Origin of the sequence: Antarcticibacterium flavum (genome assembly GCF_006159205.1) — a bacterium.
Lineage (GTDB): Bacteria > Bacteroidota > Bacteroidia > Flavobacteriales > Flavobacteriaceae > Gillisia > Gillisia flava.
Genome location: NZ_CP040812.1, coordinates 1672467 through 1787809, shown reverse-complemented (window position 1 = coordinate 1787809; position 115343 = coordinate 1672467). Strand labels below are relative to the sequence as shown.

The following is a 115343-nucleotide window of genomic DNA, read 5'->3' as shown; positions in this document are numbered from 1 at the left end:
GTCGTAACAAGGTAGCCGTACCGGAAGGTGCGGCTGGAACACCTCCTTTCTAGAGCATTGCTTATTAAAGAGCAATCGCAATTACCACTCAAGGTTCTCAAAAGGAACTCTTTGGTCTTAATTTAGCTGTCAATTTCGATATATTATATTATAAAAGATATGAGATATTAGATTTGAGATATGAGATGAGTGAGAGAATAAGTCTCACGTCTAAAATCTAAAGTCTAAGATCTAATATTAGATGTGAGATATCAGATATGAGATGTGAGATAAAGAGAGGGATGAAAAGAAATCTCAAGTCTCAGATCTAAAATCTAGTATCTATTTGCAGTCTCATAGCTCAGCTGGTTAGAGCGCTACACTGATAATGTAGAGGTCGGCAGTTCGAGTCTGCCTGAGACTACAGGCCCCCAACCCCCGAAGGGGGAGTAAAAAAAGGGGATTAAGTTCATTACAATTATTGAAAGGAAATTTTAGAAGTTGGGATACCTATCCTTTTTGGAATTTGGAATTTTGGTTTTTTTGGAATTTCAATTTAAAAAATGGGGGATTAGCTCAGCTGGCTAGAGCGCCTGCCTTGCACGCAGGAGGTCATCGGTTCGACTCCGATATTCTCCACTATTTTTAGTATTGAGTACTGAGAATTGAGTATTGAGATTTTTGTCTCACTACTCACTACTCACTACTAACTACTCACTACTAAGAGAAACGTTCATTGACATATTGGGAAATAAAGAATACGAGAAAAATCGAATTTGTAGAAATACAAGTAGATAGAATAATAGAATAAAAATCGTTTCTATAGACATGCTGCACGGCTGTTTATAGAGACAAGAGCATATTAGGTAAAAGCACATAAGCTAAATAAGGGCGTATGGGGAATGCCTAGGCTCTCAGAGGCGATGAAGGACGTGATAAGCTGCGAAAAGCTGCGGGGACTGGCACATACAGGTTGATCCGCAGATATCCGAATGGGGCAACCCACTATATTGAAGATATAGTATACCGTAAGGTAGGCGAACCCGGGGAACTGAAACATCTAAGTACCCGGAGGAGAAGAAAACAACAGTGATTGCGCAAGTAGTGGCGAGCGAACGCGCATTAGCCCAAACCAGCTAGTTTACGGATTAGTTGGGGTTGTAGGACCACGAGATTGGTTGTGTTATGAATTAGAACACTTTGGAAAGAGTGACCATAGAGGGTGATAGTCCCGTATAAGTAAAGATCATAAACCATAGTGGTATCCTGAGTAGTGCGGGGCACGTGAAACCCTGTATGAATTTGGCGGGACCATCCGCTAAGGCTAAATACTCCTGAGAGACCGATAGTGAACCAGTACCGTGAGGGAAAGGTGAAAAGAACCGTGAATAACGGAGTGAAATAGATCCTGAAACCATACGCTTACAAGCGGTCGGAGCCCTTAGGGGTGACGGCGTGCCTTTTGCATAATGAGCCTACGAGTTAACGTTGCCAGCAAGGTTAAGCATTTAAGATGTGGAGCCGTAGCGAAAGCGAGTCTTAATAGGGCGCTATAGTTGGTAGTGTTAGACGCGAAACCGTGTGATCTACCCTTGGGCAGGTTGAAGCTGTGGTAACACATAGTGGAGGACCGAACCCGTTGACGTTGAAAAGTCTTGGGATGACCTGAGGGTAGGGGTGAAAGGCCAATCAAACTCGGAAATAGCTCGTACTCCCCGAAATGCATTTAGGTGCAGCGATATATTAGTTTTATAGAGGTAGAGCTACTGATTGGATGCGGGGGCTTCACCGCCTACCAATTCCTGACAAACTCCGAATGCTATAAAATGATGTATATCAGTGAGGGCATGGGTGCTAAGGTCCATGTCCGAGAGGGAAAGAACCCAGACCATCAGCTAAGGTCCCCAAATGTATATTAAGTTGAAGAAACGCGGTTGAACTGCCCAGACAGCTAGGATGTTGGCTTGGAAGCAGCCATTCATTTAAAGAGTGCGTAACAGCTCACTAGTCGAGCGGTTCGGCATGGATAATAATCGGGCATAAATATACTACCGAAGCTATGGATTTCATATTTAGATATGGAGTGGTAGGGGAGCATTGTAATAGGGTTGAAGGTGAGCTGTAAGGCTTGCTGGACTAATTACAAAAGAAAATGTAGGCATAAGTAACGATAATGCGGGCGAGAAACCCGCACACCGAAAGACTAAGGTTTCCTCAGCTATGCTAATCAGCTGAGGGTTAGTCGGGACCTAAGGCGACCCCGAATGGGTTAGTCGATGGACAACAGATTAATATTTCTGTACCTGCCCCACGATAAAAGTGACGGAGGCGAAAAGTTAGTGCGCACTGACGGAATAGTGCGTTGAAGGGAGTGGTAACACCCCGATAGTACACAAAGGCTTCGGCTGGCGTGATAATCTAGCGAATCGACTTCCAAGAAAAGCGAGTGGTGGCAGCCCGTACCGCAAACCGACACAGGTAGTTGGGATGAGAATTCTAAGGTGCTCGAGAGATTCATGGCTAAGGAACTAGGCAAAATAGACCCGTAACTTCGGGAGAAGGGTCGCCCATCTTCGGATGGGCCGCAGTGAAGAGGTCCAGGCGACTGTTTATCAAAAACACAGGACTCTGCTAAATCGAAAGATGACGTATAGGGTCTGACACCTGCCCGGTGCTGGAAGGTTAAGAGGAGATGTTAGCTTTGGCGAAGCATTGAATTGAAGCCCCAGTAAACGGCGGCCGTAACTATAACGGTCCTAAGGTAGCGAAATTCCTTGTCGGGTAAGTTCCGACCTGCACGAATGGTGCAACGATCTGGACACTGTCTCAGCCATGAGCTCGGTGAAATTGTAGTATCGGTGAAGATGCCGATTACCCGCTGTGGGACGAAAAGACCCCGTGCACCTTTACTATAGCTTAGTATTGACTTTGGACAAGTGATGTGTAGGATAGGTGGGAGACTTTGAAGCTGCATCGCCAGGTGTGGTGGAGTCATTGTTGAAATACCACCCTTTACTTGTTTGAAGCCTAACCCCTGCAAATGGGGGACAATGCTTGGTGGGTAGTTTGACTGGGGTGGTCGCCTCCAAAAGAGTAACGGAGGCTTCTAAAGGTTCCCTCAGCACGCTTGGTAACCGTGCGTAGAGTGCAATGGCAAAAGGGAGCTTGACTGAGAGACATACAGGTCGATCAGGTACGAAAGTAGAGCATAGTGATCCGGTGGTTCCGCATGGAAGGGCCATCGCTCAAAGGATAAAAGGTACGCCGGGGATAACAGGCTGATCTCCCCCAAGAGCTCACATCGACGGGGGGGTTTGGCACCTCGATGTCGGCTCGTCACATCCTGGGGCTGGAGAAGGTCCCAAGGGTTGGGCTGTTCGCCCATTAAAGTGGCACGCGAGCTGGGTTCAGAACGTCGTGAGACAGTTCGGTCTCTATCTACAGTGGGCGTTAGAAATTTGAGTGGATCTGACTCTAGTACGAGAGGACCGAGTTGGACAAACCTCTGGTGCACCAGTTGTTCCGCCAGGAGCATTGCTGGGTAGCTACGTTTGGAAGGGATAAGCGCTGAAAGCATATAAGCGCGAAACCCACCACAAGATGAGATTTCTTTAAAGGATCGTGGAAGACTACCACGTTGATAGGCCATAGGTGTAAAGGCAGTAATGTCATAGCCGAGTGGTACTAATAATCCGTAAAGCTTAGTGCACCCGTCCTCCGGAGCCTTCGGGCGAAGGAGGACAGGATAACCTAGTACTCATTTTATTTTATTAAAATATCAATGATATCTTCTATTGTTTATTTCCTTATATGTTAACTTATTAGAAGTTAGTATTGAGAATTGAGTATTGAGTATTGAGATGTTGTCTCACTACTCACTACTAATATCTCACTACTACTTTAAGATTTAAGGTGGCTATAGCATCGGGGCTCACCTCTTCCCATTCCGAACAGAGAAGTTAAGCCCGTTAGCGCAGATGGTACTGCTGTATTGTGGGAGAGTATGTCGCCGCCTTGTTTTTGAAAAGCACTTATCGAAAGATAGGTGCTTTTTTTGTTTATAACATCAGCAAATGCTGACTTCAAAACCCTTCATCATACCGATAGAGGGTTTTTTTATGGAATAAAGTCAACGTGGGAGGGTGAAAGATGGTATAAGTACAGACATCGGGTATTGAGTACTCGTCACGGATTGCAAATCCGCGCCATTGGGTCCTTATGTATAATTCAGCTTGTAAGAATTAACCACAAGAGTGGCCACGGAGTTAATAAGAGGAGTTACACGGAGTAGAACTCTGTGATACTCCGTACCGTACTCCGTTTACTCCGTGGTTAAATAGTGCCCGGTTGGAGTCCTGTTCTCTACATCTACTCGCTCACTCGCGCGTGGGATCCTAACAGGATGACAAACTGGGAGGCTAAGGATAAAGAGGGGGTATAGAGGGAATAACGAAAATCCAGGCTCTAGATTCCAGATTCTTCTCTCTCTTCTCTCTTCTCTAGTTTCTTGTTTCTTCATTGCCCACCCTATGTCCCGTTAGGGACCTCATATGGGTAGAAAAAATAAACGAAATGATTTTATCGTGCCTTTGGGTACGACATATAAAATGCGAGACGTAGCTATATGCTGTACCTAAAGGCACAGGAATTAATTACCCCTTTTTTCTACCCATATATAGTCCCTACGGGACAAAAAAACCAGGGCTTGCCCTCGTCTCCTGATTCTCCACAACAGGCCACTCTTGTTCACTCACTCGGGAGTGGGATCCTTACAGGATGACAAACGCAGAGGGGGTTGATGGGATTGGTGAGACTGGAAAGCATAAGTCGTCGGGTGTGGAGTACTCGTCACGGATTGCAAATCCGCGCCATCGGGTAGTGGGGAGCACAGAGGTTTAGATTCCAGACTCTTTTTCTCTTCTCTCTTTTCTTGGTTCTTCATTGCCCACACTATGTCCCGTTAGGGACCTTATATGAGTAGAAATTTCAATCGCAAAGGTATTATCGTGCCGTTAGGTACGAAATATAAAATGCCAGACGTAGCTATATGCTGTACCTAAAGGCACAGGAATTAATGCCCCCTTTTTTTTACCCATATATAGTCCCTACGGGACAAAAAAACCAGGCTTTGCTCTTGTCTCCTGACTCTCTACAACAGGCCACTCTTGTTCGCTCACTCGGGAGTGGGATCCTTACAGGATGACAAACCGGGAAGGTAAGGAAAGCACGGGGTAGAGGGAATGAAGAAAGTCCAGACTCTATTCTCTTTTTCTTGTTTCTTGTTTCTTGACTCTTGTTTCCTAATAATCCAAATGGCCACTCTTGCCCACTCACTCGGTAGTGTGATCCTTACAGGATGACAAACGCAGGGGGGTGTATGGGATTGGTTAGGCTGGAAAGTACAAATCGTCGGGTGTTGAGTGTTCGTCACGGATTGCAAATCCGCGCCATCGGGTGAAAGCTGCAGGGGTGGTATCGTACTTTCTAAAACATTTATAATCCTGCTGTCTTGGTTTAACCACAGAGTGGCCACGGAGTTTAAAAAAGGAGTTTCACGAAGTTAATTGGGGAACTGGAAAGACATTAGGAAAGTAAAGAAGTCCTGGCTCTAGATTCCAGACTCTAGACTCTTTTTTCTCTTCTCTTGCCTCTTGTCCCCCGTTTCTCAAAAATGCTCACGCTGCAGGTAAATCCCCCGCACCCTTCGTTGGTAAGGAAGTTTTCCCCATTAGATATTCATCCACACTCCTGGCGGCTTCCCGACCTTCAGAAATAGCCCATACTATAAGGGATTGCCCACGGCGCATATCCCCTGCCGTGAAGATGTTAGGAACATTGGTTTGATAATTATGGTCTCCTTTTATATTGGTCCTGTTGTCCACCTCCAGTCCCAGCTTTTGACTCAGATTATTTTCTGGTCCGGTAAAACCAAGTGCCAGCAGGGCAAGGTCGCAGGGCCATTCTTTCCCGGTTCCTTCGATCTCCTTTAACTGTGGCCTGCCTTCCCCGGTTTTTACCCACTCGATCTCCACAGTTTTCAGGCCTTTTAATTTTCCTTCCCCGTCTATAACAAATTCCCTGGTGGAGATGCTCCAGTTTCGCTCCACACCCTCTTCATGGGAAGAAGTGGTTTTCAAAGTAAAGGGCCAGTACGGCCAGGGGCTGGCTTCTGTTCTGTTTTCTGAAGGCATGGGCATGATCTCAAAATTGGTGACAGACTTTGCTCCGTGACGGTTTGAAGTCCCAACACAATCTGAACCTGTGTCACCACCCCCTATTACTATCACATGCTTGCCTTTCGCGTGTAATTCCTCTGTTGGTTCTGCAATCCCGTCTACAACCTGATTGTTTCGTTTTAAAAAATCCATAGCCTGCACCACCCCTTCAGCATCGGCCCCTGGTATGGGAAGGGGCCTTTTCTGCGTTGCCCCGCCACAAAGAAGGATAGCGTCGAATTCCTTCAGCTTTTCAATGTTATAATTTACACCCACATTGGCGTTGGTTATAAACTCAATTCCTTCTTCTTCCAATACTGCAAGCCTGCGATCTATTACCCATTTTTCCAGCTTAAAGTCGGGAATTCCATAGCGTAATAATCCGCCTGGTTTGTGGTCTCTTTCAAGTACAGTGACATTGTGACCCGCCCGGTTAAGTTGCTGTGCTGCTGCGAGGCCGGCCGGACCGGAACCTACCACTGCAACTCTTTTCCCGGTGCGGATTTTTGGAGGGTTCGCGGTAATCCAGCCTTCCTTAAAGCCTCTTTCCGGAATATATTTCTCAATGAGTTCTATGGCAACAGGAGGTTTTATTATACCCAGGACACAGGCCGATTCACAGGGTGCGGGACAGAGCCTGCCCGTGAACTCAGGAAAATTATTAGTGGAGTGTAATATGTCCAAAGCTCTTTTCCAGTCATTCTTATAGACAGCATTATTAAAATCTGGAATTAAATTTCCAAGGGGGCAGCCGCTATGACAAAATGGTATTCCGCAATCCATACAGCGTGCTCCCTGCTCATTCATTTCCTCATTGCTCAATTCCTGTGTGAATTCTTTGTAATTCTGAACCCTTTCTGGAACAGCAACGGTATCTTCATCTCTTCTGTTATATTCTAAAAATCCTTTTAATTTACTCATCTCAGGCTGTTTTTAATTCTATTTCGGCGTTTCTCATTTTCTCATCCTCCAAAAGCTTTAGCGCCTTCTTATATTCCACGGGCATCACTTTAATAAAGTTTCCGGAGTTCACGTCCCAGTTACCAAGGATCTCTTTTGCCACATCGCTTTCTGTATAGCGGTGGTGATTTTCTATGAGGTCTTTTACCTCGGTTAGATCTTCTTCTGAAGGTTTTTCAAGACCTATCATTTCCATATTGAAATTATGGCTGTCGATCTTATTTTCGGGGTCATAGATATAGGCAATTCCTCCGCTCATTCCTGCAGCAAAATTTCTTCCTATACTGCCCAGGATCACGGCTACCCCACCGGTCATATATTCACAACCATGGTCTCCAATTCCTTCAATGACTGCTTTGGCTCCCGAATTCCTTACACAAAACCGTTCCCCGCCAATACCATTGATATAGGCTTCCCCATTTGTGGCGCCATAGAGTGCAACATTTCCTATAATGACATTTTCATTGGATTTAAATGTTGCTTTCGCTGGTTTCCTGACAGATAGGGTAGCCCCACTTAAACCTTTACCAAAGTAATCGTTGGTGTTTCCCTCTACATTAAGAGTGAGTCCTTTCGTGGAGAAAGCCCCGAAGCTTTGTCCTGCCGCTCCTGTGAAATTTAGGGTAAGTGTGTCTTTTGGCAGTCCCTTGGCACCATGTATCTTTGAGATCTCATTACTTATTATTGCGCCGGTAGTCCTGTTGATATTGGAAATGGGGTACTCCAAACTCATTTTCTCTTTCCTGTAAATGGCAGGATGCGCTTTTTTTAGGATCTTGAAATCAAGCACGTCCTCCAGCCTGTGATCCTGTTTGGTGGTATTGTATAGCGGCATATCTTGATCTATCTTAGGTTTATAAAGAATGCCACTAAGATCTACCCCATTAGCCTTGTAATGATCTATAGCCTTATTCATATCAAGTTTCTGGCTTTGTCCTACCATTTCATCAATGGTTTTAAACCCAAGATTGGCCATGATCTCTCTTAATTCCTGGGCAACGAAGTACATGTAATTGATCACATGCTCCGGTGTTCCCTTGAAATTCTTCCTTAGTTCCGGGTCCTGTGTTGCGATACCAACAGGACAGGTATTTAAATGGCAGGCCCGCATCATAATACAACCTGAAGCCACTAACGGGGCGGTCGAAAAACCAAATTCTTCCGCTCCCAGTAAACATGCGACGGCTACATCTCTTCCTGTCTTAAGCTGTCCATCACATTCAACTACGATCCTGCTTCTTAGATCATTCAGCAATAAAGTTTGTTGCACTTCAGCAATTCCTAATTCCCAGGGAAGCCCTGCGTGCCTAAGGGAAGTGAGGGGGGCAGCACCCGTGCCGCCATCAAAACCCGACACCAATACCACATCTGCCTTGGCCTTTGCAACGCCTGCTGCAATTGTGCCAACCCCAATTTTCGAAACAAGTTTTACATTTATACGTGCTTCCCTGTTGGCATTTTTAAGATCAAAAATTAACTGTGCAAGATCTTCTATAGAATAAATATCGTGATGCGGTGGCGGGGAGATCAATCCAACATAAGGTGTGGAGTTCCTGGTCTTGGCAATCTCCGGGTTTACTTTAGGTCCCGGTAAATGCCCTCCTTCTCCCGGTTTGGCTCCTTGTGCCATCTTAATCTGAATTTCCAGGGCATTGGTTAAGTAATCAATGGATACCCCAAACCTTCCTGAAGCAACCTGTTTAATGGCAGAATTTCTCCAATCGCCGTCTGGACTCATATGAAATCGTTTCTCGTCTTCACCACCTTCGCCCGAGTTGCTTTTTCCTTTGATCCTGTTCATAGCAATAGCGAGATTTTCGTGGGCCTCCCGGCTTATGGATCCAAAAGACATCGCTCCTGTTTTAAACCTTTTTACAATTTCTGTCCAGGGTTCCACCTCGTCGAGTGAAACAGGATCAAGGTCCTTAAATTTGAACATACCCCTCAAGGTCATCAGGTTTTTAGACTGCTCATTTATGAGGTTTGAATATTCCCTGTAGCTTTCAGGATTATTTTGCTTTACAGCCTGCTGAAGCTTTGCAACACTTGCAGGATTGAACATATGTCTTTCCCCATTCCTTCTCCAGCGATAGTCCCCGCCTAATTCCAGTCCGGCTGAAGTATTATCGGTAAAAGGGGCAAAGGCCCTTTTAACCCTTTGCTGGATCTCTCGCTCGATTTCGTACAGCCCGATCCCTTCAATACGGGTGGGGGTATTGGTGAAATATTTATTAACGAATTTCCTGTTCAAACCAAGGATCTCAAATATCTGGGCGCCACGGTAGGAATGTAAAGTGGAGATACCAATCTTATTCATGATCTTCACGATACCTTTTCCAATTGCAGTATTAAAATTTTGTATTGCCTCTTCAGGATCGTGAACTTCAATCTCTTTCTTATTTGCCAGGTCATAGATGATCTCGTTCACCATATATGGGTTAATTGCACTGGCGCCATATCCAAACAATAAAGCAAAATGATGTGCCTCCCGTGGTTCTGCCGACTCTATAACTATCCCAAAAGAAGATCTTCTTTTATGTTTTTTAACTGTATGATGTACATAAGAACACGCAAGGAGGGATGGTATAGGTGCGAGATCTGAATTTGCATTACGGTCTGAAAGGATGATAATATTACAGCCCTTGTCAACAGCCCTGTTAATCTCCAGGATAATTTTATCCAACCGTTCTTCCAGCCCGTTCATACCCTCATTAGCCTTATAGAGTATGGAGACAGAGGCTGCTTTAAATCCCGGCAGGTCAATATTTCGTATTTTGTCCAGGTCCTCATTGGAGATCACAGGATTTTGTATTCTTAGCTTTTTCACATGTTCTGGGATGATATCGAATAAGTTCTTATCCTCCCCAATAGAAAGGCTAATGTCTGTAACTATCTCCTCTCTTATTCCATCCAGGGGCGGATTCGTAACCTGGGCAAATAATTGTTTAAAGTAATTGAAAAGGAGTTGCGGCTTATCTGAAAGCACAGCCAGGGGAATATCAGATCCCATAGAGCCAATGGCTTCTTTTGAAAGCTGCGCCATGGGAGCAATAATCGTGTTAATGTCCTCCAGTGTATATCCAAATAATTTTTGACGGGTTTTAAAGTCTGTTTTTTCCACAGGACATGTATTTCCCGTATAGGAAACCTCTGCCAATGGGAGCAAATTTTCGTCCAGCCAGTTGCGGTAAGGCCGTTGAGATACTATGTTGCTTTTTACTTCTTCATCCTCAATGATCCTTCCTTCATTCATATCAACAAGGAACATCCTTCCCGGTTCCAGGCGCCCATGTCTTTCCACATTTTCGGGGGCTATTTCTATTACCCCTGTCTCTGAGGCCATTATGACATAGCCATCTTTTGTAAGGGTGTATCGCGAGGGACGCAGGCCATTCCTGTCCAGAAGGGCGCCAATATAATTTCCATCTGTGAAGGGGATGGATGCCGGCCCATCCCAGGGCTCCATTATACAGGAATTGTACTCGTAAAAAGCTTTTTTGGCTTCTGACATCATAGGGTTTTTCTCCCAGGCTTCAGGTACCATCATCATAATCGCTTCGGGCAGGGAACGGCCGGTATGTAATAAAAGCTCCAGGACAGTATCCATAGAAGCTGAATCTGATTTGCCTTCAGCAGTAATCGGGGTAATCTCATTGATGTGGTCTCCCAGTAAATTACTTACAAATAGCTCTTCCCGGGCTTTCATTCTGCTTAAGTTTCCCCTCAGGGTATTGATCTCCCCATTATGGCACATATAACGAAATGGTTGGGCAAGATCCCAGCTTGGGAAGGTGTTTGTTGAAAAACGCTGGTGCACCAAAGCCAGTTTCGTAACAAGATCGGGATCATTAAGATCCTTATAATAAATATTTATATCCTGTGGCATCAACAGGCCTTTGTAAATTATAGTGGTGGTGGAAAGACTTGAGACATAAAAGTAAGCAGCCTCTGAAAGGCCTGAGGCATCGATCTTATGCTCCGCTATCTTTCTGGCGGCAAAAAGCCGGGCATTAAATTCCCTATCATCCAGGTCTTTGCCTTTCCCAATAAAAACCTGTTGCACATATGGCTCTGTAGAAGCAGCGATACTGCCAAGGCAGGTGTCATCTACCGGAACTTCTCTCCAGCCAATTAAAGTGAGTCCCTGCCTTTTAATTTGATTTTCGAATAGTTCCTTTACAATTTGCCTTTGATTAATTGCTTTAGGCAGGAATACCATTCCAACGGCATATTCTCTTGCCGGGGGAAGGTCAAACGGGCATACTTTTGTAAAATAAGAATGAGGGATCTCTATGAGAATTCCTGCGCCATCGCCTGTTCTCCCATCTGCACTTACTGCACCTCTATGCTCCAGGCGCACCAATATGTCCAGGGCTTTATGTATAATGTCATTTGTTCGTTTTCCTTTTAAATTACAAATGAAGCCTGCTCCACAATTATCATGTTCAAATTCGGGATAATAGAGTCCCTGCTGCTTTGGTTTCATAAAAATATCATTTAATTATTTTCACAAAAATATGTGATTGAGTGAGTTTTATGAAGTAAAAGTTTAATAAAGATGATAAAAATGCAGCAATAATAATTAGAATTGATTTTTTTATTAAATTCAGAAATTGACCTGCTGCATTTTGTGAAATTCTAATTTAAAAGGTTGATTGAAGACTGCTAACTGAGATATTGAGTAAAAAAGTAAAATTTGTTATTTATTGGTTACACCCCCATATTTTGATGGGGGTGGTGAGGGTAATTCTTTAATTATTTTGGGTTTGGGTATAAAAAAACAGCCGGTAAGGCTGTTTTTTATTAAAGTTTAAGGGATGACCCTCTATTTTTGTAAAATGCTTCTGGATATCACTATTTTTTGAATTTCTGAAGTTCCTTCGTAAATCTGCGTGATCTTGGCATCTCTCATCAATCTTTCCACGTGATATTCTTTCACATATCCATTTCCTCCATGAACCTGCACAGCTTCCACGGTTACATCCATGGCAACCTGAGAGGCATATAATTTGGCCATGGCGCCAGAAAGATCGTAATTTTCAGCGTTATCCTTGTCCACCGCTGCTTTCATAACAAGCATCCTGGCTGCTTCAATTGAGGTGTGCATATCTGCCAGTTTAAATGCGATGGCCTGGTGGTTACAGATCTCTGTTCCAAAGGCTTTACGAACTTTAGAATACTCCAAAGCAAGTTCATAAGCGCCGGCAGCTATTCCCAATGCCTGCGCAGCAATACCTATTCTTCCTCCTGAAAGTGTTTTCATGGCAAATTTAAACCCGAAACCATCCTCGCCAATCCTGTTCTCTTTTGGAACCTTTACATCATTAAAATTAAGGGAGTGAGTATCACTTCCTCGAATGCCAAGTTTTTGTTCCTTTGGTCCAATTTCAAATCCTTCCCAGCCTTTTTCAACTATGAAGGCATTAATGCCTTTATGCTTCTTTTCCCTATCTGTTTGAGCTATCACCAGGTAATAGTCTGCAGTGTTTCCATTGGTGATCCAGTTTTTAGTTCCATTGAGAATGTAATGGTCACCCTTGTCTATTGCGGTGGTCTTTTGTGAGGTAGCATCACTTCCTGCTTCAGGTTCAGAAAGGCAAAATGCACCAAGTTTTTCCCCTGTTGTGAGCTTTGAAAGATATTTTTCTTTTTGCTGCTCATTGCCAAAGGTGTCAAGACCCCAGCATACAAGCGAATTGTTCACAGACATGACGACAGATGCTGATGCATCTATTTTAGAGATCTCTTCCATTGCCAGTACATAAGAAACGGTATCCATACCGCCGCCACCATACTCGGGAGAAGCCATCATTCCAAGAAAGCCAAGCTCTCCCATTTTTTTAACCTGCTCCTTTGGAAATTCCTGTTTGTCATCTCTTTCAATCACACCAGGAAGCAAATCATTTTTTGCAAAATCCCTGGCGGCATCACGAATCATTATATGCTCTTCTGTAAGTTTAAAATCCATTGGCTGTATATGTTATAAAATCAAAATTTTTCCTGTGCAAAGGTAGTTTTTTGGTGTCTATTATTCAATTAAGATTGGTTATTTTTACGAATATGAAAAAAAGTTATTATAAGGTGCTTGGAGTTATGTCTGGCACCTCGCTGGATGGAATCGACCTTGCTCTTATTCATTTGGACCACAGGAAGGGGTGGGGATTTCAAATTGAGGTGGCAGAGACTGTGGGATATTCAGAAAAAATGAAGGGTATGCTCGCAGCGGCAATAGATTTTGAGCCGGCAGATCTTCACGCGTTCAATATTGCCTATACAGAATATCTGGCAAAAATCATAGGCAACTTTATTTCTAAAAATAATATTACAAACCTGGATGCAATTTGCAGTCACGGCCATACTATAAAGCATGAGCCACAAAATGGATTTACACTGCAAATAGGTAATCTCGAAATGCTCTCTCAAATCCTTAAAAATACAGTTGTTTGTGATTATAGAGTACAGGACGTAGAATTGGGAGGGCAAGGGGCACCTCTGGTACCAGTTGGGGACCGGTTATTATTTCCAGGTTATAAATATTGTTTAAATCTTGGAGGCTTTGCGAATATCTCTACTGAAGGAGATGGAAGGAGAATAGCCTTTGATATTTGTGCTGTTAATACAGTACTTAATTATTATGCCCAAAAATTGGGTATGGAATACGACCGCGACGGGAATTTGGCAGCTACGGGTAAATTGAATGCAAGCCTGCTTCAGGAGCTGGATGCCCTGGAGTTCTATTCGAAATCAGCTCCCAAATCCCTTGGGATTGAATGGGTGAATTCGCACGTATTGCCAATCCTGCATAAATATGACGATGATATTCCAGGCATACTTAATACCTTCAGCAAGCATATAGCAAAACAAATTGCAAGTTGTCTGGATAATGATCCTGCTTCAGAAATGCTGGTTACCGGCGGGGGGTGTTTTAATTCTTACCTTATGAAATGTCTTGGAGAAGCTACAAAGGTGCAGGTAGTCATCCCTTCAGCAGAGATTATTAACTATAAAGAAGCTCTTATATTTGGCCTTTTAGGGGTGCTGCGGTTAAGGGAAGAGATCAATGTCCTTAGTAGTGTAACAGGTGCCTGTAGGGATCACTCTTCGGGGCGGGTTTTTGTGCCTTAAATATTCAAAATTTAACCAAGCTTGGTATAATTGTTTTTTATATTTGCGGGCAACCAAAATAAATGATCATTCATAGCTGCAAGCCTTTTGTTTGCGGCATATCACTAAAGACCTAAATTTAAAAGAATAATGAAGGAATTACTTAATTTGTATGAGAACAAGGCGCCAGAAATAGTATTTAACTGGAAAGATCCCGAGACCGATGCAGAGGGTTGGACGGTGATCAATTCTTTGAGAGGGGGAGCTGCCGGTGGTGGTACCAGGATGAGAAAAGGCCTTGATATGAATGAGGTACTTTCTTTAGCAAAAACAATGGAGGTGAAATTCACGGTCTCTGGCCCTGCAATTGGTGGTGCAAAATCTGGTATAAACTTTGACCCGGCAGATCCGCGTAAAAAAGGTGTTCTTGAAAGATGGTATAAAGCGGTTTCACCTCTACTAAAAAGCTATTATGGAACAGGGGGAGACCTTAATGTAGACGAGATCCATGAGGTGATCCCTATCACAGAGGATTGTGGGGTTTGGCATCCACAGGAGGGAGTTTTTAGCGGCCATTTTCACCCTACTGAAGCCGATAAAATCAACAGGATTGGACAGCTACGCCAGGGGGTTATTAAGGTTCTTGAAAACTCTACCTATTCCCCGGATGTTACAAGAAAATATACTGTGGCAGATATGATCACGGGATATGGGGTGGCAGAGGCTGTTAACCATTATTACGCGATCTATGGAGGTGATGTAAAAGGCAAGAAAGCCATTATCCAGGGCTTTGGAAACGTGGGTTCTGCCGCGGCCTTCTATTTGTCAAAAATGGGGGTTAAGATCATAGGGATCATTGATCGTGTGGGTGGTCTTATTAATGAAGATGGCTACAGTTTTGAAGAGATGCAGGAGCTTTTCCTAAATAAAGAAGGAAATACCTTAAAGCATCCACAGCTCATTCCTTTTGAAGAGATCAATGAGAAGATATGGGACCTGGAAGCCGAGATTTTTGCACCATGTGCAGCATCACGACTTGTGACGCAGGAACAAATCGAAAGATTGATGAAGGGCGGGCTGGAAGTTATAAGCTCTGGTGCAAATGTACCTTTTGCAGATAAGGAGATCTTCTTTGGGCCTATTATGGAATATACAGATGAGCGGGTGAGTGTGATACCAGATTTTATTGCGAACTGTGGAATGGCAAGGGTTTTTGCTTATTTTATGGAACGTCGTGTCCAAATGACAGATGAGGCTATCTTTAATGATACTTCCATAACAATACGAAGCGCAATTCAAAAAACATTTGATCACAACAGTTCCAAAAAGGACATAAGCAAGACTGCTTTTGAAATTGCATTAAAACAATTGGTATAATAAATTACCTTTACAATTAAAACCACAAACTCACGTTACATAACAAAACCTAAATTAATTTATGCTATACTTTTTTCAGCAAGATGACCTTGCCCAGGGAGCCCAAGAGGTGGAGCCGGTTGTAGAAGAGAAGACCCTCTCGTTATTTGATTTGATGTTAAGTGGTGGCCTGGGAGGCCAGATCATTATTGGTATATTGTTCATACTTCTTTTTGCGGCAGTATATATCTATTTTGAAAGGTTGTTTGCAATAAAAGCAGCAACAGAAGTAGATCAAAATTTCATGCTGCAAATAAAGGATAGCGTCCTCAATGGGAATATAGAATCGGCCAAGATTCGTTGTGCCCAAACCAATTCTCCCGTAGCCAGGCTTACTGAGAAAGGAATATCCAGGATAGGAAGTCCCCTGGAAGATATTAATACCGCTATTGAAAATGCCGGAAGGCTTGAAGTTTACAAGCTGGAGAAGAATGTAAGTATCCTGGCTACAATTGCTGGAGCTGCTCCAATGATTGGTTTCCTTGGAACTGTAATTGGTATGGTATTGGCATTCCATGAGCTGGCAACCAGTAGTGGGCAGGCAGAAATGGGATTACTTGCTGAAGGGATCTATACCGCGATGACCACCACAGTGGCAGGATTAATTGTGGGTATTATAGCATACATTGGCTATAACCACCTGGTGGTGAAGACAGATAAAGTGGTGCACCAAATGGAAGCTACAGCAGTAGATTTCTTAGACCTGTTAAACGAGCCTGCTTAATATGAACTTAAGAAGTAGAAATAAAATTAGTGCCGACTTTAGCATGAGTTCCATGACAGATATTGTATTCCTGTTATTGATCTTTTTCATGCTCACGTCGCCCGCGATTACTCCCGAGGCTTTGGACCTAATTTTACCAAAAGCAAAGGGAAAGACCACAACTGTTCAAAACATATCTGTAAGTATTACAAAGGATTTGCAGGTATATATAAATAATGAAAGGGTGAGCCAATCTGCCCTGGAAAGTACTTTAAAGGAAAGACTTGCAGGAGAAGATGATCCTACCATAATTTTAAGGGCTGAAGAAGGCGTGCCAATTGAAAGAGCCGTACAGGTAATGGATATTGCCAACAGGAACAGGTATAAGATCGTATTGGCTGTAAAGCCCGAATAATTGAAAACAATAAAGGAAGTGAGTTTTTTAAAAACCAAACACGAAAAGAAGTCTTTTACCATCACGGTAGTGCTACACGTGTTGCTTATTCTTTTATTGCTTTTTGTGGGGATGCAATATTTGGATCCACCACCAGAGAGAGGAATTGCTATAAACTTTGGAACATCAGATGTTGGTTCTGGCGATGTGCAACCTAATGAGCCGGTAAAAGCCGCGCCACAGCCTACTACCAGTCCCCAGGTTTCTCAACCTAAACCTGTTGTGGAGGAAGTGGTAACCCAGGAGACAGTAGATGCTCCTGTGGTCGAGAAGAAAGCAGAGAAAAAACCAGTGGTACAGGAGAAAGTGGCAGAACCAAAACCAGTTCCTCCTGCGCCAAAACCAGATCCAACTCCAGAGAAGTCTACTACAGATGCTTTAAGTAGTATTCTTAATGGGCCCCGCAGTGAAGGTACTGCAACAGGTGGTGAGGGAAATGATAATGTAGCCGGAGATAAGGGAAGCAGAGATGGGGATCCAAATGCCAGTGCTTACTATGGAAATGGCCTTGGCCTTGACGGTGATGGTAATTACAGGCTTGGTGGCAGGCGTGCATTAAATAAGGAAAAGTTCGTGCAGGATTGTAATGAATCTGGACTGGTAGTAGTACAAATAGAAGTGAATCAAAACGGACAGGTTACCAAGGCTACTCCGGGAGTAAAAGGCACAACCAACAGTTCTTCGTGCTTATTGGACCCTGCGAGGCGTGCTGCTCTCGCTACACGTTTCAACAGTGACGCAAATGCTCCTTCCAGGCAGGTAGGAACAATTATCTACAACTTCAAATTATCTGAATAAGTGCGGGATTACATTCAGACTGTTGAGTGGATGTTCCGCCAGTTGCCAATGTACCAGCGAATAGGAGCAGGTGCTTTCAAAAAGGACCTTACCAATACCCTGGAGCTTGCAACTCATCTAGGTGATCCCCACAAGAAATTCAAATCCATCCATGTAGCCGGTACCAATGGTAAAGGCTCCACAAGCCATATGATCGCCTCCATTCTACATGAGGCTGGTTTTAAGGTAGGACTTTATACCTCGCCGCATCTCAAAGATTTTAGAGAAAGGATCAAGATAAACGGCAGGGAGATACCTGAGGAAAACGTCATTGGTTTTATTGAAAAGAATCAAGGATTTTTAAGCTCTCATAAACTTTCATTTTTCGAGATGACCGTGGGAATGTCCTTTGATTATTTCGCCCGGGAGCAGGTCGATATTGCGGTTATAGAGGTAGGCCTGGGAGGAAGGCTGGATTCAACAAATATAATTACCCCAATACTTTCGGTGATTACTAATATTGGGCTGGATCACGTGGAAATGCTCGGGGGCACCCTTGCAGAAATTGCAGGAGAAAAAGCTGGAATCATTAAAGAAGGGATCCCGGTAGTGATAGGGGAGCGTAGTGAGGAAACCAGCCCGGTCTTTATTGCTACAGCTGCTCTTAATAATGCTGAGATCACTTTTGCTGAAGAGGAATTCATTGCAGATTATAACAGTGATTTAAAAGGAGATTACCAAAAAAAGAATATCCAGACTGTAATAACTGCCGTGAAGAAGCTGCAAAAGGACTGGAATATTTCAGAAGCTGACATTATAAATGGACTTCAAAAAGTAAAAGAAAATACCGGGCTTAGAGGCAGGTGGGATTTGATAGGGGAGCAGCCAAAGATAATTTGCGATACGGCCCATAATGCTGAAGGTTTACAATGGGTGATGAAACAGCTGCAGAAGGAGCAGTACGATCGTCTATTTATAGTACTTGGAGTCGTGAATGACAAGGACCTGGAAAAGATCCTTCCCCTGTTCCCAGTAGATGCTACTTATTTCTTTACCAGGCCAGATGTGCCACGTGGACTTGATGCTGAAATATTAAAGGAAAAAGCTACAAAGTTCTACCTGCGGGGGGAAGTAAGATCAACAGTCACAGAGGCTTTGAATGCAGCAAAGAATGAGGCAGGAAAAAGCGATCTAATTTACGTTGGAGGTAGTACTTTTACTGTGGCAGAAATAATTTAATTTTTTCTGAAAATATGTTTGCTGAAAAGAAAAAGTCCTCTATATTTGCATCCGCAATCAAGCGATAGCGGGCAATTAGCTCAGTTGGTTCAGAGCACCTCGTTTACACCGAGGGGGTCGGGGGTTCGAATCCCTCATTGCCCACCGCAGGCTTCCTGTATCCGGGAAGCCTTTTTTAATGAAAAATCCCTTTCTTTTTAAAGAAAAAAGGGCAATTAGCTCAGTTGGTTCAGAGCACCTCGTTTACACCGAGGGGGTCGGGGGTTCGAATCCCTCATTGCCCACGAAAGGCTTCCTAACAAAGGGAGCCTTTTTTTATACCTGAATTTTTTTATACGTGAATTTTTGGGTCGGGGATTCCCCGATGGCTCCTAAAATCCGCATCTCTCTTTAAAATTGATCTTTTTTATAGGTTCATAATAAAAATGTTTTCCATTATTTTGTTTCCGAGGAATTATCCAGGCACATTTTATTTTTTATTATTGAGATGTTTACTATTTGAGGTTTGAAAAGCTAATTTTTTTGAATTAAGACAATAATAGCTCATCCCTGGTGTAGGATTATTTTTGCAGATATTAGATTTCCTTTCTACTCTTTCTGTTGTTGTTACTATGTTTGATAATGGTTGTATGAATAAATCCTTAATTTGAGTTGGCGGCTTTGTTTGATCCATTTAGCAGGTAATATGATAAATCTGAAAATGAATTTTTTCATCCTATAAGTGGGTTTTAGATACCTGTTCGTTTTAGAAAAATGCTGGATTATCTTATTGTAGAGATTCCGGCATATTGCCGTAAAGTATAAGAAGACAAGATTTTTGTTCAAGGATGAGAAAGGCATATTGTTCCAACCAAAATCATTTTTAAGTATATCAAACTGGCGCTCCATATTTCCTCTTTGGTTGTAAAACGCTGCAACACCTTTGGTATCCAGATCAAAATCATTTGTTATTATGGCTCTATAATCATAAATATCTTGAGTAATCAAGTCTATCTGCCTATCTTTTTTTGGTTTTCTTTTTACAACGAGTCTATATGTTTGTGCCTTATTTGATGGGGACTGTCGTTTAAAGGGGGTTATCTCAATAGATCCTACTTCCATGGTCCCATCTTCACACTTCATTTCTTCCCACTGGCCAACTTGGGAAAAATATTTTTCAACATAGCTGTTCCTGCATCCTATGTAAAAATTATCAACCTTACTTTGTAAGAAGGAAATGACATCATATTGGTATGATGCCGCATCGGCTCTGAAATTATGGACTTTTTTGATCTTTTGGGAATCCAATAAATCAAATACTCTTTTAAGGGTGTCTAGCTGAAAAGATTTTGCATCCGAGTTTCCGTTCCGGTTTTCAATATATAGGATGTTCTCTTCATTTATGGTACATACTCCGGGCTGATATCCATAATTCCTTTTATACGTCATCTTACTATCTTCCTTTTCATTGAAAATAATCGTGTTGTCGTAATCAATAGTAAGCTTGTCAGACTTAAAAACTCCAAGCTTTTTAAGAATATCTATATTCAGACTTTCTAATTTTGAGTTTGTACAATATTGATGAGTTACAACACCTCGCTTGGTTTTACAAGATTGAGTTTGCTCGGAAAGTTGAGATAGTCTTCTTAAAACAGTGTCAGGACTTGCTAGTTTTACAAAAGGATTATTAGTGAAATGGGGTTTCAAATGTGCTTGTAAATCTTCGATATAATCTCCTCCACAGAGGTAGACTGTTTTCAAAGAATAGAAAATGTCTTTCCAGGAATATTTACTTTGATTGACCATTGGAGGAAGCCTGTCATTACAAATTTGATCGATGTTCATCTTGTTCAAATAGTCAAAAACAAAATTTGCTCCTCCGAAAGCGGAGATCGGATTGGATTTTATTATCTTCACGGCTGTAGTATTGTGCAACACTAATTTAAGTGAATATTACGTAGCTGCAAAGCCCCATTAAATAAGGTTTTGCAGCTTTTTTATTATAAGACTTACGGATTTTAGGGGCTATCGGGGCTCATTGCTCGCCTACAAAAAATTATTCGGATTTTAGCGGAATACGTCGACTGGTTACTTTAGTACCGCTGAAAAGAAAGCCGGTTCTGTGAGGTTGGAACGTGGGAGTAAGATAAATTTCCTGGTTTGATGAATCGCTGTAGGATGAGAATCCTTATAATTTGTAGTTTACAACTGCGGGGACTTATCATGTGGTGTCAATGAGGTAAAGTCATTATGGAAAATTATTTCCCATTTATGGCTGTTAGGCTTAACTATTGACGATAATTTTAATATCTTCGATCCTAAATAGGGTGATTAGCTCAGTTGGTTCAGAGCACTACCTCGACAAGGTAGGGGTCACTGGTTCGAACCCAGTATCACCCACTTTACAAAAGCTTCCTCTGTGGGAAGCTTTTTTCTCTTCTAATGGTTTGTAATAAGGGATTTTACCTGTTCTTTTTAGCGGACTTGCCTCTTTCTTCCTGAAATTATAATTTTCCAGCTCTTGCAATCTGATGGATATTCAGATAAGAAATAGTAAATCTAAATTGAATTTTTTCCGATTAGAATTTCAAAATTATTCTGAAACCTTTCTGTAAATTGGAGGAAAGCGAATCGACATCAATCCTAAGTTTTAGATCATTGTTGTCCGATTAATATAATGTGAATTTCTGTTTAGCCTTGCTTTAGATAGGCGAAGGTTCTATCAACCTTAACATGGGGGTGGTTTTATATCTAAAATAGTTTAGGAAAACACATACTTTTTAGCATTGGGTAAAGCGCTGTTCTATTGATGTAGATTTTAGTCCAGGTTCTATATTCTAGCAGCGGAAGCGGTCCAGACTCTTAAGCTGTAAAACAATAAATTTTGGATCTGGAAGATCCCCGGGATTCTTAAATTATCAGGTAGATGGTCAAAGGCCCTTTTTCCAGGAAACATCATTGAATGTTTAGGTTTTAGGTTCTGGCAATGGCAGGGACACTTTTAAAGCGGGAAAAATTGAAATAAGCCCTGGAATTCATGTGTCTTAAAACCAAATTAGAAGCCTATCAATTTTTAGGAAAATTTATAGTTAAATCATTCGTATTAGTTATTTCTTTCCTAAAGTATAGGCCATCAGCCTTCTGTGTCTTCCTCCATTGAAAAAGCTTCTATATATTTGGTTAAGCAAAATCAGAAAGGTTGTAAACTATCAATTTGATTTTGAATAAAGCTTCTAAAATTTCTTTGGGGTAATTTTGGAAATATATCAAATGGACGGTGGGGGCCGTCCATTTGTTTTTATATTCTCATTCATTTTCTACAGGACGTACGACAAGCTACCTGTTTTTTAAGATGCTTTCGACCCGCTCTAAAGCCATTCCTCTCGAGCCTTTAATTAAAATAAATGCACCCTCTGGAATGTTTTCTTCGAGAGCCCTTTTTAGCTCCTCAAAATTTCGAAATCTTCTTATTTTCTTTTCATCGGTATTGGTCTGAGAAAAATTCTCGCCGGTAAGCAGTATAGTGGAGAAATTTGACTTTTCAAGATAGTTCACAATCTCCTGGTGTTCCATTGCGGCGTCTTTCCCAAGTTCAAACATATCCCCAAGTATTACTACTTTATTCGGCGCTTTAGACCTGGAGAAGCTCTCCAAAGCAGCTTTCATACTTGTAGGATTTGCGTTATAGGCATCCATAAGGAGAGTGTTATCTCCTGCTTTTATTATTTGCGAGCGATTATTTTTAGGAGAATAATCCAGAATGGCTTTCCTGATATTTTCTTCAGGTATCTCAAAATATTTGCCAATACATATTGCGGCTGCAATATTTACTGCATTATAACTCCCTGTGAGGGAACTTTGATAATTCTCACCTTCACTTTTCACTGCGGCTGTTTCCCTGTGCATCTCATAGGATACTTTTACATTTGCAGCAGGATTTTCGCCAAATGAATAATTGGGGGAATAGTTAAGATGTTTCTTTTGAACCTTGTCATCGGCATTTAAAAACAGATGTTTTCCATGTGTCTTTATATGATCATATAATTCACTTTTAGCTGTGACCACCCCCTCCAGGCTTCCAAAACCTTCAAGGTGTGCCTTTCCAAAATTGGTGATGTAACCATAGTCTGGAAGCGCTATTTCACACAGTCTTTGGATCTCCCCATGATGATTTGCCCCCATTTCAATTATGCCAAATTCTGTGGTGGGCTTCAGGGAGAGTAATGTGAGGGGGACACCAATATGGTTATTTAAGTTTCCCGGGGTGGCTATGGTCTCGAATTTTTTTCTGAGGACGGCATAGATCAATTCCTTGCTCGTGGTTTTTCCATTGCTTCCAGTTATGGCCAGTAGGGGAAGCCCAAGGTTGGTTCTATGGTACGTAGCAAGGTCCTGTAGCGTTTGCAGCACATTTTTAACTATAACATAGCGGTCATCTTTTGCAAATTCCTCCTGATCTATGATGGCGTATGAGGCGCCTTTTTTTAGAGCCTGCCAGGCAAAGGTGTTACCGTTGAAATTATCCCCCTTAAGAGCAAAAAAGATCTGATTGGTACGTATGCTTCTGGTATCTGTAGCTATTCCTTCGCTTTCAAGAAAAAGCTGGTAGAGTTGGTCGATTTTCATGACCTAAAAATAGGAAAAAAAGAAACGGTTTAAAAAGTGGTTTCGCTTTTAAAAAAGGTTTTTTTGAACCTTTAATCGCTGAGGAAATCAGCTCACGAAAACTTTTTAAACCGTCTTTTTTTAAGCCTGAAATCTAATTTCTGGCCGATTTATTTTTGTCTTTGGATTTTGATCCTACCCTTGACATGGCGTTTCTAAATCCAATATAATCTGTGGCCATATCCTGTGGGAAATATCTTCTTTGTGCAGGGTCCAGCCAGTATGCCCTGTCTCTCCAGGAACCTCCTTTGTAAACCCTAACTTCATCACTTATTAAGGTAGTACGCTTTGCAGCATCGTAATTAGGCCTTACACCACCTGTAACAGTATCTTCAACCACCCCATATTGAGGAGAGTTGTACATCCTGCGGTTTGGACTGTCTACATCCTGAAACGGCTCGAAATAACGTGTTGAACTTTTGTCCCCATCTCTGAAATTACGGTTGTCACTGGAGTCAAAATTAGTTCTCATATAAGTGTCAGACTCAGTTATCGGGTCCTGTGCTATTTGTCCCGGTAATGCACGGGCAACGATCCTTCCGCTACTAAGAGTGTCGAATTGTATTTCATTAGGAGTTACTATTTTGACTGATCCGTCCTCGTTTATGGCATTCTTGGTATAGACGTTTCCGCGGAAATAATTAAAGTCATTGAATTCGTCATCAACTATAGGTCGGTAAACATCGGCAACCCATTCGGCCACATTCCCGGCCATATCATATAGACCGAAATCATTTGGTTCGTAGGATTTAACTTCAGCAGTAATATCTGCACCATCATCGCTCCAACCTGCGATCCCGCCGTAATCTCCTGCTCCCTGCTTAAAGTTGGCAAGCTGGTCTCCCATTCTTCGTGGATCCCCAGATCTCGTATACTGGCCATCCCACGGATATTTCTTTCTACCTCTATAAACGTTATAGCTTCTTATACTGGACATTCCCAGTGCTGCATATTCCCATTCGGCTTCTGTAGGTAGTCGATATTCAGGAGTTAGCACTCCGTCTTTACGCTGTACATAAATATTTCTTGCTTCCCCTCCATCTACGGGGGTGGTGCCGTAATTATCTGCTTTATTTCCACCACGAAGTAATTCTTCATTCCCGCCATAAGTTTGGCTTGGTGCATTTAGATAGGTGTCTGTATCAAAAGTTGTTTCAGCATCTACATTAAATCTTGCTCCCTGCTGTGTGATCCCTTCTTTCTCTAGAATTAGTTCGTTCACACGGTTGGTCCTCCATTTGCTGAATTCTACTGCCTGTATCCAGTTAACTCCAACTACAGGGTAATTGGCATATGCCGGGTGGCGCAGGTAGTTCATCACCATGGTTTCATTGAAACCAAGACGGTTTCTCCACACAAGGGTATCTGGTACTGCACCATTATATATATTACGGTAATTTTCTTCGCTGGGAGGGAAGACACTCTTTAACCAGTCCAGGTATTCCATGTACATAAGATTGGTAACCTCTGTCTCATCCATGTAAAAGGATTGCACGTGCTGCTGTGTAGGAGTATTGTTCCAGTCATGCATAACATCATCCTGAACACGACCCATAGTAAAAGTACCGCCTTCTATAAAAACAAGCCCTGGGGCGGTTTCCTGCTCCTTATAGTCGGTTTTGTACTGGAAGCCTCCATCCTTGGAATTTATATCCCAGCCGGTTGCCCGTGAGCTGTCCTTCTTGGAGTTACAGCTAAAAAGACTTACGCCAATGGCGATAGTGAAAAGTGTTTTAAAGGCTACATTAGTCCTCATATTCTTGTTCTCTTTATGTAGTAATTTAGGCCTTGCAATATAGTAATTAACGGCAAAAGTACAAGATTATTTCATATCATTCAAAAACCGCTAATTACCTAATATTCTTGATGCTGTATTAGGAGGATATATGTAAAGGTTATGGTTAAAATTCTATTTACTTAGTGCAGCTATTGTTTAAAATTATTATAATTTCTTCGCAGGCTGTTATAAATGCAATATTATTGTAATTCTTTAGTTATTAATTATTCAAGGAATTAGAAGTGGTTTTGAGCTATTCCCTGACAAAATTTGCAGCAGGCCCAACGCTTAAAAGAATAATATTATATTTGTTTAACACTAATTGATGTGATGAAAAAAATTACAATGCTGGTGCTGGGATTTGTCCTTTTGTCAAATAACAGCCTTTATTCACAAGAGGAGAGAGACAGGGTAATTACCACAGCTGTTCCATTTTTGATCATTGCAGCCGATGCCCGTGCAGCCGGAATGGGTGACCAGGGGATCGCAACTTCTGCCGATGCTTTCTCACAACAGTGGAACCCTGCAAAATATGCCTTTATCAACAGTCAGCAGGGAGTGGGCGTATCATATACCCCTTATTTAAGCAATATTGTAAATGATATTTTCCTTGGAAACCTCACATATTTTAATCGTCTTGATGAGCGAAGTGCTGTAGCGGCAAGTTTAAGGTATTTTAGCCTTGGTTCAATTGAGACCCAGGGAGGCTTTGAAGAAGAGCCATTGCTTTTAAGCCCAAATGAAATGACGCTGGACCTTTCGTATTCCTTGAGGTTGAGTGACAATTTTTCTATGGCAGTGGCGGGGCGATATTTACGGTCTGATTTAAAATTGGCTGTGAACAGTGAAGATGCAACTGCTGCCTCTACTTTTGGGGTTGATGTTGCTGCTTTCTACCAAAGCCAGTCTATAGTCTTTTCAAATTTTGACGGAAGATTTCGTGCAGGTGCGAATATTTCCAACATAGGACCTAAAATAAAATATGATGATGTGGGGCAGGAAAATTTTATTCCTACCAATTTAAAAACAGGAGCAGGCTTTGATTTTATTTTTGATGCAGACAACCGCCTGGGTACTTATGTAGAATTCAATAAACTGCTGGTTCCTACTCCAAGGGATTTTAACAATGATGGGGTGATAGATAGTGCAGATGAAGAGGTGTACAATAATATAGGAGCTATTGAAGGGATCTTTAAATCTTTTGGGGATGCTCCGGGAGGTTTTAGTGAAGAGTTAAGAGAGGTTACCTGGGCTCTTGGCGCAGAGTATGTGTTTAGGGAAGCGTTCTCCTTACGGACAGGATATTTTAACGAGAGTGATACTAAGGGTTCCAGGAAGTTCTTTGCTCTTGGGGCCGGATTTAAATATGCGCCGGTACTCATCGATATTTCCTATTTGTTTTCTACCTCCAGGGTGGTGAGCCCGTTGGAAGGCACTCTTCGATTTGGGCTTACTTTTAATTTTGGTGAGCAGTATGCAGATAATTGATCCTGCCAGTCAATATATTTTTATACAGGTTTCCTGTGAATTCGAACAGCTGCCTTGCGTTCTAAAGACAAATAAATGAAGTCATTGATAATCACATCCACCCTGGATGTTTATGAGAATTTTGATGAGCTGCCAAATGATGTGCAGCAATTAATGGAACGGGCATTCGAAGCCCGGGACCAGGCATATGCTCCCTATTCCAACTTTAAAGTAGGAGCAGCTATACTTCTTGATAACGAAGAGGTAGTCATTGGTAGCAACCAGGAAAATGCCTCTTATCCTTCGGGTCTCTGTGCAGAGCGTACAGCTATATTCTATGCCGGGGCCAAATATCCTGAGGCAAAAATTAGAAGAATGGCCCTTTCTGCCAGATCCCTAAATCATCGTACTGTCACTCCAATCCCGCCATGTGGTGCTTGCCGGCAATCTATTGCAGAGTATGAAGTGAAGCAGGAGCAGCCAATTGAGATCTTCTTTATGGGGGAAACAGGAAAAGTTGTGAGGTCTGGCTCCCTTAAAGAATTGTTGCCCTTGATCTTCGATAATAGCTACCTATAACGATTTCGTGTTTTTTTAGTATGAAAACTGTTTTCCATTCTTATTGAAAATAGTATTTTTGTTATCCGCCAGACAAACTCCACTGTTTGGCCTTAAATTAATTTGTAGATGAAGAAAATTACCAAAGCCACCTATTTGAAGTGGTACGAGGATATGCTATTCTGGCGTAAATTTGAGGATAAACTTGCTCAGGTTTACATTCAGCAAAAAGTTAGAGGGTTCCTGCACTTATATAATGGACAGGAAGCTATTTTGGCCGGTTCTTTACACGCGATGGATCTTACCAAGGATAAAATGATCACGGCCTACAGGAATCACGTACAGCCTATTGGTATGGGAGTAGATCCCAGAAAGGTGATGGCTGAACTTTATGGTAAGGGTACCGGTACTTCACAGGGTCTTGGTGGGTCTATGCACATCTTTTCCAAGGAACACCGTTTCTATGGTGGACACGGGATCGTGGGAGGGCAAATTCCTCTTGGGGCCGGGCTTGCATTTGCAGATAAATATTTTAAAAGAGATGCGGTAACCCTCACCTTTTTAGGAGATGGGGCTGCCAGGCAGGGGTCTCTTCACGAAACCCTGAATATGGCCGTTAAGTGGGACCTACCGGTGGTGTTTTGTGTTGAAAACAATGGGTACGCGATGGGAACATCTGTTGCCCGTACTTCAAAAAGTACCGAAATATGGAAACTTGGAAATGGTTATGAGATGCCTTGTGGGCCGGTAGATGCCATGAATCCTGTTAAGGTGGCAGAGGCTATGGATGAGGCTATCACCAGGGCCCGTAAAGGAGAGGGGCCTACTTTCCTGGAGCTTAAAACCTATAGATACCGTGGTCACTCAATGAGTGATGCGCAACAATACCGTACAAAAGAAGAAGTTGCAGAATACCAGAAGGTAGATCCAATCACACAGGTTCTTGAGGTGATCAAGGAGAAGAAATATGCGACAGAAAAGGAGATCAAGGAAATTGACAAGAGAGTAAAGAAACTTGTTAACGAATGCGAGAAGTTTGCTGAAGAATCTGATTATCCGGCCAAAAACGTAATGTACGACACTGTTTATGAACAGAAGGATTATCCCTTTTTATCACATAAAGTAGAATAATTATGGCAGAAGTAATCAAGATGCCGCGTTTGAGCGACACGATGGAAGAAGGTGTTGTTGCAAAATGGCTTAAAAGTGTAGGTGATAAAGTTGAAGAAGGCGATATTCTTGCTGAAATAGAGACCGATAAAGCTACTATGGAATTTGAATCCTTCTATGAAGGTACATTGCTTCATATAGGAATTGAAGAAGGAGAGACAGCGCCTGTAGATAATCTTCTGGCTATTATTGGTGAGGAAGGAGAGGATATTTCCGGTTTGATAAGTGGTGGAGGAGATTCTACTGCGAAAGAGGAAAAGAAGGATCCTTCTGAAAAATCTGATTCTTCTGAAAATGAAGAGGAGGAGACAGAAAGCAGTGATTCTTCTGATGAAACATCGGGTGAGATCCCCGAAGGAGTAGAGGTGATCAAAATGCCTCGTTTGAGTGATACCATGGAAGAAGGAACAGTTGCTTCCTGGCTCAAAAAAGAAGGTGATAAAGTTGAAGAAGGCGATATTCTTGCTGAAATAGAGACCGATAAGGCTACAATGGAATTCGAATCCTTTTATGAAGGAACCCTTCTAAAGATTGGAATACAGGAAGGTGAAACTGCCAAAGTAGACAGTCTTCTTGCTATCATTGGTCCTGAAGGAACAGATGTTTCAGGAATTGGAACTGGTGATGGTTCTAAAAAAGCTAAAGGCGGAGATTCCAAAAAAGAATCTAAAAAGGAAGAATCAAAAACTGCTACTGAAGATTCTTCTTCAGAAAAATCTGCGCAGGCATCAGATGGAACCCGCATCTTTGCGTCACCTCTTGCTAAGAGGATGGCAGAAGATAAAGGCATAGACCTCTCGCAGGTAAAGGGATCTGGAGAGAATGGAAGAATTGTAAAGAAGGATATCGAGTCTTATAAGCCTTCAGAAAAAGCAGCACCTGCAAAAGAAGAGACGGCAAGAGCTGAAGCTCCTAAAGAAGAAGCTGCAGCTGTAAAACCATACGTACCTGCAGGGGAGGAAAGTTTTGAAGAGATCAAGAACTCTCAAATGCGTAAAACTATTGCCAAGCGCCTTGGAGAATCTAAATTCACAGCTCCACATTACTATCTTACCATTGAGGTAAATATGGAGGTGGCAATGGCATCCAGGAAACAGATCAACGAGTTGCCAGATGTGAAAGTTTCTTTCAATGATATGGTGATCAAAGCGAGTGCAATGGCGCTTCGCAAGCATCCAAGGGTCAATTCCCAATGGACCGGGGATTCTACAAAAATTGCGAAGCATATCCATATGGGTGTGGCAGTAGCAGTAGATGAAGGGCTGGTAGTTCCGGTATTACGATATGCAGACCAGATGTCAATGACACAAATAGGAGCAAATGTAAAAGATCTTGCTGGTAAGGCGCGTAATAAGAAACTGCAGCCACAGGAGATGGAAGGAAGTACTTTTACAGTTTCCAATCTTGGTATGTTCGGGATCACAGAATTTACCAGTATTATCAATCAGCCAAACTCAGCTATCCTTTCTGTAGGAGCTATTGTTGAGAAGCCGGTTGTTAAGAATGGTCAAATTGTAGTAGGGAATACGATGAAAGTCACCCTGGCTTGCGACCATAGGACCGTAGACGGTGCTACCGGGGCAGCATTCCTGCAAACTTTAAAGAGTTACCTGGAAAACCCGGTGACAATGCTGGCATAAAATAATCTGGCATTTTGAATAAAAATCACTAAATCCCGCATTTATGCGGGATTTTCTTATCTTTAGCTATATGACAAATTTCTTTTCTAAAACATTCCTACTTCTGGCCTTAGCAGCTGTTTCGGCCTGTAATTTGAGCCAGAAATCGACTCAGGAAAAAAATAATACAAATACGGCCAGTCTTACTGCATCTTATGAGATCACCCCTTCCGCAGTGAAGGAGAAACTTGATTACCTGGCATCCAATGAACTGCAGGGACGTGCAACCGGTAGTGAAGGTATAGAGAAAGCAGCAGCTTACATCGAAGATAATTTTAAGAAATGGCGTGTAGAACCATATTTTGAAACCTACCGCGACTCTTTTGTGGTAAAGGAGTTAACAGGGTATAATATCGTAGGATATCTTGAAGGTGAAGATGAAGATTTAAAAAATGAATTTATTATCCTGGGAGCTCATTATGATCATATTGGTTATGGCAAAAAAGTGGACGGAGATTCTATAGCGAATGGGGCAAATGATAATGCCGCGGGTACGGTAGCTGTTATGGAGCTTGCCAAATATTTTGGAGAGACCAAAACCAACGGCAGGAGTATACTCTTTATCCTTTTTTCTGCGGAGGAAATGGGCCTTGTAGGAGCAAGGGAAATAGCCTCCAGGCTTAAGGAAGAGGAGCTTGATCTTTATGCAATGGTGAATTTTGAAATGATAGGGGTTCCAATGAAAGACAGGGATTACCTCGGTTATTTAACCGGTTTCGAGGACTCAAATATGGCTGAAAAGTTCAATGAATATTCAGGAGAAGAAGTCCTGGGTTTTTTGCCGGAAGCCAAGCAGTTTAATCTATTTCGACGCAGTGATAATTACCCTTTTTACGAAGAATTCAAGGTCCCTGCGCAAACTATAAGCACCTTTGACTTTACCAACTATGAGTTCTATCATCACGTAGGGGATGAGGCAGAAAAAATGGATGTAGATCATATGGCAAATCTTATTGAAGCTGTGATCCCGGGGATTACCAAAATGACTAATACTCCCACCAGGGAGATTAAAATGAATTAAACATGAAGCAGGTAGTAATTACAGGTACCAGCCGGGGCATTGGGCTGGAACTGGTGAAATTATTTTCTAAAAATGGACATGAGGTTCTTGCTTTATCCAGAATTGCAGAAGTAGTTGATGGGTTTAAACTACCGGGAGTAACATCCATTGGCTGTGATATCACAAATGAGGATGATCTTGCCCGTGTGAAGGAAAGATTATCGGAAAAAGGGAAGGTCGATATTCTTATTAATAATGCAGGTGCTATTATTAATAAGTCTTTTGCTGAAACAACAGTTGATGAGTTCAGAAATGTGTATGACACCAATGTTTTTGGAGTAGTGGGCTTGATACAGCTGTTACTGCCTTTAATGAATAAGGAGTCTCACGTGATAAATGTGAGCAGTATGGGAGGTGTGCAGGGGAGTATGAAATTTGCCGGGCTCGCCGCCTACAGTTCAAGCAAAGGAGCTCTTATTACTTTAACTGAACTGCTGGCTGAAGAATATAAAGAAACCGGCCCTTCGTTTAATGTACTGGCACTTGGTGCTGTTCAAACAGAAATGCTGGAAGAAGCCTTCCCGGGATATAAGGCACCCCTTTCTGCGCTCCAAATGGCTGAATATATCATGGATTTTAGCCTTACAGGTAATAAATATTATAATGGCAAGATCCTGCAGGTATCCAGCAGCACACCTTAGACCACAGTAAGGAATGAACAAGATCCTAGAAAAGTACCTTCCAAGCCATGCTGTCCCCTCTGTTTTTAGTTTAATAGAGGAAAACAGGATACATTTAAAGATCGTAAATGAAAGGGTTACAAGGCATGGAGATTATCGCCGGACCCAGGATGGGGGACATCAAATTACCGTTAATTCAAATCTAAATAAATACAGGTTTCTCATTACCACTATTCATGAAATTGCACACTTGGTAGCATTTGAAAGGTTTGGGTATAACATTAAACCACATGGGAGGGAATGGAAGTTCACATTTCAACAATTAATGCTGCCCTTTATTAGACCGGAGATCTTTCCCGTGCAATTATTACCTTTAATTGCAAAACATTTTAAAAATCCAAGGGCAAGCAGTGATACCGATGCGCATCTCTCTGTGGCCTTAAAAAAATTTGATCCCGAGAACGATAAAAATTATATTTTTGAGCTGCCTGCAGGTGGGTCTTTTAGAATTTATAATGGTAAAATCTTCAGGAAAGGTCCTAAAAGGAGAAAGTTATATGAGTGTATGGAGGTTTCCACAGGGAAGATATACCTTTTTCAGCCTAATGCCCAGGTGGAACTTCTAATGGGTTAAGAAATAGCACGATGAATAAACATAATCTAAATTATTTTGCGGTTATTATGGCAGGTGGGGTAGGTTCCAGGTTTTGGCCTGTAAGCAAAGCCAAATATCCCAAACAATTCCATGACATGATGGGGGTTGGTGAGACTCTTATCCAACTCACCTATAATCGAATTTCGACCATTGTACCACCTCAAAATATTCTTATCCTAACCAATGAGGCATATAAGGATCTTGTGAAGGAACAATTACCAAAGATCAAGGACGAACAAATTGTACTGGAGCCGGCTATGAGAAATACGGCACCCTGTATTCTTCTCGCGGCACTAAAAATAAAAAAACAGAATCCCGATGGCGTGATGCTGGTGGCGCCAAGTGATCATTGGATAAATGATAAGGAAGCTTTTGTGCAGGATATTCATACGGCTTTTGAAGAAGCGGCGAAAACGGATATTTTAATTACCCTGGGTATAAAACCAACCAATCCCAATACTGGTTTTGGTTATATAAAGTTTGATGAGGAGGATGAGAATTTTCACATTAAAAAGGTTTCCAGTTTTACCGAAAAACCTACCCTGCGGAATGCGAAAAAATACCTTGAGGAGGGGAATTACCTTTGGAATGCCGGTATTTTTATTTGGAAGGCTGCTGTCATAGCTGAAGCATTTTCAACCTACCGGGAAGAGATGTTTAAACTATTTGATAAGGGGAATGACACACTCAACTCTTCAAAGGAAGAAGCTTTTATAAAAGAGATTTATCCTGAAGCTCAAAACATCTCTATAGATTACGCTATACTGGAAAAATCAAATAAAGTATTCGTAATCCCGGCCGGCTTCGACTGGGATGATCTTGGGACATGGGGTGCTTTGTACAATCAATTGGGAAAGGACGAAGATAAAAATGTGGTAATCAATGCACACCTGCTGCCGAATGAATCTGGTAAGAATATTATCTATACCCACTCCCATAAAGTGGTGGTTCTGGATGGCCTGGAGGATTATATTATCGTAGACGATAAGGATGTGCTTTTAATTGTGCCGAGGGAAAAGGAGCAGGAAATAAAAGAAATAAGAATGAAGGTGCTTGAGAAGTACGGGAATAACCTGGAATAGGAATGGAGAATCAAGACAATATTGGGAGTAACCCTCCCCCACAAGAGAATGAATTGGAATTTGGCCGTGCCAAGGGAATATGGAATAGCATCAAGGTTTTTCTTTCAGAATTACTGGATATTCGTGGAGATACAGATAGGGAGACCACGGTTGAGTCTATAAAAAAGGATATTTCCTTTAAAGGGCACAACGCTTGGATCCTCGTATTCTCAATCTTTGTGGCCTCTATTGGCTTAAATGTAAGTAGTACGGCTGTTGTAATTGGAGCGATGTTAATTTCTCCCCTTATGGGACCCATTGTGGGCGTAGGCCTCTCTGTTGCTATCAATGATGTGGATACTTTGAAGAAAAGCTTTATTAACCTTGGCGTTATGGTGGGGTTAAGTGTGCTCACGGCTTTTATCTATTTCCTTGTATCTCCCGTGAAAGAAGAAACACCGGAGCTTATTGCAAGAACTTATCCCACCATTCTGGATGTGCTTATAGCAATTTTTGGTGGCCTGGCGCTTATTGTTGCCAAAACAAAAAGAGGAACTATTGCAAGTGTGATCTTTGGGGTGGCGATTGCTACAGCTCTTATGCCCCCACTTTGCACAGTAGGATATGGCCTGGCAATTGGGAATGGGGCATACGCACTTGGTGCACTTTATTTATTCTCCATAAATGCAGTTTTTATAGCCCTTTCTACTTTCGTTGTTTCAAAACTTCTTGGTTTTCCATTAGTGAAATATGCCAATAGCAAACGCAGGAAGCGTACTGCACAAATTGCTTCTACTATTGCAATTATTGTGATCATTCCCAGTGTGATCTTATTTGTAAATCTCTTGCGAAAACAGGTTTTTGAGACAAAGGCAGGAGAATTCCTTTCCCAAACGGTTCAATTTAGCGGTGCAGAAAAATTGAGATCCACTATAAACTATCAAAATCGGGAAATTGAAGTTTTTATGATAGGGGCTCAGGTCCCGCAGGCAACCATAGAAACCTGGAGAACCCAAATGGGAGATGTGGAGGCTTTAAAGGAGGCAAGGTTGGTAGTAAGGCAGGGAGAGCAGCAAACAGGTGATATTGCTGCTCTTTCGTCACAGGTGCGAAGTGGTATTCTTGAGGATCTTTATGTTCGTAACCAGGAGGTGATCGAAAATAAAGATGCCAGAATTGCCTTACTTGAAAATGAATTACTAAAGTATCAAAAAGGGGATTTTTCTTTTAGAGAACTTAGCCGGGAGATCAAAGCCAACTATGAGAATGTGGAGAATCTTAGTTATGCAAATATGATCACGACCAATTTTGACAGGATTGATACCATACCAACTTTCAATGTAACCTGGAAAAGGAACGTGCCATCAAGGGCAAGAACTGCAGATGCTGAACGTATGCAGAACTGGCTTAACATACGCTTAAAGCTTGATACCCTGGCGGTGAGATCTCAAAATTGATTACAGCCCTTGCCGCTGGGCGTCCCGTACTTTCTTAAAAAGATCTGATGAATAAACAAAATCTGTCACTGTTTTATCATCGGTCTTAAAAATTTGATCTTTGTCGCCTTTCCAGGCAAGTACGCCATCTTTTAGAAAAGCGATATTTTCTCCAATTTCCAGCAGGGAATTCATATCGTGAGTAATTACCACTGTAGTAATATTGTACTCTACGGTAAGCTCGTGAATGAGATTATCTATGATTGTAGCCGTATGAGGATCAAGTCCTGAATTGGGTTCATCGCAAAATAGATATTTTGGTTTGTTTACGATTGCCCGTGCAATGGCAACCCTTTTTTGCATTCCCCCACTTATCTCTGCGGGATATTTTTTGCCCGCATCTTCCAGGTTAACCCTTTCCAGTACTTCCTGGACCCGGTCCTGCAGATCTTTCTTTTTCTTTTTAGTGAACATTCTTAAAGGGAACATAACATTCTCTTCAACCGTCATAGAATCAAACAAAGCACCACCCTGAAAGAGCATTCCTATTTCTTTTCTTAACTCTCTTTTTTCCTCATCTGTAAACTCAGAAAATTTCTCGCCATCATATTCAATTGATCCTTTTTCCGGTTTAAAGATCCCCAGCATACATTTAAGCAGCACACTCTTTCCTGAACCCGATTGACCAATGACCAGGTTTGTCTTACCTGTTTCAAAAACAAAATCAATTCCTTTTAATACCTGTTGGTCCTCAAAGCCTTTATGTAAATTCTTGATCTCTATCATTAGCTTAAAAGTAATTGAGTCACTATGTAATTGGTAATGATTATTACTACGCTCGTCCACACGAAAGAGGTGGTACTGGCCTTACCTACTTCCAAAGAACCCCCGGTCATATAATACCCATGGAATGCCGGGATGGTAGCCAGGATTATAGCAAAAAGGAATGTTTTGAAAAAAGCATAGAATAACTGGTAGCCTACAAAATCCTCCTGAAGCCCCGTAATAAAAACGTCCGATCCCACGAAGCCGCCAAGTACGGCAGAGGCGTATGCACCGGCGATACCAAGGAACATGGAAATTGCGATCACAAAAGGATAGGTAAGCATTGCTATGATCTTTGGGAGTACGAGATAATTAAGAGAATTAATTCCCATTACCTCCAGGGCATCTATTTGCTCTGTCACCCTCATTGAGCCAATACTTGAAGTAATAAATGATCCTACTTTACCAGCCATAATGATAGAGATAAAAGTGGGAGAAAACTCAAGTATGATTGATTGTCTTGCTGCAAAAGCGATCAAAGACTTTGGGATAAGCGGGTTGTTTAAGTTAAGAGCCGTTTGGAGGGCGACCACACCTCCAATAAAGAAAGACAAGAAAGCAACAATGCCCAGGGATCCCAGGATAAGCTGGTCTATCTCCTTAAATATCAATTCCTTTAAAACAGATCGTTTGGTCATGCGGCCAAACACTCCCTGAAGCATAATAAAGTATTGTCCAATTGAATGCAGGTAACTCATTAAGGAATTTTTGTAAAGCTAAAATAGTAATTTTAAGTCGGAAAGTATTTAACTAAGAATTAATCTTTAAACCTGTGGATTTACTATTTTTGAAGCTTATGAAAGATATAATCAATATGAAAAATTTAATGCCGTTATTATTTATTTTCCTGTTTATTTTTCCTCTACAGGCACAAGATGATAACAACCTCATTTCCCATTCTCAAAAACCAAAATTGATTGTTGGAATAGTAGTAGACCAAATGCGTTACGATTATCTCACCAGGTTTTGGGATAAATATGAAGAGGGTGGATTTAAGCGCCTGGTAAGAAATGGTTTTAATTTTCGCAATGCCCATTTTAATTATATTCCAACTTATACAGGCCCTGGGCATGCTTCAGTCTATACCGGCACCGGTCCTCAAAATCACGGGATCATAGGGAATGACTGGTACAATAAGTTTGAGGAACGACAGGTATATTGTGCCGGTGATGATAATGCCTTACCCGTGGGGACTACTTCCAGCGCAGGGAAAATGTCCCCTCACCGCATGATGGTTACCACGGTGGCAGATGAAAACAGATTATTCACTCAAATGCGTGGCAAAACTATAGGGATTGCCTTGAAAGACAGAGGGGCAATTTTGCCGGCGGGACATACAGCAAATGCCGCCTACTGGTTTCACGGGAGTAACGAAGGAAAGTGGATCACCAGTGATTATTATATGCAAAAATTACCTCAATGGGTAACCTCCTTCAATAATTCGGGAAAGGTCAAATCCTATATGAAGACCTGGAATACTCTTAAGGATATAGATTCCTATACTGAAAGCGGACCAGATCAAACAACATTTGAAGGTGGCTACAGTGGCAGGTCTACTTTTCCTTATGACCTTAATGAACTTGCATCAAAGGAAAGACCTTATGAACTTCTTAAAGTTACCCCATATGGGAATTCTATAACTACAGATTTTGCGATTGCAGCTTTGGACGGCGAAGAACTTGGGCGGGATGAAGATACAGATTTTCTTACCTTAAGTTATTCCAGTACAGATTATGTTGGGCATAACTTTGGAGTAAATTCCAAGGAGGTGCAGGATACTTATTTAAGGCTTGACCAGGAACTGGGAAGACTCCTGAGGGCTCTAGATGAGAAAGTGGGTAAGGGGAATTATACCGTGTTCCTCACATCAGATCACGGCGGGGTTGATGTTCCTTCATACCTGAGTTCTGTAAAAATTCCAGCAGGCTATTTTGACCATACTATTTTTGAGGAAGAATTAAGATCTTTTGTAAGTGAGAACTTTGATGGTGCAGAGATCATTAAATATATTTATAATTATCAGGTGTTTTTTGATTATGAAGTTCTCAGGGAAAAGGGCCTTGCAGCAAATGAGGTAGAAGTTACTTTGGCTCATTACCTGCTACAATATCCACAAATCAATAATGTGTACACCAGGACACAGTTGCAAAGCGGTTCATTTACAACAGGCACTGCAGCACTTATTCAAAATGGTTATAACCAAAAGCGAAGTGGTGATGTTATTTTCGTGCTGAAACCTTCTGTAATAACTTATTCAAAGACGGGCTCAACACACGGTAGCGGATTTAGCTATGACACCCACGCACCTCTCATTTTCTTCGGCAACGGGATAAAACGGGGCAGCTCAAGCGCACGGGCTGAGATCATAGATATAGCTCCTACCATTTCAGCTTTATTAGGGATCTCTTTTCCTAATGGGAATACTGGGAGGCCATTAGTAGAAATACTTGACTAAAGAGGTTTAAAAGACCTTTTTAAGCATTTTTTTCCATCTTAAGTTCCGTATGAAGCGGCCTTCTTCTGAAGTAACCAGAAAGGGCTGCTTTTCTTTTTTAGCTTTAAAAAATCCTATTAGGTAATCTTGTAATAAAGCAGGCTTTCCCTTTTTCAGAGAAAGTTTAGTTGATGCTATGGCGGTAATCAAGAATCCATACCGAAGCCTGTAGAAAGCAGCTCCCTGTTTATATTTTGCAGCTTTATTGTAATTACCACCGGTCGCTTTGAGGTGTTTTACCAGAAGGTCCTCAATTGTTACAACCTTCCACCCGTGGAATTGGGCCAGTAACTCATCAACAGTGTCCCATCCCATAGCCGGTTTTAGTTTTCCTATATCCTGAAAACATTCTTTTCTATAAGCTTTTAAAGCTCCTCTTATGTGATCTTTCGAGGTTAGGTTTTCAAGTTTCCAGTTCCCGTTTTCTTCAACCGTGCAAAAGCCGCCGGCCATACCTACTGCGGGATCCTCTGAAAAATAGTGAGTGATTTTTTCAAGGTAATTTACCGGAAAAATAAGGTCGGCGTCAAACTTACAAATGATATCATAGTTCTCATCCAGGCTTTCCAATCCCTTACAAAAGGCATTCACAACTTTGCTGCCGGGAAGGTGTTCCCCTTTAGTAGTCGTGGAAAGTACTGTGATAAAATCATAATTTTCAGCATAGGAAGCTGCTGTTTCATGTGTCCCATCTGTAGACTGGTCATCAACTACAACGATCTTCGTAGGTAAAACGCTTTGGTTTATTAACGAATCAAGAGTCTGGCCAATGAAAGCTTCTTCATTATGTGCAGGAATGACTATGTAGATCCTCACAGGTGCTAAATTGTTTTAAGGCTAAAATACAATATTAAGCAGGTATACAGTAAAACAAGATTGGATATATGTAGTTGTTATTGTCTTTCAGCATATACTGCATAGTACCGGGGTGTAAATTTGCGCAGGAGGGGTCTTATTCCAATTTTGTTTACAGGATTTGTCCACTTTTCGGTGCTTTTAATTTTCCAGCCTGCTTTTTCCAGCAACCAGTCAAATTGCCAGTCTTCAAATTCGTGGAAATGCCTGTCCCGCATATCGGTATCGCTCCTGTATGCATCAGCAAACCACAATTTGAGAGGAACTGTGGCGACCAGTTTTTCGGCCTTCATCTCTCTCAAAATATTAAAAGGTGCTACGAGATGTTCGAAGATCTCGAAAGCCGTCACCACCTCCAGGCCCGGTTCCTGCACAGCTGTAGTGTCCAGGTCAAGGTCTTCACCCCGGGTATTGGTTACTGTGTATTGTTCCTTTTGCATGATGAGTGAAAATGGATTTTCTACCCCCAGGTCCAGGACAGTTGCCGGTGGTGGAACATGTTTTTTTAAGAAGTCTAAGGTCTGTTTATATCTTTTATTAGGAAAAGTGTGCTCGTACATTCTTAATATTGGTAAACCACGGCATTAATATTCATTCCCGCACCTACGCTGGCCAGGATTATAACATCACCTTTACTTAGCTTCTGGTCTTTTATTTCGCCTCTTCGCACAAGATCCAGAAGGGTGGGAACCGTGGCTACACTGCTGTTGCCTAGTTCCTGTATACTCATAGGCATTACATTTGGTGGTACCGGGCGTTTGTGTAATTTATAAAACCTCGCAACTATGGCGTCATCCATTTTTTCATTTGCCTGGTGGATAAAGATCTTTTTTACATCATCTATGGTCTTCCCGCTTTTTTCCAAACAGGTCTTCATAGCCGTTGGGACGTGGGTGAGGGCAAATTCATAGATCTTCCTGCCGTTCATTTTTATAAAACGGGTATCATCTTTTTCTTCCGCACGGTTGGATTTGCCAAAATAAATGTGGTGCGCCTCCTGATATGCAAATGTGGCCGACTGATGTGCTAAAATACCTCCATCACCTTCTGCTACCTCAAGGACTGTAGCCCCCGCACCATCTGAAAAGATCATTGAATCCCGGTCATATTTATCCACTACTCTCGAAAGGGCCTCAGCTCCAATTACGAGGCACTTTTTTGCCATTCCACAACGCATAAAAGCCTGGGCCTGTATAACTGCCTCTATCCATCCCGGGCAACCAAACAAAACATCATAACCAACACATGATGGGTTTTTTATCCGCAAATTATGTTTTACTCTGGTAGCGAGACTGGGCACTGCGTCACTTTGAACACTACCGTGTTTTACATCTCCATAATTATGGGCTACAATTATATAATCCAGCGTTTCAGGATCTATTCCTGCATCTTCTATGGCCTTTTGTGCTGCCACAGTTGCCATATCTGAGGTGGTAAGTTCTTCCTCCAGGTATCTTCGCTCCTCAATGCCGGTTATAGCTTTAAATTTTTCAATTGTTACCTCGTTAGCATGGGGGAAGCCGGAGCCATCAATATTTAAGAATTCGTGCTTCAAGAAATCTGAATTCTTCCTCTTCAAATTGGGGATGAAACTACCAACCCCTGTGATCATTATACTCATTGAAACGAAGTAATTTTGTGATTGTTTTAACTAAATTAATAAAATCCAGCTTAACCGGACCCGGTGAAATGGTTTTATTTCAGCAGATTGGGGATAAGATATAATTTTAATTAACCTGTTGAGAAATAAGAAAAAATTTGGTCTTAATTTGAATATATAATAAAAAAGGCGCAAAATAGTTTGCGCCTTTTTTAAATAGAATCTAGGCTTCCATGTATTCTTCAATGGGATCACAGGTACAAATTAAGTTCCTGTCTCCAAATGCGTCATCTACGCGTCTTACACTAGGCCAAAATTTATTATCGGCTATGTATTCTAGCGGGAATGCTGCCTGTTCTCTTGAGTAAGGGAAATCCCACTCATTTGCTGTAAGCATTGCCAATGTATGAGGTGCATTCTTGAGGATATTGTTTTCATCTTCCTGAGATGATTCATTGATCTCCTGGCGAATGGATATCAGGGCATCACAAAAACGGTCAAGTTCTGCTTTACTTTCGCTTTCTGTAGGTTCTATCATTATGGTTCCGGCAACGGGAAATGATACTGTAGGGGCATGGAAACCATAATCCATAAGTCGTTTGGCTATATCTACCACTTCAATCCCATTATTCTTAAATGGACGGCAATCAACTATCATTTCGTGTGCAGCCCTTCCCCTTTCACCTGAATATAAAGTTTGATAATGTTCCTTAAGCCTTGCTTTTATATAATTTGCATTAAGGATAGCATATTCTGTAGCCTTTTTAAGGCCATCGCTTCCCAGCATTGTTATATATCCATAAGAGATTAGGCATACAAGTGCCGAACCCCAGGGTGCCGAGGAAATAGCAGTAATTGCTTTTTCACCACCGGTCTCAATTACAGGATTCCCCGGGAGGAATGGTAATAATTGCTTCGCAACGCATATTGGTCCTACGCCAGGGCCTCCACCGCCGTGAGGTATAGCAAAGGTTTTGTGAAGGTTTAGGTGACAAACATCTGCACCAATTACACCCGGATTTGTCAATCCAACCTGGGCATTCATATTTGCGCCATCCATATAAACCTGCCCGCCGTTATCATGTATGATCTTTGTCACTTCTCTAATAGAAGATTCAAATACTCCGTGAGTTGAAGGATAAGTAACCATCAAAGCTGCAAGGTTATCCTTATGTTTTAACGCCTTCTCCCTAAGGTCCTCAACATCTATATTTCCTTCCTTTGTAGCCTTTGTTACCACCACTTTCATTCCTGCCATTACTGCAGAGGCCGGGTTTGTACCGTGGGCAGAGGATGGGATAAGACAAATATTCCTATGAGATTCACCCCTTGATTCGTGGTAAGCACGAATTACCATTAAGCCGGCATACTCTCCCTGTGCTCCAGAGTTTGGCTGCAGGGAAGTTCCTGCAAAGCCTGTGATCTCTGTCAACTGGTCTTCCAGTCTCTTTAACATTGTTTGGTAACCTTCTGCCTGGTCAATGGGTGCAAAAGGATGTATATTCCCCCATTGCGGGTTGCTCAAAGGCAACATTTCAGAAGCTGCATTAAGTTTCATAGTACAGGAACCAAGAGCTATCATTGAGTGGTTAAGAGAAAGATCTTTTCGCTCCAGTTTCTTGATATAACGCATCATATCGGTTTCAGAATGGTAGGAGTTAAAGACATCCTGGGTAAGGAATTCTTTCTTTCTTTCCACTTCCTCCTGTATGCTGGTGCCTTCTTTAAGCTTTTCAATATAACTAACATCCTTTCCGGCTGCTTCAGCAAAGACTGATATGATCCTGTTGAGGTCTTTTATATTTGTTGTTTCATTAAGGGCTATCACCACTGTTTCCTCATCTGGATAATAGAAATTGATCCTGTTCTTTTCAGCAACTGGCCTTACAGTTGCGGCGCTGGCTTTGATTTGAAGCGTATCGAAATATGTGGAGTTAAGTTGTTGGTAACCCAATTCCTTTAGTTTTGCCTCGAGTGTCACTGCAGAGGAGTGAACAGTATCTGCAATATATTTTAAGCCTTTTGGCCCGTGGTAAACGGCATACATTCCTGCCATTACTGCAAGTAATACCTGGGCAGTACAAATATTTGAAGTAGCCTTGTCTCTTTTGATATGTTGCTCCCTGGTTTGTAGTGCCATACGAAGGGCGCGATTTCCATTAAGGTCTTTGGTAACCCCAATGATCCTTCCCGGGATACTTCGTTTAAATTCTTCCCGAGTAGCAAAGTAAGCAGCGTGCGGCCCCCCGTATCCAAGCGGGATTCCAAAACGTTGGGTAGTGCCCACAACAACATCTGCTCCCAGTTCTCCTGGTGCCTGCAGCCTTACAAGACTCAAAATATCGGCTGCCACTACCACCCTTATCTGGGCATCTTTACAACCTGAAACAAATTTAGAGTAATCGTAAACTCTCCCGGATCTTCCCGGATATTGGATTATGGTACCAAAAAATTCTTCTGAAAAATCAAATTCTGAATGATCACCAATTACCAGTTCTATTCCCAGGGGTATTGCCCGAGTTTTTAATAAAGAAATTGTTTGTGGCAGTACTTCATCTGAAACGAAGAACTTCACAACTTCATTTTTCTTTTGATCCCTTTCCCTTACTGCAAAAAGCAGCGCCATGGCCTCTGCCGCGGCCGTAGATTCATCAAGAAGAGAAGCATTTGCAAGCTCCATTCCTGTAAGATCACTAACCATAGTTTGAAAATTTAGCAAAGCTTCCAGTCTTCCCTGGGCGATCTCTGCCTGGTAGGGGGTATAAGCAGTATACCAACCCGGATTTTCCAATATATTGCGCTGGATCACTGCAGGAAGTATAGCCTGGTGGTATCCAAGGCCTATATATGTTTTAAAAACCTTATTTTTGGCTGCAAGTTCTCCAATATGCTCTGCGTACTCATTTTCACTTAGTGCAGGAGGGAGGTTTAGCGGGGTTTTTAACTTGATATCGTCGGGAAGGGTTTCGTAAATTAACTGGTCTAGACTGGACACTCCAACAGTTGAAAGCATTTCTTGAAGTTCACTTTCATTGGGGCCTATATGTCTTAGGGCAAATGAATCTGTTCTCATTAAAATAAAGTTGTGTTTTGTCCTGCGAAATTACGTATTTTAAACGTAATTTTTTACAATTTAAGAACTTAGGGATGTTAAGATTTCGAGCCTTTTCAAGTACTTTCTATTTAGACCGGATTCCATTTTTATGAGCCTTTGGAAAAAGTCACTGGACTTTTATATAAACAGTAGTATTCATCTTTCTTTAGCCATTGTAGCATTGGCGGCAGTGACATGTTTAAATTTTAGAATTCCATTTGATCTACCCCTGCTTCTCTTTATTTTTTTTGCCTCGGTTACCGGTTATAACTTTATAAAATATGCGGGTATTGCCAGGCTGCATCACTTTAGCCTTGCCGGTGATATAAGAATGATACAGGTCTTTTCCCTTTTTATATTTGTTGGTTTGATCATTTCCGCATTTTTCCTACCGATTAATGTACTGATATTGGCGGCGGTCATGGGGTTATTTACATTGCTCTATGCCCTGCCTGTTTTTAATGAAAACAGGAATCTAAGGGCGCTGCCAGGTGTGAAAATCTATGTTATCGCCTTTGTAGTCTCCGGGGTGACTGTTTTAATGCCCCTCAATACTGAAATGGGAATTTTTCAATGGGATGTGCTAATTAGCTTTTTGCAGCGCTTTCTCATAGTGATCGCCCTTGTCCTGCCTTTTGAAATACGGGATCTCAAGTATGATATGGCGCAATTGGGGACAATCCCTCAAATCCTGGGGGTGCGGCGCACACGACAGGTGGGTTACCTCTTGATCCTATTATTTTTTATATTGGAATTTTTAAAGCAGTCAACAGATTTGGCCTCTGTTACAGCTTTATTTTTATTGACTATCTTAACGTTCTTCTCGCTAAAAAATGCTGTGATTCGCCAATCTAAATATTACGCCTCTTTTTGGGTAGAAGCTGTGCCTATTGGATGGTTTCTTAGCTTGTTTTTTGCTAAGATTCTTTTTTAGAGATCTCCTTTTCGATCTTTTCTTTCCAGGCTTTCTTTTCTTCCTCGGTACAGGTTTTAAGGTCGGCCTTCTTGATAAGAGAGGTGAGTTTGATATTATTGTTGGAGTATTTCTTGCACGGTTTGCAAATGATAAGATGCAGGTGGATCTTTAACTTCTCAAAGAAGGAAGCCTCTTCATATTGTACTTTGTCACAGCAATGTGCAGCTTCTGAACAATCTACAAATAACGATTTAAATATACTCATTTTTAAAACCAGTTTTTTTCTAAACATTCAGCAAGCGATACCCGTGCCCTGTGAATGATCACCCACAGGTTAGACGGAGTGATATTAAACTCATTACATATGGCTTCGGTATCAAAACCTTCAATCGTTTTCATTTTGAAGATCTTTGCCTGTTTTTCATTCAACGTATTCATACAATCCAGGATAGCAGTTCCAAGTTCCTCGTTTTCCATTATATCTTCAGCAGTCATATCAAACCTGTCTGGCGCCTGTTCTTCCAGCCAGTCTCCTTCATTGGATTCATCGCTGTAATTGATCCTTACTTCAGCTTTACCCTTATTGGAATTTATTCTTCTGTAATGATCTATGATCTTACGTTTCAAAATGGAAATTAACCAGGTACGTTCTGTCGCTTCTCCTTTAAAATTTTTCATAGATTTGAGCCCGGCAAGAAATGTCTCTGAGATGAGGTCATTTGCCAGTTCCCTGTCATTCACCCTTACAATAGTGTAATTGAACAGGTAATCTGAATATTTATCCACCCACTTGGTGGGGTCAATAAGGTTTGTTGCCATTTGTCTATGGAATATATCCAAAAATAAGAAAAGAAGGCACAAAATATCTTCTTTTATGCCTTCTTTTATAATAATGCACCGGCTTTTTAAAATTCAGGGGTTTCCTCTATCAATCCCGCTCTTCTTAACAGAGCATCGGGCTGGGGCTCTTTGCCTCTAAATTTTTTATAGAGTTCCATTGGATGCTCTGTCCCTCCACGGGAAAGGATATTGTCTTTAAATTTTTGAGCGACTTCCCGGCTAAAGATCCCTTCCTGTTTGAAATATTCGAAAGCATCTGCATCCAATACCTCTGCCCATTTATAGGAATAATATCCCGCAGAATATCCACCCTGGAAAATATGGGAGAAAGAAGTACTCATGCAATTCTCCTTTACATCGGGGAACAGCCTTGTTGGCTCAAAAGCCTCATCTTCGTGTGATTTTACATCTTTTATTTCTTCAGGATCAATCGCGTGCCAGCTCATATCCAGGAGTCCAAAACTAATTTGTCTCACGGTAGCCATACCTTCCTGGAAATTGGAGGCATCCTTTATTTTTTGAATAAGGTCCCCGGGAATTACGTCACCTGTTTCATAATGCTTGGCAAAAAGCTCCAGAGCCTCCTGCTCATAACACCAGTTCTCCAACACCTGACTTGGGAGTTCTACAAAATCCCAATATACACTGGTGCCGGAAAGTCCGGGGTAAGTAGTATTGGCCAGCATCCCATGCAGGGCGTGCCCAAATTCATGAAATAAGGTTGTCACTTCATTGAAGGTGAGAAGGGCCGGGGTATTCTTTGAAGGCTTGGTAAAGTTGCAAACAATCGAGATGTGGGGTCTTTCATTTTCCCCATTCCTAACCTGCTGTGGGCGGTAAACGGTCATCCAGGCACCATCCCGCTTCCCGGGTCGTGGATGGAAATCGGCATAGAATAATGCTATATCTCTGCCTTCACCGTTGGTAACCTTATAAGTGGTAACATCTGGGTGATAAACATCTATAGTATCTACCCTGGAAAATTCAAGATCATATAATTTTTTTGAAATTTTAAGAACCCCGTCTATAACCTGCTCCAGTGGAAAGTAAGGTTTTAGTTTTTCATCATCAAGATCAAAAAGTTTTTGCTTTAGTTTTTCAGCATAATAGGCAGCATCCCATTTTTCCAACTGATCAATCCCGTCCAGTTCCCGGGCAAATTCTTGCAATTCTTCAAATTCTTTCCTTGCAGCAGGTTTTGCCTTCTCCAGGAGATCGGCCAGAAAAGCCTCTACCTTCTCGGGACTCTCTGCCATACGTTCCTCCAGTACAAAGGCAGCGTGTGTGGAATAACCCAGCAGGTTAGCCCTTTTATGACGCAGGGAAGAAATCTTAAGAACATTTTCCCGGTTATCAAGCTCATCATTGTGAAATCCTTTTGAACCAAAAGCCAAGGCCATTTTTTTCCTTAGCTCCCGGTTTGCTGCATATTTCATAAATGGAAGATAACTTGGATATTCCATGGTGAAGATCCAGCCTTCTTTTTGTTTAAAAGAAGCAACTTCCCGTGCTTCATCGATAACTGCCTGTGGTAAACCTGTTAGGTCTTCGGTGGCTGTTATATGCAGCTCAAACCTATTAGTTTCAGCCAGGACATTTTCACCAAACTTTAAGCTTAAGGTAGATAACTGCTTGTCAATTTCCCTTAATTCCTGCTGTTTTTCCTGCGGAAGGTTGGCGCCGTTGCGGGCAAAGGATTTGTATTTCTTTTCCAGAAGGGTTTGTTGCTCCCGGGTAAGTTCCAGGTTGTTCCTGTTCTTAAAAACTCTTTTAACCCGAAGGAACAACTCCCTGTTGAGGATTACGTCGTTCCTGAATTCTGATAACACCGGGGAAATTTCCTGGGCTATTTTTTGAATTTCGTCATTCGTTTCGGCAGAGTTGAGGTTGAAAAAAATACTCGTTACCAAATCGAGTTGCCTTCCTGAAAAATCCAGGGCTACGATCGTATTCTCAAATGTGGGTTCCTCGTTGGAGTTGGCAATAGCCTCAATTTCAGCTTTTGCCAATTTTACAGACTCCAGTATGGCCGGCTTAAAATGTTCATTTTTGATTTTTGAGAAGGGGGCATATTTGAAATCTTGCAAAAGTGGATTCATAAATTTATTTTGAAAATTTTTAGATTTTGTAGGAAAAGGTGTGCAGTTAGACGTTTTTTACTTGACTTTGACCTTTATTTCCAATTTTTAATGTATATTTCGGCATTAATTATGATAACAAAAAGTTAACGATAAGTAGTTACTATTGGTTTAGATTAATATATTTAGAATGGTTAATAAATTATAATTCTGGCAAAAAGTACTACTCCCGGCCACGCTTGCGTGGCCTTTTTTTATTCTAAATTTAGGAATTCTCCAGACTTTTAGCTCCTTCTATCACTTTCATTTTAAGGCCTTCTTTATAGGCCAGGATCTTATCAAGCATACACTTATCTGTAGCCGCAATAATTTGAGCGGCGAGAATTCCTGCATTTTTGGCGCCATTTAAGGCAACTGTGGCAACAGGGACCCCACCCGGCATTTGGAGAATTGAAAGAACAGAATCCCAGCCATCTATTGAGTTGCTTGATTTAACAGGTACGCCAATCACCGGCAGGGGAGAAAGGGAGGCTACCATGCCCGGCAGGTGGGCTGCCCCGCCTGCTCCGGCAACTATGACATTTATGCCCCGGGTATGTGCATTTTTGCCAAATTCAAAAAGTTTTTCAGGGGTGCGGTGTGCAGAGACAATATCTACTTCAACTTCTATATCAAATCCTTTCAGGATATCAATGGCTTCCTGCATGACGGGAAGATCACTTGTGCTTCCCATGATTACTGCTACTTTACTCATTTTTTAATATTTTATACGTCCGCTTTATCCTTGATGCTGTTTATTCACTTATAACTTTTATACTTTCCTTTACCCTGCCTGCAATTTCCCTTGCTTTTGCCAGGTCCTCGTGGATAATAGTAACATGGCCCATTTTTCTGAATGGACGGGTTTCTTTTTTTCCATAAACATGCGGGGTCACTCCGGGCAATTTCATTATTTCTTCAATGTTCTTATAAGTAACGGGGCCTGTATGTCCTTCTTCACCGGCCAGGTTTACCATGATAGCTCCGGTTTTGCTTTTGGTCTCCCCAAGTGGCAAGTCCAGGATAGCACGTAAATGCTGTTCAAACTGGTTGGTATAACTTGCTTCAATGCTATAATGTCCGCTGTTGTGTGGACGGGGGGCAACTTCATTTATAAGGATCTCATCGTCCTTTGTTTGGAACATCTCGACTGCCAGCAGTCCTACATGTTCAAAGGCTTGTGAGACTTTTTCTGCTAATTTCCGGGCCTTGGCAGCAACTTCATCATCAATTCTGGCTGGACAAAGTACATATTCTACCTGGTTTGCTGTAGGATGGAATTCCATTTCAACTACCGGGTAGGATTTAACTTCACCTTTTGGAGACCTGGCAACGATAACCGCCAATTCATTTTTAAAAGGTACGAGGTTTTCTGCAATACATTTTCCCTCTGGTAATTCTTTTAATTGATCTTGGGATTTGAGAATACTTACCCCCCTGCCGTCATAGCCACCGGTTGCACTCTTCCAAACTATGGGTAAGCTTATATCACCCTTTTCAACAGCTGCTTCAAATTCTTTTTTTGTGGAAAATATTTTGAATGGCGAGGTTGGGATACCGTGATCTTCAAAAAATTGTTTTTGTACGGCTTTGTCCTGGATCTTTTCCAGGGTTTGGTAGGATGGATAAACTTTTTTTCCTTCTTTTTCAAGTTGCTTAAGGGCTTCCACGTTCACAGCTTCAATTTCAAAGGTAAGCAGGTCTACCTCCCTTCCCAAAGCCAATACAGTATTATAATCCATTAAATCTCCTTCGCGAAAGGTATTTGCTGCCAGTTTTGCAGGAGCTTGTGGGCTCGGATCCAGAACAACCGTGGAGATGTCAAATTTACGGGTTTCATAAAGTAACATTTTACCAAGCTGGCCTCCACCGAGAATGCCTAATTTAAAATTGGATGAAAAGTAATGAACCATACGAATATCGAGTTTCAGCAAAAATAATTTTTTAAGATGGATTGTCGAAGTATTCCTCTATAAATCGGTTAAATACTTACCTGCTTGAATTGTTTAGAATCCTTATCTTTGATCCTTTAAAATAATCTGCTTTGATCCAGTTACACGATTTAGAATTCGTCCCTTATATTTCAGAAGAAACCATAACTACAGCTATTGAGGAACTATCTGTACAAATAAACAGGGATTATGAGGAGAAAACACCAATTTTCCTGGGAATCCTAAACGGTGCATTTTTAGTTGCTTCAGAAATTATAAAAAGATTTCCGGGGGCTTGTGAGGTGAGTTTTGTGAAACTGGGTTCTTATGAAGGAACAACTACTACCGGAAAGGTGCAAACTTTGCTGGGCCTTACCCAGGAGCTGGAAGGCAGGGAAGTGATTGTAATAGAAGATATAATTGACACGGGGAACACACTTGTTGAGATCGACAGGATCCTAAGGGAAAAGAAAGTTTCCGGTTACAGGATCGCGACCCTTTTCTATAAGCCGGAAGCTTATAAAAAGGAACTGTCAATTGACTATATAGGAATAGAGATCCCGAATTATTTTATTGTTGGATATGGCCTGGACTATGATGGATTGGGCCGTAATCTTACCCAGGTATATAAACTTAAAAAATAAACCATGACAAATTTGGTGCTGTTTGGACCTCCGGGAGCCGGTAAGGGAACCCAGGCAAATGTTCTAAAGGATAAATATGACCTCGTTCATATCTCAACAGGAGATGTCTTTAGATACAATATTAAAAATGAAACAGATCTTGGTATGAATGCCAAGTCATATATGGATAAGGGACAACTGGTCCCGGATGAGGTAACCATTAATATGCTGGAGGCAGAAGTGGACAAAAATCCAAATGCCAAAGGTTTTATTTTCGATGGTTTCCCCAGGACAGAAGCCCAGGCAGATGCTCTAGCTATCCTGCTGGAAAAGAAAGGGACAGAAGTTTCTGCTATGATAGCATTGGAGGTCGAGGACAGAATTTTGATAGACAGATTGCTGGAAAGGGGTAAAACATCTGGCAGGACAGATGATGCAGATGAAGCTATAATAAGCAACAGGATCAAAGTATACTATGAGGAAACAGCGATCCTTAAGGAATATTACCTGAAAAAAAATAAATATTTTGGAGTTGACGGGGTAGGATCTATTGAGGAGATCACCGCAAGAATAAGTGCTGTAATTGACTCTTTACAGCAATAAAAAGAGGTGTCTCTAAATAGGTGAAGCCTTAAAAAAAGAAAGATGACTGAAGGGAATTTTGTTGATTACGTAAAAATACATGTAGCTTCCGGTAAAGGGGGACAGGGATCTGCTCACCTTAGACGTGAAAAATATGTGGCCAAAGGTGGCCCAGATGGTGGAGATGGAGGCCGTGGAGGTCATGTAGTATTAAAGGGGAATAAAAATCTTTGGACCCTGTTTCATCTTAAATTCAAACGCCACATAAGGGCTGAACATGGGTCAAGTGGTGGAAAACAGACCAGCACGGGGGCAGATGGGCAAGACCAGTATATTGAAGTTCCGCTGGGCACTGTGTTAAGAGATACCGAAACCCAGGAAATACTGCATGAAATAACAGAAGACGGGCAGGAGATCATCGTGGCCGAAGGTGGTAAAGGTGGTCTTGGTAACAGCCATTTCAAATCCTCAAAAAACCAAACCCCGCGATATGCCCAACCCGGGCTGGAAGGGGAGGAGAAGGATATTACACTGGAGCTTAAGATCCTTGCCGATGTTGGCCTCGTAGGCTTTCCAAATGCCGGTAAATCTACCTTACTTTCTGTTATTACGGCAGCAAAACCCAAGATAGCCGATTACGAATTTACCACCCTTAAACCCAACCTGGGTATTGTGGAGTACAGGGATTACCAAACCTTTGTTGTGGCAGATATCCCCGGTATTATTGAAGGTGCGGCAGAGGGAAAAGGTATTGGACATAGATTTCTAAGGCATATTGAGCGGAATTCTACATTACTATTCCTTATCCCTGCAGACGCCAGGGATATTGTTAAGCAGTACGAAATACTCCTTGATGAGCTGCGACGTTATAATCCTGAAATGCTGGATAAAGACCGATTGATCGCTATCTCGAAGAGTGATATGCTTGATGAGGAACTCAAGGCTGAGTTGAAAGCAGAGCTCGATGGTAATTTAAATGCTCCTTATCTATTTATATCGGCCGTGGCACAGCAGGGCCTGGTTGAGTTAAAGGATAAACTATGGGAAATGCTAAATAAACAGGCTGTTTAATTCTTGTTAATCAGCTATTTCGGGGTTTGATTTTTATGTAACTTTAAAATAAAAATCACCTTATGAGGCTCTTTAAATATATTTTTTTACTGGCAATCTTCACTTCATGTAGTTCTCCCCGGGCAGTATATGATTATGATGAAAAAAGGGAATTCTCCGGTATAACAACCTACCAGATTTATCCAGACCTTGTAACAGGCTTAAACCAGCTGGATGATAAGCGCATTATAAATATTCTTAATGAAAAGCTGGCCGGGAAAGGTTTTACAACTGCTGAAAATCCGCAGATCTATGTAAACTTTTATTCTACTGAATATGAATCCGAGAGCCGAAGCAGTGTTGGGGTTGGAGTAGGAGGTACCGGCCGTAATATGGGCATAGGTGTCTCCGGCGGAATTCCTCTTGGTGGCCCCGATACTTTTTTACAACTTACCATTGATTTCATCGATGTGCAGGAGGATGCACTTATATGGCAGGCAGTAGTAGATTACAAATTTGATCGTGATGCCTCACCTGAAAAGCGCGAAAGACAACTTAGGACCATGATCGACAAAGCCCTGGCCGGATACCCTCCTAAGAAATGATGTTGGTTTTATAACCTGGGTTGAAATAGTTGGATGAGGTTAAGAGATGTGCTTGTTATGGGATGACATAGCCTCCCGAACATTGAATTTTTCAGACCATTCCTATCTTTTAAAATAAATTGCCAGTACTTCTACGATTTTCGATTTTAATTTACAGTTAATAATTCCTAACACTTGAAATAGGCACCTGGTTTAGGCTGGCAAAAAATAACCTAATTACATTTCAAATCTACAGCTAATCTCAAGGCGAGTTGAAATTGCAACTCTTAGTAAAACAGGTCTAACTTCATAGACCTTGTATGTTCTAATAAGGACATTAATATATTGCTCCCCATTCTTTTACAGGTTTTCTTTTTTTATTAGAAGGGATGGGTTATGTTCAAATGATTTTAAACTATAAGCCTAAAGCTGTCTTTGATTTCAGATGAATGAAAGTTCAAACTTCTTATAAATAAGAATGCCCCGGTCTCCCGGGGCATTCTCTTTGGTTGGTTAGTTAGTTGCAACTTTAATTCATAATTGTGAACTCACTACGTCTGTTCCTTGCGTATTGCTCGCTGGTACATCCAGTAGGTTGTGTACAATCGTTAAGTGGCATTGACTCACCATAACCTTTAGAGGTTAATCTTTCTCTTTCGATGCCCTGGCTAACAAGGTATTCAAGAGTTGAAGCTGCACGTCTTTCAGAAAGTGCCATGTTGTACCTGTCAGATCCTCTTGCATCGGCATGAGAACCAATCTCGATCTCAAGGCTTGGGTACTTCTTCATAATATCGGCTACTTTATTAAGAGTAGGTTTAGATTCTTCTTTAATAGTTGACTTGTCAAAATCAAAGTAAATGTTACCTACGTCTCTAAGTTGCTGTCTTCCTGTTTCAGGATTAGTTTCTCTCTCTTCTATCTCAACAACCGGAGGAGTGTAGTCCTCTCTGGTGAAAGTATAAAGATTGTCTGTTCCTCTTCTGTTTGAAGCAAAGAAACCTTCTTCTTCACCATCACGAATTGCATAAGCGAAATCATCAAAAGCACTGTTTATTGAAGTTCCAAGATTTCTTACTTCACTAAAGTCACCTTCTGTGCTGTAGATATCCATATTTCCAAATCCCGGATGACCGTTTGACGAAAAGTATAAGGTGCCGTCTCCACTAATAAAAGGGAACTGCTCTCTGTGCGCTGTGTTCACATTTGAACCAAGGTTACGTGGGGTGCCAAATGTGCCATCCTCATTCACATCTACAACATAGATGTCAAATGAACCAACAGATCCAGGCATATCACTTGCAAAATAAAGCTGAGTTCCATCTGGGCTTAAGCTTGGGTGTTCTGTAGAATATTCGTCACTTGAAAAAGGAACTCTTTGAATATTTGTCCAGTTACCATTAACATTTTCTGCACGATAAATACTTATGTGAGCAACGCGCTCATCATTTTCATCCTTTACCCTTTTGTCATTGGTACGGTCAAAGAACATGGTCATACCGTCCTGGCTAAAAGTAGCAGAGCTCTCATGAGTGTCGGAGTTAATGGCGCCCGGGAAAAGAACAATATTGCTTAATTGTCCTTCATCATCCATATCGGCTGTATAAAGATCGAGCATTGGTCTTTTATTCCAGGGATAAATTGGTCGCTCCTGGTTTCTGGTAGATGCAAATACCACCTTGTCATTGTAGAATGCTATGCCAAAGTCGGCAGATGCAGCATTGTTCATGATTTGGTTGGTAGTATACACATGAGATACTGTTGTATCCATTTCTCTTCTGAATTCGTCAAAATTGAAATCTGTCCCGTGGTACTCGGTAAAGTATTGACTGGCATCGTCATTTTGTCCTGTAGCCATTAAAGCGTGAGCAAACCTGAATTTATACTGTGGGTCTGTTTCAGCTTCGTGTCTTAGGAAAAGAGTGCGATAAACCTCTGCAGCATTTCCCATTTGGTTCGTGTAGAAATATGCATCTCCTAAATTTTGAAGCACTTTCTGGTCCTTATTTGAAACGTTCTCATAAGCTTCAGCAGCGTCTACATATGCTCTTTGAGCAAAGAAACGGTCACCTTTTTTCTCAGAGCTTTGTGCAAAGCCTGAAAAGCTTATAAGGATAATTAATATTGAACTATATAATTTTTTCATGTTGTCTCTGGTTTTTAGAAGAATCTAGGTGATTTGTCATATCCTTTTGATAATCCGAATAAATCTAAATCGAATAATAACAGGAATTCGTGCGTTCCATCATTATACCTTCCAAGGTTGGAGGTGGTATAATCATAAGCATATCCTACTCTTAGTCCAGGGGTAACTGCAAAGTTCACCAGTCCTGTTACGGACTCGTCAAACCTGTAGCCAATACCTGCTTCAAGACGGTTAAACATTAAAACGTTGGCTGTAATGTCCACGCTCAAAGGAGCACCTTGTACGCCTCTGGCCATAAAGGCCGGCTTCAATTTAAAATCTGGATTGATGTCAAACACATACCCCCCTGTAAGGAAATAGTGAATGTTCTCTTCTCCAAGAGTTCTTAAGCCCTGGGCATTTTCAAGATGTTTTGAAGTAAAAAGGTTGGGAGCAGATAAACCTAAATAGTGGTTCTCTCCAAACCAGAAAGCTCCAACTCCAAATACAGGGAAAAGTTCACTTACATTTTGCATTGCAGGATCATTTGGCTGGTTTGTTTGTAGCCTTGAAAGGTCTGCATTGAATGTTGTAAGTCCCCCTTTTACACCAAAGGAAAGCTTGTTATTATTGTCATCAAGTGGAATAACGTAAGCAAAATCTGCTGTGATGTTATTCTCCTTTACTACATCACCAATCTCGTCGTGAACTATAGATAAACCTAATTCTATACGCTCACTTACGGGAGTGTGGGCGAAGAAACTGGCGGTGCGAGGTGCACCGTCAATTCCTACCCATTGAGATCTATAAATACCACCCATATTAAGCATTCCAGGATTATCTGTAGCATAAGCAGGGTTAATAACACTCATGTTATACATATACTGAGTGAATAGTGGATCTTGTTGGGACATACCTTTTAGAGAAAAAAGGATAATGCCTGTAAAGATTAAATATTTAATAATTGTGTTTTTCATTTCTTTCTATGTTTATCCTTTAATTATCTACTTAAGTATACTTTACCCTGAACAGGGGAAGTTTGTCCGTCGTTATAATTTAAGATGTAGAAGTACACACCGGCCGGCAGAACTTTGTCACCTAAAGTAGAAGATTGGTTTGAAACACCATCCCAATCAGGAGTAGATGCATTTCCTTTAAAGACTACATTACCCCATCTATTGAAGATCTCAATATTAAAGTTTGGATAGTCTCTTCTAATGTCAGGAATTACAAACCTGTCGTTGATGTTATCTCCATTTGGAGAGAATGCCTCAGGAATTCCGCAGAACTTCACACGCACATTAACCGGAAGACGCTCTGTGCTCTCACAAAGGGACTCGTCTGTTGCAGTTGCATAGTACGTCATTTCATTTTGAAGTGTAGCAGAAGCTGCAAGTGGCTCTCCACCTGTTAAAGATGAATATACAAGCACATTTTGTCCTTCAAGGTTATCAATTAAATCCTGAACTGTTGGGTTATCCTGGCGGCAGAACTCATTTCCTAGGTTAGGTAGAGTAGGAGCCAATGAATCTTCAAGTGTTACAGTAACCATTACTGCGTCAGATGGTGCACAAGCTCCGTCGGTTGTATTAACCGCGTAGTACACTGCATCATTAACCAGAACGGTAGTTGCATCAGCCTCAGTAGTAAGCTCAGCATCTGTATACCATACTACATTGTCACCAGTGGCAACTAGATCTGCAACAGTAGCATTTTCACTTAAGCAGAAGAATTGATCTGCGTCGGCTACCGGTGCTTCAGAAACTGAACCTCCAACAGTGATTGTGATTGTAGCAGAGTCTGTTCCAATTGCACAGTCTTCTGCACCATTGATAGAGTAAGTGATCACGTACTCTCCTTCTCCGGCAACAGATGGGTTAAAAATACCATTTGCATAAGGAGCGCTGAAAGAACCTGTCATAAGAGCTCCTTCACCAAGAAGGCTTGTAAGCTGTATGTTCTCATCCTCATCTGCACAATAATCTGCAGTTACATCACCACCGGCATTTGCATCCTGAGGATCATTTACTGTAATTGTGAAAGTAGCAGTGAAGTTTCCTGTAGAACATTCAGACTCGTCATCTTCAACTTCGTACACGATCACAGTTTCTGCATCTGCTGTAGATGGGTTGAAAATCCCGTCCTCATATCCTTCGAAAGTTCCATTTTGAGTGGCAAATGGGCTTAGGTAGTCAAATAGATTAACTGAAGTCTCTGTTGAACAGAAGAAAAGATCCATATCCTCACCTGCCTCGTTGGCTTCCAATACTGTTACTGTAAGTTCTACAGAATCCTCACAGTCACCTTCACCTATTGTGTAAATGGTAGTGAAGTCACCGTAGTTGCTTACCATATTGTATTGGTTGATCAATTGTGAGATAGTTGGTTCAAAAGTTCCGTTTCTAGAAACACCTTCCTCAAGTAAACCTAAGTATAGGTTTCTAACACCTGTATCATTAAGGTTTCTTACTTGTGAGTTACAAACTTCGATCGAATTATCTTCACCTGCATCCAGATCACCTTCTCCAACAGTTACTGTAAAAGTTGTAGAAGCGCTTCCGCTTAAACAAGTTTCAGTATCATCTTCGCTTACTGTATAAGTGATCTCGTAAGATCCAAGTTCAGAAATATCGAATAAACCATTGGTAAGCACTCCATTCTCTGTAGAGAAAGAACCGCCCGGGGTGTTATCATCTGTTAACCTATTGTAAAGGTTGATAGTTCCTTCACCAACACACACATCGAAATCTGCGATCTCGCCTGTTGCTGCATCTTCTTCAGCAACAATAGTAGCAGTAATTTCAACAGTTACTGAACACTCGCCATCCTGAACCGTGTAGGTAGTGGTGAAATCACCAAGACCATCTTCGTCATTCTGGTACATTCTAGCAAGTTGAGCTGCATTAGGACTAAATGTTCCTGTTCTTGCAATCCCTGCAGGTACCAGGTTCAGGTAGTACTTTCTTATCTCGTCATTACTTGGGAAAAGAGCCTGAACATCAGACTCACAAATGATGCTGCTTACAGGATCACGAACGATCTCGTCACCTGCAGTTACCACTATAGTAATATCTGCTGAATCTTCGCAATCATCGTTATCTACTGTATAAGTAGAAGTGAAAGTTCCAACAGGATTCACTAACCACTGCGCTACTATAGATTCAAGAGAAGGTGTGAAAGTTCCTGTTTGATCTATATTAGAACCAATAAGGCTGTCAAAATATGCTGCAGCTTCTGTTGGATTAGCAATATAGTATGCCACTTGAGCTTCACAAATCACTTCATTAACATCAGGGCCGGCACAACCAACTTCTGGATCTGTTGGGTCAGTTGGGTCAGTTGGATCTGTTGGGTCAGTTGGATCGGTTTCGTCTTCAACGGTAACTGTAACTGTAGCAGAGGCTTCACAAGATCCAATTGTCACAGTATAAGTGAAAGTTCCTTCCTCATCTGTAGCCGGGTCAAAAGTTCCGGTTTCGTTGCTCCAGGTTCCACCTTCCATTGGAGTGCCTTCCAGGTAGTCGAAAAGGTTTACGGCATCATCCTCAGTAGTTAACTCAGCAATTCCATCTTCACCTGCATCTGCATTTGCTACGATAGTTACTGTAAGGTCTACAGTTGTTTGACAATCTCCTTCGCCAAAAGTATAAGTAGTGGTGAAATCACCAAGACCATCCTCATCCGCCTGATAGATATCTGCAAGTTCTGAACCGGTTGGGCTTATAGTCCCATTTCCAGGGAAACCTGCATTCCTTGCGATGGCTATGTAATACTTTCTAATTTCATCAACACTTGGGAAAAGTGTTTGAACATCTGCATCACAAACGAATACCGGAGCAGGATTTTCTGCAACGGCTCCTTCGCTTACTGTTAATGTGAAGGTTGTTGAACCTACAACACAGCTTTCAGTGCTTTCAGCTGCTGTAAAAGTAATTTCATATCCTCCTGTTTGAGAAACGTCAAATAATCCATCTTCTATTTCATTACCTTCAAAAGTGAAGGTTCCAGTCTGACCGCTTTCTACAAGGGTGAAAAGATCAAAGACTGTTGTACTTGCACAAACTGGTGCAGGATTTATCTCAGGAGCTTCTGTGGTTTCAATAGTAAGAGTTATATCTACGGACTCTACTCCACATTCATTTGCGATAGTATAAGTAATAGGCCCAAAAGGTCTTGAGGTCTCTGGATTACTATTAATAAAGGCTAAGATTTCTAATGCAAAATCTTCTGCTTCTTCTTCATCAAAATCGCCATCAAGATTGGTAATTCCATTTTCAGTTAGAAGATTATTGAAGAAAGCTTCAGCTTGTAATGGATTTGCCAATAATTCCTGCACTTCTAAAATACACATTTCCATTGCAATTGTATCAGGAAGTTCTTCCAGTCCTTCTACAGTAATTGTAAAGGTGGTAGAATCATTTGTTCCTTCAACTATACAGAATAAAGAATCATCCACTGAGTAGGTGATTGTATATTCACCTGGTCCAACAAGGGTAGGATCAAAATTTCCATCTTCATTAATTCCTTCACCGGTAAATGTTCCACCCGGGGTAGCACCTTCACTTAAAATAGAATCGTCGAGGATAACAACTTCTTCATCATTACAATCAACCGTTATAGGTTCAATAGTTCCTGCATTTGCCTCTTCAAGAGGAACTATTGTAACTGTTAACTCTACTGTTGAAACACATTCGCCATCACCCGCAGTATAAACTGTTGAGAAGTCACCAAGACCATCTTCATCATTTTGGTATTGAGTTGCAAGTTGTGACGGGGTAGGATTAAAAGTTCCGTTAGTCGGCATACCTTCCGGTAGAAGAGCTACATAGTATTTTCTTATTTCATCTATACTGGGGAACAATTCCTGAACATCTGCCTCGCAAATCTCTACCGCTGCAGGGTTTTCAAATTGCTGAGGTTCTTGAATTTCAACAATCACTTCTGTTCTTTCTCCAGTTGAAGTTTCACAAGGAGGTAGAGGGCTGCCTCTTTCATTCACTACCTGGGCAGCGAAATAAGATTGACCATTAATTAGTTGAGTGTCATTTGACAAAGGAGAGTTGGCAGTTTGTGATCTGTACCATCTAATTGCTTGAGTATCGTTATATGTTCCATTTGCAACAAGGTCAGCAACTGTTGCACTTTCACAAAATGCCTGATTGGTCTCTGCGTCAGGACCTTCAATTTGGTTAGGGTTAAAACCTACAGCTACCCTAAATGAAGGGCAGATATTGGAGGCTGCATCTTCATTGCTGTTTGGAACCTGACCAACAAAATAGCTGTCACCGGCATTTAGTGGGGTGTCAATTAGTGGATCTGTTGATTCCTCACTGGCATAGACCTCGATTCTATAATCCGTTTGAGGCTCGAATAAATTTGCTAAGTCATCAGAATTAAAAGTGGCCGGAGTACAGGTGGTAAATTCGAATCCACTAACAACACTATTGGTAATAGTATTAGATGGGCGCGGGGCGTTATTTACAGTAACTGCGATTGGTATTCTAGCGTCACAGTTTCCTGATGTGGAACCTGCGTAATAAGTCGCACCATTTGTTAATAATTCCGATGCGGGAATTGGCTGTGTGTCATTCGCTCCCGCGGTTTGATAGATTGCATTACCATCAGTAGCAATATCTCCTACTGTTTGAAGATAACAGAAGGTTTGCTCGGAAGCAGTACCGTCGTCTGTGGGGCAATTCTCCTGCCCATATGAGGGCAAGCTTCCAATTAATAAAATAAAGGTAAAAAGGAGCATAGATATCCCCTTCTTTCCTAAAGTAAAATTTTGCATAGGCTAGGTGTTAAATTTGACATTATAAGATTTATAGTAATATGCCGCTCTTGGCACCCACAAATATTGGAATAATTTTCAACAATATCAGAGTTTTTAGGCAAATTTTTAACAAGTCTTTTAGATTAGGTTAAAGTTTGGTTAATTTGTAGGAAAAAACCCTTAAAAATTAAGGCCTTTCTTACGATAATGTACTTTGATTCTGCAGATTATTCCCATTTATCTTACCTTAAACCATCTTTAAAATCACCTTTTTCATCGGTGAACGGTGCAAAAAATTCCAATTTACAAATCTAAATCCTGCTTTCTTCATAATGAGAGTAATAGCTGTTAAAAAAGATAAAAACCCTACCTTCTATAAGTTTTAATTATAATCACCGGCGAAAGTCATAGAAATTTGCCGCCTAAATAGAGTATTTAGCTCCTCCAGACTTCCTGTTTCACAGCTATTTTCCTGTTATAATATTTATATTTGCATAAATTTCTAAATATGAATATTCACTTTATCGCTATAGGCGGTAGTGCTATGCACAACCTTGCCCTTGCTCTTCATAAAAGTGGCCATACAATTACCGGAAGCGATGACTCAATTTATGAGCCATCGCTGTCCAGATTGGCCAAATTTAAACTGCTACCTGAGGAAATGGGCTGGTTTCCGGAAAAGATCTCTCCTTCCCTCGATGCTGTGATCCTTGGAATGCATGCAAGGGAAAATAATCCGGAGCTGTTAAAAGCACAGGAACTTGGCATCAAGATATTCTCCTATCCCGAATTTCTTTATGAACACGCTAAAAATAAGACCAGGGTCGTTATTGGAGGGTCTCACGGGAAAACCACTATCACCTCTATGATCCTTCACGTGCTCGATTATCACGATCTTAAAGTGGATTATATGGTGGGCGCTCAACTTGAAGGATTTGAGGATATGGTGTCCCTGTCCAATGATACAGATTTTATGTTGCTGGAGGGAGATGAATATCTTACATCTGCTATCGACAGGAGACCAAAATTTCATCTATATAAACCAAATATAGCACTGCTCAGCGGGATTGCCTGGGATCATATGAATGTTTTCCTACCTACGAGATCTACCTGGAGCAGTTCAGGATTTTTGTAGATTCCCTTGTAAAAGGAGGGACCCTTGTGTATAATGAGGAAGATGAGGATCTAAAGGAGATCGTTGAGAGTACAACCAACCAAATAAGAAAGCATCCATATTCCACACCTTCTTACAGTGTCGAAAATAGTATAACGGTTTTGGATACCCCTGAGGGAGAAATGCCGGTTGAGATCTTTGGAGCACATAATTTAAATAACCTCGCAGGGGCAAAATGGATATGCCAGCATATGGGGGTAGATGAAGATGATTTTTATGAAGCAATAGCCTCATTTAAAGGAGCTTCCAAAAGGCTTGAAAAGGTTATTGAAAATTCAAATGTGGTTGTTTACAGGGATTTTGCCCATAGTCCCTCCAAAGTAAAAGCCTCCACATTTGCTGTAAGGGAACAATACCCCGATAAAAAATTAATAGCCTGTGCCGAGCTTCATACCTTCAGCAGTTTGGATCCTGCTTTTTTAGATCAGTATAAAGATGCATTAAATTCTGCCGATGAAGCCCTGGTTTTCTTTTCTTCTGAAGCTCTTAAAATGAAGGGCAGGGCACCAATTTCAGAAGAACAGGTTAGAACGGCGTTTGGCAGGGAGGACCTGGTTGTGGTGACAAAAGCTGAAGATGTTCGTTCATTCTTGAAGAAAAGGAGCTATGAAAACTCAGTGCTGTTACTTATGAGCAGTGGCAATTTTGAAAGTCTTGATCTTGAGGAGGTGAAACAATTTATTTCCTAGCCATCATTTTTACTGAATAAGAAATTATTCCCCTCCATTTTTTATCTTTAGCAAAAAGGTTTTGGATGGACAAAAACAATAAGGAGGCATTTTCAATAAAAAAATGGGCTTCCGGTGACCGCCCCCGTGAAAAATTGATGCAAAAGGGCAAAATGGCATTGACAGATGCTGAATTGATTGCAATCCTTATAGGCTCTGGTACGCCAAAGCAAAGCGCGGTAGATCTCAGCAAAAAGATCTTAGCCTCTGTGAACAACAACCTCAATACTCTTGGAAAACTTTCCATGGCACAGCTTATGGAGTTCAATGGGATAGGAGAGGCCCGGGCAATAAGTATAATTGCAGCTATGGAATTGGGCCGCAGGAGAAGAAGTGAGGAAGCCCTTGAAAGGATAAAAATCACTTCAAGCAGCTCAGTCTTTGAACTGCTGCAGCCTATAATTGGAGAGCTTCCCCACGAGGAATTCTGGATTTTGTACCTTAATAACTCCAACAAGATTTTGGAGCAATATCAAATAAGCAAAGGCGGAATCACAGGAACCCTTGTAGATGTGAGAATAACTCTTAGAAAAGCCCTGGAATTGGGTGCCGTTTCCCTCATCCTGGCACATAACCATCCCTCCGGTAACCTTAATCCCAGCGAGGCAGATAAACAGCTTACCAGGAAATTGAAAACCGCATCTGAAAGTCTGGATATAAAAGTACTGGATCATATCATTGTTACTGAAAAATCCTACTTTAGCTTTGCCGATGAAGGGATGCTTTAAACATTGATACAAATGCTATTGATCTATACACCCAAGGTAACTTCCCGAATCATTTATGTATTTAAACATATATGTACCCATATTCTTGGTCTTGAAATAAAATTCACCACCCGTATAGAAGAGTTTATTGCGCACCAGGGGTTGAAGTTTTCCTATGGGAAAAAACGACTTGGGAATGAACTTTTTATTCAGAATGTGGAATTATTACTTGAACAGGGTCTAAGTGATCCCGAAATTAAAGTCCTGCCATGGGAAGAGACAAAATGTTTTTTTGCAGTGTCTGAAAATAGTGACCTGCCATTTGATATTTTCGCGGCTTCATTTTTTATGTTATCAAGATATGAAGAATACCTGCCTCACGTAAAGGATGATTTTGGAAGATTCCCTGCTTCAGAAAGTCTTGCGTACAAAGGAGGTTTTCATAAACAGCCGGTAGTTGAAATTTGGACCTATAAATTCAAAACACTTCTAGAAACCAGATTCAATAACATCGCCTTCAGGGAAAGGGCATTTCATACTAAAACAATAATTTCTGTAAGCCATGTCTTTAATTTTAAGAATAAGGGGTTCCTTCGCAGTATAGCAGGTACAGCATCAGACCTGTTCAACCTAAAATTCTATAGGGTTACAGACAGGTTTAAGGTGCTTCTTCGATTAAGACAGGATCCCTATAATGTTTTTGATGACCTTATAAGCTACATTAAAAAATATAAATTGGATATTGTTTTTATGTTCCAGTTGAGCGATTACAATGCTTATGATAAAAACATTAATTATAACAGGCTTAATTACCGCTCTATAATAAAATATGTGGCAGACTATTCTAAAGTCGGCCTTAGACTTGGGTATTTTGCAATAGCTGAACAGGAGGTGCTAAAAAAAGAGAAAAAAAGACTTGAAAATATTATTCACGGCCCCCTTCAAAATGTGATTAATACCAAGTATAATCTTATGTTGCCCATTCATTACAGTTACCTTACCGAACTGGAAATTCCCAATGACTATTCCATGGGTTATCCGGAATCTATAGGCTTTCGGGCAGGCAGTAGTGAGCCTTTCCTGTTTTATGATATCAATATGGAGGTGACTACACCACTCACTATTCATCCCTATGTTTTTCACTCACAGGTTTGTCACAATCTTGAAGCCGGAGAAGTGCAAAGTGAAATCGCAGGAATTATCAAAAAGCTTAAACAAGTGGATGGGAGCTTTCGGGGGATCTTTAAAAACAGGGATTTTTCAGAATATTCCAATCAATCCTATTATTACGCTTTATTAAAACAAGTAAATGAAATTAAATAATATTAAACATATATATTTCGACCTGGACCATACGTTGTGGGACTTTGACAGGAATTCTGCATTGACCTTTGAAACTATATTTAAAGAGGAGAAACTGGACATAAGTTTGCCGCAGTTTCTTGAGACGTACGTTCCAATTAATAACAATTACTGGAAACTGTACAGGGATAATAAGATTTCGAAAGAAGATCTACGCACCGGCAGGTTGAATGATTGTTTTAAGTGTATGTCACTGGATGTGGCACCACAAATCATCAATAACCTTTCCAATAATTATATTAAATACTTACCCACCTATAACCATCTGCTTGAAGATACACTTGAAATACTTGATTATTTAAAAGGCCATTATCAATTACATATAATCACCAATGGTTTTGAAGAGGTGCAGCATACAAAACTCACCAATTCGGGTATATCAGACTTTTTCCAGACGGTTACTACTTCTGAAGAAGCCGGGGTTAAGAAGCCTGATATGAATATCTTCCTGAAGGCACTTAAAAAATCCATGGCCCTTCCAGAAAATAGTGTGATGGTGGGGGATAACTATGAAGCAGATATACTTGGAGCACATAGTGTGGGAATGAAAACTATATTTTTTGATTATTACGGAAAAAAGGAACCAGTCCAATCTGCTGGTATTCAAAAGTTAAATGAGCTGAAGATCTATTTATAGCAATAAAGAATTTATATCTTCGTTTGTTTAAAAGAAATTTAACCCCAAATGTTTTCTTTAAAAAGCTGTTTGCCGGCAATGATGTTAATCCTTGTCCTGGGAGTTTCCTCATGCGTAAAGGATGTGGACCTGGACCAGGCCGGTGATATCTCTCTTAAACCAAAAATACAGGCAGATCTTTTAATTTTTGATGTGGAGCCCAAAGACTTTATTGATGGCTCCTCCGGCCAATTTAAAAATACTATAAGAGATACTGTTAGACTGGAATTCCTGGACGATGATTATATTCAAAAGGATTTGGAAGAAGTGGAATTTAGCTTTAGGTATAGCAATACTTTCCCGCGGGAATTTTCCAGTAAAATTTCTTTTCTTTCAGAAAATAACAGGGTACAGCATAATGTAGATTTTATCATAAATGCAGGTAGCCCTGGAAACCCTGCCATTACAGAACATATCGAGTTTATTGGAAATGACAGGATCGAGGTGATAAAAAGATCTATTAAAATGGTAGTGGAACTGGAACTTTTGCCCGGCGATCAGGAATTTGAAGGCGATCTTAGTTTTGCTTCCAAGGGCCTTTTTTCATTTGAATTTTAAGGGATGCGCACTTGTTTCCTGCTCATACTACTTTTTACCTTCTCTGGTTCCCGGGCACAGAACAAGCAACTATTATATAATGTAGACGGCCTGCCTCAAACCCTTATGACCAATCCCGGGGCCAGTATTGACTTTAATGGCCATGTAGGTTTGCCCTTGCTTTCCCAATTCAGTTTTTCTGCAGGTTCTACCGGTGTTTCTGTACATGATATTTTTGAGGACTCAAATACCAATATAAACGAGCGTATAACGCGCACAATGCGCCGATTGACCAGCAGGGATTATTTTACTGCAACCCAGCAGCTGGAGGTTGTAAGCCTGGGGTGGCGGCTTAATAAAGACCATTATTTAAGTGCAGGTATTTACCAGGAGCTGGATTTTTTCTCATATTTTCCTAAGGACCCTGCCATATTGGTAAATGAGGGGAATAATGACTATATAAATGTTCCTTTCGATTTTTCTCACATTTCCTTTACAGGTGATGCCTTAATGGTTTATCATCTTGGCCTCAATAAAGTTATTGACCGGCAGCTTACGATAGGTGCGAGGGTTAAATTATACTCGGGAATATTTAACGCACAAAGTATTAATAACAGGGGGATGTTTATAACCAGAAATACTCCTGAAGGGCCAAACTACTACAGGCATTATGCAGAGAATATTAGCCTGAGGGTAAATACTTCGGGTTATACCACTGCTACAGATGCTAATACTACTGTACAGGAGGCAACTGCAGATATTCTTAAAAGATCCTTTTTTGGTGGAAATGCCGGGGCGGGAATTGACCTGGGTGCCACTTATATTATCAATGAGAATTTAATTGCATCGGGTTCCATCCTTGATATTGGGCTTATGTGGCAGCAGCAGGATGTGGAAAATTATCTTTATTACGGTAGTTACCGTACAGATGGGTTAGAGCCTTTATTCCCTGAAGTAGCTCCGGGAGGTAATGCAATTCCGTATTGGGATATTTTTGAAGATGAGGTTGATAAAAACCTTATCGATGAAACTTTGAATGAAAACTATATAACCTGGCGGCCGTGGAAGATAAATGCTGCGCTTGAATATGGTTTTGGACGATCTTACGCCCCTTGCAGTTATCTTAGAAAGGTAAATAGAAGACACACGAATTTACTGGGAATTAAATTTTTCGGGATTAAACGGCCCCGCGGCCTAAAATATGCTTTTTCAACCTACTATGACCGTAAATTCTCTTCCAGGTTTAGAATGAGGCTTGCTTATACTATAGACGATTTTTCCTATACAAATATTGGTTTAATGGTATCAACGCAGTTAAAGTATTTCAATGTATATCTTGCAGCAGATAATTTAATTGGTTATTTTAATCTGGCAAAAACCAATAGCGCCTCGCTTCAACTGGGCATGCAATTTGTATTTAAATAAAGACTATGAAAACGCTTTACTTTACCATATTGTTTCTTTTTAGCCTTCAGTTTATTCATGGGCAACACATAAACTCATATCGATATGTAGTTATTCCTGCTGAATTTGATTTCCAAAAAGAAACCAATCAATACCAGCTCAACGAATTGCTGAAATTTTTATTCGAACGGGAAGGTTTTGAAGCCTATTTGGATAATGAAACCTTTCCTGCTGCGCTATCATCCGGTCCTTGTAAGGCTTTAAGGGCACGAGTAAAAGATGATTCAGGAATGTTTCGCACCAGGCTGGCTATTGAGTTAAGGGACTGCAATAATAATGAAGTCTTTATTACTCCAGAGGGGGTGAGCAAATTGAAAGATTACCAACAGGCATATCATGAAGCTCTGCGAGAGGCATTCACGGCAATATCCAATCTTAATTATAAATATGCCCAAGAGGAAAACGTAGTAGAAGTCACGGCAGTGCCTCCTGTAGAAGAGGAGAAAATAGTTGAAGTTACAGCTGTTCCTCCTGTTGATAATGAGAAAGAAGTAACGGGTGAGGTAGAAAGAGAACTTCCGGTTGAAACAAAGGATCCTGTTGCTGTAGAAGGTACCAAAACCAAAGAAAATGATGGGATGGAAGCAAGGCGGCTTTTATTCCAAAAGGAGGGGTCAGAATTTTTTCTGGAAAAAACACCTTCTGGTTATAATTTATATCAAAAAGGGATGTCCGAGCCTTTTGCATCCCTGGTCAAATCTTCTGCAAGAGACAGCTATTTATACACTTCAGTAACTGCCAAAGGAATGGCAAATTTTGATAATAAAGGCAATTTAACGGTAGAAGTCCTGGATCCGCAAAGCAATAGTCCTAAAACCACCGTCTACTCCAAACAGGATCAATAACCATATTTACCTTTCCATCTTTTTTTCAGGAATTCTCTCTGGGAATTTTCCCGTTGGTTATTCCCTGGATTATAAAAGTTGGTATTTTTTATTTCCTCCGGAAGGAATTCGGCCTCTTTGAAATTGTTTTCATAATTATGTGCATACTGGTAATCATCACCATAACCCATATCCTTCATGAGTTTAGTAGGTGCATTCCTTAGCGAAAGGGGAACAGAAAGATTTCCGGTTTTCTTTACCAGGCTCTGGGCCTGATTAATTGCCATGTAAGAAGCGTTACTCTTTGGGGAGGTAGCCAAATAAATTGTACACTGGCTAAGAATAATTCGTGATTCAGGAAATCCAATGGTGGTTACAGCCTGGAAGGTGTTATTTGCCATTACAAGAGCAGTTGGATTGGCATTGCCAATATCTTCACTTGCCAGGATAAGCAGTCTACGGGCTATGAATTTAACATCTTCACCACCTTCTATCATTCTTGCCAGCCAATAAACTGCAGCATTGGGGTCGCTACCTCTTATTGATTTGATATAAGCAGATACTATGTCATAATGCTGTTCCCCCGTCTTATCATATAACACAGTGTTTTGCTGTACCTGTTCCAGCACAAGGTCATTGGTAATTGTAACAGGTGCCACGGCAGATGTAACAAGTAATTCAAAAATATTAAGCAATTTTCTTGCATCACCCCCGCTTAACCTTAAAATAGCTTCTGTTTCTTTTAAGTGAACATCTCTGGATTTAATAACAGGGTCTTCTCTCATTGCTCTTTCAAGAAGGGCAATAAGTTCCTCTTTGGAAAAGGGCTTTAATGTATAAACCTGGCAACGGGAAAGCAGGGCAGAAATGACCTCAAAGCTGGGATTCTCTGTAGTTGCCCCTATTAAGGTGACCCAGCCTTTTTCTACAGCACCTAGTAGTGAGTCCTGCTGGGATTTGCTGAATCGATGTATCTCATCTATAAAAAGTATCGGGTTCTTTGTGGTGAATAACCCGTCACTCTTTTTTGCCTTTTCGATGATCTCGCGAACATCCTTAACACCGCTATTAATAGCGCTTAAGGTATAAAAGGGTCGTCCACTTTCTGTCGCTATAATATTGGCAAGCGTGGTCTTTCCAACTCCGGGAGGCCCCCAAAGGATAAGGGATGGTATATTTCCGTTCTTGATTTGCCTGTTTAGGGCACCTTTTTCTCCTATAAGGTGCTGCTGACTCAGGTAATCCTCAAGAGTCCTTGGACGTAATCTTTCTGCCAGTGGTTCATTCATTTTTCAAAGGTAGGGATTTACATAATTTTTAGTTCAAAGCCATACATCGAAATTGACATTTTGGCAATTGCATTATCTGTAGCACAGGAATTGCATAGGAGAATTGTGGGTAGCATAATTTAAATAGCTAAATTTATTATTTAATGAATCAATGGAAAAGCAGGAAGAATCTTTAACGTTTACATCTGGGGTGTTAGGATATCCCTTATTATTTGTACTTCTCATATGGCTTGTCTTTTGGTTTGAAATAAGGTTTGGATTTGATTTTAATTACCTGGGAGTAAGACCAAGGGAATGGATAGGATTGAGAGGGGTTGTGTTTTCACCCTTCATACATTCAGATATCAAGCATCTTTTCAACAATACCATACCCTTATTTGTGTTATCCATGTCCCTCTTTTATTTCTACCGTAGAATTAGTTGGGAGATTCTTTTGCTTGGGATGCTCTTTACAGGTATAATGACCTGGGTAATTGGCCGTCCTGCAAATCACATTGGTGCTAGCGGGGTGATCTACCTGTTGGCTTCCTTTCTTTTTTTTAAGGGAATTTTTTCCAGGTATTTCCGGCTTATAGCCCTCTCTTTAATAGTTGTCTTTCTTTATGGTGGGATGCTTTGGTTTGTAGTCCCTGTAGATCCCGGAATTTCCTGGGAAGGACATTTATCGGGACTAATTGTTGGCTTAATTTTCGCCTTTTTGTATAAAAATAAGATCGTAAAGCGTCCAAAATTCGAATGGGAACGTGAGGATTATAAGGAAGAGGAAGATGAATTCATGCAGCAGTTTGATGAGAACGGAAATTTCATTGGAGCCACCAGGCCTCCAAACGATGAGCAAATGGATCCTGAAAATACTCCACGAGAGAAAACCAGATTTACCTACAGATACGTCTTTAAGAAATCAAATACTCAGGAAGAGTAGGTTAAAAAGTTAATTTATATTTTCCCTTCGGAATTCAGTGGGCTGCTTCTTTGTCGTATGATCTCATAGAGGAATGCACCACAAGCTACAGATACGTTCAAAGATCCAATAGTCCCGAACATTGGTAATTTTGCATTTTCATCTACGATCTTAAGGATGGAGGAAGAGACTCCTTTACCTTCACTGCCCATCACCAGTGCGACAGGCGTGGAGAAATCCTGCTCATAAAGTGTTGATGAAGTTTTCTCTGTAGCTGCTACTACTTTTATGCCAGACGCCTGCAGGTAGTAAATAGCATCCTTTATATGATTCACTTTACATATTGGAATTTTAAAAACCGCCCCGGCAGATGTTTTAACGGTATCGGCATTTACGGGAGCTCCTCCCTTGCTTTGGATAATGATACCATCAACCCCGCAACATTCTGCCGTCCTTATTATGGCTCCAAAATTCCTGGCATCGGTGATCTGGTCCAGTAATAGAAATAGGGGAGGAGTGCCATCCTTTTCCAGGGATTCCTGAACCACTTCTTCTAGATCACGAAATTTCACCGGGGAGATCTTTGCCACCACCCCCTGGTGGTTACCCTGGGCCAGTTTATTTAGTTTTTCAACGGGAACATAGGATATATTGTATTCCTGTTTATTTACAAGACTTTGTAGTTCCTGCAAGAGTGGACCGCTAAGGCCTTTTTGAATATATATTTTATCAATGTTCTTTTCGCTTTGAATTGCTTCAATAACTGTTCTTATTCCAAAAATAGTTGTGTTCTCTTCCATATCACAAAGGTATGCTTTTATAGAAAGAGTTAAAATAAAAATGGCTGCCCGTGAAGGCAGCCATTTATAAATTTTAATTTCTAAATTTTAAGCTCCGTATCCCGGGTTTTGTACTAGGAGCGAGTTGGCATCTATTTCTCTTTGAGGAACAGGAAACACCAGGGCATTGGCATTATACTCCAAATCTCCCACATTGCGTTGAGTCCTCTTCAAATCGTGGATAAGGAATCCTTCAAAAGCCAGTTCCAGTTCTCTTTCTTCAAGAATGTCTTCAAGATCAACAGAGGATAAGGTGGTGGCATTTGCACGGCTTCTTATAAGATTTATGTCCTCCAGAGGTGTATTACCTATTTCGGTTCCAAGCCTCTCATTCGCCTCGGCTCTTATAAGATACATTTCTGCCAGTCTAATAACAGGAATGTTCCCAAATTGATTTGTGTATTTACCGGTTAGGGTAGCTCCACTTTGCGCACTTGCATAAAAATAATCTCCCCTGTCATCATTTGCATCAAACCTGTCAATGAAAGCCGGGTTAATAGTGATATCACCACCTCTACCACCTGCAGCCTGATCGGCATAGTGGATGATCAGGTCATTTTCACCATCCTGGGAAGTCACCTGGAAAGCGAACACATCTTCAGATGAATCTACATCGTTATTGAAAGCTGCTGCATAGGTTGAGGTTAAGGAATGCCCGCTGTTCTCAATTACATCATGAGCGGCGTCCCTTGCACCTTCGTAATTACCCATTTGCAGGTATACCCTAGCAAGAAGTGCCTGTGCGGCATACTTATCAGCAAAGATCCCGTTGCTTGGAGGAAGTAAGTCGTAAGCATCAGTAAGATCGGCAACTACTTGCGTGTAAACCTCTTCTACTGTGTTCCTTGGAATTTCAAGGTCGCCAGAGTAATCTGTAATACCTGTAAGAGTTAAAGGTACACCCAATTGAGTATTTTGCTCTCCTGCTTCATACTGCTGGCCAAAAAGCCTAACAAGGTCGAAATAAGTAAGGGCTCTAAGGAATTTTGCTTCTCCTTCAACAGTCGCCTGCCTGTCCTCATCTACAAGATCTACATAATCTACAACCAGATTTGCCTGGTTGATGATCTGGTAACCGTTAAGCCATATGTCTCTAACAAAAACATTATCTGTAAAGATCCTTTTATTGAAAACTTCCCTTGGCTGGGCAAAGGTTCCTACCCAGGAAGCTTCATCTGTAAAACCATACAGGTCGCTTAAAATTTGTATGTCTCCACCATAAGAAACATTATCTCCGGCTTCTGCATAAGTTCCTATGAGTATGTTCTCAATATTCTCACCTGTTGAAATCGCAACTTCTGTAGAGATGGATTGTTCCGGTTCCAGGTTTAACTCATCCTCGCAGCTAACCATCAAAAAGGCTGCACTAAGAATGGATAGGGTTAATTTATAATTTTTCATTTTTCTTATTTTTTAGAAATTAATGTTTACACCAACAGAGAATGTCTTGGCTGCAGGAGCTGAATAGAAATCAACACCCGGGCCAGAACCTGCATCACTACGTGCCTCAGGATCATAACCTTCATAATCTGTAAAAGTCAACAGGTTGAAACCTGTGAAGTACACTCTAAATCGTTCTAAACCAAGAGAACTTACAGTTTGGTCTGGTAAAGAATATCCAAGTGTGATGTTTCTTAATCTAATGAAATCGGCCTCTTGTAGATATCGGGTTGAGTTTACAACTCCATTGGCTCCAAATAATCTTGCTTGTGGAACATCTGTGATATCACCTGGGTTTTGCCATCTTCTTAATTGATCTCTTGACTGGTTGTCAAAATAATCGGCGTTGGCAGATTGGTATATACCTCCACCGTTATAAATGTCCACTCCCCATTCACCCTGGAAGGTAAAGCTGAAGTCAAACCCGCCAAAGTTCATAGTGTTGGTAAGACCTCCAATCCATAATGGGAATGGTCTTCCAGATACAACCCTTCTGGCGTCATTTGGATTGTTTGTTGTTTCACGACTTAGATTACCACTTCCATCATCCACGTTGGTGTAATATAATGCGTCCCCATTTTGAGGGTCTACACCTGCATATTCGATTAGGTAAAATGCAGAGATTGGTTCTCCTTCTCTTAAAATGTTTCTTCCTGTGATAATGTCTGCTCCATTATTTGGCAGGCTTATCACCTCATTTTCATTTTGAGCAAGGTTGAAATTTGTTGACCAGGTGAAATTATCCCTTACTACGTTTTTAGTATTTATAGCAAATTCAATACCTCTGTTTTCCATAACACCAACGTTTCTAAAGATGTTTGGCTGGCCAGAAGTACCGGGAAGTGGTACGTTAAATAATAAACCGTCAGATTCTTTGATGTAGTAATCAACTTCAGCAGTGATCCTGTCATTTAAGAACCCAAGGTCGACACCAAAGTTCATTTGATCTACACTCTCCCAGGTTAACAAGGAGTTTTCAGCCTGAGTAGGGGCAATACCCGGTCTCTGGTTATAAGATATCCCACCAAATAAACCTCTTGATGCGAAATCTCCAATGTTAGCATTTCCTGTTTGTCCCCAGCTCGCACGAAGTTTTAGGAATGATAAGGTCTCATTATCTCTTAAAAATGCTTCTTCAGAAATTATCCAACCTGCTGCAAGGGAAGAGAAAGTACCAAATTGCTGGTTTCTACCAAATCTTGAAGATCCATCGTGACGAATACTGGCTTTAAATAAATATCTGTCCATCAGGGAATAGGTGGCTCTTGCGAAATATGAAAGAAACCTGTTTCCAGTTAAAGTTTGATTACCAGCAGTGATCTCTGCCGCACTTCCTATTGTTTGGAAATCATCTGTTGGAAACTCGATACCTGTTACACTTTGGAATCTTCTATTTGTTAAGTTGTATTCCATACCGGCTACTACATCCAGGTTATGGATATCGCCAAAAATGTCTGAATATGTGAAATAGTTACTGGATACATAAGATTCTGTTCCTACGCTGGATGCATATCCCTGTCCATTTGTGGACTGGAATGGTGCTAGTCTACCTTCATAGTTGTCCTCTGTTTGGTAGTAAAGGTCATAACCAAAATCTGTATTAAACTTCAAAGAAGGAAAGAAGCTATATTCTGCAAAGGCCTTACCGGTAACTCTTCTTATGTTAGTAATGTAAAATGCATGCTTATCATAAAGTAAGAAATTGGCATATAAAGTATTGGGATTTGGATCGCCGTTATCAAGATATGCCGGTGACATTGATGGTTGTGCGATAGCCTGTACAGGGTTCACAAATGCGTTATCATTTGCAATCCTGTCTATCTCTGTACGTGAATAAGCAATATTTAAACCTGCCAGAAATCTATCTGAAAACCTGTGGGAAACATTTGTTCTCGCAGTAAACCTTTCCAACTCATTACCTGTGATGATACCGGTAGTGTTGTTGTAGGCACCAGAGAAGAAGTAAGAAGTTTTTTCGTCACCTCCTGAAACTGATACATCTGCATCTGTAGTGTAACCGGTTTGGAAAGCAAGATCTTGCCAATCTGTATTTACAGGATTGTTTCTCCAGTCTGTATCCCCTGCAAGGAAATCAAAGATTCCTTCAATGTAGTCTCTACCGTCTTCCTCGCCAAAAGAGTTAACTGCAGCTTCAGTAAATAATTCAATATACTCTTCGGTATTCAACCACTCTCTGGTGTTTGTGGGAGTACTTATTCCTGAGGAGTAATTTAATGCAAATCTACCTTTTCCTTGTTTTCCTCTTTTAGTGGTAATGATAACAACCCCGTTTGCACCTCTGGAACCATAAACTGCAGCAGCAGAGGCATCTTTAAGGATATCGATAGACTCGATCTCATTACTACTTAAAGTAAGGAGTGGGTTTGTAGGCGCTCCGTTATTTGATTCATTATTATTGATCAATGGCACACCATCAAGTACATAAAGTGGTTCAGAACCGGCTCCAATACTTGCAACCCCTCGAATACGAATATTTACGCCACCTTCTACCTTACCATTAATTTGAGAAACCTGCACCCCGGCAGCCTTTCCTGAAATGGCATTTTGAATACTGGGGGTTGGGATCTCACTTATGTCCTCAGAAGTCAACTTGGAGATATTATCTGTGAGTTTTCTTTTGCTCTGCGTACCATATCCAACTACAACAACCTCTTCCAATTGAGAAGCGTCCTCCATTAAAGTTATATTTATGGTATCCTCGGGGCCAACTTCGCGTTGTATCCTTTGATATCCCACATAACTAAATTCCAGGGTTTGACCCTCCACAGCTCTTATGCTGTAATTCCCGTCAAAATCGGTTTGGGTTCCTGTTGTTGTCCCTTGAAGGATTACGTTCACCCCGGGGAGCGGAATTCCCTGCTCATCAATAACAGTACCGGTGACTGTTTTTTCCTGTGCATACGAGAATTGCACAATTAACCCTACCAGTAGGGTTAACACAAACTTTAGTTTTAATTTCATTTTAATATTTGATTTGAATTAGCCTTTCCAAAAGTGATAATTAATTGTTAATAATACAACAAGTGTTTTCATTTTTATTCCTCATTTTACTACGAAAACGTTTTTCTCCTCTTGCACAGCTAGCTGGATTTAAGAAATAACACCAATGCCTATAAAAAAGGCTGCCTTTTCGGGCAGCCTTTTAAAATTATTGATTAGACAAAAGAATTATCCTTCACCACCCTCATCTTCATCTTCATCTTCCTCATCTCCTTCTTCGCCTTCTTCACCTTCTTCACCTTCAGTCTCTTCTTCCTCTTCGGTCTCTTCTTCCTCTTCGACTTCAGGCTCCTCTAGTATTACTATGTAGCTTTCAGCAGATTGGGTAAGGCTACCGCTTGTCGCCGTAAACCTGTAATAAAGAGTGTCATTTACAGAAAGATTAAGATCCTGATAGTTGGTGTCTCCTAATACTACAGATCCATCGATGTTATCAACACCGGCATCCATATAAGTTCCTTCAGAACCATTCTTTAGCTGCAAGTCTACATTATCAATGGCTGCAGAAAGGGTATAAGTGTTATACGCTATTTCTGTCCCCTGTAATTCAGACAATGCGGCCTCTTCGGCGTTATCACCATCAAGTGAAAGGGAATTCACCACAGTGATATTGAAAGGCTGCTCTGCCACGTTTCCGTTTGATAAGGTTGCCCTTATTCTAACAGGATAAGTTCCTGCAGCGATGTCTCCAAGTATGGAGGAGCTAAATGTTGCAGTTTCACCGCTTACAGTAGCCGTCCCAATTACAGAACCATCTCTAATGATCTCAACTGTTTCAACAGATACTCCACTGGCCGTAAATAAATTTACGGTCATATTGGAATTGGTATCGAACTGGCTAATTCTTGGAGTGGCCAGGTGGGCATACCCACCCACGTCGCGAACATCATCCAGCGTATTTTCATCATCTGCATCGCAGGATGTGAAGCCGAGTGCCAGCACCAAACTTAAGCTTATATATTTAAGAATATGTTTCATTTTTTAAAATTTAAAGTTATTAAAGCTGTTAATTTACATCCCAGAATAAAGCCGTTTGCTGCTCATCTCCCCCTATGGCAGATGCTGCTGCATTGTAATTTGCTTCATTCAGGTTTTGTTCATTAATTGGGTATGTATATCTTAATGGAACAGGAAGTTGAGATTGTGATGCCACATTTAATTGTGGTGCATCAAATTTTCTCCAAACCGCCCATCCTTCAAATGGATTATCATACATAGCCAGCCAGAATTGAGTTCCAATTCTTTCTCTCCAGTTTGCTGCACTGTAACGTACATCGCTCTGAGATAGGTAAGCATCAGCTTCAGCTTCAGTTCCACCGTAGAACAATATTGATGCAGTAATCGCTTCATTGTAAAACTCTTCAGCAGTACCACCTACAGAATATCCTCTTTGAGCGGCTTCAGCTAAATGGAACTGTACCTCTACGTAATCCTGAAGGATTGCAGGTAAAGTTGGATCAAGGAAACGCTCCCCAACATGTGTATGGGATCCAAAATCATTACTTGCTCCATAAACTCCTCCTCTATAAACTCCTTCTCCAAGGTTCTCATCAAAATAAGTGTCTCTTCTTGGATCATTAAGGTCATTCATGTAATCCACTACAGTATTTGCAGCAACATAATCTGAACGTCCACTCTGTACAAGGTCATTCCACAAAGGATTGGTGTAAGGAGGGTTCTCATCAAAGGCTACTCTTGCGCTTTCTTCGTTTGAATCGAAAACACCTCTGGCTACTGCCGCTTCGGCTGTTGATTGTGATAACCCTGGATTAGAATCGGCAATCCTCATCGCAAGACGAAGTTGTAAGGAATTTGCAAACTTATACCAGTTGCTTATGTTTCCACCATATACAGGGTCTGCCGGGAATCCCTGGCCACCTTCTAGGTTACCTGCTGCATTTCCAAGACGGGTGATAAGGTCTTGATAGATAGTTGCAGCATCATCATAAACGGGAAGTGTATTTCCTTCTGGATTTAAAGCTTCAGAATAAGGTACATCACCAAAAGTGTCTACAAGTATTTGCCAGGCGTACACCTCGATCACTTCGATTTGAGCCATTCTGGTAGCTCTTGTTGCTTCAGAAATAGTTGTGTCATCCTCAAGGAATCGTTTTGCATCCCTTAAGTCAAATATTACATTTCTATAAAGTACAGACCAATGGTTTTGAGGAATATTCCTGATGTTCAGGTTATAATTCGGCTCATCCAGGTAAGTAGTCGCAGTTAAATACTGGGAAATGAATCTGGAAATGTTAAGGTTCACGTTAGGGCTAGCCATTTGGCGTGCCAGTCTCACTGTAGCTCCTGTAAACAGGAAGTTTGCTGGAACTACTGTTGGGCTCTTTGGATCTATGTTCAGATTCTCGTAATCCTGATCTGTATGACAGGACAACAAGGTCGCGAGCACAAAAAAGGTTAATATGATTTTTTTCATGATTTTTTTTATTAGAAGTTAATTTTCAAACTTGCTCCAATTTCTCTAACAGCAGGATATGCTCCAGACTGGTATCCACCAACATTACCGGCACTAAGACCAGCTTCAGGATCTGTGTGTGGAGTATTCTTGTGGATGATCCACAGGTTTCTTCCAATCAAAGAGATTGATGCATTTGTAAATGGAGTAGATGCAATCAAATCGTCTGTAAAGGCGTAAGTGAGATTTGCTTCTCTTAATTTCACAAATGAAGCATCATAAACGTGCTCTTTGTTAGCACTTCTTGCGTAACCCCAAGGGTTGGCATAAGTAGAAGCGTCTGCTCTTACCGTGTTCACCTCTCCATCTGGAGTTACACCGTCAAGTATAACACCACCACCATTAGCAAGTGTGTTTCTTAATGGATTACCAAGGTCATTATTTCCTACGTGTCTTTCATAAGCTCCTGTAGCATAACCATAGTTAGTATCAAGAGAGAATACATCTCCTCCTTTTTGAACATCTATAAGGAAGTTGAAGGAAACATTTTTATAAGCAAATCTATTGGATACACCACCCACCCAGTCTGGCTGGATGTTACCAATGATCACGTTACTGTTTGGTGTTCTCATATAGTAACCTGCACTGGCACCAGATTGGTGTACCATCCTGTTACCTGCATCATCATAGATGTAATCTGACCCTCGAATGGCTCCATAAGGTTGCCCTGGGGCAGCGTTGATAGAAACACCTCCCTGTAGAGAAGCTAACTGAAGGTTATCAATTCCTTCGATCAATTCCACAACTCTGTTTCGGTTTCTTGCCCAGTTTGCATTAATGCTCCAGGTGAAATCTTCTGTTTGGATTGGTATTAATCCAAGAGAAACTTCAACACCTTCGTTTTCCATGGTTCCGGCATTTAATAATGCAGTTTGGAATCCTGTTGCGAAGGAAATTGGCACCGGTGTAATTTGATCTACCGTTTGAGTGTTATAGTAGGAAACGTCAAGGTTAACTCTTCTGTTAAACATGTTTGTCTCCAAACCTATCTCCCACGATTTGGCAGTTTCCGGCTTCAATGCAATATTATTTCTTTGTGTAAAGTTACCTCCAACTCCTCCACCGGCAAATCCAGGTTGTACATTGAAAGTGTTGAATACATTATAGGGAGAGGTATCTCCACCAACTTCTGCATAGTTCGCTCTTAATTTTGCGTAGTTAAGGAAGTCAGCATCAATTAAGTTAGTAAGTAAAACACTCGTAGAGATAGAAGGATACCAGAAGGTATTGTTATCCATAGGAAGTGTAGAAGAACGGTCTCTCCTTAATGTACCTTCAACGAAGTAGGTGTCAAGGAAACCTAAACTCACCCTACCATAGAAACCATCTACCAATTGAGTAGACTCAAATTCTGAAGGTGGGTTCATAGGGCTGGCTGTGTTGCTTAAGGCATAGAAGCTTGGTATCACCAAACCACCGTTTGTAGAAGCCGATATTTGGGACAATCTGTTTTCCCTAAGGTTGAAACCTAAGTTACCATCAAGGTTAATCCCATCTGTAATATCCTTGTTGAAATTTAGGATAATATCTGTGTTGAATTCGTGTCCTTCTATGTTTCTTCGTGTATAACCGGAAACACCAACACTACCAACATTCCTTCTCTCTTCCTGTAAAGTATAGTAACTATCAAAAGAGAACCTACCTAAAAGGCTGAATACATCATTGATCTCAAAGTTGATGTTGGCATTACCAAAATACCTGTGTCTTGTATCACTGTTGAAGTTCTCATAACGTGTCCAGTATGGGTTATCCATATAGATTGGTTGGAGATTTGATGGGCTGTTTGGGTTCCAGGTAATGTTCTGTCCTGTTTGCTCATATGCCCTTCTTTGCTCCTGCACATCTACGTTAACCTGCCACCATTGTCTAAATTGCTGCATTGGGTTCTCACTCTGGTAACCTGTACCATATCGTCCAACACCATCAGTCTTCGTATAATTCATACTTGTTCCTAAGGTGATCCTGTCGGTCAAATCATGAGTTGCGCTAAAAATAAGGTTGTTACGCTCAATGGAGCTGTTTGGTAAATTACCTTCCTGTGAAAGATTGGTGAAACCTAACCTAAAAGAACTTCTGTCTGTTCCGCCGTCAAGGGCTACAGAGTTTATTGCAGTGTAACCTGTCTCGAAGAAAGTAGTTGGGTCATTTTCTGCAGCTAACCATGGTCTTGGCTGCATATAAGTATCCAATTGTGGATAAATTGCATCCCACTGGTAGATCAAACGGTTTGGATCAAATCGTGCTCCATAAGAAACATCTTCTGTAAAAGGAGTGGTAGTTTCAAAAGTACCGTCACCATCGATGTCATAAGATCTAAAGTATCCATCAACAGGATAAAATGGTCCATACCCTGCACCATATTCCTTTTGGAATTTAGGGAAGGTCGTCTTATCAATATTTGTGGCCATGAAAGAGGAATTTACAGAAATCCCTATACCTTGTTTTCTTTGACCTTTTTTAGTTTCAATGATAATTACCCCGTTGGCTGCACGTGCACCATATAGTGCTGTTGCTGCCGCACCTTTAAGTACGTTCATGGATGCAATATCCTCAGGGTTGATATCTGATGCCAGGTTACCGTAGTCAAATCCACCACGACCGGTTTGTTGGTTGCTGGTGTTTGGAGTGTTGTTACTAATTGGCACCCCGTCAATAACGAATAAAGCCTGGTTGTTTCCTGTAAGGGAAGAGTTACCACGAATAATTACGTTAGAGGAACCACCCATAGTACCGGTAGACTGAACTTTTAAACCGGAAACTTTACCCGATAGAGAGTTCATAAAGTTGGTAGTTGGTACATCTGAAACCTCAGAGCCATCTACTTCCTGTGTGGCATAACCAAGGGATTTTTTCTCCCTTCTAATACCAAGAGCTGTTACCACCACTTCATCAAGTTGGGCAGCATCTGCACTCATTGTAACATTAATGGTGTCATTTTGTCCCACAGTGTATCTTGCGGTTTCCATACCTACGAAGGAGAATACAAGAACGTCTCCTTGCTGCGCCTGGATTGTGTAGTTACCGTCAAAATCTGTTTGTACCCCTGTATTGGTACCTTCAATAATAATGTTTACCCCGGGTAGAGGTAAATCCTGCTCATCTGTAACGGTACCCGTAATGGTCCGGAACTCTTGTGCAAAGCCTATTTGCACAATGAACGCCAGTAACAGCGTTAAAATCCTACTAAATTTTGTTTTCATTGTTTAATTTGTTTGAATTAGCCAATGTCAAAAATCACTAGAAAAACCCGGACAGCCAAGTTTTAAACCGTTAAAAATACCCCTTAAGTGTTAAACAGGTGTTAAAATTATATATTTGGTAGGCTACCAGAGCCAGAAACTACGTTTTCAAATGTTAAAAATTTCAATTTTTCACTCGTTTCTTAAACAATTCTAAATTTTCCTTCAAATAAGGTACTTATTCATGATATGCTAAATAGTGTCTTTTATATATAACAGCAATAACCATTGAAAATTAATGGATTATCATTTGATTAATTCGTTTTAATTTCTACCTTTGCCAACCCTAAAAAATAGGGAGGTAATTTTTAACAATAATTAGTGTAAAAGAAATTATGCCAACAATTTCACAATTAGTACGAAAAGGAAGAGCCAAAATAACCAAGAAGAGTAAATCGGCTGCTTTGGATTCGTGCCCTCAAAGACGAGGAGTTTGTACGCGTGTTTACACCACTACACCTAAGAAGCCTAACTCTGCTATGCGTAAAGTAGCAAGGGTAAGACTTACTAATGGTAAAGAGGTGAACGCATACATCCCTGGTGAAGGACACAATCTACAAGAGCACTCGATAGTATTGGTTAGAGGCGGAAGGGTAAAAGATCTACCGGGAGTTAGATATCACATTGTGCGTGGTGCATTGGATACCGCCGGTGTTGAAGGAAGAACTCAACGAAGATCAAAATACGGAGCAAAACGCCCTAAAAAGTAAAAACAAGTTAGATGTTGATGAGGGCAGGAGTTAATCCGGTCTTAGATGAAACAGTAACACAAACCCAAGAGAAGACATGAGAAAAAGACAGGCAAAAAAGAGGCCTATTTTACCAGATCCAAAGTTTAATGATCAATTAGTGACGCGTTTTGTTAATATGATGATGTGGGATGGTAAGAAATCAGTTTCTTTTAAAGTATTCTATGATGCGATTGCAATTGTAGAGGAGAAGAAACAGGACGACGAGAAGACGGCACTTGAAATTTGGAAAGATGCGCTTTCTAATGTGATGCCTCACGTTGAAGTGAGAAGTAGACGTGTTGGTGGAGCTACATTCCAAATTCCAATGCAAATAAGGCCAGACCGTAAAGTTTCAACTGCTATGAAGTGGTTGATTTCTTATTCAAGAAAGCGTAATGAGAAATCTATGGCACAAAGACTTGCCGGTGAAGTTCTTGCTGCGGCTAAAGAAGAAGGTGCTGCTGTGAAAAAGAGAGTAGATACTCATAAGATGGCTGAAGCGAATAAAGCATTCTCTCACTTTAGATTCTAAGAAAAAATGGCACAAAGAGATTTAAAATTCACAAGAAATATAGGTATTGCCGCGCATATTGATGCGGGTAAGACAACGACAACAGAGCGAATCCTTTTTTATACAGGGATAAGCCATAAAATAGGTGAGGTTCACGACGGTGCTGCAACCATGGACTGGATGGAGCAAGAGCAGGAGCGTGGAATTACCATAACTTCTGCAGCTACACATTGTAAGTGGAACTACCGCGACCAGGAATTTACCGTAAATATCATTGATACCCCCGGGCACGTTGACTTTACAGTTGAAGTTGAGCGTTCTTTAAGGGTGCTTGATGGAATGGTTGCCCTATTTAGTGCGGTTGATGGTGTTGAGCCACAATCTGAAACTGTTTGGAGACAGGCAGATAAATATAGAGTACCACGTCTTGGATTCGTTAATAAAATGGACCGTCAGGGTGCAGACTTTTTTAATGTTTGCAACCAGGTAAGAGAGATGCTGGGTGGTAACCCTGTGCCTCTTCAGGTGCCAATTGGTGATGAAGTTGATTTCAAAGGAGTGGTTGATCTTATTTCCAAAAAAGCAATTATTTGGAATGAGGATGATTATGGTATGACATATGAAACTGTTGAAATTCCTGAGGAATTGATGGCAGATGTTAATAAATACAGGGCAGAACTTGTTGAGGCGGTTGCTGAATATGATGAAGCTCTTATGGAGAAATTCTTTGAGGACGAAGATTCTATCACAGAGGACGAGATCATTGCTGCTCTTAGAGCTGCGACTATCGATATGTCTATCATACCTATGATGTGTGGTTCTTCATTCAAGAATAAAGGTGTGCAGGCTATGCTTGACGCTGTGATGCGTTATTTGCCATCTCCTGTAGATGTTGAGGCTATTGTTGGTGTTAATCCTGATACTGAGGAAGAAGAATCACGTAAGCCACACGTAGACTCACCATTCTCTGCTCTTGCCTTTAAAATTGCTACAGATCCTTTCGTGGGGCGTTTAGCTTTCTTCAGGGTATATTCTGGTGCATTGGATGCCGGTTCTTACGTCTTGAATAACCGTTCAGGTAAAAAAGAACGTATTTCACGTATCTACCAAATGCACGCCAATAAACAGGAGCCTATTGACAGGATCGAAGCTGGTGATATTGGAGCTGCTGTAGGGTTTAAAGATATCAAGACAGGGGATACGCTTACAGATGAGAAGCACCCTATTACTCTTGAGTCTATGTCATTCCCTGCGCCGGTTATTGGTATCGCTGTAGAACCTAAGACTAAGGCAGATGTGGATAAAATGGGTATGGCTTTGGCAAAACTTGCTGAGGAGGATCCAACATTCCAGGTGAAGACAGATGAGGCTTCAGGTCAAACTATTATCTCTGGTATGGGTGAATTGCACCTGGAGATCCTTGTTGACCGTATGAAAAGAGAATTCAAAGTTGAGGTTAACGAAGGACAGCCTCAGGTAGAGTACAAAGAAACTATTACAAAGAGTGCAGATCACAGAGAGGTTTACAAAAAGCAATCTGGTGGTCGTGGTAAGTTTGGTGATATTATCTTTGAAATGGCACCTGCAGATGAGGACTTTAAAGGACCTGGACTACAGTTTGTCGATGAAGTAAAAGGTGGACGTATTCCTAAGGAATTCATTCCATCTGTAGAAAAAGGATTTAGAGAGGCCATGAAGAATGGTCCTTTGGCAGGATTCAAAATGGACACTTTAAAAGTGGTTCTTAAGGATGGATCTTTCCACCCTGTGGATTCTGATCAACTTTCGTTTGAACTTGCAGCAAAAATGGGTTACAAAGTAGCAGCTAAAAAAGCCGGTGCCGTGATCCTTGAGCCAATCATGAAAGTAGAAGTGGTAACTCCTGAGGAGAACATGGGAGATATCGTAGGGGATTTGAACAGAAGAAGAGGCCAGGTAAACAATATGTCTGACCGCTCTGGAGCTAAAGTTATTAAGGCTGAAGTTCCACTTTCAGAAATGTTTGGATATGTTACAACATTAAGAACATTATCTTCTGGTAGAGCAACTTCTACAATGGAATTTTCTCACTATGCTGAAACTCCTTCTAATATTTCTGAGCAGGTAATTAAAGCAGCTAAGGGTACATCAAACGATTAATAATAGGGATATGAGTCAAAAAATAAGAATAAAATTGAAATCTTACGATCACAACCTTGTAGATAAATCTGCAGAGAAGATCGTAAAAACCGTAAAAACTACGGGAGCTGTAGTAACGGGACCAATCCCGCTTCCTACTCACAAGAAGATCTTTACAGTGCTTCGTTCTCCACACGTTAACAAAAAGGCGAGAGAGCAGTTTCAGTTAAGCTCATACAAAAGGTTGCTGGACATTTACAGTTCATCATCCAAGACTATTGATGCTTTAATGAAACTTGAGCTTCCTAGTGGAGTTGAGGTAGAGATCAAAGTGTGATGATGCTGTCCCTGTATCCTGAACAGGAAAAAGGGGCGATCAACTCAAGAAAGCAAGACTTTCAATTACATGTCCTGAGCAGTTGGCGAGGGAAAAACGGTGAAAAATACATTCAGGATTGAAAGTATTTTCAATCCTGAATTTTTATAGAGAAGTTCTTACCTGTACCCTGAAGGGTGGGAATTTGAAAAATCAGGGAATTAAAAAATAATTAATAACAAATAATTATGTCTGGGTTAATAGGTAAAAAAATAGGCATGACCAGCATTTTTGACGAGAACGGGAAAAATATTCCCTGTACCGTTATACAGGCAGGTCCATGCGTAATTACCCAAGTCAGAACCAATGAGGTTGACGGGTACGAAGCACTTCAACTTGGTTTCGATGACAAAAAGACTGCTAATAAAGCTGCCGAAGGGCACGCCAAAAAAGCCGGAGCCGTAGCAATGCGCAAAGTCGTTGAATTCAAGGGATTTGAAGGAGAACACAAATTAGGAGATTCCATTACAGTAGATGTTTTCACTGAAGGTGAATTCGTTGATGTTTCTGGAATTAGTAAAGGAAAAGGCTTCCAGGGTGTTGTAAAAAGACACGGTTTTGGTGGTGTAGGACAGGCTACTCACGGGCAGCATAACAGGTTAAGAGCTCCGGGATCTATTGGTGCCGCTTCTTATCCTGCACGAGTATTCAAAGGAATGCGAATGGCTGGACGTATGGGAGGTGAAACAGTGAAAGTAGAAAACCTAAGAGTTGTGAAAGTTGTGGCAGATAAGAACCTGCTTGTAGTTAAAGGAGCAGTTCCTGGTCACAAGAACTCATATGTAATCATTCAGAAGTAATGGAAATAGCAGTTGTAGATATAAAAGGAAAAGAAACAGGTAGAAAGGCAAACCTTTCAGATGCTGTTTTTGCAATAGAGCCTAATAACCATGCGGTTTATCTTGATGTTAAGCAATACCTTGCAAATCAACGCCAGGGGACGCATAAGGCAAAAGAACGTGCAGAGATCTCTGGTTCTACCCGTAAGATCAAAAAACAAAAAGGTACAGGTACAGCTCGTGCAGGTAGCATTAAGTCTCCAATCTTCAAAGGTGGTGGACGTGTTTTTGGTCCAAGGCCAAGAAACTATGGTTTCAAATTGAACAAAAACTTAAAGAGACTGGCAAGAAAATCTGCCCTTTCTCTTAAAGCAAATGACAACTCAATTATCGTTGTTGAGGATTTTCAATTTGATGCACCAAAAACCAAGAACTTTATCGATGTGCTAAAGGGCTTAGGTATAGAGAATAAAAAATCTCTTATAGTGTTGGGTGACTCAAATAAAAACGTATATTTGTCGTCACGCAATTTAAAGGGCTCCGAGGTTGTAAGTAGCTCAGAATTAAGTACTTACAAGATATTAAATGCGAATAATATTGTGTTTATGGAGGGGTCATTAGAAGGAATTGAGTCGAATTTAAGTAAATAAGCGCTATGAGTATCTTGATAAAACCTATTATTACAGAAAAAGCAACGGCCGATAGCGAGTTGAACAACCGCTATGCATTCGTTGTTAATAATAAGGCGAATAAGATTGAAATCAAGGGGGCTGTAGAGTCTGCTTATGGTGTTTCAGTTACAAAAGTTCGCACAGTGAATGTCCGTCCAGATCGTAAGACCCGTTTCACAAAAACAGGTGTGATCACTGGTAAAACAAGTGCTTTTAAGAAAGCATATGTACAGGTGGCGGAAGGTGATACTATTGATTTATACAGCAATCTTTAAGATTAAAAAATGTCAGTTAGAAAATTAAAACCAATCACCCCAGGGCAGCGTTTTAGAGTAGTTAATGGATTTGACGCCATTACTACTGATAAGCCGGAGAAAAGCCTTTTGGCTCCGATCAAAAAGTCTGGTGGTAGAAACAGTCAAGGAAAGATGACCATGCGCTATAAAGGTGGTGGTCACAAAAAACGTTACAGAATTGTAGATTTTAAACGTGACAAGCATGGGATCCCGGCTACTGTTGCGTCTATAGAATATGATCCTAACAGAACGGCTTTTATCGCTTTATTGAACTATCAGGATGGCGAGAAAAGATATGTTGTTGCTCAAAATGGGCTACAGGTAGGGCAAAACATCGTTTCAGATGCAGAGGTTGCGGCCCCTGAAATTGGAAACGCTATGCCTTTAAGCAGTATTCCACTGGGTACTGTGATCTCCTGTATAGAGCTTCGCCCTGGACAGGGAGCTGTAATGGCTCGTAGTGCAGGTGCATTTGCGCAATTGGTTGCAAGAGAGGGTAAGTATGCTACTGTTAAGCTTCCTTCAGGGGAGATAAGGAGAATACTTGTTACCTGTATGGCAACCATTGGTGCTGTGTCAAACAGTGACCACCAGCTTATTGTATCTGGTAAAGCAGGTAGAAGTAGATGGTTGGGTAGAAGACCAAGAACAAGACCGGTAGCGATGAACCCTGTAGATCACCCAATGGGTGGTGGTGAAGGTAGAGCTTCAGGAGGTCACCCACGTTCAAGAAAAGGTTTACCTGCAAAAGGTTTCAGAACCAGATCTAAGACGAAAGCGAGTAATAAATATATTGTAGAACGTAGAAAGAAATAATAAGATATGGCACGTTCATTAAAAAAAGGACCTTTCGTACATTATAAATTAGACAAAAAGGTTTCCGATAATGTGGAATCTGGGAAAAAAGCGGTTATTAAGACCTGGTCAAGGGCTTCTATGATCACTCCAGATTTTGTAGGGCAAACAATTGCCGTTCATAATGGAAAACAATTTGTTCCTGTTTATATCACCGAGAATATGGTAGGTCATAAGTTAGGAGAATTTTCACCAACAAGATCCTTTAGAGGGCACGCTGGTGCGAAAAATAAAGGTAAAAGATAATTGAAGCTATGGGAGTTCGTAAAAGAGAAAAAGCAGAGCAAACAAAAGAAGCTAAAAAGCAAATAGCTTTTGCAAAACTGAATAACTGCCCTACTTCGCCAAGAAAAATGCGTTTAGTTGCAGATTTAGTTCGCGGTGAAAAAGTAGAAAGAGCGCTTCATATATTGAAATTCAGCTCAAAGGATGCTTCACGTAGATTGGAAAAGTTATTACTTTCTGCAATAGCAAACTGGCAGGCTAAGAATGAAGATGCCAGTATCGAAGATGCTGAGTTGTTTGTAAGTGAGATCCGTGTAGACGGAGGTAGCATGCTAAAGAGATTGCGTCCTGCACCACAGGGTCGCGCACACAGAATAAGAAAACGTTCCAACCACGTTACACTGGTTCTTGGAGCAAACAATAATACACAAAGCTAAGTAGAGTATGGGACAGAAAACAAATCCAATCGGGAATCGCCTTGGTATCATAAGAGGATGGGAGTCCAACTGGTACGGAGGAAATGACTACGGTGATAAACTTGCCGAAGACGATAAGATTAGAAAATACATCCATGCTCGTTTATCTAAAGCGAGTGTATCCAGGGTAATTATTGAGCGTACCCTTAAACTTATAACCGTTACTATCACCACTGCAAGACCTGGTATCATTATTGGGAAAGGCGGCCAGGAGGTAGATAAGTTAAAAGAAGAGCTTAAAAAAATTACCGATAAGGAAGTTCAAATTAACATCTTTGAGATCAAAAGACCTGAACTTGATGCCCACCTGGTAGCCAGCAGTGTTGCAAGACAAATTGAGAATCGTATCTCTTACCGTCGTGCAATAAAAATGGCAATCGCAGCTGCAATGAGAATGAATGCTGAAGGTATTAAGATCCAGATCTCTGGTAGGTTGAACGGTGCTGAAATGGCACGTAGTGAAGCTTACAAAGATGGAAGGATTCCCTTGTCAACTTTTAGAGCCGACATTGACTATGCTTTAGTTGAGGCACATACTACTTATGGTAGACTTGGTGTTAAAGTATGGATCATGAAAGGTGAGGTTTACGGTAAAAGAGATCTATCCCCGCTTACTGGTATGTCCAAGAAGCAAGGTGGTGGAAAAACAGGAGCCGGACCAGCACGAGGTGGTAACAACAAAGCCCGTCGTAGAAAGTAATTTTTTAAAGTAAAGAAAAATGTTACAGCCTAAAAGAACAAAATATCGCAAAATGCAAAAGGGCCGTATGAAAGGCATGTCTCAAAGAGGACATAGACTTTCAAACGGTACATTTGGGATTAAGTCATTAGACTCAAATTTCCTTACTGCACGTCAAATTGAAGCAGCTCGTATCGCCGCTACCCGTTATATGAAGAGGGAAGGTTCACTCTGGATCAAAATTTTTCCGGACAAACCTATCACCAAAAAGCCTCTTGAAGTACGTATGGGTAAAGGTAAAGGTGCCGTTGAGTATTGGGCAGCAGTTGTAAAACCAGGAAGGATCCTTTTCGAAATAGGAGGGGTGCCTTATGATGTTGCAAAAGAGGCATTGCGTCTTGCAGCCCAGAAGCTTCCTGTAAAAACCAAGTTTATTGTAGCTAGAGATTATCAAGCTTAATTTAGAGAAGTTATGAAACAATCAGAAGTAAGAGAATTATCTGTAGCAGAATTGCAGGAAAAACTTGGTGAGACAAGGAAAGCATACTCAGATTTAAAAATGGCTCACGCAGTTTCGCCATTAGAGAACCCAATACAGCTTAGAGCTGTAAGAAGATCTATAGCGCGACTTGCTACAGAGTTAACTAAAAGAGAACAACAATAAGTGTTATTCTGCTGAAAGATGGAAAAAAGAAATTTAAGAAAAGAACGTATAGGTGTAGTTACCAGTAACAAAATGCAGAAATCCATAGTGGTTGCTGAAGTAAAAAAGGTAAAACACCCCATGTATGGGAAATTCGTTTTGAAAACGAAGAAATATGTGGCACACGACGAGACAAATGACTGCAACATTGGAGATACAGTGAAAATAATGGAGACTCGTCCATTAAGCAAGTCCAAATGTTGGAGATTAGTAGAAATAATTGAAAGAGCAAAATAATGGTACAACAAGAGTCTAGATTAAGAGTAGCAGACAATACCGGGGCAAAAGAAGTTTTGACCATAAGAGTATTGGGCGGTACAAAAAGAAGATACGCTTCTGTTGGGGACAAAATAGTTGTCAGCGTAAAAGAGGCTACACCTAATGGAAACATTAAAAAGGGTGCAGTTTCAACAGCAGTTGTAGTTCGTACCAAGAAGGAAGTGCGTAGACCAGACGGATCATATATTCGTTTTGATGACAACGCATGTGTTCTTTTGAATCCAGCTGGTGAAATGCGCGGTACCCGTGTATTTGGACCAGTGGCCAGAGAACTTCGTGATAAGCAATTCATGAAGATTGTATCATTAGCACCAGAAGTGCTTTAATACATAGAAAAAATGACAAAGCTTAAAATAAAATCTGGAGATACCGTAAGAGTTATCGCTGGAGATCACAAAGGGCAGGAAGGAAAAATTCAAAAGATCCTTATTGATAAGAATAAAGCAATCGTGGAAGGGGTGAATATGGTTTCCAAGCATGAGAAGCCAAGTGCATCAAATCCACAGGGAGGAATAGTGAAGAAGGAAGCTGCTGTTCATATTTCCAATTTGTCTCTTATAGACAAGAAAGGAGATACTACACGTGTAGGTTATAGAACAGAGGACGGGAAGAAAGTAAGATTTTCCAAAAAATCCAATGAAGTAATTTAGTTATGGCATACGTACCAAGACTTAAACAAGAGTACAGAGACAAAGTAATCTCAGCTCTTACAGAAGAATTCAGTTACTCCAATGTAATGCAGGTTCCAAAACTTGAAAAAATAGTTTTGAGCCGTGGTGTTGGGGCAGCTGTTGCAGACAAGAAACTTATTGATCACGCGGTAGATGAGTTAACAGCTATCACCGGTCAAAAAGCGGTATCTACCATTTCTAAAAAGGATGTTGCTTCTTTTAAACTTCGTAAAGGGATGCCAATTGGTGCCAAAGTTACTTTACGTGGAGATAGAATGTATGAATTCCTGGACCGTTTGATCACCAGTGCACTTCCACGTGTACGTGATTTTAATGGTATTAAAGCAACCGGTTTTGACGGTAGAGGTAATTACAACCTTGGTGTTACAGAACAAATCATTTTCCCTGAGATCGATATCGACAAGGTGAACAGGATCAATGGAATGGACATCACCTTTGTTACCACTGCGCCAACAGATAAGGAAGCGAAATCATTATTAACGGAACTAGGTTTACCTTTTAAAAAGAATTAATTATGGCTAAAGAATCAATGAAAGCCCGTGAGGTGAAGAGACAGGAACTTGTAAAAAAATATGCCGAGAAGCGTAAGGCCCTTAAAGAAGCCGGAGACTACGAAGCATTACAAAAACTTCCAAAGAACTCTTCTCCTGTACGTTTGCACAACCGTTGTAAATTAACTGGTAGGCCAAGAGGATATATGAGACAGTTTGGTCTTTCTCGTGTAACCTTTAGAGAAATGGCAAACCAGGGATTGATCCCCGGTATCAAAAAAGCTAGCTGGTAATTAAGATTTAACAGGAGGAAGGTTTCAAGCCCAAAGGCATTGAAAAACCACTTCCACAAATATATACAAATGACTACAGATCCTATTGCAGATTATTTAACAAGAATTAGAAATGCGGTTGCTGCAAGCCACAGAGTGGTTGAGATACCAGCTTCTAATCTTAAAAAGGAGATGACGAAAATATTATTCGATCAGGGATATATTCTTAGTTACAAGTTTGAAGACAATACCGCTCAAGGTACTATCAAGATAGCTCTTAAGTATGATAAGCTTACTAAAGAGCCGGTAATAAAGAAAATTCAACGAATAAGTAAACCAGGTTTACGTAAGTATTCCGGTGCAAATGAACTTCCACGTATCTTAAACGGGCTTGGAATTGCTATCGTATCTACCTCTCACGGGGTGATGACAGGTAAGCAGGCAAGAGCTGAAAAAGTTGGTGGAGAAGTTTTATGCTACGTTTACTAATACTTAAAGACTTAAGAAATGTCAAGAATAGGTAAAAACCCAATCACGATTCCAGAAGGTGTTACAGTAGACGTAAAAGACGGAATGGTGACGGTAAAAGGAAAATTAGGAGAATTATCTCAAGAATTTAGTGACATCGACATTAAAATTGAAGATGGAATTATTACTTTTGAGCGATTTTCAGATAAGAAGGACCAAAAAGCAAAACACGGTTTATACCGTGCATTGGTAAATAATATGATTGAAGGCGTGTCTAAAGGCTGGACAAAGCAACTTGAATTGGTGGGTGTAGGTTATCGTGCATCAAACCAGGGCAACAAACTTGACCTTGCTATTGGATTCTCTCACAATATTGTTATTGAACTGGCGCCAGAGATCACTGTTGAAACAGTTTCAGATAAAGGTAAGAACCCTATCGTGAAATTGTCTTCATATGATAAACAGCTGGTAGGCCAGGTAGCATCTAAAATTCGTTCCTTCCGTGCTCCAGAGCCTTACAAAGGAAAAGGAATTAAATTTGTTGGAGAACAATTAAGAAGAAAAGCAGGTAAATCAGCTTAATAGATTTTAGATATGGCAGTTTCAAAACAAGATAGAAGAAATAAGATAAAGAAGAGAATCCGTAAGGACATTACCGGTACTTCAAGTCGTCCAAGATTGGCAGTTTTTCGCAGCAATAAAGAAATTTATGCGCAAATAGTTGACGATGTGGAAGGTAAGACTTTAGTAGCGGCCTCTTCAAGAGATAAAGACGTTACAGCAGCAGAGGGAAACAAGATCGAAAAAGCGGCTCTTGTTGGTAAAACTCTTGCTGAAAGAGCGAAAAAAGCCGGAATTGAGACCATCTCTTTTGACAGGGGAGGTTATCTTTATCACGGAAGAGTTAAATCATTGGCCGATGGTGCCCGTGAAGGAGGACTAAAATTCTAAATAAGATATGTATCAAGATTATAAAAATGTAGAACTTGTAAAGCCGGTTGGTCTTGAATTAAAGGACCGTCTGGTTGGAGTACAACGTGTTACAAAAGTTACAAAAGGTGGTAGAGCATTTGGTTTCTCTGCAATTGTAGTTGTAGGAGACGAGAATGGCGTTGTTGGCCAGGGCTTAGGTAAATCTAAAGAGGTTGCCGATGCTATTGCCAAAGCCGTTGAAGATGCTAAGAAGAATTTGGTTAGAATTCCTTTGCATAAGGGAACACTGCCTCACGAGCAAAAAGGTAAATACGGTGGAGCCAGAGTAATGTTACTTCCGGCTGCAGCTGGTACCGGGATCATTGCCGGTGGAGCTATTCGTGCCGTACTGGAATCTGTAGGAGTACATGATGTACTTTCTAAGAACCAGGGATCTTCAAATCCGCACAACGTGGTAAAAGCTACTTTTGATGCTTTGCTTCAATTGAGAAGTGCTCAAACTGTAGCCAAGCAACGTGGAGTAACATTGGATAAAGTATTTAAAGGTTAATCAGGGAAACATGGGAAAGATAAAAGTTACACAGGTAAAGAGCGCTATTAAGCGTACTCAAAACCAGAAACGTACTTTGGAAGCTCTTGGTCTTAAGAAATTAAACCAGGTAGTGGAGCACGACAACACGCCAAACATCCTTGGTATGGTAAATAAAGTTAAACACTTGGTTTCTGTAGAGGAAACAAAATAAGATAACACATGGATTTAAGTAACTTAAAACCTGCAGAAGGTTCAGTTCAAAGTAACAGCAAGCGTGTAGGTAGAGGAGAAGGATCTGGTAAAGGAGGAACTTCTACCCGTGGACACAAGGGTGCTAAATCCCGTTCTGGTTACTCCAGGAAAATAGGATTTGAAGGTGGGCAAATGCCACTACAGCGCCGTGTGCCTAAGTTTGGTTTTACAAACAGGAACCGTACAGTATACCAGGGAATTAACCTGGATACACTTCAGTCTATGGTAGATGATGGAAAGATCACAGATACCGTGGATATGAATGTTCTTATTGAGAACGGTTTGGTGCGCAAAAACGAACTTGTAAAGATATTGGGAAGAGGAGAGTTAAAAGCAAAGTTGAAGATATCTGTTCATAAATTTACTGCCTCAGCAAAGGAAGCTATCGAAGCAGCCGGAGGTGAAGTTGTTACTTTATAATAGATAAACGATGAAATTTATCAATACTCTTAAGAATATCTGGAAAATTGAGGAGCTAAAGAACCGTATTATGGTAACTCTTGGGCTATTGCTTGTGTACCGTTTTGGTGCACAGGTGGTATTGCCGGGAGTTGATGCTTCACAATTAGCAAACTTAGCCAATCAAACAGACGGAGGTCTTTTAGGGCTTCTTAATGCCTTTACAGGAGGTGCATTTTCCAATGCATCTGTATTTGCATTAGGGATCATGCCTTACATCTCTGCCTCTATTGTGGTTCAGTTAATGGGAATTGCGGTTCCTTATTTACAAAAATTGCAAAAGGAAGGAGAGAGTGGTAGAAGGAAGATCAACCAGATTACACGATGGTTAACTATAGCCATTACCCTGGTACAGGGGCCTGGTTATATTTATAACCTGTTTGCTACCTTGCCTCCTAGTGCTTTTATGCTAGGTGATACAGTAACATTTGTTGCCTCTTCGGTAATTATCTTAACTACAGGGACAATTTTTGCTATGTGGTTGGGAGAAAAGATCACAGATAAAGGTATTGGAAATGGTATTTCCCTGTTAATTATGGTTGGTATTATTGCCACCCTGCCACAGGCCTTTATCCAGGAATTCGCTTCCAGAGTGTTTGAATCAAACGGTGGTTTGATCATGATCTTAATTGAATTGGTAATTTGGTTCGCAATTATCCTCGCATCTGTAATGTTAGTGATGGCAGTACGTCAAATACCTGTACAATATGCCCGTAGAACTGCATCTGGTGGTTACGAGAAAAATGTATTTGGTTCAAGACAATATATTCCTTTAAAGCTTAACGCTTCAGGGGTAATGCCAATTATCTTTGCGCAGGCAATAATGTTTATACCGGCTGCCGTTGCGGGTCTTTCCGATGGGGAGACATCGCAGGGTATTGCAGCCGCGTTTAGTGATATATTTGGTTTTTGGTATAACCTTGTGTTTGCCCTGTTAATCATAGTATTTACCTATTTTTACACGGCTATCACAGTACCAACTAACAAAATGGCAGATGATCTTAAACGAAGTGGCGGGTTTATTCCCGGCATACGTCCAGGTGGTGAAACATCAGAGTTTTTGGACAGGATCATGTCACAAATAACACTTCCGGGATCGATTTTCCTGGCTCTTATAGCAGTGTTCCCTGCTGTAGTAGTTCAACTGCTGGGTGTACAGGCAGGATGGGCGTTGTTCTTTGGAGGTACATCCCTATTGATTATGGTGGGGGTTGCGATTGATACTATGCAACAGGTGAATTCATACCTGTTAAACAGGCACTATGACGGCTTGATGAAAACCGGTAAAAATAGAAAAGCAGTAGCATAATGGCAAAACAATCAGCAATTGAACAGGACGGAACGATAATTGAAGCATTATCAAATGCGATGTTTCGTGTAGAACTGGAAAACGGTCACGTTGTGACTGCACACATTTCGGGAAAGATGCGTATGCATTATATAAAATTATTGCCCGGAGATAAAGTAAAATTAGAAATGAGTCCTTATGATCTATCTAAGGCTCGAATAACTTACAGATACTAATTAAGATGAAAGTTAGAGCATCAGTTAAAAAAAGAAGTGCCGAGTGCAAAATTGTGCGTAGAAAAGGCAGACTTTACGTGATAAACAAAAAGAATCCTAAATTCAAACAAAGACAAGGATAAGTTATGGCTAGAATTGCAGGGGTTGATATACCAAAACAGAAACGCGGAGTTATAGCTTTGACCTATATCTTCGGAATTGGAAGAAGCAGAGCTCAGGAGATCCTGGCCGAGGCTAAGGTTGATGAAGGCAAAAAAGTGTCAGATTGGGACGATGATGAAATCGGTCGAATTCGTGAGGCAGTTGGAGCTTTCAAGATCGAAGGTGAATTACGTTCAGAAGTTCAAATGAGCATCAAACGTCTCATGGACATTGGATGTTACCGTGGTATTCGCCACAGGTCTGGTCTTCCTTTAAGAGGACAACGCACAAAGAACAATTCCAGAACGCGTAAAGGAAGAAGAAAAACAGTTGCCAACAAGAAGAAAGCAACTAAATAATAAGTAGTATGGCAAAAGCAAAAACAGCTCAAAAGAAACGTAAAGTAATCGTTGAGTCAAATGGAGAAGCGCATGTTACTGCTTCTTTTAACAATATTATTATCTCTTTGACTAACAAAAAGGGTGATTTGATCTCCTGGTCTTCAGCCGGTAAAATGGGCTTTAGAGGATCTAAGAAAAACACTCCCTATGCTGCACAGTTGGCTGCCGAGGATGCTTCAAAAGTAGCACACGAAGCAGGTTTACGTAAGGTAAAGGTGTATGTTAAAGGACCTGGAAATGGAAGAGAGAGCGCTATTAGATCCATTCACAATGCAGGAATTGAAGTAACAGAGATCATCGACGTTACCCCACTTCCTCACAATGGATGTAGGCCTCCAAAAAGACGTAGAGTATAATTAATTAAGTATAAACAAAGAAAGCACCAAGATCTGCGAAGGACAGTGACCTTAATTCCTGATCGCTTTCTTAATAATCAATTTTTCAATGGCAAGATATACTGGTCCAAAGACTAAGATCGCACGTAAATTTGGCGAGGCGATTTTCGGAGACGACAAGTCCTTCGAAAAAAGAAATTACCCTCCGGGACAACATGGTAACAACCGTAGAAGAGGTAAAAAATCTGAATATGCAATCCAGTTAATGGAAAAGCAAAAAGCTAAATATACCTATGGTATACTTGAGCGTCAATTCAGGAATATGTTCGAAAAAGCAACCCGTTCCAATGGGATTACAGGTGAGGTGCTTTTACAACTTTGTGAATCACGTCTGGACAATGTAGTGTACAGAATGGGAATTTCCCCATCTCGTCGTGGAGCAAGACAATTGGTTTCACACAGGCATATTACAGTAAATGGAGAGATCGTAAACATTCCTTCATATCAATTAAACGCCGGTGATGTTGTAGCAGTAAGAGAGAAATCAAAATCTTTGGCTGCTATTCAGGAATCACTATCCAACTCTGGTACCACCTACGAGTGGATCACCTGGAATAACGATACCAAGCAGGGAACCTTTGTTTCTGTACCTGGTAGAGTTCAAATCCCGGAAAACATAAATGAACAATTCATAGTCGAATTATATTCGAAATAATAATTCACAGAAGTCGTAATATGGCAATACTAAATTTTCAGAAGCCCGATAAAGTTATAATGATTGATTCCACCGATTTCGAAGGGAAATTTGAATTTCGCCCTTTGGAACCAGGTTATGGATTAACCGTTGGTAACGCTTTAAGGAGAGTACTGTTATCATCATTGGAAGGATTTGCAATAACTTCAGTTCGCATTGAAGGTGTAGATCACGAATTCTCCACTATCCCAGGCGTGGTAGAAGATGTAACAGAAATTATATTGAACCTTAAACAAGTAAGGTTTAAAAGGCAAATTGATGAAATAGACAACGAAGCCGTTACCATTTCTGTATCCGGGCAGGAGCAACTTACTGCTGGACACTTTCAGAAATTCATCTCAGGTTTTCAAATCCTGAATCCTGATCTTGTAATTTGTAACCTTGACAAGAAGGTAAGCTTCAATATGGAACTTACTGTTGAAAAGGGTAGAGGATATGTTCCTGCTGAAGAAAACAAGAAAGCCAATGCGCCTCTTGGAACTATCTTTACAGATTCGGTTTATACGCCAATCAAAAATGTAAAGTATAGCATCGAGAACTATCGTGTAGAACAAAAGACAGATTATGAAAAACTGGTTTTTGAGATCGTAAGCGATGGCTCTATCCACCCAAAGGAAGCTTTGACTGAGGCTGCTAAAACTTTGATCCATCACTTCATGTTGTTCAGCGATGAGCGAATCACTCTTGAGGCAGATGAGATAGCTCAAACTGAAACTTATGATGAAGAATCCCTTCACATGAGACAGTTGCTTAAAACAAAGCTGGTAGATATGGATCTTTCTGTAAGAGCCCTTAACTGTTTAAAGGCTGCTGAAGTTGATACCCTGGGAGATTTAGTATCCTATAATAAAAATGACTTGATGAAGTTCCGTAACTTCGGTAAGAAATCTTTGACCGAGCTTGAAGAGCTGGTAAATAACAAAGGTTTAAACTTTGGTATGGATCTATCAAAATATAAATTAGATAAGGACTAGGTTTTCAATCTGGAAAACTTAATCTAAAAGAGAATAGTAATGAGACACGGAAAAAAAATAAATCATTTAGGTAGAAAAACCGCGCACCGTAAGTCAATGTTGGCAAATATGGCGTGTTCCCTAATTGAGCATAAAAGAATAAACACTACTGTGGCAAAAGCAAAAGCTTTAAAGCAGTTTGTGGAGCCTTTGGTAACAAAATCTAAGGAAGATACTACTCATAACCGTAGATTGGTAATGACCAAACTACGCAGCAAGGAATCTGTTGCTGAGTTGTTTCGTGATGTAGCTCCAAAGGTGGGAGACCGCCCGGGAGGATACACAAGGATCATTAAACTGGGTAACCGTCTTGGAGATAATGCAGATATGGCACTTATAGAGCTTGTAGATTACAATGAGATCTATAACACTACCAAGCCTGAGAAGAAAAAATCTACACGTAGAGCCGGTAGAGGTAAAAAATCTTCAGATGAAACTACTGCTCCAAAAGCGGAAACGAAAACTGAAAATACTTCAGAAAATAAAGAAGAGAAAAAGGACGAATAGAATGACGTTTTTGATTCTAAAATTTAAAAAAAGGATAGGCCGTTAAGGTTTATCCTTTTTTTTTAGGACATAATCCTTATATTTTGGAATGAAAAACAGGGAATACAGTAGGGCTTATTAAATAAAGAGTAAATATAACATCGGTCCATAAGGCCGGCACATTCACAAAAGGAATTATGAAATACCAGTTAAGAAAAAAAGCTATAATACTTCTTGAGGACGGTACCATTTTTCATGGGAAATCTGTTGGGAACAAAGAAGGTAGTGCAGTAGGGGAAGTTTGTTTTAACACCGGGATGACGGGATACCAGGAGATCTTCACAGACCCTTCTTACTATGGGCAACTTATGGTTACCACCAATGCACATATTGGTAACTACGGAGTAAATGATGATGAAAGTGAATCCCATAAGGCAAAGATATCTGGGTTGATCTGTAAGAATTTTAGCTACAACCATTCCCGTCCCGCGGCAGATGGTTCCCTGCTGGATTTTCTTGAGGATAGTAATCTTTTTGCAATTTCAGATGTTGATACAAGGGCGCTGGTTGCTTACATTAGAGAAAATGGTGCAATGAACGCCATCATATCCACCAGGGTAGATGAGATCGATGCTTTAAAAGGAGAACTTGCAGAGGTGCCCGATATGAACGGCCTTGAACTTGCCTCTAAAGTCTCTACAAAAGAGGCATATTTCTATGGAGATGAGAAGGCCACCTATAAAGTTGCAGCTTTGGATGTTGGAATTAAAAAGGGTATCCTGCGTAACCTTGCCAAAAGGGATACTTATGTAAAAGTATTTCCTTATAATGCTACATACGAGGAGATGAATGAATTTAATCCTGATGGGTTCTTTATAGCCAACGGCCCCGGGGATCCACAGCCTCTTAGAGGCGCAATAGATCTCGCCAAAAAGATCATAGAAAATGACCATCCTTTATTCGGGATTTGTCTTGGCCATCAAATTATTGCTCTTGCCAATGGAATTTCTACTTATAAAATGCATCACGGGCACAGGGGAATTAACCACCCCGTGCTTAACCTTAAGACCAGGAACGGGGAAATTACCTCCCAAAACCACGGTTTCTCTGTAGATCGGAAGGAAACAGAAGCACATCCAGATGTGGAGATCACGCATGTTTGTATCAATGATGATACAATAGGAGGGCTCCAAATGAAGAATAAGAATGTGTTCTCTGTACAGTATCATCCAGAAGCAAGCCCGGGACCTAATGATGCCACCTACCTGTTCGATGAGTTCATAGACAGGATGAAAAGAGTAAGGGCATAGTAAACATTGTAAATTTGAATAAAAGCCGGGAATTTTCCCGGTTTTTTATTCAGGAATATTGCTGTGTACTTCAATGGACGAATAACTAATACTATAAATCTAAATACTATCTTGTCGCAAACGTTATCGCAAAAACCCTTTTGAAACTGCTTCTAATTCTGGTTATTTTAACGGGGTATTCGTATCTTGCTGTTCTTTAATTAATCAACAAAAAATTATGAGTATAATAATCAATATTCACGCGCGTCAAATTTTTGACTCCAGAGGAAATCCAACTGTAGAGGTAGATGTTTTAACTGAAAATGGGGTGTTGGGAAGAGCAGCAGTTCCATCTGGTGCGTCAACAGGGGAGCATGAAGCCGTAGAATTAAGAGACGGTGGTAAGGAATTTATGGGGAAAGGTGTCTCTAAAGCTGTTGAAAATGTAAACGGCGCTATAGCAGAGGAACTTCTGGGATATTCAGTATTTGATCAAAATCTTATCGACCAGGTTATGATAGACCTGGATGGTACCCCAAATAAGGCCAAACTTGGAGCAAATGCGATACTGGGAGTTTCCCTTGCCGTTGCTAAAGCAGCTGCCAATGAGTTGAATATGCCTTTATACAGATACATTGGAGGGGTGAGTGCAAATACTCTTCCGGTTCCAATGATGAATATTATTAATGGAGGTTCGCATAGTGATGCCCCTATAGCATTTCAGGAATTCATGGTAATGCCTGTTAAGGCTGAAAGCTTTTCTAAAGCCCTGCAAATGGGAACAGAGATCTTTCACCATCTCAAAAAAGTATTACACGATCGCGGCTTAAGCACGGCAGTAGGGGATGAAGGTGGATTTGCGCCTACTCTTGATGGGACAGAGGATGCTTTGGAAACGATTCTTCTGGCCATAGAAAAGCCGGATATAAGGGTGGAGATGATGTTATGATCGCACTGGATTGTGCTGCTGCTGAATTCTATGTGGATGGACAGTACGACTACAGTAAATTTGAAGGTGAGAATGGAAAAAAGAGAAGCAGCCAGGAACAGGCAGAATATCTTGCTGAACTTGCCTCTAAATATCCTATAATCTCTATTGAGGATGGAATGGATGAAAATGATTGGGAAGGCTGGAAGGCCTTAACAGATCTTGTAGGAGAAAAGGTGCAGCTGGTAGGAGATGATCTCTTTGTGACCAACGTAGAGCGTTTATCACGAGGAATAAAAGAAGGAATAGCAAATTCAATCCTTATTAAGGTAAACCAAATAGGAACATTAACAGAAACTATCTCCACAGTAAATATGGCCAAGAATGCAGGATATACATGTGTGATGTCCCATAGGTCCGGGGAGACTGAAGATAATACAATAGCCGATCTTGCAGTGGCATTAAATACCGGGCAAATTAAAACCGGTTCAGCTTCCAGGAGTGATCGTATGGCCAAATATAACCAATTGCTTCGTATTGAAGAGGAACTTGATAGCGTGGCTTATTTTCCGCAGCGCAAGGCTTTTAAAATTTAACCAAGTAGAAATAGTCTAGATGTTCAAAATCCTCCTGTTTTTGCAGGAGGATTTTCTTTTTAGAGAATTTTAAAAAATAGTCTCCACTTGCTGCATATCTATGAAATTACGGCTTAAAATTGGCTGCTTTTTTCCCTATAATTTCGTATTTTAGCATACCAAAAATATAATCCGAAAAATTTATAATATATGTCAAAAGTTGCTACGTTAGAGATAGAGGGGAAAAAGTATGAGTTCCCGGTAACCATTGGAACAGAAAATGAAGTTGCCATAGATATCAAGAACCTTAGAGGAGAGACAGGTGCAATCACGCTTGACCCGGGATATAAAAATACCGGAAGTTGTGAAAGTGCAATAACTTTTCTGGATGGTGAAAAAGGGATTCTTAGATACCGGGGTTATTCAATTGAAGACCTGGCTGAAAAAGCCGATTTTCTTGAAGTGGTTTACTTATTGATCTTTGGGGAACTTCCAAAGGAAGAGCAGCTTCAAAATTTCAAAAATGATATAATCGCTGAGAGTTATGTGAATGAGGATATGAAGAAGGTCATTGATGGTTTTCCATCCTCGGCTCATCCAATGGGAATGCTATCCTCCCTTACAAGTGCCCTTATAGCTTTTAACCCAAAATCTGTTAATGTAACCTCTGAAGAGGATATGTATAAGGCTATTGTAAAATTGCTTGCTAAATTCCCTACACTTGCCGCCTGGACATTAAGAAAGAAAAATGCTCTGCCTCTTGAGAACAGGGACACGTCTGTAGGCTATGTTGAAAGCCTGTTGAAAATGATGTTTCAAAAGCCGGGTACTGAGTATAAGTTTAACCAAACGGTGGTTGATGCAATGGATAAGCTGCTTATCCTTCACGCAGACCATGAGCAAAATTGTTCCACATCTACAGTACGTATTGTAGGTTCTTCCCATGCGGGATTGTTCGCCTCGATATCTGCAGGAGTTTCAGCTTTATGGGGACCCTTGCATGGAGGTGCGAACCAGGCTGTTATAGAAATGCTGGAAGAAATTAAGGCCGATGGGGGCGATACCTCAAAATTCCTTGATAAAGCTAAGGATAAGGAAGACCCATTCAGGTTAATGGGCTTTGGGCACAGAGTATATAAAAACTTTGATCCACGGGCAAAGATCATCAAAAAAGCTGCAGACGAGGTACTTGCCGATCTTGGGGTAAACGACCCTATACTGGATATTGCCAAATCTCTTGAAAAAGCAGCTTTGGAAGATGAATACTTCGTAGATCGTAAATTATATCCAAACGTAGATTTCTATTCAGGAATCATTTACCGTGCGCTTGGAATTCCTACAGAGATGTTCACAGTTATGTTTGCAGTTGGAAGACTTCCAGGATGGATAGCCCAATGGAGGGAAATGCGACTTGGTGGAGAGCCAATTGGACGCCCAAGACAGGTGTATATTGGAGAACCTCACAGAGAGTTTAAAAATTTAAATAACAGGTAAACTTACCTGGATAATAAACAGAAAAGCTTCATTTTAGGATGGAGCTTTTTTTTTACTTATAAGTGTCCTTTAGTTCTTCTGGAAAATTATTCCAGGGTGACCTCTGCCATCGAAGCATCTGGAGTATGGAGGGGTGAGGTTGCGGATCTCACAATCTTGTCATTGTTGTCCTTAATAATCAACATGAGTTCATAGTTTTTATAATCTTCGGGAATGATTACCTCGATAGTTTTACCTAATCCAAGCTTTTTAAGAGCGAGCGGATTTCCGAAGAAATCTTTCTTGATTAAATACCAGGAAAGAGTCATAGGAAGGCTCTCAGGGGTTATTATCCAATTATTACCTGTAAAGAAAACTGCCCTGTATGGATAATTGTTACCTGAAATTAAAGGAATGGCAGGACGCAGGATTTTAAATCTTTGAAGGGTATCCAATTTTTCAGTGTAATTATTAAACCTGGATATTAATTCAAAATCCTCTTTTTTATCTCCATTAAAATTTAGTAAACCGTCAAATGTGAGATAAGTACTTTGTCTTTCATCTTGCCAGTTATTAAAAATAAGAGGAAGGAATTTATAGAGATCTTGATTTTTAATAAAATTCCTTGGATCTAGATCGGCAATGTACAAATTGATTCCTGCTTCTTCAGCAAATGAGATCACCTCTTGGAGGTAGTCAATATTCTCTATTCTGAGACCATAACTATTAACGGGAAGGATTTGTTTTAAATAATTAAGCTCCTTAATTGTATTATGGTTTAGGGGGATTTCCAGAGAAATCTCTTTGGAAGGATCAATTTCCCTGATAAGGGAGAGTAGGCTTTTTAAAGATCTTAAATGTATATTTTTTTCTAATAAATTAAGGCCTGGCTTACTATCTCTGCCTTCTAATTCAAATATGTAATTTTTAATTTGTTTTTGGTCCTTAAGTTTTTCAATTCTTTCAAGAAAGTCTTTTCTGTCGTTTCCTTCTATTGTTTGCCAATGATCGGCAGGAAAATTGAAAAATAAATTTATACCAAAATCGGCAGCGATGTTGTTTACATTATAATCATAGATGGAACTGCCTGTATATTTTATAGTGTTAATACCGGCCTCTTGCATCAGTTGAAAATCATTTACGATTGTCTTCCTGGTAAGTGCGTAATAATTGTCCTTCCACTCTTTTCCTTTTTTATAGTGTACCCCATAAATTCCCTTATAATCAAAATTTAAGGGATATAGATCTTTCTTACCAGTTCCAGGGTTAACCTCAAAGTAAGTGGGGGCGGTTTCTATTCTGTTTAGGAGATCCAGGTTAGATTTTAAGGACCAGTCTAGGAAAGAATAAGGGTAAAATTGATTATCAGGTATATTTTGATCTATGTGGCTGTTAAAAAATACTATGCTCCTTATTTCAGGATGTTTATTTTCAATTGTAGAAATTGAATTCTCCACCCACTCCTTCTGGTTACCCTGCAGTTTTAATGAACCAAATTCAGCTATCATAACCGGTTTTTTGGTTAAAAGAAAAAGTTTGTCCTTAAAAGGTTGGTATAATTCATCAAACGAATGTGTATTGCCATCTTCATTTAAACTACTATAGTTTAATATAGTTAAACCAACCCAGTCAATATAATTATCACCCGGAAAATAATCTTCAATAGCTTCAGGTTTCCAGGGATTCCAAACGGTCATAATGTTGTCTGCCTGAAGTTGATGGATCAACTCATGTAAATGTCGCCAGGCTTTCTTGAAATCTTCAGGGGTATTGTTATTTATATGGGACCAGGGATAGCCTGGGTTATCAAATTCATGTGCGAAGCGAAGAAAAACCGGTTTGTCGTAAGACTTCAAAATTTTCAGAAAATCCAGGATATAACTGTCATAATGACCATCAGCAATCTTTTTCAAGGATTTTTCTCTCCCTGGAAAAGCCTCTCCGTCCACAACGAGAGAATCATTCGTCCAGGGCTCCCAGGTTATTAACGGAATTGCATTTTTCTCATATATAGTTCTAATCTCACTATGGGGGAAATTGACCTGGGAATTATTCTCCCACCCCAGGTATAAAGAGATAATATTGAAATTTTTGTTGAGAAGATTCTCCATCAAGTTAATCTCTGAAATATCAGGAAGTGCTGTTTCTTCCTTAGGCTGGTAAATACCAAGGAAGGAAGGTTTTGAATCCTTTTGGTAAGTTACAGGTATTTTTTCCCAGCGCGCTTTGTCATTTCTCTCTTTAAATGTCATTGAGGATATTAGAAGAAGAAGGAGAAGAGGAAGAGCCAATCTCCTCGTAAGATTGAAGATGACATTCGCTGCTTTAAAACTATTTTGTTTTAAGCTGTAGAGATTTCTAATACCTGAGGGTTTTAAATGACTGCGGAGCAGCCTATTTTGATTTGTAACCTTGTTGCTTAAATATACTCCAAAGAACATTATACAGGCATTGAAAAAGGCGAAGCCGGCCATGAGTATGCTATAAGGTGTAAAGTCTCTTTGCAGGCCATACCCTATAGCAAATAAAGACAATAAAGCTATTATTATATTTGGAATCACGATCTTATAGTTGGAATTCCATTCGTTCTCTTTTGGAGTAGGGAGGTAGGGTACTTTTTTATTTAGTATTGTATAACCCAATCCAACGAGATAGATCCACCAGGTGTTTATATGGAGCAAACCTCCAAGAATATGAAAACCACGTTCCCTTTTTTCTATTACCCATTTTTGAACAAAGGTTCTTATTAAAATAGAACTGGCAGCAACAGGAGCAATGACAATAGCAAAATCCACAATATTTCCTTTCCATGGTATAGTTGAAAACAGTAAGGATAAAATTGGTATTAAGAAGTTAATAAACGTGATAAGGCCTCCAAGATAATGTAGGGGTAAAATACCAAAGTGGATCTTTTGTCTTGCCGTGAGTTTATGAAATATCTTTGGATAGACTTTTAGCAGCAAATCAAAAGTGCCGCGAGACCATTTGATTTGTTGTTTGAAGAAGTTTGTAATATTGGAAGGGGCGAGGCCACGGGCCAATATTTCAGGTACGTATACCGCTTTCCACCCTTTTGCATACAATAACATTGCTGTATGCATGTCTTCACATAATCCTGGTGCATGCCCTCCAATGCTGTCCAGCGCTTTTCTGCGAAAAACACAATTAGCTCCTATGGCGTTCACCGTGCCGTAGGCATTTAATGTCATCATCATTGGACCATAAAACTGGAAGGTCTGTTCAGCCGCACCTCGTGCCACCAGGGTCTCTTTTATGTTATAGTAGGACTGTACAATTTGGACAAAGGCTATTTGTTCGTTTGCAAAATGGGGGAGAATGGGGTCCAGGAAATGAGGTTCGGGTATATGATCGGGGTCAAGGATTACACAAATATCTCCCGTTGCATAATTTTCCAATGCGTTATTTATATTTCCAGCTTTAGCATTAATCCTGTTGGATCGGGTAACGTGTATTATATCATTTTGGATGCAAAATTCTTTTAAAAAAGGATCATTAGCTTCGTCACAAAGAAAGGTGGTATGTGGATATTCAATGTTTTTTATAGCCTCCAGCGTAGTAATCGTCATTTGGTATGGCTCACCAGGAAAATAGGTTGTGAGTATATCCACACTGAGGTTTGGAGTATGATCTGGTTTTTCGGGGACTGAGATATTAGAATAGTTATACCACATGTATAACTTCTTAAGAATACTATAGGAGAGGGAGATAATAAGTAAGATGTACAGGAACAAGTCCCCCTGTATTCTGGCTGAAAAAAGAAGATGAGGAAATTCAGGATGCTGAAAATTCCCAGAAGAATCATAAACTTGAGGATGCTTCGCTCACCTTTTGATGGAGCCTTTAAATTACTCTCCATTGGTTGGGTTTAATACATAAAATGGGATATTGGCAGTCGCGATATAATCACTATTATTACCAATAGTTACAAATAAACGATATGGTCCCTCTTCTATGGGAGTTAAAAATTTTACCCTGTTATTGGAAAGGAAGAAATCTATTTGAGAAGCTCTGCTTATAAGAAGTTCATTCCAGGATTCGTAACGTACCTCCCAATTATAAGAATAATCTTCTTTAACTTCTGGTAAAACTATTTCTGCTTCAACCAATTGATTACCGGGTAAAATTATATTATCCATAGCCCCTTTCCCTTCCAGTATAAGGTAATTTACAACCGGGCCTGGATATAAAGTAGAAGTTTCCTTCCATATATTTTCCAGCCTAAGAACACTTTCTGTTCTCTCACCGTTTTTTCCAAATAGACTAAACCATGTAGGAGTGGCTTCATCTTTATATCCCCAATAAAAAACAAAACTTCCAAAGGAGTTTTCCTTTTTAATTTCTGCGATGTAAGAGTGGTACCTTTCTTCTATGAGCTCTGCTTTCTTTGTGCTTGTTTCCTCAACAGGAGCTCCCCAGGCAGTGAGGCCTGTCTCCCAATACCCGTTTACACCCCATTCACTGGTAACGTGTGGACCTGTCCAAATAGAGGAAATAGGTTTAAGTTTTGAAGAAAACTGGCTTAGGGTCCCAAAGGAGTTGAAAGAAATAAAATCCAATTGCGGACTTTTTCTATGTATACTCAATACCCTTAATTTATTTGCACCTATGGTAGTAGTACTTACAGGATGATTTGGATCAATACCTTTGATCAATGAGATAAGCTCATTGAAGCGTTCGAAAAAATTTGTGTTTTTATAGAAATAAGGGTAATAAAGTTCATTGCCCAGGTTCCAGTATAAAAGAGCAGGATGATCCCTATGTAATCTTACGGTTTGCTCAATATTCATTCTTGCTAAATCAAAATATTCTCCATCTTCATAAAAATTGGCACTACTTTTAAAAGTAGGAAGGGGAATATCCACAACAACAGCAAGGCCAAGAGCGTGGGCTTCATTTAAGACTTCTTTTAAATTTACCGTGTCGTAAATTCTGGCCGTATTGCCACCGGCTTCCCTTAAAGAATTTAAATTGGCTCTGGAAGTAGCACCTCCTTTTATGTAAAAGGGCTCTCCCTTTCTTATAAGCCTGAATTGGCCGGAAGTTTTATCAATATAAACCGTAGCTTTATTAAAATCCTGGTGCTCCTTTTTGCTACAGCCCAACAGTACCATAAACAAAAGAAATGGTATATAAATTGTTCTTCGTAATGTCAAAAAAATGTGATTTAGTCTATACCGGTAGGGCTGTTGCTAAGATATAAAAAGAAGTGAGAATAAAATTTACCATAACTTTTAAAATTTTAGGTGGTGGCCCACCTTATGGTCCAGGCAGTTTTTGATGTTGATACCAGAGTTTATTTAACAGGTAAAACCTTTTCTTATATTTGCACAAAATTTGTCACCTATGTTAAAATTAAATATAACCAGTGAAACAGCTCCTTTAAAGGCAGTTGTTCTAGGTACGGCTGTGAGCAACGGGCCAACCCCACTGCTGGAAGATGCCTACGATCCCAAGTCGGCAGAGCATATTAGAGCAGGAACCTATCCTGTGGAAGAGGATATGGTGGCAGAGATGGAAGCTGTAGCTGCAGTTTTAGCCAAATATGATGTAAAGGTCTACAGGCCAAAACTCATTGAGGATTATAATCAAATCTTTACCCGGGATATAGCCTTTGTAATAGAGGATAAATTTATCAAAGCTAATATTTTACCCGATAGAGATGAGGAGATCGAGGCTATTAACCATGTTATAGAACAAATGGATCCTCATAAGGTGATAACCTTACCCGAGGAGGCCCATGCAGAAGGGGGTGATGTTATGCCCTATAAGGATTACCTCTTTGTAGGTACATATAAAGGAAATGATTATAAAGATTTTATTACGGCCAGAACAAATATGGCTGCGGTCAAGGCCTTACAAGAACTTTTTCCACACAGGAAAGTGATTTCTTTTAGTTTAAAAAAGTCAAATACAGAGCCCCGGGACAATGCCCTGCACCTGGATTGTTGTTTTCAACCAGTAGGAAAGGATAAAGCAATAATTTACAAAGGGGGATTTCTTATTGAAGAGGAATACCAATGGCTTGTAGATCTCTTCGGAAAAGAAAATATTTTTGAAATTACCCGTGATGAAATGTATCATATGAATTCAAATATTTTTTCGATTTCTGAAAATGTAGTTATTTCAGAAAAAGGATTTATGAGGCTTAACAAATGGCTTAGGGAGCAGGGAATAAAAGTGGAGGAAGTTCCCTATGCTGAAATCTCCAAGCAGGAAGGACTTTTGCGATGCTCAACTTTACCACTTATAAGAGAATAATATGATGACAAGACAAATTACAGATACCGTTTTAATGGTAAGGCCGGTAGGTTTTAGAATGAATGAAGAAACGGCGGTGAATAATTTTTTCCAGGAAGATATTCAGCTTAAAAACGAAGAAATCAACCTGCAGGCACAAAAAGAATTTGATGATTTCGTAAATAAATTACAAAAAGCCGGAGTTAATGTGGTTGTGGTGGAGGATAAAAAGGAGCTGGATACCCCAGATTCTATTTTTCCCAATAACTGGGTGAGCTTTCATGAAGATGGTACTGCGGTTATTTATCCAATGTTTGCAGTGAACAGGAGGAGGGAACGAAGGATGGAGTTTTTTGAAGCCCTGGAACAAAAAGGTTATAAAATAGAGGAGGTACTGGATTATACAGGAGCAGAGGAAGAGGAAGTATACCTGGAAGGTACGGGAAGTATGATCCTTGACAGGGTAAACCAAAAAGCATACTGTTCACTATCCCCCAGGGCCAATGAAGATCTTTTTATTGAGTTTTGTGAGGATATGGAATTTACCCCCGTGATCTTTACAGCATATCAGGATGTGGATGGAGAAAGAAAGCCCATATATCATACAAATGTTATGATGTGTGTGGCAGAGAATTTTGCTGTTATATGTTTGGACAGCATTGATGATCCCAAAGAGCGAAAAAATGTGGTTAGGCACCTAAAGGAGGATAAAAAGGAAGTTATTAAAATATCGGAGGCACAGGTTCACAATTTTGCAGGTAACATGTTGCAGGTAAAAGGGGCTGGGGATAAAAAATTTCTTGTTATGAGCTCTACTGCCTATAATAGTCTTGAGCCTTCTCAAATAGAGAGAATAGAAAAACATTGTGAGATCCTGAGTGCAGAGATTGACACTATAGAGACCTGCGGAGGTGGCAGTACGAGATGTATGCTGGCTGAGGTTTTTCTACCGAAAGTTTAAGACAAAGATTAAACATAAAAAAAATCTCCGGGATGCTCCCGGAGATTTTTTTATTTGGTGGCCACCGGTTGTGACCTCTTTGAGGTCACTTCCTCGTGAGCGCCTATATCGGGTTCCACATAATTGGTAAGGGCAGTCCCATAGAAATCTATTTCCCCCAAATCAAGATCAATTAAGATTCCCGAATCTATTGCAGGGGAGCCACTTTTCAATTTATAGGCCGTGAGATTTGGCAAAGATTTGCCAAATCCAATGATTCCGCCATTCCCAGGGGAAGAAAGTAATGGATCTTCCTGAAGCCCAACAGCAGTGTTCTTGTAAATTTCATTTCCGCTGGTTCTGAAGTCCTCTAGAGAGTTATAAACTTTTCCGTCATAATTGATACTAAACGTGTCGGTGGTGTGGTAGATATTCCCTGCAAAATATCCTTTATAGCCCGCTGGAATATTAATTAGGTCGGCTCCATTCTCTGCAAAAAGGATATTATTATAGAAATTGATATTATCCTTCACCGGTTTCCAGGTAATATATTTTACCGCTGCAGAGGCTTTATTTGAAGATTGTTCTTTAATATAAAAGGTGTTGTTGTACACGTAAATATCCTTCATCGCCACATTGGCACCATTGAAAAGATAAACACTTCCTCCATTTGTAGCAGCATCATTTTCGCTTATGTTATATCTTACAATAATGTTTTGCATAGGCCTGGCCCCGGTAAATTGACCAATTAGATAGCCGGCACCATCATTGTCGTGTGAATAATTATACTGCATTATACCGTTTGTCACCCCACCGTCCATATCAAATCCACCGCCGTCTTTGTTGGAAGCAGAACCCATGCCATATACCTCATTAAACTGAATAGTCACCTGGTCTGCATCCCAATACCAAATACCAACAGGTCCTCCCTGGGTAAAGGTATTGCCGCTGCCGCTGTTATATACCGTTGAATATTCAATTACAGAGTTTTGAACATCAGAAAGGAGAATTCCGTTGCCGGAGTGCTGATTTTTACTATAGCCCTTAATGTTGAAAACTTCGCAGTTTCTTACAATAATATTCGAATGTGCGTACCCCGTTTTAGTAGAGGAGAAATAACCGAAGGATTGAATCCCATTATCTAAAATATTATAGACCTTATTATTTTCAATTAGAACATCTTTAAAACCTGAATTTTTTGAATTTGCATTCCATGCTCCAATGACAATTCCATTATCTCGAAATCCATGTACTTCACTATTGGTTATTTCCACAAAGCCCAGTTTGGTGTTGCCGGGGAGGTCATTGTAGAAGTAAATACCTGAGTTTTGATTGGATTCCATACCGCTGCCTGCAACAATAAGATTGTTGATCTTTATACCAGAGGTGTTGTAAGCGTAGATACCATATTCCAGGCCTGCTTTTATCCTCGCCTTTCCATTGCCATAGGAGGAGATGATCACCGGCCTTGCAGGATCATTAGCATCTTTACTGTCCAGATATAGATTCCCTTCGTGATCCTGGTTGCCTTCAAGGAAGATCTTAGTGTCAGGAAGGATCGTCGTGTTATTGAGCTTATTTATAGAGCGCCAGGCATCTTGGGGGGACAGGCCTGTATTTTCATCATTCCCTGCCGGACTAACAAAATAAGAGGTGGGGCAGGAATTATCACTTTGAAATTCTCCTTTTATAGCACCAAGTTCTGCCGAGTCATATTGAAAGGTTCCCGAGATGCTTCCGCAGTCATTAGACCCATCCTCAGAGTATTTATGAACCCCTGTCCAGGTTAAAGGCTCTCTGGTCAAACCTTCACCCCCTTTTATAGTGCAGTAAGTTATTCCATCTACAGTATTACAGGTTTCGTTTACCAGCAGCTCGGTATTTACCAGCATTCCCACTATAGTCTGTATAGTGAGACTGGTGCCACCGTCCCTTGTTGTGAGGAGCATATTGAATGTCCTTTCATTATTATTCAATGCTATACCATTCACATCTGTATTTTGATTTTCACAATTGGTACATTTGTACGTCCCTGTTACAGGGGTCACGGGATTTTCTTCAGTTTCTTCTGCCGCTACAATTGCTCCCTGCTGATTTTTATATACTACATCCTGAATTAAAGGCTGGTCATTTTCATCCAACATAAAAGTAAACTGTAGATCCTCACTGTCAAAAAATACTTTAAAATCTGATTCTGATGCTTTTGACCTCATTTCCGTTGCCATAGCTTCAAAGACTTCTCCGGTATGAAGCTTGATTTTTCCGGTAGCTGAGGAATTTAATTTATTCAGGTCCTGCATTCCTTCCGGAAGATTTAAATCGAATACACCTCTAAACTGGGAGTTTGCAGTAGCAAAAACACCTTTATAATAGAGGGCTTTACCTGTATTATTTGTTTTTTGGGGTGTGTTTTCAGCTATAGTCTCCAGGGTTTCATCTGTAGAACAGGATAAGAATAAAGAGAAGCAAAAGGTAATTTTAAGGAATTGCAATAAAATCTTTGGGGTAATTTTTTTCGGCATCGCGCATTTTCTTTAACTTCTCAAAAGGCAGAAAATTCATACAATTTCATAACTAATTGGTAATTGAACTTTATTAAAAAAATTGAAAATTTTGTGGTTTTATCAACTTTTAATCCTAATAATTCAATTTTTTAGCACTAGTAAATATAAGCTTCTGTTTTTGAGCATCTTGAACGGGTCAAATTAACGGCACTAACCGATAAAATGCAAATTAAATCGACAAACAACACTGTTAAAGTTTAAAAGTTTTGTTAAAATTTTTATCGGCGTTTTAACAAACGCCCGCGTTGCTGCCCCAATAGAGGCTATAACTACAGAAATAAGAAAGTATAAAAAAGTGGTAGAAAAAGTGAGATGAAGAAAATTAACCTTTCGCAATCTTTTTAAGCATCCCTTCAAATATAAAATAATGAAATGGGAGCATCGTATACCAGTACAACCTGCCCCAAATTCCTTTTGGCCTGAAGGTGGCAGTTTGGTGTAGCACATTATGTTCGTCGATCTCAAATTCCAGCCAGGCTTCGCCGGGAACTTTCATTTCAGCAAACAACAGTAAGCGTTTTTGCTCCTTATCGGCCAGGAGGACCCGCCAGAAGTCCAGCGAATCCCCGGCAGAGATGTCGGTTGGATGGGTTCTTCCGCGACGAAGACCTACTCCTCCGAAGAATTTATCAAGGAATCCGCGTATTTTCCATAACCAGTTGCCGTAGTACCAGCCTGTAAGTCCTCCAATTGCCCATATTCTCTCAAGTACCTCCTCCGGGTTTTCCACTTTCACCTTTTGCTCATCTTTAAGGCAACCAAAGCTGGGTACCTGTATATATTTATTGGGGTCTGTGGTGAATCTTCCACTACTCATAGAATCTTTCCAGCTGGATACTACCTGGTGCTGTTCAATCTTGTAAAATGCCAGTTTAATGGCTTCTTTATATGGAATGGGTTTAATTCCAAGAATATCCTGTAGACGTGTGTCATTTGTGATCACCTCAATTTTCATGCTATCTACCAGGTTCATTGCCAGTTTATAGGAAGTTGAGGTTACAAAATACAGCCAATAAGAAGAAAGCTTTGGAGACATAAAAGGCACATCCAGGATGTATAGTTTTAATCCCCTCACCTCGGCATACTGTAACATCATTTCTTTATACGATAGTACGTCTGGCCCGCCCACATCAAATGATTTATTGTAGCATTCCTCTTTACCAATTACCCCTGTTAAAAAATTTAATACATCTCTTATAGCAAGTGGCTGGCATTTGGTTTTCACCCATTTTGGGGTGACCATAACAGGCAATTTTTCACACAGATCCCTTATGATCTCAAAGGAGGAACTGCCGGAACCAACAATAATTGCTGCTCTTAATACCGTAAGTTTATAATTGCTTTTATAAAGTATATCCTCAACCTGTTTTCTTGATTGTAAATGTTTGGAAAGTTTTTCCTCATTAACGATCCCGCTAAGGTAAATTACCTGTTGAACAGCTGTCTCCTGCATGATCGTATTAAAATTATTTGCCGCCTTTGCTTCCTTTTTTTCAAAGTCGCTGGTAGAGGCGCTCATTGAATGTATGAGGTAGTAAGCGATATCTATGTCATGTAGTTCTGGTGGGGCAGTTTGATCCTCCAGAAAATCGAGTTCCACCACCTGGATCCTTTTTAATAATTCCTTATTTACAGATAGCCTGTTCCTGTTCCTCACGGCACATACTACCTGGTGACCCATTTCAAGCAATTGGGGTAATAGTCGTAAGCCTATATAACCGTTTGCACCGGTAAGTAATATTTTCATTTGGGGATATTAAGTCCGATTAATTTAACCATTATTTACGTACTTTCACATTAAATACCAATCAATATGGAAATGAAGAATACTCTTAAGATAGTTTTATTAATTGTTGGATTGTTGCTTATAGGCTATGGCATTTATACCCTTGTTACTCCTGAAGTTGCTATGCAGGCGGGACCGCTCAAAGTGGAAGCCCAGGGTGATAAAACCCAGTCTTACGCTATGATTGGCCTGGGGATACTTGCTCTTATTGGAGGGGTTGCTTTTAATAAGCGTTAAAGCCCAAAAGAAACTCCCAGTAATTTAATAATGGATGAGCTTATATATTCTATTCCAATAGCTATTACAATAAATCCAATAATCCTGGAAACAGCGTTTATGCCTGATGCTCCTAACATTTTTACTATGTAATGGGAACTTCTTAAAACCATAAAAGTAGCAACGCAAACCAGCAGAATTGCGCTCACCGTTATAAATCGGTCAATATATAAAGGATATTCCTGGTAAAGGCCTATAAGCAGGGAGATGGAGCCCGGCCCCGCGAGCATCGGGATTGCAAGGAGGGTAAGGGAGATCCCTTCCCTCTGGAAGGCATCATCTTTCACCCGGGGTTTGTCCATTCCCTTATGTTTGGAGAACCTCCCGGTTAGCAAGGCAAACCCCGAAGAGGTGATAATTAACCCCCCTGCTATTCGCAAGGATTCCATACTTATTCCAAAGAACTGTAAGAGGTATTTTCCTGTAAAGAAGGAGATTGTCAAAATCACAAAGATATTGACTGAGGTTAGAAGGGAAATCCTGTTTTTATTTGCGGCAGAGTCATCGTGGGTCAAACCAATAAAAATTGGAACTGTTCCCAAAGGATTAATGACAGAGAATAAAGCAGCAAAAACATAAATAAATAATTCCATTTGTTTTTGCACAAAGATGCACCGGCACCCCCAATTGCGGGTTATTCAACAATTAACCAATAATTAAAATATATGATTACCCCGGGGGCCTATGTAAAGCCAATGTTATTGCATGTCCTCTATTTGAGTGGGGGCAATCCCCGTTTTGTAGT

The 115343-nt window shown here is 40.6% G+C and carries 99 protein-coding genes, 5 tRNA genes, 3 rRNA genes and 2 pseudogenes (2 of these 109 cut by a window edge); 76 read left to right on the top strand and 33 right to left on the bottom strand.

Annotation, left to right across the window (positions count from 1 at the left end; genetic code table 11):
- The 5 genes from FHG64_RS07445 to rrf form a co-directional block, all read left to right on the top strand.
- Positions 1-49, top strand: a 16S ribosomal RNA gene (locus tag FHG64_RS07445); it begins 1469 nt to the left of the window's first position.
- 280 nt (positions 50-329) lie between these two features.
- Positions 330-403, top strand: a tRNA-Ile gene (locus tag FHG64_RS07440).
- Between the two features lie 141 nt (positions 404-544).
- A tRNA-Ala gene (locus FHG64_RS07435) sits at positions 545-618 on the top strand.
- Positions 619-852: 234 nt separating this feature from the next.
- Positions 853-3688 (top strand): 23S ribosomal RNA (locus FHG64_RS07430).
- Positions 3689-3887: 199 nt separating this feature from the next.
- Positions 3888-3997: ribosomal RNA gene (gene rrf / locus FHG64_RS07425) — 5S ribosomal RNA — on the top strand.
- Together the 16S, 23S and 5S rRNA genes with 2 tRNA genes alongside form the textbook arrangement of a ribosomal RNA operon.
- A 1657-nt stretch (positions 3998-5654) precedes the next feature.
- Here the strand turns inward: rrf and FHG64_RS07420 are convergent.
- The 3 genes from FHG64_RS07420 to FHG64_RS07410 form a co-directional block, all read right to left on the bottom strand.
- Positions 5655-7115, bottom strand: coding sequence for a glutamate synthase subunit beta (locus tag FHG64_RS07420; RefSeq protein ID WP_139065812.1), 1461 nt, complete (start codon positions 7113-7115; stop codon positions 5655-5657).
- A 1-nt stretch (position 7116) separates the two neighbouring features.
- Positions 7117-11640, bottom strand: a complete 4524-nt coding sequence (gene gltB, locus FHG64_RS07415; protein WP_139065811.1) for a glutamate synthase large subunit — start codon at positions 11638-11640, stop codon at positions 7117-7119.
- A 339-nt stretch (positions 11641-11979) separates the two neighbouring features.
- Complete coding sequence (locus FHG64_RS07410; protein WP_139065810.1) at positions 11980-13122, bottom strand: acyl-CoA dehydrogenase; 1143 nt, start codon at positions 13120-13122, stop codon at positions 11980-11982.
- A gap of 92 nt (positions 13123-13214) precedes the next feature.
- Between FHG64_RS07410 and FHG64_RS07405 the strand changes: the two genes are divergently transcribed.
- From FHG64_RS07405 to FHG64_RS07370, 8 genes are all read left to right on the top strand, one after another.
- A complete protein-coding gene (locus FHG64_RS07405) occupies positions 13215-14279 on the top strand; it encodes an anhydro-N-acetylmuramic acid kinase (RefSeq protein ID WP_139065809.1) in 1065 nt (354 codons plus the stop codon).
- Between the two features lie 129 nt (positions 14280-14408).
- Positions 14409-15635: a Glu/Leu/Phe/Val dehydrogenase dimerization domain-containing protein gene (locus tag FHG64_RS07400; RefSeq protein WP_139065808.1), complete on the top strand. Its 1227-nt coding sequence runs from the start codon at positions 14409-14411 to the stop codon at positions 15633-15635.
- Between the two features lie 61 nt (positions 15636-15696).
- Positions 15697-16398: a MotA/TolQ/ExbB proton channel family protein gene (locus FHG64_RS07395; RefSeq protein WP_139065807.1), complete on the top strand. Its 702-nt coding sequence runs from the start codon at positions 15697-15699 to the stop codon at positions 16396-16398.
- A 1-nt stretch (position 16399) separates the two neighbouring features.
- The gene (locus tag FHG64_RS07390) at positions 16400-16792 is read left to right on the top strand and encodes an ExbD/TolR family protein (protein ID WP_139065806.1); all 393 of its coding nucleotides are present in this window, start codon (positions 16400-16402) and stop codon (positions 16790-16792) included.
- Between the two features lie 18 nt (positions 16793-16810).
- On the top strand, positions 16811-17629 hold the full coding sequence (locus FHG64_RS07385; RefSeq protein WP_139067921.1) for an energy transducer TonB: 819 nt from the start codon (positions 16811-16813) through the stop codon (positions 17627-17629).
- A 30-nt stretch (positions 17630-17659) separates the two neighbouring features.
- Positions 17660-18847: a bifunctional folylpolyglutamate synthase/dihydrofolate synthase gene (locus FHG64_RS07380; RefSeq protein ID WP_246054365.1), complete on the top strand. Its 1188-nt coding sequence runs from the start codon at positions 17660-17662 to the stop codon at positions 18845-18847.
- A 69-nt stretch (positions 18848-18916) separates the two neighbouring features.
- Positions 18917-18991, top strand: a tRNA-Val gene (locus tag FHG64_RS07375).
- 65 nt (positions 18992-19056) lie between these two features.
- Positions 19057-19131 (top strand) — tRNA-Val (locus FHG64_RS07370).
- Positions 19132-19456: 325 nt separating this feature from the next.
- On the opposite strand, the gene FHG64_RS07365 is transcribed toward FHG64_RS07370, so the two are convergent.
- Positions 19457-20743: an IS1380 family transposase gene (locus tag FHG64_RS07365; protein WP_394344210.1), complete on the bottom strand. Its 1287-nt coding sequence runs from the start codon at positions 20741-20743 to the stop codon at positions 19457-19459.
- Between the two features lie 408 nt (positions 20744-21151).
- Between FHG64_RS07365 and FHG64_RS07360 the strand changes: the two genes are divergently transcribed.
- A tRNA-Val gene (locus FHG64_RS07360) sits at positions 21152-21226 on the top strand.
- A 936-nt stretch (positions 21227-22162) separates the two neighbouring features.
- Here the strand turns inward: FHG64_RS07360 and FHG64_RS07355 are convergent.
- On the bottom strand, positions 22163-23452 hold the full coding sequence (locus tag FHG64_RS07355) for a UDP-N-acetylmuramoyl-tripeptide--D-alanyl-D-alanine ligase (protein ID WP_139065804.1): 1290 nt from the start codon (positions 23450-23452) through the stop codon (positions 22163-22165).
- A gap of 133 nt (positions 23453-23585) precedes the next feature.
- Complete coding sequence (gldJ, locus tag FHG64_RS07350) at positions 23586-25247, bottom strand: gliding motility lipoprotein GldJ (RefSeq protein WP_139065803.1); 1662 nt, start codon at positions 25245-25247, stop codon at positions 23586-23588.
- A 351-nt stretch (positions 25248-25598) separates the two neighbouring features.
- Between gldJ and porV the strand changes: the two genes are divergently transcribed.
- The 10 genes from porV (at position 25599) to FHG64_RS07305 (ending at position 34995) form a co-directional block, all read left to right on the top strand.
- Entirely contained in the window at positions 25599-26756 is a 1158-nt protein-coding gene (gene porV / locus FHG64_RS07345; protein ID WP_139065802.1) for a type IX secretion system outer membrane channel protein PorV, read from the top strand.
- A 75-nt stretch (positions 26757-26831) separates the two neighbouring features.
- Entirely contained in the window at positions 26832-27314 is a 483-nt protein-coding gene (gene cdd / locus FHG64_RS07340; RefSeq protein ID WP_139065801.1) for a cytidine deaminase, read from the top strand.
- 108 nt (positions 27315-27422) lie between these two features.
- Positions 27423-28424 (top strand): pyruvate dehydrogenase (acetyl-transferring) E1 component subunit alpha, encoded by a 1002-nt coding sequence (gene pdhA / locus FHG64_RS07335; RefSeq protein WP_139065800.1) that lies wholly within the window; start codon positions 27423-27425, stop codon positions 28422-28424.
- A gap of 2 nt (positions 28425-28426) precedes the next feature.
- Complete coding sequence (locus FHG64_RS07330; protein ID WP_139065799.1) at positions 28427-30103, top strand: pyruvate dehydrogenase complex dihydrolipoamide acetyltransferase; 1677 nt, start codon at positions 28427-28429, stop codon at positions 30101-30103.
- A gap of 43 nt (positions 30104-30146) precedes the next feature.
- Entirely contained in the window at positions 30147-31163 is a 1017-nt protein-coding gene (locus FHG64_RS07325) for a M28 family metallopeptidase (RefSeq protein ID WP_246054330.1), read from the top strand.
- The gene (locus FHG64_RS19980; protein ID WP_394344217.1) at positions 31159-31233 is read left to right on the top strand and encodes a hypothetical protein; all 75 of its coding nucleotides are present in this window, start codon (positions 31159-31161) and stop codon (positions 31231-31233) included. Before FHG64_RS07325 ends, FHG64_RS19980 begins: the two co-directional genes overlap by 5 nt.
- The gene (locus FHG64_RS07320) at positions 31217-31843 is read left to right on the top strand and encodes an SDR family NAD(P)-dependent oxidoreductase (protein ID WP_394344216.1); all 627 of its coding nucleotides are present in this window, start codon (positions 31217-31219) and stop codon (positions 31841-31843) included. The genes FHG64_RS19980 and FHG64_RS07320 overlap by 17 nt, the downstream gene beginning before the upstream one ends.
- A 13-nt stretch (positions 31844-31856) precedes the next feature.
- A complete protein-coding gene (locus tag FHG64_RS07315) occupies positions 31857-32456 on the top strand; it encodes a SprT-like domain-containing protein (RefSeq protein ID WP_139065797.1) in 600 nt (199 codons plus the stop codon).
- An 11-nt stretch (positions 32457-32467) separates the two neighbouring features.
- Positions 32468-33559: a mannose-1-phosphate guanylyltransferase gene (locus FHG64_RS07310; protein WP_139065796.1), complete on the top strand. Its 1092-nt coding sequence runs from the start codon at positions 32468-32470 to the stop codon at positions 33557-33559.
- Between the two features lie 2 nt (positions 33560-33561).
- Positions 33562-34995: a DUF389 domain-containing protein gene (locus FHG64_RS07305; protein ID WP_139065795.1), complete on the top strand. Its 1434-nt coding sequence runs from the start codon at positions 33562-33564 to the stop codon at positions 34993-34995.
- Here the strand turns inward: FHG64_RS07305 and FHG64_RS07300 are convergent, their stop codons facing one another.
- Positions 34996-35760 carry an ABC transporter ATP-binding protein gene (locus tag FHG64_RS07300; RefSeq protein ID WP_139065794.1) on the bottom strand — a complete coding sequence of 255 codons (765 nt, stop codon included), beginning with the start codon at positions 35758-35760 and terminating at the stop codon, positions 34996-34998.
- Positions 35760-36497, bottom strand: coding sequence for an MlaE family ABC transporter permease (locus FHG64_RS07295; protein WP_139065793.1), 738 nt, complete (start codon positions 36495-36497; stop codon positions 35760-35762). Before FHG64_RS07295 ends, FHG64_RS07300 begins: the two co-directional genes overlap by 1 nt.
- 116 nt (positions 36498-36613) lie before the next feature.
- Here FHG64_RS07295 and pafA point away from each other — a divergent pair, with 116 nt between their 5' ends.
- On the top strand, positions 36614-38254 hold the full coding sequence (pafA, locus tag FHG64_RS07290; RefSeq protein WP_139067918.1) for an alkaline phosphatase PafA: 1641 nt from the start codon (positions 36614-36616) through the stop codon (positions 38252-38254).
- Between the two features lie 6 nt (positions 38255-38260).
- Here pafA and FHG64_RS07285 read toward each other — a convergent pair whose 3' ends face one another.
- The 4 genes from FHG64_RS07285 to gcvP form a co-directional block, all read right to left on the bottom strand.
- Positions 38261-39109: a glycosyltransferase family 2 protein gene (locus tag FHG64_RS07285; RefSeq protein WP_139065792.1), complete on the bottom strand. Its 849-nt coding sequence runs from the start codon at positions 39107-39109 to the stop codon at positions 38261-38263.
- A 77-nt stretch (positions 39110-39186) separates the two neighbouring features.
- Entirely contained in the window at positions 39187-39708 is a 522-nt protein-coding gene (locus FHG64_RS07280) for a methyltransferase domain-containing protein (protein WP_139065791.1), read from the bottom strand.
- A gap of 2 nt (positions 39709-39710) precedes the next feature.
- Entirely contained in the window at positions 39711-40769 is a 1059-nt protein-coding gene (locus FHG64_RS07275) for a 3-oxoacyl-ACP synthase III family protein (protein WP_139065790.1), read from the bottom strand.
- Between the two features lie 202 nt (positions 40770-40971).
- Positions 40972-43821, bottom strand: coding sequence for an aminomethyl-transferring glycine dehydrogenase (gcvP, locus tag FHG64_RS07270; RefSeq protein ID WP_139065789.1), 2850 nt, complete (start codon positions 43819-43821; stop codon positions 40972-40974).
- A 130-nt stretch (positions 43822-43951) separates the two neighbouring features.
- Between gcvP and FHG64_RS07265 the strand changes: the two genes are divergently transcribed.
- Positions 43952-44776 (top strand): UbiA prenyltransferase family protein, encoded by an 825-nt coding sequence (locus tag FHG64_RS07265; protein WP_139065788.1) that lies wholly within the window; start codon positions 43952-43954, stop codon positions 44774-44776.
- Here the strand turns inward: FHG64_RS07265 and FHG64_RS07260 are convergent.
- The 5 genes from FHG64_RS07260 to FHG64_RS07240 all read right to left on the bottom strand — a co-directional run bounded on the left by FHG64_RS07260 (position 44760) and on the right by FHG64_RS07240 (position 49628).
- Positions 44760-45023: a hypothetical protein gene (locus FHG64_RS07260; protein ID WP_246054326.1), complete on the bottom strand. Its 264-nt coding sequence runs from the start codon at positions 45021-45023 to the stop codon at positions 44760-44762. The genes FHG64_RS07265 and FHG64_RS07260 overlap by 17 nt on opposite strands.
- Before the next feature lie 2 nt (positions 45024-45025).
- Positions 45026-45577, bottom strand: coding sequence for a sigma-70 family RNA polymerase sigma factor (locus FHG64_RS07255; protein ID WP_139065786.1), 552 nt, complete (start codon positions 45575-45577; stop codon positions 45026-45028).
- A gap of 86 nt (positions 45578-45663) precedes the next feature.
- Positions 45664-47697 (bottom strand): M3 family metallopeptidase, encoded by a 2034-nt coding sequence (locus tag FHG64_RS07250; protein ID WP_139065785.1) that lies wholly within the window; start codon positions 47695-47697, stop codon positions 45664-45666.
- A 244-nt stretch (positions 47698-47941) separates the two neighbouring features.
- Entirely contained in the window at positions 47942-48430 is a 489-nt protein-coding gene (purE, locus tag FHG64_RS07245) for a 5-(carboxyamino)imidazole ribonucleotide mutase (RefSeq protein WP_139065784.1), read from the bottom strand.
- Positions 48431-48470: 40 nt separating this feature from the next.
- Positions 48471-49628 carry a 5-(carboxyamino)imidazole ribonucleotide synthase gene (locus tag FHG64_RS07240; RefSeq protein WP_139067917.1) on the bottom strand — a complete coding sequence of 386 codons (1158 nt, stop codon included), beginning with the start codon at positions 49626-49628 and terminating at the stop codon, positions 48471-48473.
- A 131-nt stretch (positions 49629-49759) separates the two neighbouring features.
- Here FHG64_RS07240 and FHG64_RS19575 point away from each other — a divergent pair, with 131 nt between their 5' ends.
- The 4 genes from FHG64_RS19575 (at position 49760) to FHG64_RS07220 (ending at position 52506) form a co-directional block, all read left to right on the top strand.
- Positions 49760-50290, top strand: coding sequence for a phosphoribosyltransferase (locus FHG64_RS19575; RefSeq protein ID WP_139065783.1), 531 nt, complete (start codon positions 49760-49762; stop codon positions 50288-50290).
- A gap of 3 nt (positions 50291-50293) precedes the next feature.
- Positions 50294-50872, top strand: a complete 579-nt coding sequence (locus FHG64_RS19570; protein WP_139065782.1) for an adenylate kinase — start codon at positions 50294-50296, stop codon at positions 50870-50872.
- Positions 50873-50914: 42 nt separating this feature from the next.
- Positions 50915-51922, top strand: a complete 1008-nt coding sequence (gene obgE, locus FHG64_RS07225) for a GTPase ObgE (protein WP_139065781.1) — start codon at positions 50915-50917, stop codon at positions 51920-51922.
- 62 nt (positions 51923-51984) lie between these two features.
- On the top strand, positions 51985-52506 hold the full coding sequence (locus tag FHG64_RS07220) for a DUF4136 domain-containing protein (RefSeq protein ID WP_139065780.1): 522 nt from the start codon (positions 51985-51987) through the stop codon (positions 52504-52506).
- 508 nt (positions 52507-53014) lie between these two features.
- On the opposite strand, the gene FHG64_RS07215 is transcribed toward FHG64_RS07220, so the two are convergent.
- Genes FHG64_RS07215 through FHG64_RS07205 form a run of 3 tightly spaced genes read right to left on the bottom strand, consistent with a single transcriptional unit; the run spans position 53015 to position 60401 of the window.
- Positions 53015-54631 (bottom strand): OmpA family protein, encoded by a 1617-nt coding sequence (locus tag FHG64_RS07215; RefSeq protein WP_139065779.1) that lies wholly within the window; start codon positions 54629-54631, stop codon positions 53015-53017.
- Positions 54632-54645: 14 nt separating this feature from the next.
- Positions 54646-55587, bottom strand: coding sequence for a PorP/SprF family type IX secretion system membrane protein (locus FHG64_RS07210; RefSeq protein WP_139065778.1), 942 nt, complete (start codon positions 55585-55587; stop codon positions 54646-54648).
- Between the two features lie 23 nt (positions 55588-55610).
- Entirely contained in the window at positions 55611-60401 is a 4791-nt protein-coding gene (locus tag FHG64_RS07205) for a gliding motility-associated C-terminal domain-containing protein (protein WP_139065777.1), read from the bottom strand.
- A 490-nt stretch (positions 60402-60891) separates the two neighbouring features.
- Here FHG64_RS07205 and FHG64_RS07200 point away from each other — a divergent pair.
- The 7 genes and pseudogenes from FHG64_RS07200 to FHG64_RS07170 all read left to right on the top strand — a co-directional run bounded on the left by FHG64_RS07200 (position 60892) and on the right by FHG64_RS07170 (position 67876).
- Positions 60892-62246 (top strand): annotated as a pseudogene (locus FHG64_RS07200) (UDP-N-acetylmuramate--L-alanine ligase).
- Positions 62247-62311: 65 nt separating this feature from the next.
- On the top strand, positions 62312-63013 hold the full coding sequence (gene radC, locus FHG64_RS07195; protein ID WP_139065776.1) for a RadC family protein: 702 nt from the start codon (positions 62312-62314) through the stop codon (positions 63011-63013).
- Between the two features lie 12 nt (positions 63014-63025).
- A complete protein-coding gene (locus FHG64_RS07190; RefSeq protein ID WP_139065775.1) occupies positions 63026-64315 on the top strand; it encodes a polysaccharide deacetylase family protein in 1290 nt (429 codons plus the stop codon).
- Positions 64302-64991, top strand: a complete 690-nt coding sequence (locus FHG64_RS07185) for a YjjG family noncanonical pyrimidine nucleotidase (protein WP_139065774.1) — start codon at positions 64302-64304, stop codon at positions 64989-64991. Before FHG64_RS07190 ends, FHG64_RS07185 begins: the two co-directional genes overlap by 14 nt.
- A 78-nt stretch (positions 64992-65069) precedes the next feature.
- Positions 65070-65588 carry a hypothetical protein gene (locus FHG64_RS07180; RefSeq protein WP_246054325.1) on the top strand — a complete coding sequence of 173 codons (519 nt, stop codon included), beginning with the start codon at positions 65070-65072 and terminating at the stop codon, positions 65586-65588.
- A 3-nt stretch (positions 65589-65591) separates the two neighbouring features.
- Positions 65592-66992 (top strand): DUF5723 family protein, encoded by a 1401-nt coding sequence (locus FHG64_RS07175; RefSeq protein ID WP_139065772.1) that lies wholly within the window; start codon positions 65592-65594, stop codon positions 66990-66992.
- A 5-nt stretch (positions 66993-66997) separates the two neighbouring features.
- Positions 66998-67876: a hypothetical protein gene (locus tag FHG64_RS07170; RefSeq protein ID WP_139065771.1), complete on the top strand. Its 879-nt coding sequence runs from the start codon at positions 66998-67000 to the stop codon at positions 67874-67876.
- Here the strand turns inward: FHG64_RS07170 and FHG64_RS07165 are convergent.
- A complete protein-coding gene (locus FHG64_RS07165; RefSeq protein ID WP_139065770.1) occupies positions 67870-69144 on the bottom strand; it encodes a replication-associated recombination protein A in 1275 nt (424 codons plus the stop codon). The genes FHG64_RS07170 and FHG64_RS07165 overlap by 7 nt on opposite strands.
- 151 nt (positions 69145-69295) lie before the next feature.
- Between FHG64_RS07165 and FHG64_RS07160 the strand changes: the two genes are divergently transcribed.
- Positions 69296-70066 (top strand): rhomboid family intramembrane serine protease, encoded by a 771-nt coding sequence (locus FHG64_RS07160; protein WP_139065769.1) that lies wholly within the window; start codon positions 69296-69298, stop codon positions 70064-70066.
- A gap of 14 nt (positions 70067-70080) precedes the next feature.
- Here the strand turns inward: FHG64_RS07160 and rlmB are convergent, their stop codons facing one another.
- From rlmB to FHG64_RS07130, 6 genes are all read right to left on the bottom strand, one after another.
- Positions 70081-70845: a 23S rRNA (guanosine(2251)-2'-O)-methyltransferase RlmB gene (gene rlmB / locus FHG64_RS07155; RefSeq protein ID WP_139065768.1), complete on the bottom strand. Its 765-nt coding sequence runs from the start codon at positions 70843-70845 to the stop codon at positions 70081-70083.
- An 87-nt stretch (positions 70846-70932) separates the two neighbouring features.
- Entirely contained in the window at positions 70933-72285 is a 1353-nt protein-coding gene (locus FHG64_RS07150; protein ID WP_139065767.1) for a RagB/SusD family nutrient uptake outer membrane protein, read from the bottom strand.
- Between the two features lie 12 nt (positions 72286-72297).
- Positions 72298-75306 carry a SusC/RagA family TonB-linked outer membrane protein gene (locus FHG64_RS07145; RefSeq protein ID WP_139065766.1) on the bottom strand — a complete coding sequence of 1003 codons (3009 nt, stop codon included), beginning with the start codon at positions 75304-75306 and terminating at the stop codon, positions 72298-72300.
- 207 nt (positions 75307-75513) lie between these two features.
- Positions 75514-76323 carry a hypothetical protein gene (locus FHG64_RS19160; protein WP_168191330.1) on the bottom strand — a complete coding sequence of 270 codons (810 nt, stop codon included), beginning with the start codon at positions 76321-76323 and terminating at the stop codon, positions 75514-75516.
- Between the two features lie 28 nt (positions 76324-76351).
- Positions 76352-77779, bottom strand: coding sequence for a SusD/RagB family nutrient-binding outer membrane lipoprotein (locus FHG64_RS07135; RefSeq protein WP_139065765.1), 1428 nt, complete (start codon positions 77777-77779; stop codon positions 76352-76354).
- A gap of 11 nt (positions 77780-77790) precedes the next feature.
- Entirely contained in the window at positions 77791-81018 is a 3228-nt protein-coding gene (locus FHG64_RS07130) for a SusC/RagA family TonB-linked outer membrane protein (RefSeq protein WP_139065764.1), read from the bottom strand.
- 374 nt (positions 81019-81392) lie between these two features.
- On the opposite strand from FHG64_RS07130, the gene rpsL reads away from it, so the two are divergent.
- The 35 genes and pseudogenes from rpsL (at position 81393) to FHG64_RS06955 (ending at position 102795) form a co-directional block, all read left to right on the top strand.
- Complete coding sequence (rpsL, locus tag FHG64_RS07125; RefSeq protein ID WP_010230128.1) at positions 81393-81767, top strand: 30S ribosomal protein S12; 375 nt, start codon at positions 81393-81395, stop codon at positions 81765-81767.
- Between the two features lie 76 nt (positions 81768-81843).
- On the top strand, positions 81844-82320 hold the full coding sequence (gene rpsG, locus FHG64_RS07120; RefSeq protein WP_139065763.1) for a 30S ribosomal protein S7: 477 nt from the start codon (positions 81844-81846) through the stop codon (positions 82318-82320).
- Positions 82321-82326: 6 nt separating this feature from the next.
- Positions 82327-84438 carry an elongation factor G gene (gene fusA / locus FHG64_RS07115; protein ID WP_139065762.1) on the top strand — a complete coding sequence of 704 codons (2112 nt, stop codon included), beginning with the start codon at positions 82327-82329 and terminating at the stop codon, positions 84436-84438.
- Between the two features lie 10 nt (positions 84439-84448).
- Positions 84449-84754, top strand: a complete 306-nt coding sequence (rpsJ, locus tag FHG64_RS07110; protein WP_010230113.1) for a 30S ribosomal protein S10 — start codon at positions 84449-84451, stop codon at positions 84752-84754.
- A gap of 227 nt (positions 84755-84981) precedes the next feature.
- Positions 84982-85593, top strand: coding sequence for a 50S ribosomal protein L3 (rplC, locus tag FHG64_RS07105; protein ID WP_139065761.1), 612 nt, complete (start codon positions 84982-84984; stop codon positions 85591-85593).
- Complete coding sequence (gene rplD, locus FHG64_RS07100) at positions 85593-86222, top strand: 50S ribosomal protein L4 (RefSeq protein ID WP_139065760.1); 630 nt, start codon at positions 85593-85595, stop codon at positions 86220-86222. Before rplC ends, rplD begins: the two co-directional genes overlap by 1 nt.
- 5 nt (positions 86223-86227) lie before the next feature.
- Entirely contained in the window at positions 86228-86518 is a 291-nt protein-coding gene (rplW, locus tag FHG64_RS07095; protein WP_139065759.1) for a 50S ribosomal protein L23, read from the top strand.
- A gap of 9 nt (positions 86519-86527) precedes the next feature.
- Positions 86528-87355, top strand: a complete 828-nt coding sequence (gene rplB / locus FHG64_RS07090) for a 50S ribosomal protein L2 (protein WP_139065758.1) — start codon at positions 86528-86530, stop codon at positions 87353-87355.
- Between the two features lie 6 nt (positions 87356-87361).
- Positions 87362-87640 carry a 30S ribosomal protein S19 gene (gene rpsS, locus FHG64_RS07085; protein ID WP_139065757.1) on the top strand — a complete coding sequence of 93 codons (279 nt, stop codon included), beginning with the start codon at positions 87362-87364 and terminating at the stop codon, positions 87638-87640.
- Positions 87641-87648: 8 nt separating this feature from the next.
- On the top strand, positions 87649-88056 hold the full coding sequence (gene rplV, locus FHG64_RS07080; RefSeq protein WP_139065756.1) for a 50S ribosomal protein L22: 408 nt from the start codon (positions 87649-87651) through the stop codon (positions 88054-88056).
- A gap of 7 nt (positions 88057-88063) precedes the next feature.
- The gene (gene rpsC, locus FHG64_RS07075) at positions 88064-88795 is read left to right on the top strand and encodes a 30S ribosomal protein S3 (protein WP_139065755.1); all 732 of its coding nucleotides are present in this window, start codon (positions 88064-88066) and stop codon (positions 88793-88795) included.
- Positions 88796-88814: 19 nt separating this feature from the next.
- On the top strand, positions 88815-89234 hold the full coding sequence (rplP, locus tag FHG64_RS07070) for a 50S ribosomal protein L16 (protein WP_139065754.1): 420 nt from the start codon (positions 88815-88817) through the stop codon (positions 89232-89234).
- A 12-nt stretch (positions 89235-89246) separates the two neighbouring features.
- Complete coding sequence (gene rpmC / locus FHG64_RS07065; protein ID WP_139065753.1) at positions 89247-89438, top strand: 50S ribosomal protein L29; 192 nt, start codon at positions 89247-89249, stop codon at positions 89436-89438.
- Between the two features lie 18 nt (positions 89439-89456).
- The gene (gene rpsQ, locus FHG64_RS07060) at positions 89457-89714 is read left to right on the top strand and encodes a 30S ribosomal protein S17 (RefSeq protein ID WP_006988541.1); all 258 of its coding nucleotides are present in this window, start codon (positions 89457-89459) and stop codon (positions 89712-89714) included.
- Complete coding sequence (gene rplN / locus FHG64_RS07055) at positions 89714-90082, top strand: 50S ribosomal protein L14 (protein WP_139065752.1); 369 nt, start codon at positions 89714-89716, stop codon at positions 90080-90082. Before rpsQ ends, rplN begins: the two co-directional genes overlap by 1 nt.
- Positions 90083-90094: 12 nt before the next feature.
- A complete protein-coding gene (gene rplX, locus FHG64_RS07050; protein ID WP_139065751.1) occupies positions 90095-90406 on the top strand; it encodes a 50S ribosomal protein L24 in 312 nt (103 codons plus the stop codon).
- A gap of 2 nt (positions 90407-90408) precedes the next feature.
- A complete protein-coding gene (rplE, locus tag FHG64_RS07045; protein WP_139065750.1) occupies positions 90409-90960 on the top strand; it encodes a 50S ribosomal protein L5 in 552 nt (183 codons plus the stop codon).
- Positions 90961-90962: 2 nt separating this feature from the next.
- Positions 90963-91232: a 30S ribosomal protein S14 gene (rpsN, locus tag FHG64_RS07040; RefSeq protein ID WP_139065749.1), complete on the top strand. Its 270-nt coding sequence runs from the start codon at positions 90963-90965 to the stop codon at positions 91230-91232.
- 69 nt (positions 91233-91301) lie between these two features.
- Positions 91302-91700, top strand: coding sequence for a 30S ribosomal protein S8 (rpsH, locus tag FHG64_RS07035; RefSeq protein WP_139065748.1), 399 nt, complete (start codon positions 91302-91304; stop codon positions 91698-91700).
- 18 nt (positions 91701-91718) lie between these two features.
- A complete protein-coding gene (gene rplF / locus FHG64_RS07030) occupies positions 91719-92261 on the top strand; it encodes a 50S ribosomal protein L6 (RefSeq protein WP_139065747.1) in 543 nt (180 codons plus the stop codon).
- Between the two features lie 12 nt (positions 92262-92273).
- Positions 92274-92630, top strand: a complete 357-nt coding sequence (gene rplR / locus FHG64_RS07025) for a 50S ribosomal protein L18 (RefSeq protein WP_139065746.1) — start codon at positions 92274-92276, stop codon at positions 92628-92630.
- A 7-nt stretch (positions 92631-92637) separates the two neighbouring features.
- Positions 92638-93162, top strand: a complete 525-nt coding sequence (rpsE, locus tag FHG64_RS07020; protein ID WP_139065745.1) for a 30S ribosomal protein S5 — start codon at positions 92638-92640, stop codon at positions 93160-93162.
- 10 nt (positions 93163-93172) lie between these two features.
- Positions 93173-93355, top strand: coding sequence for a 50S ribosomal protein L30 (rpmD, locus tag FHG64_RS07015; RefSeq protein WP_139065744.1), 183 nt, complete (start codon positions 93173-93175; stop codon positions 93353-93355).
- Between the two features lie 8 nt (positions 93356-93363).
- Positions 93364-93816, top strand: coding sequence for a 50S ribosomal protein L15 (gene rplO / locus FHG64_RS07010; RefSeq protein ID WP_139065743.1), 453 nt, complete (start codon positions 93364-93366; stop codon positions 93814-93816).
- A gap of 10 nt (positions 93817-93826) precedes the next feature.
- The gene (gene secY, locus FHG64_RS07005; protein WP_139065742.1) at positions 93827-95164 is read left to right on the top strand and encodes a preprotein translocase subunit SecY; all 1338 of its coding nucleotides are present in this window, start codon (positions 93827-93829) and stop codon (positions 95162-95164) included.
- Positions 95164-95379, top strand: coding sequence for a translation initiation factor IF-1 (infA, locus tag FHG64_RS07000; protein ID WP_006988529.1), 216 nt, complete (start codon positions 95164-95166; stop codon positions 95377-95379). Before secY ends, infA begins: the two co-directional genes overlap by 1 nt.
- Positions 95380-95384: 5 nt before the next feature.
- Positions 95385-95501, top strand: coding sequence for a type B 50S ribosomal protein L36 (gene ykgO / locus FHG64_RS06995; RefSeq protein ID WP_006988528.1), 117 nt, complete (start codon positions 95385-95387; stop codon positions 95499-95501).
- A 3-nt stretch (positions 95502-95504) separates the two neighbouring features.
- Positions 95505-95879 (top strand): 30S ribosomal protein S13, encoded by a 375-nt coding sequence (gene rpsM / locus FHG64_RS06990; protein ID WP_139065741.1) that lies wholly within the window; start codon positions 95505-95507, stop codon positions 95877-95879.
- 8 nt (positions 95880-95887) lie between these two features.
- The gene (gene rpsK, locus FHG64_RS06985) at positions 95888-96277 is read left to right on the top strand and encodes a 30S ribosomal protein S11 (RefSeq protein WP_139065740.1); all 390 of its coding nucleotides are present in this window, start codon (positions 95888-95890) and stop codon (positions 96275-96277) included.
- 88 nt (positions 96278-96365) lie between these two features.
- The gene (gene rpsD / locus FHG64_RS06980) at positions 96366-96971 is read left to right on the top strand and encodes a 30S ribosomal protein S4 (RefSeq protein WP_139065739.1); all 606 of its coding nucleotides are present in this window, start codon (positions 96366-96368) and stop codon (positions 96969-96971) included.
- A 20-nt stretch (positions 96972-96991) separates the two neighbouring features.
- Positions 96992-97984 carry a DNA-directed RNA polymerase subunit alpha gene (locus FHG64_RS06975; RefSeq protein WP_139065738.1) on the top strand — a complete coding sequence of 331 codons (993 nt, stop codon included), beginning with the start codon at positions 96992-96994 and terminating at the stop codon, positions 97982-97984.
- A gap of 39 nt (positions 97985-98023) precedes the next feature.
- The gene (rplQ, locus tag FHG64_RS06970) at positions 98024-98530 is read left to right on the top strand and encodes a 50S ribosomal protein L17 (protein ID WP_139065737.1); all 507 of its coding nucleotides are present in this window, start codon (positions 98024-98026) and stop codon (positions 98528-98530) included.
- A 176-nt stretch (positions 98531-98706) separates the two neighbouring features.
- Positions 98707-99819, top strand: a complete 1113-nt coding sequence (gene carA / locus FHG64_RS06965; RefSeq protein ID WP_139065736.1) for a glutamine-hydrolyzing carbamoyl-phosphate synthase small subunit — start codon at positions 98707-98709, stop codon at positions 99817-99819.
- A 217-nt stretch (positions 99820-100036) separates the two neighbouring features.
- A pseudogene (gene eno / locus FHG64_RS06960) lies at positions 100037-101322 on the top strand (phosphopyruvate hydratase).
- 189 nt (positions 101323-101511) lie between these two features.
- Positions 101512-102795 (top strand): citrate synthase, encoded by a 1284-nt coding sequence (locus FHG64_RS06955; RefSeq protein ID WP_139065735.1) that lies wholly within the window; start codon positions 101512-101514, stop codon positions 102793-102795.
- Between the two features lie 86 nt (positions 102796-102881).
- On the opposite strand, the gene FHG64_RS06950 is transcribed toward FHG64_RS06955, so the two are convergent.
- Together FHG64_RS06950 and FHG64_RS06945 are read right to left on the bottom strand one after the other, a co-directional pair.
- Complete coding sequence (locus tag FHG64_RS06950; RefSeq protein ID WP_139065734.1) at positions 102882-106466, bottom strand: glycosyltransferase family 2 protein; 3585 nt, start codon at positions 106464-106466, stop codon at positions 102882-102884.
- A 174-nt stretch (positions 106467-106640) separates the two neighbouring features.
- Entirely contained in the window at positions 106641-107948 is a 1308-nt protein-coding gene (locus tag FHG64_RS06945; protein ID WP_139065733.1) for a glycoside hydrolase family 2 TIM barrel-domain containing protein, read from the bottom strand.
- A 190-nt stretch (positions 107949-108138) separates the two neighbouring features.
- On the opposite strand from FHG64_RS06945, the gene FHG64_RS06940 reads away from it, so the two are divergent.
- Both FHG64_RS06940 and ctlX read left to right on the top strand, forming a co-directional pair.
- Positions 108139-109053 (top strand): dimethylarginine dimethylaminohydrolase family protein, encoded by a 915-nt coding sequence (locus tag FHG64_RS06940; RefSeq protein WP_139065732.1) that lies wholly within the window; start codon positions 108139-108141, stop codon positions 109051-109053.
- A gap of 4 nt (positions 109054-109057) precedes the next feature.
- A complete protein-coding gene (gene ctlX / locus FHG64_RS06935) occupies positions 109058-109993 on the top strand; it encodes a citrulline utilization hydrolase CtlX (RefSeq protein ID WP_139067916.1) in 936 nt (311 codons plus the stop codon).
- A gap of 50 nt (positions 109994-110043) precedes the next feature.
- Here the strand turns inward: ctlX and FHG64_RS06930 are convergent, their stop codons facing one another.
- On the bottom strand, positions 110044-112494 hold the full coding sequence (locus tag FHG64_RS06930) for a right-handed parallel beta-helix repeat-containing protein (protein ID WP_139065731.1): 2451 nt from the start codon (positions 112492-112494) through the stop codon (positions 110044-110046).
- 364 nt (positions 112495-112858) lie between these two features.
- Positions 112859-114283: an SDR family oxidoreductase gene (locus FHG64_RS06925; protein WP_139065730.1), complete on the bottom strand. Its 1425-nt coding sequence runs from the start codon at positions 114281-114283 to the stop codon at positions 112859-112861.
- Between the two features lie 66 nt (positions 114284-114349).
- Between FHG64_RS06925 and FHG64_RS06920 the strand changes: the two genes are divergently transcribed.
- A complete protein-coding gene (locus tag FHG64_RS06920) occupies positions 114350-114559 on the top strand; it encodes a hypothetical protein (RefSeq protein ID WP_394344209.1) in 210 nt (69 codons plus the stop codon).
- Here FHG64_RS06920 and FHG64_RS06915 read toward each other — a convergent pair.
- Both FHG64_RS06915 and FHG64_RS06910 read right to left on the bottom strand, forming a co-directional pair.
- The gene (locus tag FHG64_RS06915) at positions 114556-115191 is read right to left on the bottom strand and encodes a MarC family protein (RefSeq protein WP_139065729.1); all 636 of its coding nucleotides are present in this window, start codon (positions 115189-115191) and stop codon (positions 114556-114558) included. The two genes, FHG64_RS06920 and FHG64_RS06915, sit on opposite strands and share 4 nt — an antisense overlap.
- A 105-nt stretch (positions 115192-115296) precedes the next feature.
- Positions 115297-115343, bottom strand: the 3' end of a protein-coding gene (locus FHG64_RS06910) for a hypothetical protein (RefSeq protein WP_139065728.1). It continues 382 nt past the right edge of the window; the window shows 47 of its 429 coding nt (coding positions 383-429); its start codon lies off the right edge, out of view; the stop codon is at positions 115297-115299.

Bases quoted from the DNA above. Each gene is read 5' to 3' on its own strand.
- FHG64_RS07395 (WP_139065807.1), top strand. From the start codon at position 15,697: ATGCTATACTTTTTTCAGCAAGATGACCTTGCCCAGGGAGCCCAAGAG.
- FHG64_RS07325 (WP_246054330.1), top strand. From the start codon at position 30,147: ATGCGGGATTTTCTTATCTTTAGCTATATGACAAATTTCTTTTCTAAA.
- obgE (WP_139065781.1), top strand. From the start codon at position 50,915: ATGACTGAAGGGAATTTTGTTGATTACGTAAAAATACATGTAGCTTCC.
- rpmD (WP_139065744.1), top strand. From the start codon at position 93,173: ATGGGAAAGATAAAAGTTACACAGGTAAAGAGCGCTATTAAGCGTACT.
- rplN (WP_139065752.1), top strand. From the start codon at position 89,714: ATGGTACAACAAGAGTCTAGATTAAGAGTAGCAGACAATACCGGGGCA.
- FHG64_RS07295 (WP_139065793.1), bottom strand. From the start codon at position 36,497: ATGAGTTACCTGCATTCAATTGGACAATACTTTATTATGCTTCAGGGA.
- rpmC (WP_139065753.1), top strand. From the start codon at position 89,247: ATGAAACAATCAGAAGTAAGAGAATTATCTGTAGCAGAATTGCAGGAA.
- FHG64_RS07135 (WP_139065765.1), bottom strand. From the start codon at position 77,779: ATGAAAAAAATCATATTAACCTTTTTTGTGCTCGCGACCTTGTTGTCC.
- rpsH (WP_139065748.1), top strand. From the start codon at position 91,302: ATGACTACAGATCCTATTGCAGATTATTTAACAAGAATTAGAAATGCG.
- rpsJ (WP_010230113.1), top strand. From the start codon at position 84,449: ATGAGTCAAAAAATAAGAATAAAATTGAAATCTTACGATCACAACCTT.
- FHG64_RS07420 (WP_139065812.1), bottom strand. From the start codon at position 7,115: ATGAGTAAATTAAAAGGATTTTTAGAATATAACAGAAGAGATGAAGAT.
- FHG64_RS07380 (WP_246054365.1), top strand. From the start codon at position 17,660: ATGTTCCGCCAGTTGCCAATGTACCAGCGAATAGGAGCAGGTGCTTTC.
- radC (WP_139065776.1), top strand. From the start codon at position 62,312: ATGGACAAAAACAATAAGGAGGCATTTTCAATAAAAAAATGGGCTTCC.
- fusA (WP_139065762.1), top strand. From the start codon at position 82,327: ATGGCACAAAGAGATTTAAAATTCACAAGAAATATAGGTATTGCCGCG.
- FHG64_RS07305 (WP_139065795.1), top strand. From the start codon at position 33,562: ATGGAGAATCAAGACAATATTGGGAGTAACCCTCCCCCACAAGAGAAT.
- FHG64_RS19160 (WP_168191330.1), bottom strand. From the start codon at position 76,323: ATGAAACATATTCTTAAATATATAAGCTTAAGTTTGGTGCTGGCACTC.
- FHG64_RS07180 (WP_246054325.1), top strand. From the start codon at position 65,070: ATGATGTTAATCCTTGTCCTGGGAGTTTCCTCATGCGTAAAGGATGTG.
- rplQ (WP_139065737.1), top strand. From the start codon at position 98,024: ATGAGACACGGAAAAAAAATAAATCATTTAGGTAGAAAAACCGCGCAC.
- rpsN (WP_139065749.1), top strand. From the start codon at position 90,963: ATGGCTAAAGAATCAATGAAAGCCCGTGAGGTGAAGAGACAGGAACTT.
- FHG64_RS07215 (WP_139065779.1), bottom strand. From the start codon at position 54,631: ATGAAAAAATTATATAGTTCAATATTAATTATCCTTATAAGCTTTTCA.
- FHG64_RS07390 (WP_139065806.1), top strand. From the start codon at position 16,400: ATGAACTTAAGAAGTAGAAATAAAATTAGTGCCGACTTTAGCATGAGT.
- FHG64_RS07300 (WP_139065794.1), bottom strand. From the start codon at position 35,760: ATGATAGAGATCAAGAATTTACATAAAGGCTTTGAGGACCAACAGGTA.
- FHG64_RS07145 (WP_139065766.1), bottom strand. From the start codon at position 75,306: ATGAAATTAAAACTAAAGTTTGTGTTAACCCTACTGGTAGGGTTAATT.
- FHG64_RS06975 (WP_139065738.1), top strand. From the start codon at position 96,992: ATGGCAATACTAAATTTTCAGAAGCCCGATAAAGTTATAATGATTGAT.
- porV (WP_139065802.1), top strand. From the start codon at position 25,599: ATGAAAAAAATTACAATGCTGGTGCTGGGATTTGTCCTTTTGTCAAAT.
- FHG64_RS07265 (WP_139065788.1), top strand. From the start codon at position 43,952: ATGAGCCTTTGGAAAAAGTCACTGGACTTTTATATAAACAGTAGTATT.
- infA (WP_006988529.1), top strand. From the start codon at position 95,164: ATGGCAAAACAATCAGCAATTGAACAGGACGGAACGATAATTGAAGCA.
- FHG64_RS07275 (WP_139065790.1), bottom strand. From the start codon at position 40,769: ATGAGTATAATGATCACAGGGGTTGGTAGTTTCATCCCCAATTTGAAG.
- FHG64_RS07210 (WP_139065778.1), bottom strand. From the start codon at position 55,587: ATGAAAAACACAATTATTAAATATTTAATCTTTACAGGCATTATCCTT.
- rplC (WP_139065761.1), top strand. From the start codon at position 84,982: ATGTCTGGGTTAATAGGTAAAAAAATAGGCATGACCAGCATTTTTGAC.
- FHG64_RS06915 (WP_139065729.1), bottom strand. From the start codon at position 115,191: ATGGAATTATTTATTTATGTTTTTGCTGCTTTATTCTCTGTCATTAAT.
- FHG64_RS07160 (WP_139065769.1), top strand. From the start codon at position 69,296: ATGGAAAAGCAGGAAGAATCTTTAACGTTTACATCTGGGGTGTTAGGA.
- FHG64_RS06930 (WP_139065731.1), bottom strand. From the start codon at position 112,494: ATGCCGAAAAAAATTACCCCAAAGATTTTATTGCAATTCCTTAAAATT.
- FHG64_RS07280 (WP_139065791.1), bottom strand. From the start codon at position 39,708: ATGTACGAGCACACTTTTCCTAATAAAAGATATAAACAGACCTTAGAC.
- FHG64_RS07315 (WP_139065797.1), top strand. From the start codon at position 31,857: ATGAACAAGATCCTAGAAAAGTACCTTCCAAGCCATGCTGTCCCCTCT.
- FHG64_RS07130 (WP_139065764.1), bottom strand. From the start codon at position 81,018: ATGAAAACAAAATTTAGTAGGATTTTAACGCTGTTACTGGCGTTCATT.
- rplW (WP_139065759.1), top strand. From the start codon at position 86,228: ATGAGTATCTTGATAAAACCTATTATTACAGAAAAAGCAACGGCCGAT.
- rplE (WP_139065750.1), top strand. From the start codon at position 90,409: ATGGCATACGTACCAAGACTTAAACAAGAGTACAGAGACAAAGTAATC.
- FHG64_RS07330 (WP_139065799.1), top strand. From the start codon at position 28,427: ATGGCAGAAGTAATCAAGATGCCGCGTTTGAGCGACACGATGGAAGAA.
- rpsQ (WP_006988541.1), top strand. From the start codon at position 89,457: ATGGAAAAAAGAAATTTAAGAAAAGAACGTATAGGTGTAGTTACCAGT.
- FHG64_RS07150 (WP_139065767.1), bottom strand. From the start codon at position 72,285: ATGAAAAATTATAAATTAACCCTATCCATTCTTAGTGCAGCCTTTTTG.
- rplD (WP_139065760.1), top strand. From the start codon at position 85,593: ATGGAAATAGCAGTTGTAGATATAAAAGGAAAAGAAACAGGTAGAAAG.
- rpsC (WP_139065755.1), top strand. From the start codon at position 88,064: ATGGGACAGAAAACAAATCCAATCGGGAATCGCCTTGGTATCATAAGA.
- FHG64_RS06950 (WP_139065734.1), bottom strand. From the start codon at position 106,466: ATGTGGTATAACTATTCTAATATCTCAGTCCCCGAAAAACCAGATCAT.
- pafA (WP_139067918.1), top strand. From the start codon at position 36,614: ATGAAAAATTTAATGCCGTTATTATTTATTTTCCTGTTTATTTTTCCT.
- FHG64_RS07400 (WP_139065808.1), top strand. From the start codon at position 14,409: ATGAAGGAATTACTTAATTTGTATGAGAACAAGGCGCCAGAAATAGTA.
- rplB (WP_139065758.1), top strand. From the start codon at position 86,528: ATGTCAGTTAGAAAATTAAAACCAATCACCCCAGGGCAGCGTTTTAGA.
- gcvP (WP_139065789.1), bottom strand. From the start codon at position 43,821: ATGAGAACAGATTCATTTGCCCTAAGACATATAGGCCCCAATGAAAGT.
- FHG64_RS07355 (WP_139065804.1), bottom strand. From the start codon at position 23,452: ATGAAAATCGACCAACTCTACCAGCTTTTTCTTGAAAGCGAAGGAATA.
- rpsL (WP_010230128.1), top strand. From the start codon at position 81,393: ATGCCAACAATTTCACAATTAGTACGAAAAGGAAGAGCCAAAATAACC.
- FHG64_RS07185 (WP_139065774.1), top strand. From the start codon at position 64,302: ATGAAATTAAATAATATTAAACATATATATTTCGACCTGGACCATACG.
- gltB (WP_139065811.1), bottom strand. From the start codon at position 11,640: ATGAAACCAAAGCAGCAGGGACTCTATTATCCCGAATTTGAACATGAT.
- rpsK (WP_139065740.1), top strand. From the start codon at position 95,888: ATGGCAAAAGCAAAAACAGCTCAAAAGAAACGTAAAGTAATCGTTGAG.
- rpsG (WP_139065763.1), top strand. From the start codon at position 81,844: ATGAGAAAAAGACAGGCAAAAAAGAGGCCTATTTTACCAGATCCAAAG.
- rpsM (WP_139065741.1), top strand. From the start codon at position 95,505: ATGGCTAGAATTGCAGGGGTTGATATACCAAAACAGAAACGCGGAGTT.
- ctlX (WP_139067916.1), top strand. From the start codon at position 109,058: ATGACAAGACAAATTACAGATACCGTTTTAATGGTAAGGCCGGTAGGT.
- rplP (WP_139065754.1), top strand. From the start codon at position 88,815: ATGTTACAGCCTAAAAGAACAAAATATCGCAAAATGCAAAAGGGCCGT.
- rpsD (WP_139065739.1), top strand. From the start codon at position 96,366: ATGGCAAGATATACTGGTCCAAAGACTAAGATCGCACGTAAATTTGGC.
- FHG64_RS07175 (WP_139065772.1), top strand. From the start codon at position 65,592: ATGCGCACTTGTTTCCTGCTCATACTACTTTTTACCTTCTCTGGTTCC.
- cdd (WP_139065801.1), top strand. From the start codon at position 26,832: ATGAAGTCATTGATAATCACATCCACCCTGGATGTTTATGAGAATTTT.
- FHG64_RS07170 (WP_139065771.1), top strand. From the start codon at position 66,998: ATGAAAACGCTTTACTTTACCATATTGTTTCTTTTTAGCCTTCAGTTT.
- FHG64_RS07260 (WP_246054326.1), bottom strand. From the start codon at position 45,023: ATGAGTATATTTAAATCGTTATTTGTAGATTGTTCAGAAGCTGCACAT.
- FHG64_RS06940 (WP_139065732.1), top strand. From the start codon at position 108,139: ATGTTAAAATTAAATATAACCAGTGAAACAGCTCCTTTAAAGGCAGTT.
- FHG64_RS07405 (WP_139065809.1), top strand. From the start codon at position 13,215: ATGAAAAAAAGTTATTATAAGGTGCTTGGAGTTATGTCTGGCACCTCG.
- rpsE (WP_139065745.1), top strand. From the start codon at position 92,638: ATGTATCAAGATTATAAAAATGTAGAACTTGTAAAGCCGGTTGGTCTT.
- FHG64_RS06925 (WP_139065730.1), bottom strand. From the start codon at position 114,283: ATGAAAATATTACTTACCGGTGCAAACGGTTATATAGGCTTACGACTA.
- ykgO (WP_006988528.1), top strand. From the start codon at position 95,385: ATGAAAGTTAGAGCATCAGTTAAAAAAAGAAGTGCCGAGTGCAAAATT.
- FHG64_RS07190 (WP_139065775.1), top strand. From the start codon at position 63,026: ATGCTATTGATCTATACACCCAAGGTAACTTCCCGAATCATTTATGTA.
- FHG64_RS07250 (WP_139065785.1), bottom strand. From the start codon at position 47,697: ATGAATCCACTTTTGCAAGATTTCAAATATGCCCCCTTCTCAAAAATC.
- FHG64_RS07410 (WP_139065810.1), bottom strand. From the start codon at position 13,122: ATGGATTTTAAACTTACAGAAGAGCATATAATGATTCGTGATGCCGCC.
- pdhA (WP_139065800.1), top strand. From the start codon at position 27,423: ATGAAGAAAATTACCAAAGCCACCTATTTGAAGTGGTACGAGGATATG.
- FHG64_RS19570 (WP_139065782.1), top strand. From the start codon at position 50,294: ATGACAAATTTGGTGCTGTTTGGACCTCCGGGAGCCGGTAAGGGAACC.
- FHG64_RS07205 (WP_139065777.1), bottom strand. From the start codon at position 60,401: ATGCAAAATTTTACTTTAGGAAAGAAGGGGATATCTATGCTCCTTTTT.
- FHG64_RS07310 (WP_139065796.1), top strand. From the start codon at position 32,468: ATGAATAAACATAATCTAAATTATTTTGCGGTTATTATGGCAGGTGGG.
- rplV (WP_139065756.1), top strand. From the start codon at position 87,649: ATGGGAGTTCGTAAAAGAGAAAAAGCAGAGCAAACAAAAGAAGCTAAA.
- rplR (WP_139065746.1), top strand. From the start codon at position 92,274: ATGGCAGTTTCAAAACAAGATAGAAGAAATAAGATAAAGAAGAGAATC.
- FHG64_RS07165 (WP_139065770.1), bottom strand. From the start codon at position 69,144: ATGAATGAACCACTGGCAGAAAGATTACGTCCAAGGACTCTTGAGGAT.
- secY (WP_139065742.1), top strand. From the start codon at position 93,827: ATGAAATTTATCAATACTCTTAAGAATATCTGGAAAATTGAGGAGCTA.
- rplX (WP_139065751.1), top strand. From the start codon at position 90,095: ATGACAAAGCTTAAAATAAAATCTGGAGATACCGTAAGAGTTATCGCT.
- rlmB (WP_139065768.1), bottom strand. From the start codon at position 70,845: ATGGAAGAGAACACAACTATTTTTGGAATAAGAACAGTTATTGAAGCA.
- FHG64_RS07220 (WP_139065780.1), top strand. From the start codon at position 51,985: ATGAGGCTCTTTAAATATATTTTTTTACTGGCAATCTTCACTTCATGT.
- FHG64_RS06920 (WP_394344209.1), top strand. From the start codon at position 114,350: ATGGAAATGAAGAATACTCTTAAGATAGTTTTATTAATTGTTGGATTG.
- FHG64_RS06955 (WP_139065735.1), top strand. From the start codon at position 101,512: ATGTCAAAAGTTGCTACGTTAGAGATAGAGGGGAAAAAGTATGAGTTC.
- FHG64_RS07240 (WP_139067917.1), bottom strand. From the start codon at position 49,628: ATGGTTCATTACTTTTCATCCAATTTTAAATTAGGCATTCTCGGTGGA.
- rplO (WP_139065743.1), top strand. From the start codon at position 93,364: ATGGATTTAAGTAACTTAAAACCTGCAGAAGGTTCAGTTCAAAGTAAC.
- carA (WP_139065736.1), top strand. From the start codon at position 98,707: ATGAAATACCAGTTAAGAAAAAAAGCTATAATACTTCTTGAGGACGGT.
- purE (WP_139065784.1), bottom strand. From the start codon at position 48,430: ATGAGTAAAGTAGCAGTAATCATGGGAAGCACAAGTGATCTTCCCGTC.
- rplF (WP_139065747.1), top strand. From the start codon at position 91,719: ATGTCAAGAATAGGTAAAAACCCAATCACGATTCCAGAAGGTGTTACA.
- FHG64_RS07255 (WP_139065786.1), bottom strand. From the start codon at position 45,577: ATGGCAACAAACCTTATTGACCCCACCAAGTGGGTGGATAAATATTCA.
- rpsS (WP_139065757.1), top strand. From the start codon at position 87,362: ATGGCACGTTCATTAAAAAAAGGACCTTTCGTACATTATAAATTAGAC.
- gldJ (WP_139065803.1), bottom strand. From the start codon at position 25,247: ATGAGGACTAATGTAGCCTTTAAAACACTTTTCACTATCGCCATTGGC.